This is a genomic window from Halomonas sp. SpR1, from assembly GCF_031010175.1.
GTDB lineage: Bacteria > Pseudomonadota > Gammaproteobacteria > Pseudomonadales > Halomonadaceae > Vreelandella.
This window is the reverse complement of record NZ_JAUAMB010000005.1, coordinates 112165-205175: the sequence shown is the minus strand read 5'-3', so window position 1 is coordinate 205175 and position 93011 is coordinate 112165. Positions and strand designations below refer to the sequence as shown.

Genomic DNA, 93011 nt, shown 5'->3' with positions numbered 1-93011 from the left:
AGGACGTTAGTGGCTATCTGATGGGTTACTACAACCAGCAGCGCCCTCACTCGTTTAACGATGGCATGCCTCCCGTTGTGGCTGAGGAAAATCTTAAATTACTGTCCGGGATTAGTTGACCACTACAAGAGCTGCCCAATCAGCTTGTGAACGCGCCACCGAGAGCGTAACCGTCAGCGTCGATGCAGTGGCCAAACACTGACGCCTACGTTTTGGACTAAACGAACGCAACACCAACAACCAACACAGGAGAAACACCATGAGCTACAGAACCCTTGATGCCCGCGTCTGGGCCACCAACTGCTTGACCGATGGAGAGCTATTTTACGCCTTCGACGCAGATAATTATCTGGAAGATGAGGATAAAGCCTATGACGCCATGAAACGAGCCAATAGCGGTGAGCCGCTGCCCGCTGAACGCTTCCCTCGCGAAATGTATATCACGAGCCAATACGAAGAAATTAAACAGGTACCTGATGTTTTTAAGGGAGGTGGCTTCTGGGTGATTTCCGGGCGCTTTGCCGAGGTGCTGCGTCGTTTTGAGCTGGGCCAAACGGGGCTGTATCCGGTCAAGCTGTTTCACCATGACCGCAAAACACCGTTCGAAGGCGATTACTTCGTCCTGGCTTTTGGTGAGGCCAAGGATACTTTTGTGCCGGAGGAGTCGCCGGAGGCAGATACCGTCTTTATGAGGAAGGATGTATGGCAAGCAAAGCGTGCGAATAATAAAAACAGCCTAGCCTTTGATAAATCTGTTTTAAACGGCGTTGATTTGTGGATGGAAAAAAAAATCATGTATTCATTTTTTATGAGTGATCGCTTGGAAGAGGCGCTTAAAGCCGAAAAACTAACACAAAAACTGCGACCTTATCGCTGTCGTGTCGTTTCCAATCTGCACTAATTCAATCTTTTAAAGGGGAGTAGGGGCATGGCCGACGGTATAAAGCATCTTTTTCAGATTCATCATATTTTGCCGAATCAACTTTTTAAAGATACTGAGGCGAAGAAAGGTTTAAAAGGACTGTTTGGCGACGACTATCTTAATCTCCGCGACAGCATGGAGAATAAGACCGCACTATATCGCGATTCGGCGCAGGCCGAGACGATCAAGCAATCGCTGTTAAACGGCGACAGTCTCTATAGCGATATCGGTATCGGCGGTAGTCATCACGAGGGTGGTCATCCAGGGTATAATGAATTTCTAATATTGCAAGTTAGAAGCATACTCAATACTCCTAGTGACATCCTGAGTGACGAACAAAAGAAAATCGCCTTTTTCGACTTAGCGCGTTTTGCGGTTGAGGTTTCCAACGGCACTGCCAGTTATAACGGCGAGACACTTTCCCTGTCTGGAGGGCTTACTAATACAGATAGTCTGAATCAGGCTTGGAAAGCCAAACAACTCGACTACACCGCCCCCGATGTACTGACCCAGGATGGCCTGGGTGACTTTATCGAGCATTTTAAGGAGGCGGATATTACCGATAAAGGCACGGATGGCCAGGTTAACACCGAACACCGCTTGCTGGTCACTGAGAAACAAACCAAAGCGTTTTACGAGTTGGGTGTGATCAGTGAAGAAAATTACCAGAAGTCTCTTAACGAGCTGGCGGATATTCGAAAGAGCATGGAGTCCTCAAGCCCTGCGAAGGGTAAGGGGGGTGACATTTCCAATATCTTCTATAAGAACAGCTACGATAAGGCAAAAGCTGACGGCCAACCTTTGTCGGCAGAAGAGACATTCCGGCGTGAGTCGGGCATCAATAACGACGGCCAGCCGCTCGCTCAGACACTGCACACGGAGCACGGGCCTACTCAGGTATCGATGGCGGCTGCCCCGGGGCTGGCGATGGAACTCGAACAGCGGCACCTGCAGTTGCCAGAGGCCTTTACCGCGCTGGATCAGGAAATCCGCCTCAGCCTTGAAAAATCATTGGTGGGCGTTGGCGGCGGTATCGTCGGCGATGCCGGTGAGTTCCTTAATCACTCCTACGATAGCCTCAAACACGGCCTGGATACCGGCGACTGGCAGCCGATGCGTCAGGATGTCGAGACGTTCGGTGCCTCTATTGTACTGAGTGCATTTATGGTTGTCGGTACGACGGTATTGGCCGGTGTTGTGGGCGGGCCGGGCGCTGCGGCCTGGGTGGCTAATGGATGGGCTGTTTATGGGATCGCCGATGGCCTGAATAATATCAGCGAGCTGATCGGCAAGGTCGTTCATGATGCGCCTTACTGGGTGGATATGCTCTCCGACGGCTTTATGTCCTGGCTTAAGGGCGAGTTCGGTTATGCCAGCAAGGTCGTTTCGCCCTTGGTGTTGGATCTGGACGGCGATGGGGTGGAAACCATTGCCCTCGCCGATGGGGCCTATTTTGACCACGACGGCAATGGTTTCGCTGAAAAGAGCGGCTGGGTCAGCCCGGACGATGGTCTGCTGGTATGGGACAAAAACGGTGATGGCAAGATCAGCGACGGCAGCGAACTGTTTGGCAATCACTCGCTCGGGAAAGATGGCGAGAAAGCAGAACATGGCTTTGCCTCCCTGGCCGTACTCGACACCAACGACGATGGGGTTGTCGATGCGCAAGATGCAGATTTCGCTAGCCTGCAGGTGTGGCAGGACAAAAACGGCGATGGTCGTGTGCAGGCAGGGGAGCTGCGCTCCCTGGCAGACGCCGGGGTGGCCTCGCTCAGTATTGCGTTTGATTCCGCGTCAGAAACGGATGAGGCCGGTAATCTGCATTTGCAGCTTGGTAGCTTTACCCGCACTGACGGCAGCGACGCTGCGCTGACCGATGTCTGGTTTCAGCACGATTTGATGGATACCCGCGATGGCACGCCCCCACCGAGCGACGATACGGTCGGCCCCGGCCTGGTGGGTTACGGCAACGTGCACGATTTGCACACCGCGGTAGCGCTAGACGAAAGCGGCCGGTTAGGCGAATTGATCGAACAGTTTGGCGCAGAACAGGATATTGCCCGCCGCCACGCTCTCATTGATGAGCTGCTATTCGCGTGGACGGGCGCCAACGCGCACGCGCCCGATAGCCGAGGGCAGTATATCGAGGATGCCAGAAAGCTGTATGCGGTAGAGGCCTTCATGGGTGAAAAATTCGTGCAAGGGGCGGGCACCAATGCTGGGCTGAATGATCCGGGCCCTAATGCGGCGCGGTCGCTCACGGAAACGTATCAAGCCCTAGCCGCTCAGGTATACGCTAGCTTGGCGATTGAGTCCCATCATGCCGAGTGGTTTGGGGAGGTCGGCATCGCTACCAATGGCTCGGCGTGGCACTTCGAAACGCAAGCCCTAGTAGATCGTTTCTCCGAAGCGTTTCAAAATGATGGATGGTCGGGAATTGCTCGGATACTGGAGTTCGCTGACACCCTAAAACGGGCCGATGTGCCGCTGACGGATGCGCTACTCCAGCAGCTTAACGCCCAAGGCGTGGCCGAAGGCTCAGACTTCGAACGGCTGCTGGCGGGGCTTGGGCAGGTAAATCAATTCGAAGATTTACACGGCAACGTCATTAGTGTGAATGGTGCGTTCAAACTCATTGGATTCGACGACCAGGACGACCAGCTCCGAGGGGACGGCGGGGACGATGACCTATTCGGCCTTTCGGGAGATGATACGCTCACCGGCGGTGCTGGCGATGATAGGCTTGATGGTGGTGATGGCGCCGATACGCTGAAAGGAGGAGATGGTGATGACCGCCTCGACGGTGGTGTCGGTGACGATGAGCTCTACGGTGATGCTGGTGACGATACGCTTGAGGGCGGTGGCGGCGCCGATACGCTAAAGGGAGGGGATGGTGATGACCGCCTCGACGGTGGCGCCGGTGACGATAAACTCTACGGTGACGCTGGCGACGATATGCTTGAGGGTGGTGATGGGACAGATGAACTCTATGGCGGCGAGGGCGACGATAAACTCATCGGGCAAGATGGAGACGATCGACTATACGGAGGCCGGGGGCGAGACGAGTTAATTGGAGGAGAGGGCGCAGACGAACTCAATGGCGGTGATGGTAACGATCTACTCAAGGGAAATGATGGGAACGATACGCTCACAGGCGGCATGGGCGGGGATTTCTTAAAGGGAGGGGCTGGTGACGACGAACTCTTTGGTGGTGTTGGCAATGATTACTTGATCGTCGATAGCGGTTTTAATGTCTTGGATGGCGGGGCTGGCGATGATGAAATTAGAGGTGGGAGTGACGGGGACGACCTCAAGGGCGGTAGCGGTGATGACTTCCTTTTTGGCGGTGGTGGTTTCAACAGCTTAGATGGCGGGACTGGTAATGATAGCCTCTATGGCGGTGACGAAGGCAACGATATCGCGGGCGGAAGCGGCGATGATTTCATCACTGGCGGTGCTGGCGATGATTTTATTTCGGGCGACGGCGGAGACGATATAATCTTGGGTGGAGGTGGTAATGACACCTATCGCTTCAGCGCAGGTTGGGGAAAAGATGAAATTATCGGCGCTACTGAAAGCGATATCATTGAGTTCGACGATAGCGTATTACCTGGAGACGTCCAGGTCGGCAGAGCAGAGAGTAATCTGATACTAAGTTCTCGTTCGGGCGATGACCAAATTGAGGTGGGCTTGTACTTTTCTAGTGGATCAATGCCTGGGCCTTTAGACCGCGTAGTGTTTGCCAATGGTGAAGAGTGGGATCAACGAAAAATCTCATCGAAACTTACTGCGACGACTAACGGAAACGATATCGTCGAAGGAACAGACCTTGATGAACTCATCAATGGCCAGGGCGGCAACGATATACTGCGAGGTGGAAAAGGTGACGATACGCTGATTGGTGGGGCGGGTCATGACACCCTCGAAGGTGGGGAAGGAAGTGATGAATACTGGTTTGCCAAAAACTGGGGTGTCGACACTATCGATAACTTCGCGTTCGATCATTCTGATTCATCAGATGTCATTGTATTCCTGGAAGGAATTGCCCCCGACGATATAAGCGTAAGGCGCGATGATTTTGCGCTCGTTTTGGAGTCTTCTAATGATGGCGATCGGATCATTGTTAATGACTACTTTCTGGAAGATGAAAACAACTTCAATCGGCTCGAAACGATCCGGTTCTTCGATGGAACTGAGTGGTCGTCTGAGCATGTTAAAACGAGGGTGATACAAGGGACAGATGGCGATGATCACCTTAGGGGCTACGCTAGCGATGACGAGCTGAAGGGTGGTTTGGGTAATGACATCCTCAATGGTGGTGCCGGTAACGACACTTTGTATGGGGGCGCAGGTGATGACGAAATTGTTGGTGGTAAAGGCGTCGATACAGTGCTCTATGGCATTGGCGACGGGAACGATACTGTTAACACGGTGAGTCTTTATAATGCCGCACGAGTAGACGTGGTCGAATTTCGGGAGGTTTTACCCACTGATGTCTCGGTTTCCCGTGATAAATATGATCTGATCGTCACACTTAATGCCAGTGGTGAGACACTGACTGTCACGGATTTCCTGTCGAATAACTATCCTAGCGAAGTGGAAACGCTTCGCTTCGCTAATGGTGTTGAATGGACGCTATCTGATATTGAGTCGATGGTGCCTGAATACTCACCGCCAGGCGGTGGTAGCGGCGGTATAAACACCGAGCAAGGAACCGATGGAGACGATAGGCTCATCGGTGGTATCGATATGGATTTTATTTATGGAAAAGCCGGGAACGATATTTTAGAAGGGAAAGAGGGGCCTGACATCCTGGATGGTGGAATGGGAGATGATGTGTTGATCGGTGGCAGGGGGGACGATTCCTTGATCGATCCTGGCGGTAGCGATACCTTCGTTTTTTCGGCGGGTGACGGTCTGGCTATGATTCAGCACACCACTGAGAATCCCGAAAGCGATCATGATGTGTTGATAATCGATGGTATCGACTATACGGCGTTGAATGTCTCGTATAATTATGTTGGTCTGCTGATTGAGGTAGAGGGTAGCGATGACGTCATAATGGTCGCAAGTTGGCAGACGGATGAGACAAGCCGCATGGATATCATTCAAGTTGGTGATCACCAATTGACAAAAGAGGCGCTTGAGCCATTAGAGATGGAGGATGCACCGAGAGCGCTGGGGATCAACGAGATGGATGAATTGATATTGATATAGGCGTTAACTCGATGTCATTCGTTATCGGTGGGGCGTGTTCTTAACTGCGTCGCGTCACTCAACGCAAAAATGCCCAGATAATTAGCGTCTGGGCATTTTTTGTTGTTAATACATTGCTTAATGTGATGCCTATACGGCAGGAATAGGGTTCCCCTTAAACTGCCGCATCAACCCATAGTAGAACAGACCACCCAAGGCTGCGCCAATCAGCCAGCCGTAGCCACCAAGGCTGGATAGGGCTGGCACTAACACGGTAGATAGCGAGAACAGCGCCGCCACGCCAAAGGCGATAAGCGCGCGGGTGTTCCAGCCGTTGACGTAATAGTAGGCGCCGCCCGGTGCTGATGAGAATAGCTCCTGCATATTTAAGTGCTGGCGCTTAATCAGGTAGTAGTCGACGACGATAATGCCGTAGAAGGGCGCGACGACGGCGCCTAGCGCATTCACAAAGCCGGGTACGCCAATCTGGCTGATGACTGAAAGCCATAGTGCACCGACGAAGAACGCGATCACCGCGGTAATCAGGCCGCCCATTTTAAAGCTGATTTTGCTGGGGAACAGGTTGGCGAGATCATAGGCGGGGGGAATGAAGTTGGCGACCAGGTTGATACCCACCGTGGCGGCAAAGAAGGTGAGGGCGGCGATAATGGTCAGCGGCAATGAATCCACTCGCTCAACGATATCGGCGGGGTTTGTCAGCGCTTCGCCAAACAGTACCAGGGTGCCCGCGGTAATAATCAGCGCGATAAACGAGAAGAACGCCACGTTAAGCGGCAAGCCCAGCAGGTTGCCCAGCTTCATCTGGCGTTCGGTTTTCACAAAGCGGGTGAAGTCGCCGAAGTTGATTACCACCGCCGCAAAATACGCCACCATGGTGCCGACAATCGCCATAAAGGCGGCGATTGAGCTACCGCTGGTTTCACCGTCGCCGCTAAAAATGGTGCCAATGGCGGGGATTAGCTCGCTGCCTGCTTGGTACCAAACAATGACCATCAGCACTAACATCACCACGTAGACCAGCGGGCCTGCCCAGTTGAGGAAGTGCTTAATGCGTTCGATGCCCTGCCAGAAAATCGCGATCTGAAACAGCCACACAATCACGAATGACACCCAGGCCACGCCGGAAAGCCCCAGGAAGGTGCCGCCATCGCCTGCGCCAACAAACGCGGTAATCAGCAGGGTAACGGCGGTGGAGGCGAAGTAGGTCTGCACGCCATACCAAAAAATCCCCACGATAGCGCGCAGCATCGCGGGCAGGTTGGCGCCGCGTACCCCCATGCTGGCACGCACCATCACCGGAAACGGAATGCCGTATTTAACACTGGGTTTACCGGTTAGGTTAACCAAGAACATCACGATCACACCGGCCAGAATAATCGCTGCCATCACCGCCCAGCCGTTCAGGCCATAGGTTAAAAACAGCGAGGCCGCCAGGGTGTAGCCAAACAGGCTCTGGATGTCGTTCGACCAGACGTTAAATATCTCAAAGGCGCCCCAGTTACGATCCTGGGGTTTCAGTGGTGCCAGATCCTCGTTATAGAGCGTGGGATCGATATGTTTGATATCCAGGTCACTAACGTCATTGCTCTCTTTCATTGTATTGGCTCGCAGGTTGGCAAGTGGGTTACTGGCTAAAGCGCTGGCACGGTGCCCAGTACTTCATTAGCAGGTAGTAGCTAACGCCTGCGGGTATCAGGCTGGCGTACCAGGAGATCGCCGAGAAAGAGAGCGCGGCCACAATCCCTATCGCGGTGGCGATAAACGCGGCCAGGTTAACGCCTTGGTAAGGGCCATTGACGTCATACAGTTTGTCGATATCCAGCGTGCGGCGGCGAATGACGTAATAGTCCACTACCAGAATGGCGAAGATCGGGCCTAAAAAGGCGGAATAGGTCTGCACAAATAGCTGCAAACCTGCCGCAGAGCCTGGTTGAACCAGCTTCCAGGGAAAGGTGGCGAAAGCCAGTAAACCCACGATCACCGTGGCGACCGAGAACTTGATCTTAAAGACATCCATCAACACATAGGTGGGCGGCACCACGTTGTTGAGTACGTTGGTGGTGACCTGGGCAAAAGCGATAAACAGCAGAGTGGTCATCAACAGCGGGGTGTTATCCACCGCGTTGGCAAACACCTGGATAGGATCGGCGGTGCCAGTGGCCTGGGAGACCATATAGCCGATCAAACCCATAAACAGCGTGCAGGGCAGAATCGACATGGCGTAGATAGTGGTCAGCAGGCTTTGAGCGGTGCCCTTTTTATGCTCGCGGGAGTAGTCGCTAACGTTGAGCATCATGGTGCTGTAGATGCCCAGAAACAGCATCGTTGCGCCCCAGAAGGGCATGCCCCAGGAGCCTTCCATGGTTAGTAGGCTGGCAGAAAGCTCATCGCCATAGCGCTGCACCGTGGCGTAGAACATATACATCAACGAGACGAGGATAAAGGCGCTGCCGATATTCTCTAACCACTTGATGCCCTGAAAGCCCATTACCGATAGGCCGATTTGCAGAAACTGGAAGGTAATAAAGTAGAAGATAAGGTTGTCGAAGCCGAACAGGGTGGCCGACACCATGTTGAGTGCCCCCGCCCCAATCCAGCTTTGAAAGCCGTACCACACCACCGCAGGCACCGCGCGAACCAAGCCGGGTAGCCGCGTGCCGGTAAAGCCAAAGGCGCTGCGAGCCTGCACCATAAATGGAATGCCGTATTTGTAGCCTGCGGCCCCGTTAATGGCCAAGGCAATGCCGATTACAAAGCAGCCGATGGCAATGGCCAATGTGGCTTGTAACAGGTTCAGGGTGCCGACCACGCTTGAGCCCATGGCGAAGGTGCCAATGGAAACGCAGCCGCCGAACCAGGCCAGAAAGTAGGAGCCGCGCCCCATAATCCGGGTGTGTTGAGGGGCTAGGCTCTCTGCCCCTAGTGCTTTCGATCCGACATCGGATCGGTCTTCTGACGCAAGAGCGGAGGTTGAAGCGCTCATGGTGTCGTCCTCGCAAGATTATCGGTTTTATTAATCCCCGATTTAACATCGGGAAACGCTTGCGGCGTGGCGTGCTACTGGACGTTCGTGTTTCTTAATATATTGTTATTAAATGTTTTTTCGAGTCATGCTTTTTTGGACATGCTTTTTAGAGACACTGTTTTTAGGCTTTATGACTTAAGCGGTAGCGCAAGATCAGAAAGCCCGGAAAACTTACCGATAAAGGTTTTTGGCCGGGGGTAGTCAAGATCACCGTGCTTGCTGGTATGCAGCCCTAAACTGACCAATGATTCCGCCAGTTTGAGCGCCGCGGTGACACCTTCTATGACTGGCAGGCCGACATCGCGGCTAATCTCCTGGGTCAAATTCGCCATGCCGCCGCAGCCTAAAACGATGGCGCCGATACCGTCCTCATCCCGGGCGCGGCAGCACTCTTCAACAATGCGGGTAAACGCCGCTTCAGGGTGGTGCTCGAGATCCAGCACCGGAATTTCCGCAGCGCGAATGCGGCGGCAGTGGTGGCTAAAGCCGTACTGCTGAAGCAAGTGTTCGGCGATAATGCCGGTGCGACCCAAGGTGGTCACAATAGAAAAGCGGGTGCTTATCAGGGTGGCAAGATGAAAGGCCGCTTCGGCAATGCCAATCACCGGTGCGCGGGTGAGTTCGCGGGCAGCAAGCAGGCCTGGATCACCGAAACAGGCCACTATATAAGCATCAATGCCGCCCTCGCGTTCGCCTTTAAGCACCTCTTCGGCAACCCCCACCGCGCTGATCGCTTCGTCAAAATGGCTTTCAATGGAAACCGGGCCCGCGTCAGGCTGTGAGGCGCTAACGGTTGTTCCCGCGGCCGCCTGCTGCTGCGCTGCCTGACCCATCGCAGCGGTCATGGAAGCCGTGGTGTTCGGGTTAATAAGGCGTATATGCACGTTAAGAAATCCGTATGTAAACAATATAAATTTTCTTGTATACAAAAATAGGGCGGTTTCTAACCTTGCGCAAGCCTCTGGGCGTGAATAGACGATAAAAATGTCGCTATAAAAGTTTGACCAATCGTTCAGGATTCAACGACTTAACGGCATTTAAACTAAAAAACGCTATGAGTGTCAGGGGATTAGCGTCTGGCCGCGTTGCGGTTCGTTATTAATCTCGCTATTTTGTATACAAATGATTTTATGTATCGCTGGGCTGCTTATTCGCCAGTGACGAGCCGGAAATAGGCATACGGGAATAGGCATACTGGAAATAGACGTAAAGGGAGCTAGCTATGTCGTCATCCTCTAAGGGCCACTACCCACGCGACTTAATCGGTTACGGGCGCAACCCGCCCCACGCCAATTGGCCAGGCAAGGCCAAAATTGCCGTTCAGTTCGTACTCAACTACGAGGAGGGCGGCGAGAACTGCGTGCTGCATGGCGACTCGGGCTCCGAGCAGTTTCTATCGGAAATTATTGGCGCACCGGCTTATCCCGACCGCCACTTGAGCATGGAGTCGATCTACGAATACGGCTCCCGCGCGGGGGTATGGCGCATTCTGCGCGAATTCGAGAAGCGCGATTTGCCGCTCACGGTGTTTGGCGTGGCCATGGCGCTGGAACGCAACCCGGATGTTGCCATGGCGTTTAAAGAGCTCGGCCACGAGATCGCCTGCCACGGCTACCGCTGGATTCACTATCAGGAAGTCTCCGAGCATGTTGAGCGGCAGCACCTTCAGCAGGCCATGGAGATTTTTCAGCGGCTCTACGGCGAAAAACCTCAAGGCTGGTATACCGGCCGCGACAGCCCCAATACCCGGCGTTTAGTGCTGGATGAGGGCGGCTTTCTTTACGATAGCGATTATTATGGCGACGACTTGCCTTTCTGGACGCAGGTAACGGATAGTCAGGGCAGTGAGCATAATCATTTGATTGTGCCTTATACATTAGACAGCAATGATATGCGCTTTGCCGCGCCGCAAGGTTTTAACACGGCGGATCACTTCTTTACCTATCTGCGCGATGCCTTTGATGTACTTTACGCAGAAGGGGAGGAGGCGCCCAAAATGCTCTCGGTGGGCATGCACTGTCGTCTTTTGGGGCGCCCAGGGCGTTTTCGCGCCCTGCAGCGCTTTTTGGATTATATCGAAACCCACGACCGGGTGTGGGTGGCCCGGCGGGTTGATATCGCCCGCCACTGGGCGGAGCACCACCCGCCATCAACCCGCTAAATTAAGCAGCTCAATAGGATGTTATGACGCCGCATATCGGACAGCGTATTACCGCCCAGTTTGACGCGCTAAGTGCCCAGGAACAGCGGGTGGCGAGCTTTATCCTCGATCACTTTGATGATCTGGCGGTGTACAGCGCCGCCGATCTAGCGCGTTTGACCGGGGTCTCCAAATCGACAGTCAGCCGTCTGTTCAAGCGGCTGGGGTTTGAGAGCTACCGCACGGTTAAAGACCACGCCCGCCAACTGCGCAACCTGGGGGTGCCGTTGGTGATCGATGCCAACGCCATGCAGGATGAGGCGGGCGCGCCGTTTCAGCGCCATTTACAGCGCGAGCAGGAGAACCTGCAGCGCTGCTTAAACGGTATTGCCGCAGATCAGTTTGCCGCCTTGGTAGAGCGCCTGGATAGCGCGCGTCATGTGGTCGTGATTGGGTTTCGTAACAGCTACCCGTTAGCGCTGCATTTTCGCCAGCAGTTGATTCAGGCGCGCACCCAGGTGCGGGTGGTTCCCCACCCAAACCAGTCGTTAGCCGAAGAGATTGTCGATCTAACCGAGCAGGATGTGGTGGTGCTGTTTGGCTTTCGCCGCCGCCCAGCGGCGTTTTCTGCGTTGATAACTGCCCTTGAGCGAACGCCTGCCAAGGTGGCGTTGATCGCCGACCCCACCGCGGTAAATTTTGCCTCTCAAGTCACCTGGTTATTGGAAGCGCCGCTGGAAAGCCTTTCGGCGTTTGATAGCTACGCCGCTGCTAATAGCCTGATCTGCCTGCTCGCCAACGGCGTACTGCATCGGCGCCTTGCAGAAGGCCGCGAGCGGATCAGCGCGATTAGCGATATTTATGCCGAGCTTAGTGAGCTGGAAGCGCCGACCATGAGCGTTGATTGGAATGCGCAGTAGGCTTTGCCGCCTAATATGGTGCATTTCTTCGTCCTGATGGGTTAAAGCTGCACCAATACGCTGCACTTATTTTTATTCAAACTCTTCTCCCGATGCGGTTTCAACTGCGTTGCGGCTACGTGTGCCCGCTAAGCGGCTGTTATAAAAAAACTTAGTGACTTCTGGTATCGCAATTGCTCTTGGTGATCAGGTGAAACGAAAGTTTCTTTGTTAGATTTTATGCAACAAAACTTTCATTCGCTTTGCTTCCATTGCCAAGACCACCACTGATAATTAGCCAGCCAATTGTTTCTAGCAAAACCAAGAGTTTGCAGAACATGCGTCTGCCAGGAGAGCTTTATGAAATCGTTATCGCACCGCTTCAGTCACTCCCTTACCCGCCGCTTCAAGTGTCTGCAGTCCAGCGTTTTAGCCACGGGGCTGAGTGCCGCCGTCGCACTGGGGGCATTCGCCACCAGCCCCAGCGTTCATGCGGATGCCCTTGCGGATATCGAATCCCGCGGCACCATTCGGATTGCCGTGCCGCAGGATTTTCCGCCCTTTGGCTCGGTAGGTACCGACCTGCAGCCGCGTGGCTACGATATTGATATGGCCCAATACCTTGCTGACGAAATGGGCGTTAAGTTAGAACTGATCCCGGTTACCAGTGCCAACCGGATTCCCTATTTACAGACCGGCCAAGCGGATTTGGTGATCTCCAGCCTGGGTAAGAACCCGGAACGCGAAGCGGCGATTGACTTTTCAGATGCCTACGCGCCGTTCTTCTTAGGGGTGTTCAGCGCTGATCAAGATGAAAGCGTGGATAGCCCGGAAGGCTTAGCCGATAAAACCATCGGTGTTACTCGCGGTGCGGTAGAAGACATGGAGCTTTCTGAGATTGCCCCAGACTCCACCACCGTTCAGCGCTTTGAAGATAACGCCACTACCATCTCCGCGTTTCTGTCTGGCCAGGTCGATTATGTGGCCACCGGTAACGTTGTCGCCGCCGAGATCGCCGAGCGTAATAGCAGCCGTGCCCCCTCCTTGGTGTATCAGCTTAAAGATTCACCTTGCTACGTGGGCATGAATAAAAATGAGCCTGCCTTGATGGAAGAGGTGAATCGCCTGATCGCCCAGGGACTAGAAGATGGCACCTTGAATGAGATGTCCCAGCGTTGGTTTAGCGCCGACCTACCTGAAAACTTCGGTAGCTGAGGTTCATTATGGGGCCAACACTCGATTTTCTTACCCTGTTGCCCTATGTCAGCGAACTCCTGAAAGGTCTTACCACCACGGTCATTTTGACCGTGGTGACCACCTTAACGGGATTGGCGCTGGCAGTGGCGGTAGCGTATTTACGTGTGAACGCGCAGCCATGGGTGCGTTGGGGGCTGGGCGGTTACGTTGAAGTAATCCGTAATACGCCCTTTATTGTGCAGCTGTTCTTTATCTTCTTTGGCCTGCCGGGGCTGGGTATCAAAATTGATGCCATTACTGCCGCGTTTATTGCCATGACGCTCAACCTGGCCGCTTACAGCGCCGAGATTCTACGCGCCGGAATCAGCGCTACGGCGAAAGGGCAGTTGGAAGCCGGGCGCGCGCTGGGTATGACCACACTGCAAAGTTATCGCCACGTGGTGTTAGTGCCCGCTTTTGCGCGGGTTTACCCCGCACTGATCAGCCAGTCGATCATTGTGATGCTGGGGTCGGCGGTGGTGTCGCAGATTTCGGTATTTGATCTGACCTACGCGGCTAACTTTATCCAGTCGCGCAACTTCCGCAGCTTTGAAGTCTACCTGCTGATCACGCTGGTCTATTTGCTACTCGCCTTTGGTATGCGGCGCAGCTTTATGCTGGTGGGCAAGCGCGTATTCGCCTATCAGCAAGGAGAACAACGATGATTGAGTTCACCTTCTGGGATATTTTGCGCAACCTGCTACTGGCAGCTCGCTGGACGGTGGTGCTGTCGCTGATTGCCTTTGTGGGCGGGGCGACGGTGGGGCTGCTGTTGACCTTTATGCGCCTTTCAAGCTCCCGCTGGCTGCAGCGCTTAACGGCACTCTATGTGGATCTTTTCCAGGGTACGCCGCTGCTGATGCAGCTGTTTCTGATCTTCTTTGGCGCCGCCGCCATGGGGCATCCGATTTCAGCCTGGCTGGCCGCCTCCATTGCGCTCACTCTGTTTACCAGCGCCTTTCTGTGTGACATCTGGCGTGGCTGCTTGGAAGCGGTGGCTAAAGGGCAGTGGCACGCAGCGCGAGTGCTGGGGATGAACTATTTCCAGACTATGCGCCATGTGATTTTGCCCCAGGCGCTGCGGCTGTCGATACCGCCCACGGTGGGTTTTTCGGTACAGGTCATTAAAGGCACGGCGCTTGCCTCCATCATTGGCTTTGTCGAGCTGACCAAAGCGGGCACCATGCTTAATAACGCCACCTTTGAACCTTTCACCATCTTTGCCCTTGTGGCCCTGCTTTACTTCGCGCTGTGCTTCCCCCTTTCCTGCTACGCGCGCTATCTGGAGAAAAAGCTCTATGACGCTGGTTTACGTTGATAACGTACATAAAGCCTTTGGCGATCTGGAAGTGCTTAAAGGCATTAACCTTTCGGTCACACAGGGCGAAGTCGTAGCGATTATTGGTCGCAGCGGTTCGGGTAAAAGTACCCTACTGCGCTGCCTGAATCAGCTGGAAAAACACGACAGCGGCCAGATCACCATCGCCGATAAGCAGCTGGATGCGGCGTCAATGTCGCCCAAAGAGTTGAGCGAAAACGTGGGTATGGTGTTTCAAAGCTTTAACCTGTTTCCGCATAAGACCGTGGGTGAAAACGTCTGCTTAGCGCCACGGGTGGTGCGCGGTGAGGCGAAAGCTGAGGTTGAGAAAATCGCTCGGGAAGTGCTTGAGAAAGTCGGCCTCTCGGACAAATACGATGCCTACCCGGCCCAGCTCTCCGGCGGCCAGCAGCAGCGCGTGGCGATCGCCAGGGCGCTGGCGATGCAGCCCAAAGTGATGCTTTGCGATGAGGTGACTTCAGCGCTCGACCCCGAGCTGGTCGGGGAAGTGCTGCGGGTGCTGGAAGCCTTGGCAAAAGAGGGTATGACGCTGATTCTGGTCACCCACGAGATGAGCTTCGCCCGCGATGTTGCTGACCGCGTGGTGTTTATGCACCAGGGGCGCATCCATGAAGAGGGCGCCCCCAGCGAACTGTTTAGCAATCCGCAAACGCCAGAGCTGAAGCAGTTTATTTCTGCAGTGCTTTAGCGAACACTGAAGCCTTTTTAGACAAAGCCTGAGGAATATCGTATACAAGGATGGATACATAAACCTGTCACGATAGACAGCAGTCAACACGCCATGCTCAATCAGAAAGGGAGAAACAATGCCAACAAATAGTCGCTCGGCTAGTTACTACGCCCCCACCGGCGGGCACCCGCCGCAAACACAAATTACTGCCGACCGTGCGGTATTTACCGAAGCCTATGCGCTGATCCCTAAAGGCGTCATGCGCGATATCGTCACCAGCAATCTGCCGTTTTGGGAAGGCACCCGGCTATGGGTGTTGGCGCGTCCGCTGTCGGGGTTTGCCGAGACGTTCTCCCAGTACATTATGGAGGTACAGCCCCAGGGCGGCAGCGATAGGCCTGAGCCAGATTCCCAGGCCGAAGGCGTGCTGTTTATTGTTGAGGGGGAGTTAACGCTTACTTTGTCAGGCGAGCGCCACACTTTGCTGCCCGGCGGCTATGCGTTTATTCCCCCCGGCAGTGATTGGCAGGTGCGTAACGAATCTAATGTGCCGGTACGTTTCCACTGGGTGCGCAAGGCGTATGAGTTTGTCGAAGGGCTAGACGTGCCGCAGGCGTTTGTTACCAACGAACAGGATATTGCGCCTATTGAAATGCCGGGCACCGAAGGGCGCTGGGCCACCACGCGCTTTGTCGACCCTGCGGATGTTCGCCACGATATGCACGTCAATATCGTCACCTTTCAGCCGGGCGGCGTGATCCCTTTTGATGAAACCCATGTCATGGAGCATGGCCTTTACGTGCTTGAGGGCAAAGCGGTTTACCACCTGAATCAAAATTGGGTAGAAGTGGAAGCTGGGGATTTTATGTGGCTACGCGCCTTCTGCCCTCAAGCCTGCTACGCCGCTGGCCCTGGGCCGTTTCGGTACTTGTTGTATAAAGACGTTAATCGCCATGCGTCTCTTAAACTATCGTCTCGCTAAGGAACTGCAATGCTTGAACTAAAAGCCGGGCCGCTGTCGGCAGAGGCGTTTGCCCCTTTTGGCGATGTAATTGATGCGCGTAACTCTGAATCGTTTCCTATCAACGCCGGGCGCACCCAGCGCCATCATGATCTGGCGAAAGTAGAAACACTGGGCGAAAACGCCCGCACGCTGATTAATATCTTCGTAAGCCAGCCGGTCACGTTGCCACTGAAACTAACGTTTCTAGAGCGCCATCCTTATGGCAGCCAGGCGTTTATGCCGCTGCACCAGGAGCGCTTTATTGTGGTGGTGGCACCGCCGGGGGAGCATATAAATCCTGACGAGGTGCGTGCCTTTGTCACCGACGGCCGCCAAGGGGTGAACTACCGCGCAGGCACCTGGCACGCGATTCAATCGGTGCTGGAGCGCGAAGGCGAGTTTTTGGTGGTGGATCGAGGCGGCGATGGCAATAACTGTGATGAGTTTCCCCTGACGATTACCGTTACATTAGCGTAATCCAACCCTATACGTTGCACCGCTGTCATATAGAGCGCATTAAACTGATAAGCTAGGGTTACTAAGTAAAGTCACTACACGTTAATTCGCATGGTTGGAATATTATGAACGCACTGCACTTCTCTTCGATCCGTCGTACCAAAATTGTCGCCACCCTTGGGCCTGCCAGCGACCGGGAAGGCGTATTGGAAGCCATGCTCAAGGCGGGTGTCGATGTGGTGCGTCTTAATTTCTCCCATGGCATCGCCGATGATCACCGCCGCCGGTTAACCGAAGTACGTGAAATCGCCGCCAAGCTGGGCCGCAGCGTCGCGGTTTTGGGTGATCTGCAGGGCCCCAAGATTCGTATTGCACGGTTTAGAGATGGCGCCGTGGTACTCAAAGAGGGCCAGCCGTTTATTCTCGACATGGCGCTGGATGGCGATGCGGGCGATATTCACCAAGTGGGCTGTGATTATAAAACGCTGTCCCAAGATGTCACCGCGGGAGACCGCCTACTATTAGACGATGGACGTTTGGTGCTTGACGTGACCCGCGTTGAAGGTCAGCAGGTGCACACCACAGTGGTGGTGGGCGGCAAACTCTCTAATCATAAAGGCATCAATAAGCAGGGCGGCGGGCTCTCTGCGCCGGCATTGACCGAGAAAGACAAAGAAGATCTCAAAACCGCCGTTGAAATCGGCGTCGACTATCTCGCCATTTCTTTCCCCCGCCATGCCGAAGATATGCTCGAAGCGCGTCGCTTGTTGGGCGAGGAAGGTAAAGAGATCGGCCTGGTCGCCAAGGTGGAGCGCGCCGAGGCAGTGGCCGATGACGCCACGCTGGACGGCATTATCGAAGCCTCTGAGGCGGTGATGGTCGCGCGGGGGGATCTAGGCGTCGAAATCGGTGATGCCAAGCTGGTTGGCGTGCAAAAGCGCATGATCAAGCGCGCTCGTTCGCTTAATCGCGCGGTGATTACCGCAACGCAGATGATGGAGAGCATGATTTCGGCGCCGCTGCCCACCCGCGCTGAAGTGTTTGACGTGGCCAACGCGGTGCTGGATGGCAGTGATGCGGTCATGCTCTCAGCGGAAACCGCGGCGGGGGATTACCCGCTGGAAACCGTAGAAGCCATGTCGCGTGTTTGCCTGGGCGCTGAGCGTGAAAAGACCGCCCAGGAGTCTGGCCACCGCATTCATGAGGGTTTTACCCGCCCGGACGAAACCATTGCGCTCTCCGCCATGTACGCGGCCAACCATATGACTGGCATTACCGCGATTGCCTGTATGACCTCATCGGGTTATACGCCGCTGATTGCTTCGCGCATTCGTTCAGGTCTGCCGATTGTTGGCTTGGCGCATAACCCTATCGCCCAGCGGCGTATGGCGCTTTACCGGGGTGTTGTCTCGCTACCGTTTGATACCTCCGAAATGAGCGCCACCGAGCTAAACGACCGTGCCTTGGAGCTGCTAGTGAAGACCGGCATCTCCAAACCAGGCGACCATGTGATCCTTACTCGCGGCGACCATATGAATGCCCATGGCGGCACCAATACCATGAAGGTAATGGAGATTACTGACGAGCATGCTAAAAGCTAAATTAGCGCATGGGTTGCTGTTAGCCTGCTTGCTTTTGATAGGCGCCCCCGCTCAAGCGGGGGCGCCTATCGTGGCGGCGGCCTCTGATCTGCAGTTTGCGCTGACCGAAGCCGCTGAGCAGTTTCAGCAGCAAACCGGCTACGCCCTGCGGCTCAACTTTGGTTCGTCGGGCAACTTTCGCCGCCAAATTGCCCAGGGCGCGCCCTTTGAGCTCTATCTCTCTGCTGATGAGCGCTACGTTCAAGCGCTTTATGAAGGGGGCTATACCCAGGATGAGGGCGTGATTTACGCCATCGGCCGGTTAGTGTGGCTGCAGCGTAGTGGGAACGATAACTTGCCCAGCGAAGATGTGCCGCTGGCGGCGGTGCAAAGTGCGCTGGAGGCTCATGCCAACGGTGCCACTCAACGCATCGCCCTAGCCAATCCTGACCACGCGCCCTATGGCGTGGCGGCGCAACAGGTGCTTGAGCACGCCGGGCTTTGGGAGCAAACCCAGCCGCTGCGGATATTGGGTGAAAACGTCTCCCAGGCGGCGCAGTTTGCCCTCTCTGACGATGCGCGTGGGGGCTTAGTGGCTTATTCTTTGGCTCTTGCCCCCGCTTTAAGTGAGCGAAGTGAGTACGTACTCATCCCTGAGGATTGGCATAGCCCGCTGCGCCAACGCATGGTATTGACCAATCAGGCTGGAGATATTGCCACGGCCTTCTATCAGTGGTTGCAAGAGGACGAGGGACAATCCATTTTGCGTACCTATGGTTTTAACTCCGAATAATGGTTTTAGCATCGAATAATGGATGACTCCTAATGGATTGGTCGGCGCTCTCGGTCTCTTTACGCCTAGCGGCGTTCACCTGTCTTATCCTTCTGCCCGTCGCCATTTGGCTAGGTCGCTCTCTGGCTTATGCGCGTTTTCGTGGCAAAGGGTTATGCGAAGCGCTCATAGCATTACCGCTAGTATTGCCGCCTACCGTGCTAGGTTTTTATCTACTGCTTAGCTTTGGCCGCGACGCGCCAGTGGGCTCGTTTTGGGCAGCAATGACAGGTAGCGGGCTGAACTTCACCTTTACAGGCATATTATTGGCCTCGTTAATCGCCAATTTGCCGTTTGCCATTCAGCCCATTCAGCGCGCCTTTGAGCATGTTCCTCACAATCTACGCGAGGCGGCCTGGTGCAGCGGGCTAAGCCCATGGCAAACGTTGCTGCGCATTGAGCTGCCGCTGGTATGGCCAGGGATCATGTCAGCGGCAGCGCTCACTTTTGCCCATACGTTGGGGGAATTCGGGGTGATTTTAATGGTCGGTGGCGCCATTGATGGTGAAACCCGTACCCTCGCCATTGCGATTTATGATCGCGTCCAAGCCTTCGACGAACAGGGGGCTGCACAAATGTCGGCGCTGCTCCTGTTGGTGTCCTTTATTACCTTGGGGCTCGTCTATGGGCTGGCTGGGCGTAGGCGGTGGGTACGTGGCTGATTCGCGCATGGCTGGATCAGTTGCAGAACCGCTTCCAGGGCTAAGGGTGGCGGTCAATCAAACGGGGCCGATTCCACTGGCCGCCGAGTTTGTTTGCCAACCTGGCGAACTGCTGGCGCTGGTAGGGCCATCTGGCAGCGGAAAAACCACGCTGTTGCGTACCATTGCCGGGCTATATCGCCCCCAGATTGGGCGGGTGGAGTGCGCTGGAGACGTTTGGTTTGACGCCGAAGGTAAGCATTCACTCTCGCCCCAACGTAGACAGGTCGGTATAGTGTTTCAGGACTATGCGCTGTTTCCGCACCTAACCGCTTCGCAAAATATTCAGCTCCCCCTGCGCCACTTGCCCCAACCTCAGCGCCGTGAACAGGCCGAGCAGTGGCTAGCCAAGGTGCGCTTGGACGGGCTGGGTGAACGCTATCCGAATGCACTTTCCGGTGGCCAGCGCCAGCGGGTAGCGCTGGCGCGCGCCTTGGCCCGCGATCCCAAAGTGCTGCTGCTTGATGAGCCTTTTTCGGCGGTGGATCAAGTTACCCGGCGGCGGTTACAGCGCGAGTTAGCGCTGCTACGCGAGCAGATCGACATCCCCATTGTACTGGTGACTCACGATCTGGAAGAGGCCGCCGCGCTGGCCGACCAAATCTGCGTACTACATAACGGCACAAGCCTTCAGCAGGCCGCTCCTGAAGCGCTGTTTAGACGCCCCGCATCGCCGCTGATAGCTCGCTTATTAGACAGGCATAATCTGTTTGAAGGCCTCGTCGTTGACGTAGAAGGACAGCGGCGGCTGAAGTGGGGGGAGACTTACTTAGAAGTGGCCGAGCGACTTGCCTACCTGTCACCAGGTGAAACGGTGGCCTGGTATTTGCCCCCGTCAGATATTGTGCTTCACCGCCGTGACCGTCCTTCCCAGGGTGAACGGGAAAACCCGGCCACGGCCACGGTCAGTGAGTTGGTGGTATTGGGCGGCATTACGTCAGTTTCATTGCGCGTCGATCATGGCGATATGTTACGTTTCGATATCGCCACCCATGCCGCACGGCGCAACCAGTTAACCCGGGGCGCAGTGGTGAACGTTTCGCTATTGGCCGAAGGCATTCACCTTTTGCCAGGCCACCGATTAAGCGCAGATGCGCATGACAAAAGGAAGTAAGCATGGATCCCAAGCGTCGCACGCTGCTTAAGGCGTCTTTACTGTTACCACTGACGGCGCTGCTGCCGATGTCGCTACTTGGTTCATTTGCCTGGGGGCAGGCCTCTACTAAAGCGATGCAGACGTTGTCGCTGGCGATTCACGGCGCCGACGGCCCGCACCGTTTAGATGTCGAAGTGGCAGAGACGATGTCTCAGCGTCAGCGCGGCTTGATGGGGCGCGAGAGCTTGCCTGAAGAGCGCGGTATGCTGTTTCGCTTTGAGAGCGAGCAGTCCGCTAACAATGCCTTTTGGATGTATCGCACGCTGATTCCCCTGGATATTGCTTTTATCGATAGCGATGGGCGGATCGTGGCAATTAATACCATGCAGCCTTGCGAATCCTCGTCGCCGAGTGACTGTCCCTCTTACCCGGCGGGTGCAGCTTACCACTCAGCGCTAGAGGTTAATGGCGGTTACTTTGCCGAGCGCGGTATCAAAGTAGGGGACTGTGTTTCCATTCCTGACGAAGCTGGCTTTTGCCAACCCGCAGACTAAGCCGGGCGACGGCGAAATCTGATTACAATCAGGGCAATACCCGCGACCACTAAGCCGCCCCCTGCTAGCTTATGCACGCCTAGGCTGTCGCCCATTAACAGCGCGCCTAGGCCGACCGCCAACACCGGGACGAGTAGCGTCATGGGTACCACGCGATTAACCGGGTGGCGGCGCAACAGCGCGTACCAAATCCCGTAGGCGACAATCGACGACATCACGGCGGTGTAAATCATCGCCCCCCAGCCTAACCAGCTTGCTTCTCGCATCGCCTGCCACTGCCCGCTCTCAAACAGCCATGAGCCTAGCGCTACCTGGGGCACCGCGAACAGTGCCACCCAGCCCGCCAGCGCCATCGGCGCAATGGGCGGGCCGCGCTTGATTAACAGTTGCGACACCGCCCAGCCCATGGCGCTGCACAACAGGATCGCCAGTGGCAACGGAGAGGGCAGCGTTGGCCCACCGGCCAGCACGACCACACCGGCAAAAGAGAGCAGTAGCCCGACAATGCGTTTGGGGCCTAGCTTCTCTTTTAGAAAGATCACGGCCAACAGCGTGGCAAAGGGCGTTCCCATCTGCACTAACAGTGCCCCCGTACCAGCCTCTGCGTGCTCCAGGCCAATAAACAGCAGAGCAAAGTGCAGGCTGCCAAACGTCACTGAGAGCAGCAGCAAAAAGGGCAGCTGTACCCGCGCCACTGGGTAGAAAGGCACCAGCAGCGCCGCCACTAACATAAAGCGCAGCGTGGTCATCAATAGTGGCGGTAGCTCTGCCACGCCGACCTTGATCACAATGATATTCAGCGCCCAAATGGCGATCACAAACAGGCCGAGCAGGAAATCGCGTAGTGGCACTTTGTTGTCCGTTGGTAGAGGGAAACGATAGCCATTGTACCAGTTTGGCTGATGGCAAAAATAATAGTGAAATGAGTTGCTGTTAAGCGCCGCTACTGTTTGATACCAAAGTATGAGGTTTTTCTTTAATAGTCCATATGTTGTTTATAACCAATTGGTTGTGAATTGATTTATGTGTGTATTAGTTCCTTTTTGACATCTTTAAAACGGTAAAAAAGGCTGCTGACTTGCACATTTAATAGAGATGTTCTAAAAAAATGTAACCGATTACATTTTTGCATCGGCGCTTTCACAACCTATAACAATTCAACAACAACGAGGTGGATATGGATACCCCGCGACGCTTAAAACGCATGAGTTCACATGCTCTATTGGCTGCCAGTGCTGTGGCGCTGTCAGCGCTAAGTGCACCTGGCTTTGCCCAAGCGCAAGGCAATTCAGCCGAGTTACCCATCGCCGTTCAAATGTACACGCTGCGTGATTTTGGCAGTTTGGAGGAGCAGCTAGCCGCCGTGAACAGGACGGGCATTTCGGCGATTGAAACCGTGGGCACCCAGCAGGTGACGGCCGAAGAACTCAATGCGCTGTTAGAAGAGCACGCCCTCGAAGTGATCTCAAGTCATGTGCAGTTAGACGACCTGCGCAATCGTTTAGATGAAACGGTGGCCTTTAATCAGGCGGTGGGCAACGACACCTTAACGATGCCTTATTTAGCCGAGGACGCACGCCCTAGTGATGCAGAAGGCTGGCAGGCGTTGGGTGAAGAGTTAGGTGAGATTGCCGCTGAACTAAATGCCGAAGGTTTCCGGTTGGCGTATCACAACCATGATTTCGAGATGGAAGTGTATGACGGTAAAACCGCCTTGGAGCATCTGTTTGATGCGGCCGGATCTGACCTGTTGGCGGAATTAGATATCGCCTGGGTAGCGCGGGGCGGGTTTGACCCGGTCGAGTACGTAACGCGTTTTGATGGGCAACTGTTTGCCGTACATGCCAAGGATAACGCGCCAGAAGGTACCGCTGAAGATGAGGGTGGGTTCGCCACGCTCGGCAAAGGTGTGCTGGATTGGGACGCGATACTACCTGCTATCGAAGCCACTGATGTGGAGTGGTACATCATTGAACACGATATGCCGCTAGACGCTGAAGCGGTGATTACCGAAGGAAATAGTTTCTTAGCAGAGAAATTGGCAGCGCTTCGAGAAAAGTAAGGCACGCATAGGCCATCTCATTTAGATGACAAACGCGAGGATGCTTTATGAAGCGCTACCTTATTGACCGGCGCAGCCTGCTGCGCCACTCCGTTACAGGCGTTATCGGCCTGGCTGCACTACCGCATCTTGGGTCTCAAGCCCGGGCTGACGACACGCCAGATCAGTGGGCTTTAAAGGGCAATATCCAGCATTCAGTCGCCCGCTGGACATTCGATTTTCTTTCTCTGGAAGCGCTGTGCCAACTATCAACTGAGTTGGGTATTAAGGCGATTGATCTGGTGGGCCCCGAGGAGTGGCCTGTGCTTCAGCGCTATGGGCTCGACTCTTCCATGTGCAATGGCGCCGAGCTGAGTCTTGAAGATGGCTGGGGCGATACCCGCTTTCATGCGGAGCTAATTGATCGCTATCGCAACCATATCGATCTAGTCAGCCAAGCGGGCTACACCAATTTAATCTGCTTTAGCGGTAATGCCCGGGGCATGAACCCCGAGCAAGGTTTGGACAATGCCGAAACAGGCTTAAAACAGGTGATCGCCCATGCGGAGTCAAAGGGCGTGGTGCTGCAAATGGAGCTGTTCAACAGCAAAATCGACCACCCCGATTACCTGTGCGACAACTCTGCCTGGGGCATTGAGCTTTGCCGCCGCCTCGATTCACCCAACTTCAAGCTGCTCTACGACATCTATCACATGCAGATTAGTGAAGGTGATGTCATTCGCACTATCCGCGAAAACCACCCGTTTTTCGGCCATTACCATACGGCCGGCGTACCTGGGCGGCATGAAATAGATGGCACCCAAGAGCTCAACTATCCCGCGATCTGTCGCGCCATTCGGGATACCGGATTCAAGGGCTATATCGCCCAGGAATTTCTCCCTGACCGGACTAGCCAACAGGCAAAAATAGAATCACTGCAGGCGGCTATTCAGCTCTGCGACGTGTGATTCGACGCCAATATCAAATCCCAATAACAACACAGTAAGGAAGATGACCATGCCAGATAATCACTACGATGCCATCGTGGTTGGCTCAGGCATTAGCGGCGGTTGGGCTGCTAAAGAGCTAACCGAGAAGGGGCTAAAGGTTTTACTGCTTGAGCGAGGGCGCAATATTGAGCACGTGAAGGATTACCACAATGCCCATAAAGAGGCGTGGGATTATCCTCACCGCAATGAGCCGACCCAAGAGATGATCGCCAAGCACCCGGTGCTCAGACGCGACTACCCCCTTAACGAAGCCACCATGGGCATGTGGGCGGACGAACAGGCCAATCCCTACGTTGAAGAGAAGCGCTTCGACTGGTTCCGTGGCTACCACGTAGGCGGGCGCTCACTGCTGTGGGGGCGGCAAAGCTATCGGCTAAGCCCAATGGATTTTGAGGCCAACCAGCGTGAAGGCATTGCCATTGATTGGCCGATTCGCTACGAAGATATTGCCCCGTGGTACGACTATGTGGAGCGCTTTGCCGGTATCGCGGGCACCCAGGAGGGGCTGGATATCCTTCCCGATGGCGAGTTTCTGCCGCCGATACCGCTTAACTGTGTGGAAAAAGATGCCGCCAAGCGTATTGAAGAGGTCTTTGGCGGCCAGCGTCATCTTATCCATAGCCGGGTGGCCAATATTACCCAGCCAAAACCGGAACAGAATAGAGTTAATTGCCAATACCGCAATAAGTGCTGGTTGGGCTGCCCCTATGGCGCCTATTTCAGCACCCAGTCCGCCACGTTGCCTGCGGCGGTAGCCACCGGTAATCTAACCTTGCGGCCCTTCTCGATTGTCAGCCAGGTGGTGTATGACAAAGACCGCCAGCGGGCGCGAGGCGTTGAGGTGATTGATGCCGAAACCCATGAAACCCACGAGTACACCGCCGATGTGGTGTTTCTGAACGCCTCGACCTTCAATACCACCTGGATTTTGATGAACTCTGCCACCGATGTTTGGGAAGGTGGCTTGGGCAGTAGCAGCGGTGAACTGGGCCACAACGTGATGGATCATCACTTCCGCTGCGGTGCCAGCGGTGATGTGGAAGGTTATCTGGATAAATATTACTTTGGACGTCGCCCCGCAGGTTTTTACATCCCGCGTTTTCGCAACGTAGGCGATGAGCAGCGGAGCTACGTGCGTGGTTTTGGTTACCAAGGCGCGGCGAGCCGCCAGGGCTGGGATCGCGAAATTGCCGAGCTCAATATCGGCGTGGATTTAAAGCAAGCACTCACCCAGCCAGGCGGTTGGGCAATCGGCATGACAGGCTTCGGCGAAATGCTGCCCGACCACGATAACCGTATTTCTCTGGATCACAGCGTTCGCGATAAGTGGGGGCTGCCGGTGCTGTCGATCAACGTCGAACTTAAGCAAAACGAGCGCGATATGCGTCGGGACATGGTTCAGGATGCGGTCGACTTACTAGAGGCCGCTGGCGTGAAAAACGTCAAAGGCGAAGTAGGCGATTACGCACCGGGTATGGGCATTCATGAAATGGGCACTGCACGGATGGGCCGTGACCCGAAAACATCCGTGCTCAATAGCCACAATCAGCTGTGGGATGCCCCCAATGTCTTCGTCACCGATGGCGCCTGCATGACGTCATCCTCTTGCGTGAATCCATCTTTAACCTACATGGCACTTACCGCACGGGCGGTCGACTATGCTGTGGAAGAGCTTAAGCGGGGGAATCTGGCATGAATCGTCGCGAGCTACTCAAAATGATCGTGCTGACGACCGGTACAGCGATGATTGGAGGCAAGTCCCTGTTTGCCTTTAGCGATACTGGCCGGTCCGGTCACTCCTTTAGCAGTCAGGATGTAGAGCGCCTAGACGAACTGGCCGAAACCATTCTGCCCAAAACGGATACTCCCGGCGCTAAGGGCGCAGGCGTTGGGGAGTTTATGGCCGTGTTTGTTAGCGACTGCTACACGCCCTCTGAAAGAGAAGTGTTTTATTTTGGTTTAGCGCAGCTTGAGGCGCGTAGCCGCGCGTCCTATCAGCGTGATTTTATGGCGTTAAGCAATCAGCAGCGCTTAGAACTGGTAACGGAATTAGACCGGGAAGCGATGGCGCACACTGAGCAACAAGCCCGCAAACAGCCAACCCCCGCTGAAGCACTGACGATAGAAACCCAGACCGCTCAAAATCAAACCGCAGAAACCCTTGCATCCCAGGAGCATGCGGAGAGCGAGGAAGCGCTTCCACACTACTTCACCATGATGAAGCAACTAACGCTATTCGGCTTTTTCACTTCTGAAGTCGGCGCGACAGAAGTCTTGCGCTACGAAGCGGTGCCGGGAAGCTACGACGGCTGTGCGCCTTATAACGGCGAGCCCGCCTGGGCAACCTAACGGAGCGGAGAGCATTGATGAATAATCAGCGTACTTACGGTCACAAGCCGCGTTTCTGTGCCCCGACGCTTTGCTTATTGGCCTGCGGCAGTTTGTGGGCCTTCGACAGTGTGGCACAGGAAGGTGCCTCCCAAGAGGCGCTAACACCTGAACAGCAATCTGCCAAAACCGAAGTGTGGGAACCTGTGCCCAATGTTGTTTCAGTGCCTGAGGCGGGCGCTCCCTCGGATGCAATCGTGCTATTCGATGGCACCGATTTAGACGCCTGGGAAGGCGAAGAGGGCGGGCCGGCTGAGTGGCATGTGGAAGATGGCGCAATGACGGTGAACCGTGGCGCGGGAGGCATTCGCACGCGTCAGGATTTCTGCGATGTGCAGCTCTACCTGGAGTGGCGTTCACCAAAGGATCTTGAAGGCATGGATGGTCAATATCGGGGCAATAGCGGCGTCTTCCTTCAGGAGCGCTATGAAGTCCAGGTGCTGGACTCCTACGACAACCCGACTTATCCCAACGGCCAAGCGGCATCCATCTACAAGCAGCATATTCCGCTGGTCAATGCATCGCGCCCGCCCGGTGAGTGGCAGAGCTATAACATCCTCTACACCGCGCCACGCTTTGATGATGTGGGAGCTCTTGAAAGCCCTGCCTACATCACCGTTTTGCATAATGGGGTGGTGGTTCAGCACCATGCTGAAGTGCAAGGCACCACCGAGTGGATCGGCGATCCCAACTACGATGAAGCCCACGGCTGCGCGCCCATTTACCTGCAGGATCACGATGCGGACGTTAGCTTCCGCAATATATGGGTAAGAGAGCTATAGCAAGGCGTTTATAAGCACCCTAAGCGAGCCAGCCCAGTCTTCTGATGCTAGAGATGCTAGATAGTATCAGTGGCTGGGCTTTTTTGTATCGCTCTCATTGACTATGCTGTAATACATTGTAGTCGTCGGAAGTGAGGGTATCGATATGGGTGTCACTACAGTTCGTCTTCAGTCAGACGTTGAACAGCATCTGGAAGCTATCGCGAGCAGGCTCCACCGGAGCAAAGGCTGGGTGATCAATCAGGCGTTATCGGAATACATCGAGAAGCAACAGCTTGAGCAAGAGCGTTGGAAGCAAACGCTGGAGGCGATGGAGTCTGCAGCACAGGGGAAAGTGGTTGATAGCAGCGAGGTTCATCGTTGGCTCAATAGCTGGGGAACCGAAAACGAGCAGGATGCACCGAGGTCGGGTAAGTGAAACTGGTTTACACGGATGAAGCCATTGAAGATTTGAAGCGCCTTAGAGAGTTTATCGCCATCCATAATCCTTCAGCAGCAGGCAGGATAGCTACAGAGCTAGTCGGCAAAATCGACTTACTGCCAGACTTTCCCAACATGGGAACGCCGGTTGAAATGGCACCGGATTCCGTTCATGACATGGTCTTTGGTAAATACGTTATTCGCTATTCAGTGCATACGAGCGTCATCATTATTCTGCGTGTATGGCACGAACTGGAAGGTGAGCGCTAGGCATTAAACCAACGAGATAGCCAAGCGCTGCCAAAGCGCCCGGCTAATTTAGTGTTCTCCCCTTAAAGATCAGGCTTAGCCGTTACGCTTTTATCGTCTTTAAAGGTGAGGAAGAACAGCACCAGCACTGCGATAGCAAATGCCGCTGGGAACATCCAAATACCCTGCCAGTCGTGGGCGCCGTTGGTGGAGAAGTGGTCGGTAATCTGACCCGCGACCCAGAAACCTATCAGCATGCCTACCCCGTACGTGGCCAGTGTGATCATGCCTTGGGCAGAGCTCTTGAATTTCTCCCCCGCGCGGGCATCGGTGTAAATCTGTCCGGTCACGAAGAAGAAGTCGTAGCACACCCCGTGCAGGGCAATGCCGATCAAGAGCATAAACACCATCTCGTCAGCGTTACCGAAAGCAAACAGCGCATAGCGCAGCGCCCAGGCCAACATGCCGATCAACAAGGTTTTCTTGATACCAAAGCGATGAATAAACACCGGTAGCAGCAGCATAAACAGCACTTCCGATACCTGCCCCAAGGTCATTTTGCCGGTTGGGTTGGTAACGCCGATTTCGGCTAGGAAGGGGTTAGCGTTTTGGTAGTAAAACGCCAACGGAATGCAGATCAATATCGAGGCAATAAAGAAAATGGCGTAGTTGCGATCTTTTAACAGCGCGAGCGCATCGAGCCCTAACACTTCTTTTATACCCACCGGGCCGTCTGCTTTAGGCGGTGTCGCGGGCAGGCTAAAGCTGTAAAGGCCAAGGGCTAATGACGCGATGGCGCACATCAGGAAGGTGTTACGCAGCATACCGTCGGCAATACCTTGTGATGAGTCCCAGGCGAATAAGTAGCTGATACCCAGACCGGCGATAATCCAGCCAATGGTTCCCCACACGCGGATTTTAGCGAACTCCTGGCCAGGGTCGCTCATTTGGCGGAAGGAGACCGAGTTCACCAGCGCCAGGGTGGGCATATAGACAATCATGTACATCAGCACCAGCGGGTAAAAGGTGCTGAAGTCGCTGGCCACATAGAGGCCGTACATTAGCGCTGCGCCTGCCAGGTGCAAAACACCCAGGATGCGTTCGGCGTTAAAATAACGGTCAGCGATCAAGCCGATAATAAAGGGAGCGATGATGGCGCCCCAGGATTGGGTAGAGAAGGCCATGCCAATTTGGCCACCGCTGGCGCTAAGGTTATTGGCCAGGAAGGTGCCCAGGGTGACAAACCAGCCGCCCCAGATAAAGAACTGCAAAAACATCATGATACTGAGTCGTGTGCGTATCATAGCCATGAGGTGATCCTTTGTTGTGGTTGTGGTTGTGGTTGAGACGGTGGTCGTAATTGCTGCCTTGATTTAAAACCGTCAATTAACGGTGTGGAGGAAGGCCGAGAATGCGGCGGTTGCGTGAAGGGCTGGCGGCAACACCGGCAAAGTCGTCAAAGGCGCGCCCGGCAGGTTGAATCAGGTGCGCCTTGATAAAAGCCGCGCCTTCTGCGGCGCCTTGGGCGGCGTCCTTAATACAGCACTCCCACTCAAGCACCGCCCAGCCATCGAACCCGTACTGCGTTAAGCGGCTAAAAATCCCGCTGAAATCCACCTGTCCATCGCCTAATGAGCGAAAGCGGCCGGGGCGTTCTACCCAGCCTTGGTAGCCGCCATAAACACCGCTGCGGCCATTGGGGTTAAACTCAGCGTCTTTAACGTGGAACATGCCGATGCGCTCATGGTAGCGGTCGATAAAATCGAGATAATCCAGCTGCTGGAGCAGTAAGTGGCTGGGATCAAAAAGAATTTTCGCCCGTGGATGGTTGTCCACTGCGGCCAGAAAGCGCTCGAAAGAGGCTCCGTCGTGCAGATCTTCGCCGGGGTGGATTTCAAAGCACAGATCAACGCCTGCTTCGTCAAAGGCATCCAGAATGGGCCGCCATCGCCGGGCCAGCTCATTAAACCCTTCTTCGACTAGCCCCTCGGGACGCTGGGGCCAGGGATAAACGAAGGGCCATAGCAGCGCCCCGGAAAACGTCGCATGGGCGGTTAGGCCCAGCCGTTGACTGGCTTTAGCCGCAAGGATTAGCTGTTCGATGGCCCACTCGGTGCGCTCCTGCGGCTTGCCGTGTAATTTGGCGGGCGCGAAATCATCGAATAAGTCATCACAGGCAGGATGCACAGCGACCAACTGGCCCTGCAAGTGGGTGGAGAGTTCGCTGATCACAACGCCAGCCTTTTCACAGCGGGCGTTTAGCTCATCGCAGTAAGCTTGGTTATCTGCGGCTCGGCGTAAGTCGATAAAACGATCATCAGTTGTAGGTAGCTGAATGGCTTGATAACCCTGTTCGGCCGCCCAGCGGGCTATGCCGTCGAGGCTATCGAAAGGCGCTTCGTCGCCGATAAACTGGGCCAGGAAAATGGCCGGCCCACGGATGCCGCTATGGGTGGTTGGCATGGTTAAGCTCCTGGCAGGTCAGTGGCGGGCAGCGGCGTCCATTTCTGTTCGCTTTGGGCGCTGGTGGTGACGGCTTCGATAAACGCCATACCGCGTAGCCCGGAGGCCATGCCAGGAACGCCCTCAACGTCGCCTTGCTTGCCCTGATGAATCGCCTGGGCAAAGTCGCGGTAGAGGTTGCCGAGTGCTTCCAGATAGCCTTCGGGGTGGCCGCCGGGTAGGCGCAGGCGCTGCATCGCGTTGGGAAAAAGTTCGGGCTGGTCGATGCCCGCCCGGAGCGTGCGCATGGGTGCCTGAAACGGGCGGTAGAGCAGGCTGTTGGGTTCCATCTGGTGCCACTCCAGCGCCCCTTTGTCGCCGTAAATGCGTATTTTGAGTGCGTTCTCCTCACCGCTGCAGACCTGGCTGGCTACCAAGGTGCCGCTGGCGCCTTGATCAGTGCGCAGCAGTACATCGCCATCATCGTCCAGTTGGCGGCCTTCGGCGTGACTGGCAAGGGAGGCGCATAGCTCAGTAACACGATGCCCAGAGATAAACTCGGCGAGGCCGAAGGCGTGGGTGCCAATATCGGCCATGCAGCCGCTGATCCCCGCGAGCGTAGGGTCGGTGCGCCAGGCGGCCTGCTTATTGCCCTGCTGTTCTAAACGTTCGCCAAGCCAGCCCTGGGGGTACTCAACATGAATTTTACGGATCCTACCTATTTGACCCTCGCTGACCATTTCCTTTGCTTGCCAGACCATGGGGTAGCCTAAGTAGGTATGCGCCAGACCATAGAGGCAGCCGCTGGCTTGCCAGCTTTCTGCTAAGCGTTGGGCTTCGCGTAACGACACCCCTGCCGGCTTTTCGCAGAAGACGTGAAAGCCTGCCTGCATTGCCGCCTCCGCGATGGGTACGTGAAGGTGATTAGGCGTCGCGATCACCAATAGCTGCATGCGCTCCTCTGCGGGAAACTGCTGCTCACTAGCCAGTAGCTGCTGCCAGTCGGCGTAAATACGCCCGTCGGGTAGGTAGCACGCTTCGCCGGTCAGTTGGTTGTTATCCACCGAGCGGCTAAAGGCCCCACACACTAGCTCGCAGGCGTCATCAAGGCGTGCGGCTAAGCGGTGAACCTGGCCAATAAAGGCCCCTTGCCCGCCGCCGATCATGCCGATGCGGATACGTGACTGCTTGGGTCGCGGCATAGGAAGGCTCCTGTTTTAAATATTACGTCTGTTTATATGCGCGGTTATTGAAACTGTTCTTAACAGCGTTGTTAAAACCGTTATTAAAGCTGTTCGTCAAACCGTTCTTAAAAAAGCAATGTAACCGGTTACATTTGCGGTCGAAATTAGGCCGCCACGCTTTAGCCGTCAATGCGACAAAGGTCTATCGTTGCTGGAGGATTGTTGGAAAATAGCGCACTGAGTTTAACGCTGGGATGCGTTAAGCTGAGATAAATAATGCCGCGCAATCATCTGCTAACGGCGATTTAGATAACTTAAGAGAGGCCATGACCAATATACGTAAGGTCGCCGAGTTGGCGGGGGTGTCGGTAGCTACCGTATCGCGGGCGTTGAAGTCGCCGGATATCGTCTCACCCACGACCCGTGAAAAAGTGCTCAAGGCAGTTGATCAAGCGGGCTATAAGCCTAACTTGATGGCGGTACAGTTTCGTTCTCAACGCACTTATAATTTGGTGGTTTTGGTACCCACCATTGCCAACACCTTCTTTGCGCGGGTTATCAGCGGCATCCAGGAGGCTGCCCAAGAGCGTGGCTATGGTGTACTGCTTTGCAATACGCTAGGCGATGAGGCGATGGAAACCCAATACGCCAGCTTAGTGACGACGCGCCAGGCGGATGGTGTGATTCAGTTGCGCGCTTTCAACCCGTTTTCTGACAATGCCTTTCCCGCTGGGGCAGCATTGCCTATGATCAATGCCTGCGAGGTGTTGGACGATGCGCCATGTCCTACCGTTAAACTGGATAACCGCGCGGCGGCGCGTGAGGTCACCGAGCACTTGATCGCCTTGGGGCATCGACGCATAGGCATGATAAAGGGCCCACGGCGCAGCCCGTTAACCCGCGACCGCCAACTGGGGTATCAGGATGCGTTGAGCGCGGCGGGTATTGCCGTGGATGAGCGCTTGCTGTGCCCCGGCGATTTCACCCCTCTTGCGGGTTATCAGGCGGCTGAAACGCTTATCGCGTTAGCAGAGCGACCCACTGCTATTTTTTGTGAAAGTGACGAGATGGCGATAGGCGCCATGAGTCGTATCAAAGAAGCAGGACTACGCGTTCCAGACGATATCTCAGTGGCGGGATTTGATGATATAGCGTTCGCTTCTTATACCGATCCGCCATTGACCACCATTGCTCAACCGGCGGAAGCGTTTGGGCGCGAAGCCGTCGCGATGTTGATTGACGTGCTGGAGGGCCAAAAGGTCGATAATCTGGTGATGCCTTACACCCTGCTAACCAGGGCGAGTACTGCACCGTGCCAACTTTAGGCGTCTTTCTTTCGCGCGCTAAGTGCATACAATAAGTGGGGCTTTATCAAAAAGCCTCACAGCTGCTATCCACGCACACTACCCAACGCACATCATAAAAATAGCTAAAAAAGGATCTACCATGACGCTGACACGCTCAATAGCTCACTTTACCGCTGGCTTGGCCGGTGCGGCACTGCTGACTGCCTCCCTTTCTGCCCAGGCACGCGAACTCTCGGTTTCCACCGTTCTGTCTGACGCTTTTCCCTGGGGGCAGGCAGCAGAGAAGTGGGCCGAACTAGTGGAAGAACGCAGTGGCGGTGAATTAACGCTGCGGGTTTATCCGAATTCTCAACTGGTTTCCGGCGACCAAACCCGCGAATTTTCTGCCATGCGCTCCGGGTTGATCGACGCCGCCGTGGGCTCGACTATCAACTGGTCGCCCCAGGTGCCGGAGCTTAACCTGTTCTCTTTGCCGTTCTTTATTCCCGACGAAGCCGCCGTCGATGCGGTCACTGGTGGGGAAGCGGGTGAACTGGTGTTTGAAGCGATTGAATCCCGCGGCGTTGTCCCGCTGGCGTGGGGTGAAAATGGCTTTCGCCAGGTCTCAAACTCACGCGGGCCGATTAGTCAGCCGGATGACTTGGACGGCCTAAAAATTCGCGTTGTCGGCTCGCCGCTGTTCCAGGACACCTTCTCTGCACTGGGTGCTGACCCGACACAAATGAGCTGGACGGATGCGCAGCCCGCGCTAACCACCGGCGCGGTAGACGGTCAGGAAAACCCGCTTTCGGTGTTTGATGTGGCGCGCATCGATCAGGTCGGTCAGGAACACTTGACGCTCTGGAACTACATGAATGACCCACTGATTTTTGCGGTCAATCAGCAGGTATGGCAAACATTGAGCGAAGAGCAGCAAACCCTGCTGCGTGAAACCGCTGTAGAAGCCGGTGAGTGGGAAATTGCCATGACCCGGGAAGAGGAGAGTGAGCGTCTAGCGGCTATTAAAGAGCGCGGCGTGACCGTCACTGAGTTGACCGATGAGCAGTACCAAGCCTTTGTTGAAGCTACCCAGTCCGTTTACGAAAAATGGGCGCCGCGGATTGGTGAAGAGGTGGTCGAGGCCGCGCAAGCTGCCATCGATGCGCGCTAAATACCTTTGATGTTGTCACTCCCGGCCTTATAGGGCCGGGAGTTTTTTTGCTGTGAGGCTGCCATGAAAGGCTTTCCTGATGCGCGCCCTGAACGCTGGCTGGGTGCGCTGGCATTAATCATTATTTCGTTGATTAGTTTAGGCAATGTGATTACGCGTTACTTAACCGGCGGCTCTTTTTCATTTACCGAAGAGTTTTCCGTATTTCTGCTCGTGGTGCTGACCTTTGCGGGCGCTTCCGTGGCACTGCGGCGTAACCGGCATATTCGCATTGGTTTTCTGGAACGGGCGTTGCCCGCTAAGTACCGCCGTGCGTTGATTCTGTTTCAAGCGCTATGCGGTGTCATTGTGCTGGGCTTGATCACTTGGTACGGCGGCAAGTTAGCCTGGCAAGAGTATCAGTGGGAGTCGCTTTCGCCAGGGCTTGGGCTGCCCCAGTGGTGGTATCTAGTCTGGCTGCCGGCGCTTTCCGCAGCCATGCTATGGCGACTGTTCCAGCAAACCGTTGACCGTTTGACCGGGAGGCTCACCGATGAGTCCTGATGTGTGGATGATTCTGGCCTTTGCGGGGTTGCTGGTCGCGGGTGTGCCGGTAGCGTTTTCGCTGGCGCTTTCCGGGGCAGTGGGCATCGTGCTGGGGTTGTCGCCGGATATGCTGGCGACGATGGGTACCAACACCTACAACAGCATCGCCAAGTACCCGCTCATTGCGATTCCGCTGTTTATCTTAACGGGGCTGATTTTTGAGCGTTCCGGTGTGGCGCTGCGCTTGGTGCGTTTTGCTCAGGCCTTAATTGGTCCGCGCCATGGTGGTTTGGCGCTGGTGGCGGTGCTGGTGTGCATGATTATGGGCGGCATGAGTGGATCAGGCCCCGCTGATGCGGCGGCGGTGGCGATGGTGATGCTGCCGAGTATGACCAAGGCGGGCTACCCAAAGCCGTTTTCCGCCACGCTGATAGCCGCCTCGGCGTCTACCGCTATTCTGATTCCTCCTTCAGTGGCGTTGATTCTCTACTCGATTGTGGTGCCGGGTGTCGATTTGCGCGCACTTTTCGCAGCGGGGCTATTTCCCGGCATTTTGGCGGGGCTGGCGCTGCTGGTGCCCGCTATGCTCGTTTCCAAACGCTACGGCTGGGAGGGCGGTACACCGGTAGAGGGCGCTGAATGGCTTAGCGTACGCACTACGTTTAAACAGGCGATACCGGCGCTGTTTGCACCGGTATTGATCTTGGGTGGTTTGCGTTCGGGCCTATTTACCCCTACCGAAGCAGCGGTGGTAGCCGTGGCTTATGGCGCGATTGTCGGGCTGTTTTTGACCCACGAGCTATCGCTGCGTGATTTATGGGAGCTGCTGGGTGAGGCAGCGATTATTTCTGGCGTGGTGATGCTGATTATCGCCCTGGCGGGTATCTTTGCCTGGGCGGGCACCATGCTGGGTACGTTCCGTCATTTAGCGGAGTGGATTATCAGCCTGACCGATAACGGCGTGCTGCTGCTGATTCTGGTGATGTTGGCGGTGCTGGTCGCCGGGATGCTGCTGGATGCGATCTCGATCTATCTGATCATGATGCCAATTTTGATCCCCGTGATGCAGCACTTTGAGTGGAACCCGGTGTGGTTTGGGATTCTACTGGCGATGAACATTGCGATTGGCCAGTTTACCCCGCCGGTGGCAGTGAATTTGATGGTGACCACCGAAGTGGCCAAAATTCGTTTAGAGCAGACCATTGGATGGGCGCTGTTGTTTGTCGTTGCAATGGGCTGTGCGCTAGCGCTGGTGGCGATCTTCCCAGCCATCGCGCTGTGGCTGCCCACAGTGTTGGGCTATAACGTTTGATGGAGGCCGCTTAGCCCATGCAAAGGCAGCATAGTAATTAACGCTCCCTAAACGATGAAGACCGCTACACTGAGTATTAGACGTCAGCGACGCGCATTTTTAGCGCATTACATTTCGCTAATTAGGTTTTTTTCGCTAAAGTAGGGATATCAGGTAGTCCAAGGGATGCCTGTAACAGCTTGTCTTCACAATAGTTTGTGTTAAAAACAGATTGTCCGAAAGATAGGCTGTCTTAAAAAAAGATCGTCTTAAGAAGCGTTTTGGAGCAAGGCCACCTGGGGAACGGTTCATCAGGTGAGACCAAAGCGCACGATGCTTGCACTATCCAATACGCTCATAACATCAATATAAAGAGGTGTGTTCATGAAACGCCATGTATTTTCCACTACTGCCTTCTCCGGTGCGCTACTTGCCGCCGCTGCCTTCGCCTCACCGGCAATGGCCCAGGATAACGAGCAATTCATCACTATTGGCACCGGTGGCCAAACAGGTGTGTATTACGTGGTCGGTCAGTCGATTTGTCGCCTGGTAAATCGTTTGGAAGACTCGAATATCAAGTGTAATGCACCTTCCACTGGCGGTTCCGTCGCCAATATTAATGGCATCAAGTCCGGCGAGTTGGACATGGGTGTCGCGCAATCCGATGTGCAGTATCAGGCCTACAATGGCACTGGGAATTTTGAAGGTGACGCCTACGAAGAGCTGCGGGCCGTGTTCCGCGTTCACGGTGAACCTTTGACCCTGCTGGCGCGTGCTGATTCAGGCATCGAGACCCTCGACGATCTGGAAGGCAAGCGCGTCAATATCGGTAACCCAGGCTCAGGCCAGCGTAACACCATGGAAGTGGTGATGGACGCCAAGGGCTGGACCGAAGATACCTTCTCGCTGGCATCTCAGCTTGATGCTGCCGAGCAGGCCGCAGCACTCTCCGATAATAATGTCGATGCCATGGTGTATGTGGTGGGTCACCCCAATGGCTCCATTCAGGAAGCGACCACCACCGTTGATTCCCGCCTGATTCCGCTGAATGACGAAGACATTCAGGGCATCATTGAGGAATACCCTTACTACTCCGCATCGGTCATTCCGGGCGGACTGTATCGCGGCAATGATGAAGATGTCGAAACCTTCGGGGTGGCAGCAACCTTTGTAACCACTGCTGAGGCTGACGAAGAAGTTATCTACCAGACCGTTAAAGCGGTTTTTGACGACTTTGATCGTTTCAAGCGTCTGCACCCTGCATTCGAGAATCTTGATCCGGAAGAGATGGTGTCTGAAGGTCTTTCTGCACCGCTGCATGAAGGTGCGGCGCGTTACTACCGTGAACAAGGCTGGATCGAGTAATCCAGCAGCCTAAGGTAGTATTGCTACCTGAGTGAGGAATGCGCGGTTACCCCAGGGGTGCCGCGCATTTTGGTTTAGTTTGTTGATAGGGCATTTCGATATGGCAATTAAGCGTCAATCGACTCGGAGCAGGGCAGGCATATGACAGACGATAAGAACAGGCCTTCGGAAGCCGGAGTAGACTTGGAGGATATGGTCGCCTCTAGCGATACGGGAGCCCGTAAACCAGCCGGTATGCCTGGGAAGCTATTGGTAAGCATTGCGGCAGCGTGGTCTCTTTTTCAACTGTGGATCGCTTCCCCAGTGCCCTTCATTCTGGGTTTTGGCGTCTTTAATGCCACGGAAGCCCGCTCTATTCACTTAGCCTTTGCGCTGTTTCTGGCGTATATGGCCTATCCGGCACTTAAGCGCTCGCCTCGTGACCGTGTGCCGATCCAGGATTGGGTGCTTGCAGCGGCTGCAGCTTTTTGTGGCGCATACATGTTCATGTTTTATGAGCAGTTATCCCAGCGCCCCGGCGCACCGATACTGCAGGACGTTATTATTGGCATCGCCGGGATTCTGCTGCTGCTTGAAGCGACTCGTCGCGCGCTTGGCCCGCCGTTAATGATCGTGGCGTCGGTTTTTCTTATCTATAGCCTGGCCGGCCCTTGGATGCCGGGCATTCTGTCCCATGGCGGGGTTAGCCTCTTTGGCTTGATCAATCATCAGTGGTTGACGACTCAGGGGGTCTTCGGTATTGCCCTGGGGGTCTCAACCAGCTTCGTGTTCCTGTTTGTATTGTTCGGTGCCTTGCTCGATAAGGCTGGCGCCGGTAACTACTTCATCAAAGTGGCGTTCTCGCTGCTCGGGCACTATCGCGGTGGGCCAGCGAAAGCCGCCGTGGTGGCCTCGGCCATGACCGGGCTGATTTCCGGCTCGTCGATTGCCAATGTGGTGACTACCGGTACCTTTACGGTGCCGATGATGAAGCGTGTCGGCTTTTCAGCCGAAAAGGCCGGTGCTGTCGAAGTGGCGTCATCGGTCAACGGACAGATTATGCCCCCGGTGATGGGGGCGGCCGCTTTCCTGATGGTCGAATATGTCGGTATCTCTTATGTTGAGGTCATCAAACATGCCTTCCTGCCCGCGCTAATTTCCTATATTGCACTGGTCTATATCGTTCACCTGGAAGCCCTAAAGGCCAATATGAAGGGGCTTCAAAGCAGCAATCCACCTAAGCCGCTGGTCAACAAAGTGATCGGTTTTCTCGGTGGTTTACTACTCATGATGGTCACCGCCCTGGCGGTCTATTACGGCCTTGGCTGGCTCAAGCCGGTACTGGGCGATGCGACACCCTGGGTGGTAGCGGTTGGGTTGACGATCATCTATATCGCTCTGCTCAAGCTGGCGGCAGGTTACCCCGAACTCGAACTTGATGATCCTAACGAGCCGATCTTTTCGCTGCCGCAAACCAAGCCGACGGTGCTGGTGGGCTTGCAGTACATCCTGCCGGTCATTGTGCTGGTATGGTGTCTGATGGTGGAGCGGTTGTCGCCTGGGCTGTCTGCCTTCTGGGCCACGATATTTATGATCTTTATCATTCTTACCCAGCGCCCTATTACGTCGATATTCCGGGGCCGCAGCGATATGCGTGCAGATCTGCGTGAAGGCGTGATGGATCTATGGAGCGGCCTAGTCACCGGTGCCCGCAACATGATCGGTATCGGCATCGCTACCGCCACCGCAGGGATCATCGTTGGTGCCGTCTCCCAGACCGGAGTGGGTCTGGTGCTGGCAGAGGTGGTGGAAACGCTTGCCATGGGTAACTTGATGCTGATCTTGTTACTTACCGCAGTGCTTAGCTTGATTCTCGGTATGGGGCTACCCACGACGGCTAACTATATCGTCGTATCGGCGCTGTTGGCGCCGGTCATCGTCAGTTTGGGTGCTCAAAACGGCTTGTTGGTGCCGTTGATTGCGGTACACCTGTTCGTGTTCTACTTCGGTATCATGGCCGACGTTACGCCGCCGGTGGGGCTGGCATCCTTTGCGGCGGCGGCAGTATCGGGTGGCGATCCCATTCGAACCGGCTTCCAGGCGTTCTATTACAGCCTGCGCACCGCGGCGCTACCGTTTCTGTTCATCTTTAACACCGACCTACTGCTAATCGATGTGACCTTCCTGCAGGGTGTGCTGATCTTTGTGGTGTCGACCATCGCCATGCTGATCTTCGCCGCGGCGACCCAGGGCTTCATGATTACTCGCAACCGCTGGTATGAGTCTATCTTGTTGTTGTTGATTGCGTTCACGCTGTTCCGGCCCGGTTTCTGGATGGACAGGATCCATGATCCCTACGAATCGATACCGCCCGCGCAGTTCGTCGAAGCGCTGGGCGATGTCGACGAAGACTCCACCCTGCGCCTGCAGATTGCCGGTCTCGATGCCTATGGCGATCCCATGACCACTTACATGACACTCCCGGTACCTGACGGTGAAACAGGCCAGGAGCGGCTCGATAACCTGGGCATGGAGCTGTTTATTGAAGACGGCAAGACTACCATTGATATGGTGACTTACGGCAGCCAAGCGGCAGAACTCGGCTTCGACTTCGATCAAGAGATCATCGAAGTGCTGGCTCCCGTCGATCGCTGGACGAAAGAGCTAATGTGGATTCCTGCCTTCCTGGTCTTTGGGTTGATTGTTTTGATGCAGCGCCGACGTCGTGCTAACACGTCAGCCACTGCCACCGCATGAAGGAGAAGGCCATGTATAGCAAGATCATGTTGCCGGTGGATCTGAACGAGGAGTCCTCTTGGTCGAAGGCGCTGCCAACAGCCCTGACGTTATGTCGGACGTTCGGTGCCTCGCTGCATGTGGTGACGGTACTACCGGACTATCGCATGCCCATGGTGGGCTCCTATTTCCCCAAGGACTTCACTGAAAAAGCGCATGCGGCGATCACCGAGGCACTTCACGCCTTCATCAAGGCGAATGTGCCTGATGATATTCAAGTGCAAAGTGTCATTGTGGATGGATCGCCCTGGGAGGCGATTATCAAGGCAGGCAAAAAGTTGGATGTCGACCTGATCGTTATGGCCTCCCATACCAAGCGAAAGTTTGTCGATTATGTGCTCGGTCCCAATGCAGAACACGTTGTGCACCATGCCAAAATGTCGGTAATGATTGTGCGCTAGTTACGACGTACACGCAGTACGGCGTCAGCATTAGACGGCCACATAGGCAAAATCAAAACTCCGGGCAGCTAGCTCGGAGTTTTTTTTAGCCGGTAGTAGCAGCTTAACTACATTTGCTTTTGCTAACGCAGCAATTTAATTGGCGCTTAACCGCTATTTCGTGGATTTTTTGTACGCGTATCTCAAAGTGCGATCCTTCAAGTGCGTTGGTCAGCTACATTAAGAGAGTATTAATGAAGATTGTTAAGCCATTAATTTGGCATTAATACCATCGGCGGGAATCGAGCGTTGATGTGATAGAGGTAAATCCTGAATCCAGGATCTATATCAGGAACAACAGGAGTGATGCCATGAATGCGGCTACAACAAAAACAAATCACCATGCGGATCAGCCCAGCGTCAAAATCAGTATCAATAAGGTCGGTTTGGATCGACCCAGGGCGTGGTTGGCTGCAGGCGTTGAGGACTTTCGCCGTGCTACGGTAGTGAGCCTTTCATATGGCATGTTTTGGGTGGGCCTTAGTATTGCGATTACCCTCGGTGCTTTCACAATGGGATATTGGTACTGGCTGCTGCCCATGATTGCAGGGTTTATGTTTATTGGCCCGTTGGTAGCGGTTGGTTCTTATGGTATCAGCCGGGCATTGGAGCGAGGTCAAGTGCCTAACCTCGGTGATGCATTTGGCAGTTGGAAGCCCCATGCAGGGCAGTTGGCGATGATGGGCGTTATGATGATGATCTTCTTCCTCGCTTGGATTCGTTTGGCCACGCTGCTGTTTGCGCTGTTTTTTGGCTTTGAAGTGCCCAGCCCCGCTTCGCTCTATACCGCGTTGCTGACGACCTCAGAAGGCTTGGGGATGCTGGCTGTAGGTACGGTAGCGGGCGGCATTCTTGCCTTTGGCGCCTTTACTATCAGCGTTGTAGCGATTCCCACGCTGATGGATCAAGACTTAACCTTTATGGAAGGTATCGAAGCGAGTGTACGTTGCGTTGCACGTAATTTTCGCGTGATGTTGCTATGGGCGGTGATTCTTACCCTGTGTGTTCTGGTTGGCGTCATGACGTTTTATATTGGCTTGGCGCTAATCCTGCCAGTGTTAGGCCACGCTAGCTGGCACGCCTACGAAGAGTTAGTGCGCTTTGAACCCATAGAGGAAATCAAATCGTAACTCAACTGTGAACACTCAATAACACTTCAGTGACCAAAAAAATAGTATTTGCCCTGACCTGATCAAGGAGATGGCGTAATCTTTACGCTATCTTCTTTTGCTGCTCCTGGGTGCTGTACCCTGAGAGTGATCTTGTGCGAGGTGTCTACTGTGAAAGCGGTGTTATTGGGGTGGGTCGTGTTGATGTTCAGCACTCCCCATGCGGGGTTTGCTCAATCAGCCGATGGCTTAGAGGAGCCTAACGGGCCCGTTATCTTGACTATCAGCGGTAAGATCGACCATACGAACGAAGGGAGTGAAGCGCAGTTTGACCGTGCCATGTTAGCGGCTTTACCACAGCACGAATTTGAGACGAGTACGCCTTGGACAGAAGGCAGTAGCCACTATAGTGGCCCTTTGATGCGTGACCTGCTGGCGATGGTAAGCTCAGACTATGATGCAGTTCATGTCTCCGCGCTGAACGGCTACGAAGCCGAAATACCGGTTAGCGATTTTAATGAGTACGATGTCATCTTAGCCATGCAAAAAAACGGTGAGGCGATTCCGATTCGGGAATATGGCCCTTTGTGGGTGCTATACCCTTTTGATCAAGATGAAACGCTGTTAAGCGAGAAAATTCGCTTTAGAGCGGTATGGCAGGTTATGCATATTAATGTTCTCTAGCGCTTCTAATGCGCGGGCCTCAAGCCTACTGCGTTATCCTCGTCGTTTTAAGCTCGTTGCTATTGTGGCGGTACTACTATTTGCTGCGGCATTGGTCGTCGCTACCCTCGCTGCTTGGCGGCAAGAAAATCTCACTCAAAGCTTGCGGGAAGACACCGCTTGGGTTGTCTATAAGCTGGATCGCGATGCGGTACAGCTACTCAACCATTTGTTGGCAGTAACTCGGGAGCCGTTATCACCTAAGGCACGTGAGGAGCTAAATCTTCGCTTTGAGTTGCTCTATAGTCGCATGACACTGCTAAACGATGGTGAAGTCCGCAACCTCATGCAGCAGATTGATACCGCCCGTGAGCTGCTAGGCCAAATCCAGCAGCAGCTTGATTTGCTGGATAGCCTGTTTCCCTCCAGTTCTGGGGGCGTGCCAGATGAGGAGCTTGATCGACTGCCGGTCGCATCGCTGGAAGAAGAACTGCAGGCGTTAACGCGTCTCACTGAAAGACTGGTTATTGCTATTAACGGCTACTTAGCTGAATCGGCAACGGAAGAGCGCGCTCAGCTCAGTCTGCTTTACAAGCTTCTCATGACCCTGATTATTGGTATGAGCTTAGCGGCCTTTCTGGTAATAGCCTTTTTAGTGCGTGAAATGCGTGAGAGTGCGGCGATAAGGCGGATTCAGGAGCAGCTTGGCCGTCAACTGGAAGTGACCGCCAAACAGGCTCAAGCGGCGAACCAAGCCAAATCAGACTTTTTGGCAATGGTTAGCCATGAAATTCGCACACCGCTGAACGGCGTTATTGGTATGAGTGAGCTGTTGCGCGAATCAGCGAGCCCCGCTCAGGTCGAGGATTACGCCCATACGATCCACGACAGCGCCAATCAATTGCTGGCAATGATCAATGAAATCCTCGATTTCTCAAAAATCGAAGCAGGGCACTTAACCCTCGAAACATCGCCCACGGAGCTCAAACCGCTGGTTGATAGCGTGGTGGTGCTATTTGCCCCTCGAGCCAAAATGAAAGGGTTAGCGCTAAGGGTTAATGTGGATTCGTTGGTGCCAGCGTGGGTGCAGGTCGATGCGGGTCGATTGCGGCAAATTTTGCTTAATCTAATCGCTAATGCAATCAAATTCACCGATCACGGTGAGGTCAGCGTACGGGTCTCCTCCACGGTGGGGCAGTTGCTCTTTGAGATTAGTGATACGGGGTGTGGTCTAAGCGAGCAGCAACAGGAACGCCTTTTTGAGCCTTTTCAGCAGGCGGATGCGTCGGTGGCTCGACGGTTTGGTGGTACAGGACTAGGGCTGGCAATTTGCAAGCGGTTAAGCGAAGCCATGCAAGGACGACTAGGGGTAAAAAGCCAGTTAGGCCAGGGGAGTACTTTCTGGTGCGAGTTACCCTTGATCGCCGCTGACCCCGTAACAACATCGCTCCCCCCAGCGCCCAAGCGTGACTTTACCGGCACAAAACTGCTTTTGGTAGAGGATAACGCCGTTAACCGCAAAGTCGCGATGGGCTTATTGGCGCGCTTGGGCTGTGACATAGTTTGGGCAGAGAGTGGTCGTGATGCCCTGGCCATGGCTCAGTCGCAGCAGGTGCATCTGATCTTTATGGATATTCAACTGCCCGATATGGATGGCCTGACAGTTACGCGACGGCTGCGTGAACAGGGCGGCTGGTTAGCCAGTGTACCGATCGTCGCCATGACGGCCGGAGGCGCTGAAGATGACCGACAACGCTGCCTGGCAGCGGGTATGAATGATTACATCACCAAGCCGCTGTCGCTTTCTGCACTGAGTAACGTGCTGGCGTTGCAGATTTTTGCGACCCCGGACGCCACTTTAAGAACGCTAGCAGCGTCGCCGACGCTAACCGGGGAGCACTCGTTGCTTAATAGCGACACCCTTTGCATGCTGAAAACGACGCTGGGGGAAGCGAGCATGATTCAGCTAATCATGCTTTATCACCAGCAAGTAAGCGATTACTCCGCGCAATTGGCTTCTTGCCTGGCTGCAACGCCGTTGACGCCAGAACAGGAGCAACAGATCGTGCGGCTTGCTCACCAGTTGCGCGGCGAGTCATTGAGCATCGGGGCAGACCAACTTGCCGAACGGGCAAAGCAGCTTGAGCTATTGGCCAAAACTCAACGCTCCACATCCAGGCAGCTTGATGAAGCGTTCAGTGCGTTAAGGCTTGCCGCAGCGCATACGCATTCCGCACTGGAGAGGTGGTGCCGTGATCACTTATCAAGTTGAGCAGGGCATCAGCACTGCAGCCAGCCAGCAGATAGATGCAAGCCGGGCAGCGGCGGAGCTAGCTGACGCTTTACAGCATGAACACCTGGGGTTCGTGCTGTTCTTCTGCAGCGCGGAGTATGATTTAGTGGCCCTGGCCGATGCACTGGAAAGTCGCTTTCCCGCTACGCCGCTAAGTGGCTGTACCACCGCTGGGGAAATAACGCCCGCAGGCTACGACCGCGGCTCCATCGTGGCTATCGGGTTCGATCGTCGCCTGTTTGCCATTGAAACGGCGCTGATTGACGACCTCGAACATTTTGAGTTAGCCGACGCTCAGCCGTTGGTCGATACGCTATTGGAACGTTGCCGCCAACAAGCCATCGCGCCGATCAATGAGCATAGTTTTGCGCTGACCTTATTGGATGGTTTATCCAGTCGTGAGGAGCAAGTACTCGCCACTCTGGATGCCGCGCTAGGGCGTATCCCTAGTTTTGGCGGCTCGGCGGGTGACGATAACCACCTTAGCCATACCCATGTGTATACCGCTGGATGCTTTTATACGCGTGCAGCGGTGGTCGTAATGATCAATACCCGGTTGCCCTTTGAAGTGTTCTCAACCCATCACTTAATCCCATTGGCTCACAAGCTCGTCGTGACCGAAGCTGACCGTGAGCAGCGGCGGGTAGTAGAGCTCAATGGGCTACCCGCTGCCCAGGTGTACGCAGAGTTGGTAGGCGTTGCCCCTGAGCAGCTCAGCGCCGCTGTTTTTGCCCGCCACCCATTAGCCGTCCGCATTGGCGGAAAGCACTATGTGCGCTCTATCCAGGGTGTTAATAGTGACAGTAGTTTGAGTTTTTACTGCGCAGTGGAAAACGGCATTGTACTGACGGCCATGCAGCCAACACCGCTCCTTGATGACCTCAAAGTGATGCTGGATGGAGTAAGTGCAAGGCTGGGGGCGCCGAGCATGATTATTGGCTGCGACTGTTTTCTACGCCGCATGGAACTCGAGGCTCTGGGGCACGTGGATCAGGCATCGCAGCTGCTGCGGCAGGCAGGCGTAGTGGGGTTCAATACTTACGGTGAACAGCATCATGGTATGCATGTGAATCAAACGTTTACGGGGGTGGCGTTTGGATCTCTTCCAGCTAACGACGACGACTGAAGCAACCGATGGAGGGACTGCAACTGATGTCCCGGCGCTGCGGGAAGAGAACCGCCGTCTGCGTAAAGTTTGCCAAGCGCTGATGGAGCGGGTTGAAACCGGTGGGGATGTCGATCCCGCGCCCTATGCCGCCTTTGAGCGCTCGGTATTACTCGCCGAACAGGTGCGTGAGCGCACCGATGCGCTGCACCGCACTTTAGACGAGTTAAGCCAGGTCAATACGCGCCTACTGGCCGCGAAAGCCGAAGCCGAAGCCGCCAACCTATCCAAAACGAAATTCCTTGCGGCTGTCAGCCACGATCTGCTGCAGCCGCTCAACGCCGCTCGTCTGTTTGCCAGTGCGCTAGAAACGCACTCGCTGCCTGAAACCTCGCAAATGCTAGTCAGCCATATTGGTCGCTCGCTAAAGGATGTTGAGGGGCTGATAGGCACGCTGGTGGATATTTCACGCTTGGATGCGGGGGTTCTCCACGCCGACAAAGCCCCCTTCGCGGTGAGCACGCTATTGGATGCGTTGGCGGAGGAGTATCGCCAAATAGCCGGGGTGAGGGGACTGGCCCTGCACTACGTACCTTCCAGTGCAGTAGTCGAATCCGATCTAGCGCTGCTGGCGCGAGTGATCCGCAACTTCTTAAGCAATGCGGTGCGCTATACCGAGCAGGGGCGGGTGCTGTTAGGCTGTCGGCGGCGCAAAGAAGGGGTAGAAATTACCGTGGGAGACACCGGCCCCGGGATTCCCGAGCAGCAGCGGGAAGCGATCTTTCTGGAGTTCCGCCGCGCTAACCAGCCTAACGGCGCTCAAAGCCGGGGTTTGGGATTGGGGCTAGCTATTGTGGATCGTATCAGCACCATGCTGGGACAGCCGATTTCGCTCGCCTCTCGCCCCGGTGCGGGCGCGCTATTTTCGATCACCGTGCCCTACGCAACGGCAACGGTTCCCTCAGTGCATAGTACTCACAACGCGGTGCTGTCTGACGGTGCCGAGGATCCGCTGAGTGGCCGTGTTATCTGGGTGATTGATGATGACTTGGCAATTATAGACGGCATGCAGGCGCTGCTGGGTAGTTGGGGGTGCCGAGTGCGAGCCGCCGCCACGGTGAGTGCGCTGGAGGCTGCCAGCGACGGTGAGCAGCCGGCGGTACTGTTGGTGGACTACCACTTGGGCGATCATCGGGAAACAGGGATTGAGCTGGCAGCACGGTTACAGCGGCGCTATCCAGGCTTGGCAGCCGTGGTGATTACTGCCAATCACGAGGCGGAGATTAAGCGCGCTACCCGGGAGGCGGGCATGCACTGTTTACTCAAACCGTTAAAGCCCTTGCGGCTTCGTATGTTGCTCGGAAATCTGCTTAGCAAACCCTAACAAGAGCGCCCTAACGGGCGCGGTTAGCCCGGTAAAAACTTAGATCCTCCTCACCCGCGATAACGATCGCATGAACCCGGCTGGTAGCATTCAATTTTCGCAAAATCGCCGAAACATGGGTTTTCACAGTGGTTTCGGCAATCAACAACTCCCGGGCAATATGCTTGTTCGACATGCCTGTCGTCATGCACGCCAATACCTCTAACTGTTTATCGGTTAAGCGCCCCAAGCGTTCGTTGGTCGGTGAACTGATGCTGGTGGGTTGAGGCGCATAAGTGCGCGGCGCTGGGCGGCGCATAACATCGGGCGGCAAGTAGAGCTGGCCTTCAAGAATCTGCGTTAACGCGGCCAACAGCGCTTCCCGGGGTGTGGATTTAGGAATATAGCCTACCGCGCCGAGGGTAATGGCATCGAGTACCAGTTGGCGCTCCTGATGCGCAGAGACAATCGCCACCGGCAGCGAGGGGAACTCCTCGCGCAGGCGTGTTAAACCTTCTAGTCCTTCTGCATCCGGCAAGCTTAAATCCAGCAGCAGTAGATCTAACTCGGTGTTCGCTTCAATCAACGCTATCGCGTCAGCGAGGCTCTCTGCCTCCAATAGCTGGCTACCTGACAAACCCCCGCTAATCACGGTTTGTAGCGCATCGCGGAACAGCGGATGGTCATCCGCCACCAACAGGGAATACATGGCGTCTCCTACCAAGGGATGAGGGCTAGTCCTGCCATCGGGCTATATCGCCATTTGCTTTAGTGAACAACACTGTCAAAGCACATTAAAAAAGCACCTTTAATAATCATAATACTCAGGAGCCTTACAATGATCTACGCCAACCCTGGTGATACCGGTTCAGTGGTGTCATTTGAAAAACGTTATGGTAACTATATCGGTGGCGAATTTGTCGCCCCGGTGAAAGGCCAGTATTTCGACAATATCAGCCCCGTCAACGGTCAGGTTTTCTGCGAAATACCCCGCTCAACGGCAGAAGATATCGATAAGGCCTTGGACGCCGCCCATAAAGCAGCGCCTACCTGGGGAAAAACGTCCGTCCAAGAGCGCAGCAATATTCTGCTGAAAATCGCTGATCGCATTGAGCAAAATCTGGAAATGCTCGCAGTGGCAGAAACCTGGGATAACGGTAAAGCGGTACGTGAAACCCTTAATGCGGATATCCCGCTGGCCGTTGACCACTTCCGCTACTTTGCTGGCTGTTTGCGTTCCCAGGAAGGTACAGCGGCGGATATCGACGCCAATACCGTCTCCTACCACTTCCATGAGCCGCTGGGCGTGGTAGGGCAGATTATTCCCTGGAATTTCCCCATTCTCATGGCTGCCTGGAAGCTGGCGCCTGCCCTGGCGGCAGGTAACTGCGTGGTGTTGAAACCCGCAGAACAGACGCCCGCGTCGATTTTGAAAGTGATGGAAGTGATCGGCGACCTGCTGCCTCCCGGTGTACTCAATATCGTCAACGGCTTTGGTGCCGAAGCAGGGCAAGCGCTGGCGAGCAGCAAGCGCATTGCCAAAATTGCTTTCACCGGCTCTACCCCCGTTGGCTCACATATTCTGAAATGCGCCGCAGAGAATATTATCCCCTCTACCGTAGAGCTAGGCGGTAAATCGCCCAATATCTACTTCGCCGATATCATGAACGCTGAGCCGACCTTCATTGATAAAGCGGTTGAAGGCCTGGTGCTGGCGTTCTTTAACCAGGGCGAAGTATGCACCTGCCCCTCGCGTGCGTTGATTCAAGAGAGCATGTACGACGAGTTCATGGCCAAGGTGATTGAGCGCACGCAAACCATCAAGCGCGGAAATCCATTGGATACCGATGTACAGGTAGGGGCTCAGGCCTCCCAAGAGCAGTTCGACAAGATCATGTCGTACATGGATATCGCCCGGGATGAAGGTGCGGAGTTCCTCACCGGTGGTAATAAAGAGACCATGGACGACAGTATCAATAATGGGTACTACATTCAGCCGACACTGTTGAAAGGCAACAACCAGATGCGCGTCTTCCAGGAGGAGATCTTTGGCCCGGTGGTGGCGGTTACCACCTTCAAAGATGAAGAAGAAGCGCTGGCGATTGCCAATGACACCGAGTTTGGCCTGGGGGCCGGTGTGTGGAGTCGCGACATTAACGTCGCTTTCCGCATGGGGCGTGGCATTCAAGCCGGGCGCGTCTGGACTAACTGCTATCACCAGTATCCAGCCCACGCCGCCTTCGGTGGCTACAAGAAATCCGGTGTAGGTCGTGAGACCCACAAGGTCGCCCTTGAGCACTACCAGCAGACCAAGAACCTGCTGGTCAGCTACGATATCAACCCACTGGGCTTCTTCTAAACGTTCTGCTAGCCATACCGCCCGGTCAACGCCGGGCGGTTTTGTCAGTCCCCCTGACGCTGACTCTACCGATTAGAGCCGTTCTTAAATGGCCGTATCGAAAACTATTAGGAGTGGCATCATGGATAGCACAATGCGCGCGGCGGTGGTTCATGAGTTTGGCCAGCCGTTGGTCATAGAAGAAGTTGACGCGCCCCGCCCCAAGCAGGGCGAAGTGTTGATGAAAGTGGCGGCCTCTGGGGTTTGCCATACTGATTTACACGCCGCCCATGGGGATTGGCCGGTGAAACCCTCGCCGCCGTTTATTCCCGGCCATGAGGGCGTTGGGCATATCGTGGCGGTGGGTGAAGGGGTTACCCATGTTAAAGAGGGTGATCGCATAGGCGTTCCCTGGCTCTACTCGGCCTGCGGCTACTGCGAGCACTGCTTGGGCGGTTGGGAAACCCTTTGCGAGTCTCAGCAAAATACCGGCTACAGCGTTAACGGCGGCTTTGCCGACTATACCTTGGCGGATGCGGGCTATGTAGGGCGTTTGCCAGATGCGGTCGATTTTATCGAAATAGCCCCGGTGCTGTGTGCAGGGGTGACGGTTTATAAAGGCTTGAAAATGACCGACACCCGGCCCGGCCAGTGGGTGGTGATTTCGGGCATTGGTGGTTTGGGGCACATGGCGGTGCAGTACGCCAAAGCCATGGGGCTTAACGTGGCGGCGGTGGATATCGATGATGGCAAGCTAGCCCTGGCCGAGCGCTTAGGCGCTACGGTAACCGTCAACGCCATGAAAACCGACCCAGCTGCCTACCTGAAGAAGGCCATTGGCGGTGCCCACGGAGCATTGGTCACCGCAGTATCCCCGAAAGCGTTCGATCAAGCACAAAACATGCTGCGTCGCGGTGGCACGTTGGTACTTAATGGCCTGCCGCCCGGTGATTTCCCGCTGCCGATCTTCAGCACGGTGCTCAACGGTATCACCATTCGCGGCTCGATCGTCGGCACGCGTAGCGATCTGCAGGAAGCGTTGGACTTCGCTGCCGAAGGCAAGGTCAAAGCGACGGTGGCGACCGACACGCTGGACAATATCAACGACGTCTTCCAGCGCATGATCGACGGCAAGATAGAGGGCCGAATCGTGCTCGATATGGCGAGCTGATAACGGGTTATGTGAGCAGACGGGGGAGGCAACTCCCCCTTTTTTTATTGCTGACGTTGTCATGGCACCGACGCTATTAAATCGCCGCCGTCACCGCGCTGCTATTCCGCCAGCCCAACCAACGTCGCGCCATGCGCTCGGCGTGGGCAAGGTTGCTGACGACCGCTAACTTGCCCGCTTCGCGCTTAATGCCCGCGCGTTTGATTTTCAGCGCCATACGCGGCGGCAGCCCAACGAATATAACGCTTACGCCTTGTTCGCCCAGTTCCTGGCGCAGGGTGTCCAGCGCCACCATGGCGGTGGTGTCCAGGCTAGGCACATCGCGCATATCCAGCACGACAATCCGTACGCTGTGATCAATCACCCTTAGTGTGGCTATGGCCTTTTCGGCTGCGCCAAAAAAAAGCGGGCCGCTGATTTTATAAAGTGCCACTTCTGGCGGGAAGTGCTCGCCGGTATCGGGTGCCGCCAAGCGTTGAGTATGAGTTAGCTGTGCCATGCGACGGATAAACAGCGCGGCTGCCAGGCCAATACCCACGGCCACGGCAATTACCATGTCGAAAATCACTGTTAGGGCAAAGCAGATTACCAGCACTGAGACATCGCTGGCGGGGGCGCTTTTCAGCGTATGCACAAAGTGGCGCGCCTCACTCATGTTCCAGGCGATGATAAACAGCAGGGCGGCTAAGGCGGCCATGGGCACATACCCCAGCACACCCGCCAGCGCGACCACGGCAAGTAGTACCACCAGCGAATGCACCACCGCGGCGACAGGGGAGCAGGCACCGCTTTTGATATTGGTCGCGGTGCGGGCCAGGGCCGCGGTAGCGGTAATGCCGCCGAAGAAGGGCACCACCAGATTGCCCAGGCCTTGTCCCATCAGCTCAGCGTTGGGGTTATGGCGGGTTCGGGTCAGGCCATCCGCCACCACGGCGCATAGCAGTGATTCAATCGCCGCCAGTAGCGCAATTGCCAGCGCTGGCCCGAGTAGGGCCTGAATCAGTGTGAAGTTGATCTCAAGCGGTGCGCCATCTGCGCCAGGGAAATGCCACGGTGCGGTTAAATTAGGCGCGAAGGGCGGAATGCCGCTGCCGCTCGCACCCTCAACCTCCCAACTAAATCGTGAGGCGATGGTGTCGACCTCAACGCCCCCCACCAGCAGCAGCGCGGAGGCCAGAGTGCCCAGCGACAAGCCAACCAGCGGGGCAGGGATTGGCGTGTTGAGGCGGGGCCAGATCAGCAGCGTTGCCAGGGTCACAAGCCCCACGCTGATCTCAGCCAGTGAAAGGCTGGGCAGTGCTCGGCCAATCAACATTAGGTTATTCAGGGTGCTGTCACCTAGCGCCACTCCAGACAGGCCCAGAAAGTCAGGTAACTGCAGTAACGCAATGACAACACCAATGCCTGCGGTAAAGCCGAGAATTACCGGGTAAGGGACGTACTGAATCAGGCTACCCAACCGAGAAAGTCCCAGCGCAACCAAAATAGCGCCCGCCATCAGCGTGGCAATCAGCAGCCCGCCCAGGCCGTGGTTGGCCACAATGGGGAATAGAATGACCACAAAAGCGGCGGTGGGGCCGGAGATGTTAAACCGCGAACCGCCGGTTAAGGCGATCACCGCGCCCGCCACGATAGCGGTGTAAAGCCCGTGCTGGGGTGGCACGCCAGTGGCGATTGCCAGCGCCATGGAAAGCGGTACCGCCACCACGCCAATCGTCAGCCCTGCCATCACATCGCGCTTCAGTTTGGCCAGTGTATATCCTTCACGCCAAGTGCTGACTAGCGCACTGCCAGGCAGCGGGAACACGTAACCCGAAGAGCGATGGGCGCGGGGCATGGGGCCGTCTCCTAAGAACAGGGAAAACAAGCCATTACGCTACCCCTGCGATGAAATTTGCACAACAATGCGTTAGTCGCGGAGTCATTCACGTACAAAAAAGATCCCGGCACGTGGCCGGGATCTTTTTTTAGACTATGAGCAGACGTTTGCTTACATCTGCGAGTCTTCCGGCGGTTCGCCGATGGTGCCGGGCATTGCCTGCACATGGCCCATCTGCTCACCGGCAAGGGTGAGGAAGTGCAGGTGGCGTTCATACTCGGCCACTAAATCACCAATTACCTGCCCACGGGTATAGCCGTTAAGGTCTTTATCCTGACCACCTTCTGCCAGATAGACGTCTAGACGTACATAAAAGTCATCATCCGCCGGGATAAAGCTTGGCGTACGCATACGGTGCGGGCAAACCTGGTAGACAAAGCTGGTCGCTTCGCCGAAGTCGACCTGGAGCATCAGGTTAGGTAGCGATTCGCCTTCAACGTGCTCTTCGGTGACGTTGGCGGTTTGGCCTCGGCTCTCAAGTTCCTGGGCAAATTGGGTCATCGCTGGGCGAATAGAGTGTTCAAGGGTCGCCGCTGCACCTGCTCGCGTGGAGGTGTCCAGGGCCCGATCCAGGCGCTCACGCCAGTCGCCACCGGGGGCGCCACCAGCAATCATACGGCGGGCATCGGCTTTTTTGCCTTCCAGTTTCAGCGCTTTATACATACCTACCATTACCGCGAAAATCACCACTGAGAAGGGCAGTGCCGTGATAACGACGGCACTCTGCAGCGCGTTCAAACCACCGGCCATGAGCAGAGCAATGGTGATCAAACCGATGACTGCCGACCAGAAAATGCGTAGTTTTACCGGCGCGTCGTGGTTCACGTCGCTCAAGATAGAGGTGAAATTCGCCAGTACCAGCGCGCCCGAGTCCGCTGAAGTGATAAAGAACACAATCCCCAGCACGGTAACAACTGCCGCGGTAAGACCTACATAGGGGTAGTACTCAAGCAGCGTGTAGAGTGTAGTTTGCGGGGTGTTAAGGGCCTGTACACCCAGTTCGACAGCCCCTTGGTTGGCCACCAGCTCAATACCACTGTTACCAAATACCGACATCCATACCATCATAAAGGCGAGCGGAATAAACAAGGCGCCTGCGACAAATTCACGAATGGTGCGGCCGCGGGAGATACGCGCCAGGAACAGCCCCACAAACGGTGTCCAGGCAATCCACCAGCCCCAGAAGAAGATCGTCCACCACATCTTCCACTCTTGGGCGCCCTCATCGGCAAAGGCGTAGGTGTCAAAGCTCGCACCGACAAAGCCCGAAAAGTAGTCACCGGCGTTATTAACCACCTTATCCAACAGTACCAGCGTGTCGCCTGAAAAGAGTACAAACAGCATTAGCGCCAATGCCAACAGCATGTTGAACTCAGAGAGGCGACGAATGCCTTTTTCAACCCCGGTCACCACAGAAATCGTCGCTAATACCACCACCAAGACAATCAAAATTACCTGCACGGTGAGCGTTTCCGGCACGCCGAACATATAGGTGAGGCCGTAATTGAGCTGCATCACCCCAATGCCCAGGCTGGTGGCAATGCCGAACACGGTGGAGATCACTGCTGTAATGTCGACAGCGTTACCAATGGGGCCGTGGATACGCTTGCCCAGAATCGGGTAGAGCGCGCTGCGAATCGCCAGCGGCAGGCGGTGACGGTAGCTAAAGTAGGCCAGCGCCATACCCATCAACACGTACAGCCCCCAACCGGAGAGCCCCCAGTGCAGATAGGTTTGAACGACGGCGTTGCGCATCGCTGCCTGGCTTTCCGGGGTTAAATCCGGCGGCGCCAAATAGTGAGCAACCGGCTCGGCCACACTGAAAAACAGCAAGTCGATACCGATACCTGCGGCAAACAGCATGGCTGACCAGGAGAGCAGCGAAAACTCGGGGCGAGAGTGGTCGGGGCCCAGACGAATACTGCCGAAGCGCGACATGCCAATGGCAATGACAAAGACCAGGTACGCCACAATGGCGAGCATGTAGTACCAGCCAAAGGTTTTGCTTACCCAAGCTAGGCCGGCATCAAAAAAAGCGCCAGCCTGCTCGGTGAACAGCATGGTGAGCACAAGGAAGATGACAATACCCGCCACACTGCCGTGGAAAACCACGGGATTGAGGCGGTCTCGGGAGGGGAGGATGGGGTTGTCTTTCGCCATGCAGGCGGACTCCTGTTGTTGAAAGATGATTTTATTTTGAATGAACGTTCAAATAAAATACGCGATTAGATGCCCCCCCTTCAAGTTAACCTCCCCTATTTGAGTTGAATTAGCGTGAAGTTAGTAATGCGCTGACGAACGTGCAGACGTAAAAACGCCCGGAGATACCGGGCGTCGGCTCTAAATTTGGCGATTTGTCAGCGTTTATTCGCTATCGGCATTCTCATCTTTATGATTACCGTGAGGGCCACCTTTGCCATGCTTGGCACGATACTCCTCATGGGCTTCTTGCATGGCGTTGCGCAGGGCTTCCTGTTCTTCTTCTGTGAGTATTTCAGCTACCCGTGCGTGATGCTCTTCACGCAGTGCCTGCATGGCTTCGCGATGTTCGGCGTGTGCTTCATTGAGCTCAGCTTGCTTTTCTACTGAGATATCAGCGCGCTCGTAAACCTCTTGGCGACGCTCCTCCATGCGCTCTTCCATACGTTCATGATCAGGGCCTTGGCCTTCATGATCGCCGTGGCTATGCGCCTGTGCGGCAAACGCTAATGGCATAATGGCCATCGCCAGCAGGGCTGGGGCAAACAGTTGACGAAATGAAATTTTCCTGGCGTTTGAAGTTTTCATAAATTCTCTCCTGGTGAGTTGACGATGCCAGTATCACCAGGTGGCGTGCAAACCGTTTGCAGATAGTGTGCAACAATCATGATCTTATTGGCTTGCTGCAGGTCGTAGTTAGTAGTTGTTAGTGGTAGGTGAGGGGTCACCTATTTATCCAGGAGACGCATAATGTCGCGTACCAAGCTAATTCGCGAGTGGCAACAGCATGGAGTACTGCCTACCCTACGCCGTGTTACTGGCTTAGGGGCGGTTGCCTTATTATTGAGTGGCTGTAGCGCTTCCCAACACTTTAGCCAAGCTGAGCCCGCTGTTGAAAGCAGTGCGTTGCGTGACCCCCAGCCCTTTACACGTTTGCCCCCTAGAACCTATACCCCCGAAGAGTGGCCCCAGGCATTAATGGCTGATGTTTACCTACCCGATGACCCGGGCGATGCATTGCGTCCTGCTGCCCTGGTGGTGCATGGTGGCGGCTGGCGCAACCGCACACCGGAAGATATGCAGGGCATTGCTGAGCAGTTAGCCGGGCAGGGCTATGTGGCGGTGAATATTGAGTACCGTTTTGCACCGGCGTATCGCTTTCCTAGCCAGCTGCACGATTTGCAGCAGGCGATGGCCTGGATTCACGCCCATGCCGACGATTGGCAAGTGGATACAAACCGCATTGTAGGTGTGGGGTTTTCTTCTGGTGCGCATTTAGTCAGTTTGTTGGCGGTGGCGGGAGTAGAAGGGCCGCTGGCTGAGCCCCACGGCGGTGAGCAGAGCCGTTTAGCCGCGGTTTTAGCTGGAGGGCTCCCCAGTGATTTGTTGAAGTTTGATGACGGTCCTTTAGTCGTCAATTTTATCGGTGGCACCCGCGCTGAAGAGAACGAAGCGTATCGCCTAGCCTCACCGGCACGGCAAATTACCGCGCAGGCGCCGCCGTTTTTTCTATTCCACGGCAAGTGGGATCAACTGGTGCCTGTAGATCATGCCACTGACTTCTACCAAGCCCTTCAGGACAACAACATCAAAAGCGAGCTGTATCTGCAGCGATGGCGCGGCCACATTACAAGCTTTTTGCTGCGCGGTGGCGCAATTGATGCGGGCATCGCGTTTCTTAATCGGCAGGTTAATCCCTAACCCTCCGGCTGGTACTTATAGCCTACACCGTATACCGAGCGAATGATCTCCAGTTCAGGGAGCGCTTCGTGGATTTTTTTGCGCAGCTTTTTAATGTGGCTGTCCACGGTGCGCTCCGAGACGATACGGTTGTCGCGGTACATGTGATCCATCAGTTGTTCACGGCTGAAGATGCGGCCCGGCGCCTGCATCATCACCCGCAGCAGTTGGAACTCAACCGCCGTCAGACCTAAATCTTGCCCGTGGGCGAGCGCCTGCCAGCCATCTTCGTTTAGTACCACCGGTGCGTTTTGCACCTCGGCTGGGGCGTCGACCGCCGCTTGGCTGCGGCGAAGTACCGCCTTAACTCTGGCGACCACTTCCCGGGGGCTGAACGGTTTGCAGATGTAGTCATCGGCACCCAGCTCCAGCCCCAGCAAGCGGTCAACCTCTTCTACCTTGGCGGTGACCATAATGATCGCAATGGTTGGCCACTGCTGGCGTATTTCCCGGCTTAGGGTGAGGCCATCTTTACCCGGAAGCATGATATCGAGTAGCACCAACGCCGGGGAGTGCTGCGCCAGCCAGGGCATTACCTCATCGCCGTGTCCCAGAGTCGTTACTTCAAAGCCGTGGGTGGTTAAGTAGTCCGCCATCAGGCGGGCAATCTTCGGTTCATCCTCAACAATCAGTACAGAGGCAGCATGGGACATAACGGTAGACTCGCTTAACAGTGAACGTAAAAGCAGGGTTTAACGGCTCTTTAATATGCACTCTTGGAACATTAATCTGTTTTTAATAGCGGAAAACGCAGCGTCCAACGTAGCCCACCTAGCGTTGAGCCAGAGGGCGTCAGCGTTGCACCGTGTGCATTAACCAGGGCGCTGGCGATAGAGAGTCCCAAACCGCTGCCGCCACTTGCACGGCTACGGGAGCCTTCGACGCGATAGAGCCGCTCGGTCAAGCAGGCTAATTCACCCTCCGGCACGCCCGGCGTACTGTCTTCCCAGATGACGACGGCCATTCCCTGCTGTGCGGTAAGCGTGATGCGCAGCTCCCCCGGCGGCTGGGTATAGGCGCAGCTGTTATCCAGCAGGTTGTTCCACAGCTGGCGCAGGCGCTGGGCATCACCACGAATCATAATGCCAGGTTCGATCTGTTCGGTCAGCGTTAACCCGCTTTCGACTAACCAGCGGTCGGCGTCGGCCAGGCGGCTAGCAAGGCAGTCGCTAAGATCCATCGGCGCCAGTTGGATATCCAGCGCGCCCGCGTCGCTTTGCGATAGTAGGCGCAAATCCGCCACTAAGCGCTCTAGCTGGCCCACTTCTTGGGCGAGGGAGCTTAGGTTCTCCTGGTTCAGCGGACGAATGCCATCCTGCATGGCTTCGATCTCGCCGCGCAGCACTGCCAGGGGCGTGCGTAGCTCGTGAGCGGTGTCAGATACCCAGCGGGCGCGGGCATCGCGGCTGGCTTCCAGGGTGGCGGCAAGCACATTAAAATCCCGCGCCAAGCGCGATAGCTCATCGCGGCCACGTTCCGGCAGTCGGGTGCGATAGTCGCCCTCGGTAAGGCGCAGCGTAGCGCCCGCCAATGCTCGGGTACGCCGCCCCAGCCACCAGGAGAGACCGCCTGCCAACAGCAGTGAGGCAACGCAGAGTGAGACCACGATAAGCACCAGATTGCGCTGTTGGCGCTCCAGGAAGCGACTCTCCATGCGCTCCATCATTTCTCGGGGAGGTCGGAAACCCAACGAGCCGATATGGGTATCACCACTATGCAGTGTCAGCCAATGCCAACTGCCCGAGCCTTCCCGCCCACTTCTGGGCGGTACTACAAAACGGCCATCCGCTGCGCGCAGGGTGAAATCACGCGCCTCGCCAAGTGGGGAAGGTCGGTCGCGGTGCTCCTGGCCTAGCTCAAAACGAACGATGAATGGCCAGCGTTCCGGCGACTGCTCCAGCCACTCCCAGCTCTGTTGGGTTTCCCAGCGGGTGACAAGGCCATCGGCCAGCAGTGTAGCGCGGCGCTCCTGGGCCTGGTTGAGGTAGTCGAGAAAGCCGCGGTCAATACTGTAAGAGACGGCCAGAAACATACTGGCTGAAATCGCCACATTGACGCTGAGAATAATCACAAATAGCTTGAGCCCCAGCCGAGAGGGGCGCCATTGACGTATGGCTGTAAGCAAGGCCATCAGTAGACTCCCTCTTTTTTATCCAGTGTGGGCTGGCGCGGCGCACTGAGACGTTCGCGAACATTCTCCATGCCCAGATAGAGGCAGGGCACCAGAACCAGCAGGATAACCGTGGCGAACAGCATGCCAAAACCTAGTGAAATTGCCATGGGAATCATAAAGCGCGCCTGCCGCGAGGTTTCCAAAATCATTGGCGCCAGGCCGAGAAAGGTCGTCAGCGTAGTCATCATAATCGGTCGTAACCGGCGGGTGGCCGCCGCTACGATGGCTTCCCGGGCGGCCATGCCTTCGCGGCGTTTGCGGTTGGCGTAGTCGATCAGCACTAGTGCATCGTTAATCACCACACCGGAGAGCGCGAGCATCCCCAGCAGGCTGATAATCGAAAGCCCGAAGCCCATGATCATATGCCCAGCGACGGCGCCGACAATGCCAAAGGGGATCGCGGCCAGCACCAGCAGCGGCTGCAGGTAGCTTCTGAAGGGAATAGCGAGCAGGGCGTAGAGCGCCGCAATCATTAACCACATAGAGGTTTTTAGCGTGGCCAGGTTGTCGGCGGTGTCCTGCTGACGACCGCCCATGCTGACTTCCAGCCCCGGCCAGGTTGCTTCCAGGTTGGGGAACTCCTGTTCCTGTAGCGTGGCAAGCACTTGATTGATGGCCAGATCACTTTCCGAGTCGGCGGTGACGGTAATGATTCGCCGACCGTTAATGCGTTCAAGGCTGCTGGAGGCTTGGCTGATGGTAATGTCAGCGACCCGCGATAGCGGCACGCTTAGCCCATCGGGGGTGCGCACCGGCATGCGGTAAAGCTCGTTCAGGCTGTCGCGGTTATCGTTGGGCAAACGCACCTCAACGCTGATTTCGCTGCGCCCTACGTATTGTTCAAGCGCGGTGGCACCCTGGAGCGGGCCGCGCAGGGCCTGGGCCAGGTTATTACCTGTGAGTCCCAGGGCGCGGCCCTCGGCAGAAAGGCGCATCTCTAACTGCGGTTTGCCGTCGCCCAGCCCGCTGTCGATATCCGTAAGTCCGTAGCCGCCCAGCGTTTCTGCTAGCCGTTCGGCAGCGGCTTCCAGCACCTGTGTATCTGGATGCGAAAGTCGCAGACTGAGCGCCGCGCCACTACCAGGGCCGCCGACGTCGGCTTCAAAACGAACCGACTGGGCGCCAAGCAGATCGCCGGTGAGATCGCGCCACTCGCGGGCAATCCGCGAGGGTGGCCAAGCTTCCAGACTCTCGCTGGCAATATCCAAGCGTACTTCCAGGCTTTCGCCGTCAAGCCGGCTGCGTGAACTGCTAAAACTGAGCGTCTCTTCGCGCTCGCTAAGAGCCTCGGCGGCGTCGAGCAGCTGTTGGCTTAGCTCACGGCTAACACTGATATTGCTGCCAATGGGTAGGGTGACCGTGGCCTGTACCTGATCCGATTCAACCCGTGGCATCAGCGAAAAGCCCAGCCGCCCGCTCATCGCCCAGGAGAGCGCGATGAGCAGAATCGCGATGCCCAGCGAAACACTCAGCAGGCGTTGATTAAGGGCACGCTGCAGGAACGGCTCGAACTGGTGGTAGGTGAAGTGGTGCAAGCCGCCCTGAAGCCACTGGCGCAGCGCTTCAAGGGGGCGCTGCCACGCAGGGGTTTGGCGGGGTTTGCGGCTATGTGCCAGGTGAGCAGGCAGAATGACCAGGGCTTCCAGCCAGGAGATTAAAAAGACGGTGACAACGACCACCGGCACGGTGGCAAAAATCAGCCCTAAAAAGCCGGGTAAAAACAGTAGCGGCAGGAAGGCGACGATATTGGAGAGAATCGCGAAGGTGAGCGGGGTGGCGATTTCGCTGGCGCCTTTGACCGCCGCATCGCGCAGCGAATAGCCCTCTTCACGGTAGCTGTAGATATTCTCGCCAACGATAATGGCGTCATCGACGACAATCCCCAGGGCGATAATAAACGCGAACATCGACATCATATTGAGCGAGACGCCGATCCAGGGCAGAAACAGCATTGCACCGAGAAACGCCGTTGGAATGCCCAGGGTGACCCAGAATGCCAACCGCGCTTCCAAAAATAGCGCCATCAGTACCAATACCAGCGCTAGCCCCATCCAAGCATTTTTTAACAGCAGGCTGAGGCGGTCTTCGTAAACTTCTGAGCTATCGCGGGAAATATCCAGACTAACGCCTTCGGGCAGGTTCGCGCGCAGGCGCTCAAGCTCACCGTTGACCGCTTCCGAGATACTGGTCGGGGTTTGGTCGCCAATCTGGTAAACGTCCACAGAGAGGCCGGGCTGGCCGTTATAAAACTCCTCGCGGTCGGTTTCGGCAAAGCCATCGCTGACCACGGCGATATCCCCAAGCGTGATGGGCGTTCCTTGGGTGCTGGTCAGAATCGGCAGTTCGGCAAAGGCTTCGGCACTGTTGCGGCGCCCTTGGTAGCGGATCAGCCACTCCCCTTCGGCCGTCGTGAGCTGGCCGCTGGCAAGATCTAACGCCTCTTCGGCAATGCGACTAGCCAGTTCCTGGTGGTCGAGGCCATAGCGCTCAATGGCCTCTTCGTCCAGGTGGACTTGTATCTCCCGCTCACGGTTGCCGGATAGCTCTGCACGGGAAATGCCCGAAGTGGCTTGGAGTTCGCCGCGTACATCTTCGGCCGCGTTGTGGAGTGCCTCCAGGCCGACCGGGCCGTATACCTGCAGGCTCAACACGCTGCGGGAGCGCCCCGCCAAGGTAAAGCGCGGCGGGTCGGCAGCGCTGGGCAGGGTGGTGATGGCATTTACCGCTTGTTGGATATCCTGATAGGCGCGCATCACATCCACACCATCAATTAGCGTGGCGTTGACGCTGGCACTGCCTTCGCTGGCTATAGCGGTCAGCTCGTCAATGCCTTCTACATCGGCAATGGCGGCTTCCATCGGTAGCAGCAGGCTCTGCTCCACATCTTCCGGCGTGGCGCCGGGGTAGCTGATAGTGACTTGAACGATTTCGGTGTCGAATTCGGGGAACACCTCTTTTTTAATCGCCAGCGAGGCCATTAGGCCGCCGACGATAAACAGCACCATCAGTAAGTTGGGGGCTACCCCGTGATCGACCATCCAAGCTAACGGGCCGCGTGGCACCTTCATGATTCGTCTCCCGGTTCATCTCCCGCTTGAGCCGGGGTGTCGTTGGGGCGGCGGATGCGCACTAGCTGGCCTTCCCTGGGCTGGGCCAAGCCAGCGGTGACGACCTGCTGGCCGTCTTCCAAACCGCTACGAATCAAAGCGTCATCTTCACCGCGGAAAGCCAGGGTGACCGGTGTTCGGCGTAGGCGATTTTCCTCATCTACCCGCCACGCCACGTCGCCTGGGCGCAGAGCCGCAGAAGGCAGTGAAATAAGCTGCTCCTGAACAGCCGGCTGGAAAGAGGCGCGCAGAACATCGCCCAGGCGCAGGGCTGGGCCGCTACTCTCCAGGGCGAGCGGGTCGTTAACGGCGATCAACAGTTGCGCCTGTAGGCCATTCTCTTCCAGGCTAGGCAGCATTGAGACCAGCGTTCCTTGGCGCGTGGCGCCATCGGGCCAGCCGCGGCTGGTTAAGGTGACTGTAGTGCCCGCTTCCAACCACTCAGTCCACTCTGCAGGCAGCGAAGCGCGCACCCAAAATTGCTCGACACCCACCAGGTGTACGACTTCGGTACCTTGGCTGAGCAGGCTGCCGGCGCCTACCAAGCGTTCTTGCACCATGGCTCGCCAGGGCGCGGTGAGGGTGGCGCGCTGCACATTGAGCGCGGCCTGGTCGCGAGCCACCCGCGCTTGGGTGACCTGAGACTGAGCTTGGCGCAACTGCGGTTCGCGCAGTACCAGCGCCCGCCGTTCGGCAGAGAGCTGGCGACCAAAGGATTCGTACTCGCTACGGGCCCGCTGCTGCTCTGCCTGCTCAAGTGCGAGCTGCGCCTGGGCATTGGCTAGCTGCGCTTCGGCATCTTCCAGGGCTAGCTGTAAATCGGCTTGGTCAATATAGGCCACAGGGGCTTGCTGCTCGACTACCTGGCCGGGCACAACGCCATCGGCAAAACGCTCCAATTGTCCCGCTACTCGGCTGGCCAGCATGGTTTCCTGTTCTGCCTCAACGCGGCCAAAACCGTATAGGTTCGGCGCCTGTGCACTAGCGCTCACCGTGACAACATCGACCACACTAGGCAGAGGCTCTGGTGGTGGGGTACGCTCAATGCGCGGCGGTTGGGTAATAATCCACCACGCCAGCGCCAACGTGGCAACAAGAATCAATAATGCACCCACGGCACCTAAACGAATGCGGCCATATTGATGCGTAACGTCATAGCGAGAAAGAGTCATTACCGCGCGTCATCCATTGGGAGCGAAAATTCCAGAAAAATAAGCGTATGATGCTAGCATCGCGCATCGTTAAGCAGCCATTAGTCAAACAATGTGCAAACAACATGCAATTGCCACTTAGCTTGGTATCCGCTGGTTTGGTTTTAGCTTAACTTGGCTTTTATTCACTTGGTTCACTCACTTGAAAACAATAGACTGACTGGTCTACTTTAAGATTATGAAAAACAATGCAACCCGTGACAAACTCATCGACAGCGGCGCCCAGTTGATTAGTCAGCAAGGCTACAATGCTACGGGCATTAATGCCGTGTTAAAAACCTGCGGTGTGCCTAAAGGCTCGTTCTATCACTATTTCTCCAGCAAAGAAGATTTCGGGCTGGCGGTGATTGAACGCTTTGCCGCCAGCTATGATGAAACGCTAGTGGCGCTGCTGGAAGATAATGACACGCCGCCACTCGAACGCCTAAGGCGTTACTTCGCGGCAGGTCGTGAGTATATGCACGCGTGCGATCACGCCACGGGCTGTTTGATTGGTAACCTGGGCCAAGAGCTTTCGGGCCAGAGCGACACTTTCCGTGATGCACTCAATCTGGTTTTTCAGCGCTGGGAGCAGCGCTTCGTGCACTGCCTGAAAGATGCCCAGACGCAAGGATATATTGCTATTCGCACTACGCCAGAAGCGCTTGCCAGCTTCATCCTTACCGGTTGGGAGGGCGCTATTCTGCGCGCCAAGACATTGAAGTCCGTCGAACCCATGGTGCACTTTGAAACGATCTTGTTTCAGCAGGTGCTGGTGCCGTCGGCTTAGCGCTTCTCTCGCAACTCACTTGTGCTCTAGTGGCGAGCACGGAAGTGATGCTCTTCAGCGGCCACATCGTTTCGGGTTGCGGCTCTTAGGGCGTCATCAAGTGAAGGGTCATCCAGAGCGATTAAACCGCACTGGGCCAGCGCTTCGCGTAAGCTGACCTGTTCATCCAGGCGCTGATACACTACCCGCACACAGCAGGGCATGCGCTCGCTGTTATCTGCCACGCCCATTTTCAGGCCGGTTAAACGCGTTACCTGGCTCTGAAAACTCGGAAATAGAATCGTCTGGGTGATCTCATGACCGTTAAGGGTTTCGTGATCCATTAAAAAGAGCCGATCTGCAAGTTTCACCGCGGTGCCCACATAGCGATTATGGCATGAGCGGGCGCCGGGGGTGGTTTGCATCCGCTCGGTGCGCTGATAAACCACGCCGCCCTCTCGCTGTTCCAGGCAAACCAAAGTACGCATTAACTGCCCCGGCCGGGACATGGAGTGATAAAGCTCAAAGTAGCGGCCTATATAGCGCTCCATGCCTTCGCTGCCGCGCTGAACCAGCGCGTTAGGCCAAGGCAGCGTTGCAGGGGTTGCTTCTCTATTGAGCTGGCCGGTTTGTACCAGAGCACGAAAATCGTGATGGGGGAGCGCGATATCCTCCGCGCTAACGCCAAAAAAGTGGCAAATGCGCTGACGCGCCGCGTGGCTGGGGCGATAACGCCCACTCAGGTAGCGGTTAAACTGAGCACGGTTAATCGTTAAACGACGACAGACCTCAGCAATGGACGGGTAGTAGCTGCAGAGCAGGCGCAGGTTGGCCACGAAATCGTCATGCATGGAGTGACTCGTTTCTCTTGGTGTCGTGGCCGCCTAATGTGATGCTTTGTGCTAAAGAGTGCAATGCTTTCCCACTTGCCGGATCACCCTTGCCGTCGCGGCTCCCTGGCGTAAAAAGCTATGCTATATAATAGATAGCTACATTACTAATAGGCACAGCAAAAGCTTTTACAGCAAACCAGGAGTACGCCATGTTTCATGGGTTTGAAAAATTGCAGCGCCAGGTTAACGGCGTCGAGATCGCGCTTCGCAAGGGCGGCAGTGGGCCTGCGTTACTATTGCTTCACGGCCACCCCCAGACCCATGTAATTTGGCACAAAGTCGCGGAAGAGCTGGCCCAGCACTTCACGGTGATAGCGGCGGATCTGCGCGGCTACGGCGACAGCAGTAAACCCGACGATGACCCTGAGCACATCAATTATTCCAAACGCGCTATGGCCAACGATATGGCGGAGCTAATGAGCGCACTGGGTTTTGAGCGCTTTAAAGTGCTGGCCCATGATCGCGGGGCGCGAGTTGCCCACCGTTTAGGGGTTGACCACGCGACGCGGGTTGAGCGCATGGTGCTGCTTGATATTGCTCCGACGCTTGCCATGTACCGCGGCACCACGGAGGCCTTTGCGCGCAGTTACTGGCACTGGTTCTTCCTGATTCGTCCCCAGCCATTGCCGGAAATGTTGATCAAGAGCGACCCCGCTCAATACCTTAAAAGTGTGATGGGGGCCCGTAGTGCCGGCATGGCTCCTTTCTCCCCAGAAGCGCTGGCTGAGTACGAGCGCTGCTTATCACTCCCTGGTACTGCCACCGGTATTTGCGGCGACTACCGCGCCAGCGCCACGATTGATTTGGCGCATGATCAGGCGGATATCGATGCGGGGGTAAAACTCACCTGCCCGTTAAAAGTGATGTGGGGCGCCGAAGGTGCCATTGAAGCCTGCTTTGATGCCTTGGCTGAATGGCGCAAGGTAGCCACCCAAGTTGATGGCAAAGCGCTCCCTTGCGGTCACTATATCGCCGAGGAAATCCCTGAAATATTGCTTGAGGAAGCGCTGCCGTTTTTATGCACGGAAGAATGAAAAGAGGAAGTAGATGAATCGAACTTAGCTCGACGACAGTTCGGTTCACCTATCTTCGCCTTTAATGCTCAATACTGCTAACGATAAGCGCTGCATTGACGCCACCAAAACCGAATCCATTGCACAAGACATGCTTGGTGGTGTGCTTCTGACCAGTCGCCGTGACGAAGGTTAAATCCTGCATATCATCATCGCACTGCTCAAGATTAATGGTGGGTGGAAGCTGCTGAGTATTGACGGCCAAGACTGAAAAAATACTCTCTATGCCTCCCGCTGCACCTAATAAATGGCCTGTGGCGGCTTTCGTTGCCGAAATCGGGATGGCGGGCAAGCGCTCACCGAATACATTACGCAATGACGCAATTTCAGCCCGGTCGCCAACGGGCGTAGAGGTGGCGTGGGCATTGATATGATCAATAGCATCAATGCTAAGATCCGCCATGCCAAGCGCCGCTTGGATCGCTGCTGCTGCGCCAGCGCCATCCTTCGGGCCCGCCGTTAGATGGTAGGCATCGGCGCTGGTACCGTAGCCGCTAATCACCGCTAACGGCGTGGCACCCCGCGCGAGGGCATGGTCAAGGGTTTCGATCACCATAACGCCAGCGCCTTCTCCCATTACAAAACCGTTACGGGCTTTATCAAAGGGCCTGGACGCGCGTTCAGGGGCGTCCGCTTCTGTGGAAACGGCCTTTAAGGCGTTAAAGCTGGCGAGCGAAAGAGGATCAATGCACGCCTCGGCACCGCCTACCAGGGCAACATCGGCTTCTCCATTGCGGATGATGCGCATACCGTCGCCAATCGCCTGTAGCCCCGCTGCGCAAGCCGTTACTGGACACCCCAGTGGGCCTTGAAAGCCATAACGAATCGACAGATTGCCAGCAGCCAAATTGGCCAGAAAGGCGGGTACCGTGAAGGGGGAAAGTTTGCGATGGCCGCGCTCGGCAAGGGTTTTTTGCGCTTGAGTAATGGTAGGGAAACCGCCAATGCCAGAGCCAATAATGGTCGCCGTTCGACGTTTTTGCGCTTGCTCAACGGGGAACCAATTGGCCTGTGACAATGCCTCGTGGGCTGCCGCTAACGCATAAAGGCTGAACAGATCCATTTTGCGCTGCTCTTTGGGGTCAGCTATCTCATTCAGGTCAATACCGCCGCTGGGGTCTTGGCTAATGCTTGGCACCACCCCGGCAATTTTGATCGGGATATTGCTGGTGTCAAAGCGGTCAATGGTGCTGATGCCCGACTGGCCGTTAACCAGTCGCTGCCAACTCGTATTGACGCTATTGCCTAGCGGGCTGACCATGCCCATGCCGGTAATCACGATAGGTGAGTGCATAGTGACTCCTAATTTATTGATATGGTCACCCTAGCAATGGGCAGTATATGATCAAGATAATATTTAGCTGACGCACGACGAGGTAGATATGCCTTATCCCAAGAGCCATAAATTGAAAACCAAAGAGCGCATTTTGGCTTCGGCGACGGAGCTATTCAGTCGTAATGGGTTTCAAAAGGTGTCGATTGGCCAGATCATGAAACTAGCGAAGATGACCCACGGTGCCTTTTATGCCCATTTCGCTTCCAAAGAGGCTCTTTACCATGAGTCTGTTCGCCTCACTATTGATAACAGCCGGGCGGCTAGACTGGTAAAAGGCCCGCTTTCGTTACAACACCTAACCGAATTAGTCGCCAACTACTGCAATCTTCAAGAGTTGGAAGCTAAGCATAAGCCGGGGCCTGAAGCGGTACTGTTCAACGAAATAGGCAGTGAAAAAGCAGAAATCCGCACCCTGTTTGAAGCGTCTTATATGAGTATGAAAAAGATGCTTGAAACCCGCTTGATAGCGCTGAGCAAGTTGAAACAACTCCCCTTTGCCACTGACCGCAACGCGATTGCTGATAAATCCCGGGTCATATTGGCCTCCTTGATAGGCGCTGTCGCCATTGCCAAGAGTTTGCCGGGGGAGGCAGAGCGAAAGCAGGTGTTGATAGCCACACAACGCCAGATTTTACTAATGCTCGGGGTCAGCGAAGCTGAGGCAGAGCGTATGATGCAAGCACAGTAACTCCTGCCTCTACTGAAATAATCTCTTAAATGCCTTAGAGCAAGCGCTGCTGTTCTTACCCAGCTTAGGGTAGGCGATTCGAGAGACTCCCCAAGACGAAACGGGTAAAAAACTGGATAATGGCTGCCATTCGCCTACCGGCTTAAGTATTTAACGGCCCAGGCACACTCATTACCCCGGACGCCCGCTCATGGAAATCAAAGTTAACTATCTCGACAACCTCCGCCTGGAGGCCAAGTTCGACGATTTTACGGTCATCTCTGACCAGCCAATTCGCTATAAGGGCGACGGCTCGGCACCAGGGCCGTTTGACTACTTCCTGGCCTCATCGGCCATGTGCGCCGCCTACTTCGTCAAGGTGTACTGCAACGCGCGGGATATCCCTACCGAAAATATCCGTCTTTCCCAGAACAACATCGTCGACCCGGAAGATCGCTATAAGCAGATTTTTAAAATCCAGGTCGAGCTGCCAGAAGATATTTCCGAGAAGGATCGCCAGGGCATTCTGCGCTCCATTGATCGCTGCACGGTTAAGAAAGTGGTGCAAACCGGCCCTGATTTCCAGATCGAGACGGTAGAGAACATCGACGAAGACGCCCAGGCGCTGCTGATGGGCGCGCCAGAAGGTAGCAGCACCTATATTGAGGGCAAAGACCTGCCGCTGGAGCAGACCATTGCCAACATGAGCGCGATTCTGGCGAATCTGGGCATGAAGATCGAGATCGCCTCCTGGCGCAATATCGTGCCCCACGTCTGGTCGCTGCATATTCGCGATGCGGCCTCGCCAATGTGTTTTACCAACGGCAAAGGCGCGACCAAAGAGAGCGCGCTGTGTTCGGCATTGGGCGAGTTTATCGAGCGCTTGAGCTGCAACTTCTTCTATAACGATCAGTTTTTGGGCGAAGAGATTGCCAATAGCGAATTCGTTCACTACCCCAATGAGAAGTGGTTCCAGCCGGGCCCAAACGATGAACTGCCCGATGAGATTCTCGACGAGCACTGCTTGGCGATCTATAACCCGGAAGGCGAGCTTTGCGGTTCCAACCTGATTGATACCAACTCTGGTCGCGAGGATCGGGGCATCGTCTCGCTGCCTTATGTGCGTCAATCCGATGGTGAGACGGTCTACTTTCCTTCCAACCTGATCGAAAACCTGTTCCTCAGCAACGGCATGAGTGCGGGCAATACCCTGGTAGAAGCCCAGGTACAGTGCCTGTCGGAAATCTTCGAGCGGGCGGTAAAGCGTGAAATCTTGGAGCAGGAGTTGACCCTGCCGGATGTGCCGCAGGAGGTGCTGGCGAAATACCCCAGCATTGTCGAAGGCATCAACGCTTTGGAAGCCCAGGGGTTCCCGGTGCTAGTTAAGGATGCCTCCATGGGCGGGCAGTTCCCGGTGATGTGCGTCACCTTGATGAACCCGCGTACCGGTGGCGTGTTTGCCTCCTTTGGCGCTCATCCAAGCTTTGAAGTGGCGCTGGAGCGCAGCCTGACCGAATTGCTCCAGGGTCGCAGCTTCGAGGGTCTGAACGACCTGCCGCTTCCCACTTTTAACTCCCAGACAGTTGCCGAGCCGAACAACTTCGTTGAGCACTTTATCGACTCGGTAGGCGTGGTCTCCTGGCGCTTCTTTAGCGCCAAGCCCGACTTTGAGTTCAGCGAGTGGGACTTCTCCGGCAGCAACGAGGAAGAAGCCGAGACGCTGTTTGGTATCTTTGAAGACCTGGGCGCGGAAGTGTACATGGCCGTGCATGAAGACCTAGGCGCGCCGGTGTGCCGCATTCTGGTACCGGGCTACTCAGAGGTGTATCCGATTGAAGACCTGATCTGGGACAACACCAATAAGGCGCTGGATTACCGCGAGGATATTCTCAACCTGCACCGCCTGGATGACGACCAGCTGACTGATCTAGTCGAGCGGCTGGAAGAGAGTCAGATGGACGACCATGCTGATATCATCACGCTGATCGGTATCGAGTTTGATGAAAACACCGTGTGGGGCCAGCTGACCATTCTGGAACTCAAGCTGCTGGTCTACCTGGCGCTGGAGCGTCATGAAGAGGCGCTGGACTGCGTGCAGATGTTCCTGCAGTACAACGACAACACCGTCGAGCGCGGCCTGTTCTATCAAGCGGTCAACGCGGTGCTGGAAATTGTCCTGGATGATGAGCTGGAGCTTGAAGATTACCTACACAACTTCCAGCGCATGTTCGGCGAAGCGACCATGGCGGCGGTGGTGGGCTCGGTAAGTGGTGAGGTGCGTTTCCATGGTCTAACGCCTACCAACATGCAGCTGGAAGGCCTGGAGCGCCACCAGCGCTTGATCGAAAGCTATAAGAAGCTCCATGCAGCGCGAGCGGCGAGAGCAGTTATCTAAATTATCCAAACATGGTGATAGATCTCTGCTGGCGTTATGGCGCCAGCAGAGCTTGCTCTGTTTGGTTGCTCCGAACAGACGGTCTAACCAGCAGAGTGGAACCAGCTTTGGTGGCTGAGGAATTCGATTAACTCGCTTCGAAACAGCTTGGCCCGCGCTGAAAGGCTACGCCGGTAGGGCCATACCAAGAAGATCTCTCGGTGGCGCCCCCGCCATTCAGGGAGCACACGTATTAACTCTCCCGCTTGTAAACTGTTTGCCACCATACTGGCGGGCATTAAGGCGATGCCTGCGCCCGATTTAGTGAGATTGAGCACAATATTCATATCGTTACTGATGTGAAAGTGGTTCTTATGACAAGCGTGCTGACTACCCGTTTGGTGGAACAGCTGCCACTCGCTAAACATCTTTGCTGCCACGCTGGGGCACGCCTGCAATTCTTCAACCGTATGGGGAAGAGAGCGCTTCATGGTCGGAGAAGCCACCAAAATCGGCTCTATATAGCCGAGGTGTTTTTGGATCAGCGTCGAATCTTTTTGAGGCCCGGAGCGAAGCGCAATATCAGCCTGATGGTCGCGAATATCGACCACGTTGTTATCGAGTTCGATCGTCAACGCAATGTCAGGGTAGTGGTGTATAAAGTGACGCCAAAATGCGTCTAGCGGCCCGCTGCCCAAATTGACTGGCGCCATAATCTTCAACGGCCCGCTTAGGCTATGCAGTGCCTGATCCAGATCCAAAATACGCTGGTCAAGCGCGAGCACCAGTTCCTCGCACTCGCGGTAATATGACTCGCCGTGGGGCGTTAACGTCAACCCTTTGGTTGAGCGATAGAGTAGCTCTACTCCCAGCGTGGCTTCCAGTGCACTTATGCGCCGCGACACGGTAGCAATAGTCATCTTCAGCGTTGCCGCCGCTGCGGTAAGGCTGTGCTGATTGGCAGCCACGATAAAGATGTTTAGATCATCCAAAGACGGTTTGCGCATTTTGCAATTCTGTAAAATGGTTTCTTATATATTGGCATATATTACCGTAATAGGTATTTGCTAGCCTTGGCACAGGTAAATAATGCTCTTAAGGATGCCCCATGAAACACAGAATTATTTTCGCGCTCCTGATGTCTTTCACCCTCTCGCTGATTATGTCGGCGTGGGTGACTTACATGAATATTGGTGCTCATCCCGATTTTGTGGCTATTTGGATACACGCCTGGCTCCTTGCTTGGCCTGCTGCGGGTGTCATCGCTTTTATCAGCGGCCCCTTTATCCATAAGTTAGCCCACCGCATCGCCGAGAAGATCTGATAGCCTGACTGATGCACTCTGGCGCACCCGCTGATGCAGTGAGTGCACACAACTGCACCGCTGCGCCAAATTTAATCCTGCCCCACGCTTGGTAAAACGTTCTCCGCGGCGCGCATCCCATACGCGCGATCTTAAAAGCGACGCGAATTCCAACATAACGCTAATACAAAAACGCGGAGAGAATCACATGCTCGATATGCTCAATGACCTCCTTTGGGGGAAGGTTCTGCTAGTGCTGCTGGTGGGCGTTGGCATCGGTTTTACCGTTGCATCCCGCTTTGTGCAGTTTCGCTATTTCGGTGAGATGTTTCGTATCCTGGGTTCCGGCCAAGCCTTTAAACGCAACCAGCACGGTCACTTAAGCTCGTTTCAGGCGCTGGTGCTTTCGGTGGCCGGGCGAGTAGGTGGCGGCAACATCGCCGGTGTCGCAGTGGCGATTACGCTGGGTGGCCCAGGGGCGATTTTTTGGATGTGGCTGGTCGGCTTGATGGGCATGGCCACCAGCTTTTTGGAGTGTACCCTGGCACAGACCTATAAAGAGGCCGAAGGTGATGGCACTTACCGTGGTGGCCCAGCGTACTATATCGTTAAAGGGCTAGGTAAGCAGTGGCGTTGGCTGGCAGCGTTCTACTCGGTATTGCTGCTATTGACCTTTGGCTTTGCGTTTACCGCACTACAGTCATATTCGGTAGCGACCTCTTTCGGTGACGCTTTCGGCGTGCCGGTGCTGTATAGCGGCATTGGCCTGGCCATGCTGGTCGGGCTGATTATTTTCGGCGGGATCAAGCGTATTGCGCGTATTTCCGAGTTTTTGGTGCCCTTTATGGCAGTGAGCTATATCGCCATTGCGCTGCTGGTGATCGCCATGAACATCGGTGAAATCCCAGGCGTGATTGCGCTGATTGTAAAGAGTGCCTTCGGTCTTGAGCCGCTGATTGGTGGTGGTATTGGCGCAGCGATCATGATGGGCCTAAAACGCGGCCTGTTCTCAAACGAAGCGGGTCTGGGCAGTGCGCCCAATGTGGCGGCAGTGGCCTACGTGCCACACCCAGCTAATCAAGGCATCGTGCAGGCGTTCTCAGTCTTTATCGATACCGTAATTATCTGTTCTGCCACGGCTTTTTTGATCCTGCTCAGTGGTGTATACGACCCCGCTGCGGGCGCTGGGGTTGAGGGCATCGCCCTGACTCAGGCAGCGTTGGCCGACCATGTGGGCGAATGGGGCCGCACCTTTGTCAGCTTGGCACTTCTGCTGTTTGCCTTTAGTACGATTCTTTATAACTACTACCTGGGTGAGAACAGCCTCAACTTCTTCAGTCGCGACAACCAGAACCTGTTTAACGCCTTCCGTGTCGCTATCGTGCTGCTGGTGTGCTGGGGCGCGACCACCGATTTGGGCACCGTGTTCGGTTTTGCGGATGTCACCATGGGGCTATTGGCGGTCGTTAACCTGTTTGCGCTGATTCTACTGTTCAAGTGCGGTCTGCGCATTTTGAAAGACTTCGATGTGCAGCGTCGGCAGGGCATCAAACAGCCGATTTTTGACGCTAACCAGCATCCAGACCTCGACCTGGATCCCAAAGCCTGGGAGCTAGAGCCTGAAGAGGCCGAAGCGCTAAAACAGCGCCTGGAAGGCGCGCCGGCAAAGTAAAGAGTCATCTAGGTTGTATCATTGAGAAAAGGAGTACCCATGCCCCGCGTACTGATGCTCTATACCGGTGGAACGATTGGTATGCAGCCATCGCCACAAGGCTACGTGCCCTGCGCGGGGCTGGCCGAACGCCTATCAACGCATTTGGCCCTGAGTGACCCTTATCGATTGCCAGCGTTTGATGTGCTGGAAATGCAGCCGCTGATTGATAGCGCCGAGTTAATGCCCGAGGCCTGGAATCGCCTGGTGGCGGTGCTGGAAAGCCACTGGCAGCATTATGATGCGTTTGTGGTGCTGCACGGCACCGATACCATGGCCTACAGCGCCGCTGCACTTTCGTTTATGCTCGGCTCGCTTAACAAGCCGGTGATCTTCACCGGCTCCCAAATTCCACTGGGTGAGCCAAGAAGCGATGCGCTGAATAATGTGGTCAGCGCGCTGCAGCTTGCGGCTCACCCCGTGACGCCTTGCGAAGTAAGCCTGGCATTTCACGACCGCCTGCTGCGCGGTAACCGGGCGTGCAAGGTGCGCACTCAAGGCTTGGATGCCTTCGACTCACCCAACTTCCCCTGGCTTGCCGAGCTGGGCATTGGTGTAAGCTTCCCCCAGCCCTCGGCACTCCTGAGCGGTCTACCCAATTTTGCGCCTATTGAGGTGGACGACGAGGCAGTTGCGGTACTGCCGCTGTATCCAGGGATGTCGCTGCGCCGCGCGAAAAAGCTGCTGGAAGATGAAACGCTAAAAGGACTGGTGCTGCATAGCTACGGGGTTGGCAACCCGCCTAGTTTTGAAGGCGAGCTGCTTAACGCATTGAAGGCGGCCAGCGAGCGAGGCGTAGCGCTGCTCAATGTGACCCAGTGTGCTCAAGGCGAAGTGGTACAGGGGGCTTACGCCACCGGCGCCGAGCTTAATCAAGCGGGCGTTATTCCTGGAGGCGATATCACCCTGGAAGCCGCCATCGCGAAGCTCACCGTGTTAACTGGGCAAGGGCTTGTGGGGCCAGCGCTGCGCAAGGCACTGGGTGCATCCAGGCGCGGTGAGTCTAGTCGTTAAACCCATTAACGGGAGGTAACACTCAGCGCGGATACAGTTACCAAGATGATCCCCATACCTAGCATTTGAATAACCCCCAGGCTCTCGTTTAACACTGCTACCCCAAACAGGGTAGCAGTGACCGGCTCGACCATGGCGATCATGGAAGCCAGCGCAGGTGCCGCATGTTTGATACCTACCACGTACAGCAGAAATGATAGCCCCGCGCCGAGAATGCCTAGCGCTAAAAATAGTGGCAGCTCCGGTGCGCTAATGACGCTGACAGCCTGGTTAATGTCCGTTGGCAACAGCAGGGCGATGGCCAGTACGCTGAAGGCAACCGAAAGTATTGCCTGGGGGCTGCCATGGGGCGCCGCGTATTTAAAACCAAAAATGAACACAGCATAGGAGAGCCCGGCAAGTAGTCCCGTGCCTACGCCAATGAGCGAGAGGCCGCTTGCGCCTATTGCATAGAGCTTGGTTAACAGCACAATACCCACCATAACCAGCGCGATGGCGAGCCACTTGGCAGCGGTGGGCCGCTCGAGCTTCAAGGCAAAGGAGACGAGATAGACAAACACCGGAGCGCAGTACATCAAGGTGGCAGCGACTGCAACGTTGCCATACTCAATGCTCAGAAAATAGAACGTAAAGTTGCCTGCCACACCCAGGCCAGCCACCACAGACCAGAGCCAAAGCCGTCTGTTGTTCAGGCCACTATGCCGACGTTGAAGCAGCAGCCAGCCAAGTGCGAAGAGAAGCCCTACAAACCCCCGATAAAACGACACGACGGCTGCATCCCAGCCGTCGTCTAACAAAATGCCCGCGATTCCTCCGGAAATTCCCCAGAAAAAAGCTGCGAGCGCAATCAACATAGTGCTGGCGCCTGCCATAATTTCACCTTTCATCCTTGAGCGGTTAACATCCGGGAGCGACGGCTGTTTAAACGCATATCCTTTGCTTAGCAGGGCTCCTGATCTGCTGCCTGCAGACCTTTCGACACTCACCTATAAAGTAGACGCTGTATGCCATGAGCGAAAGCTACTGGTTCACAGTTCAGCCAAAGAACCAGTAGCACACTAAAATGGCTGTGATGATGCCCGCAGCGTCTGCCACTAAGGCGCAACCCAAACCGTGACGAATACGGGAGATGCCCACAGCGCCGAAGTAAACCGCCAGCACATAAAAGGTGGTTTCGGTACTGCCTTGCATAGTGGCCGCAAGCAGGCCTGGAAAGCTATCGACGCCGAAGGTGTCCATGGTTTCGATCATCATGGCGCGGGAACCGCTGCCGGAAAGCGGTTTCACAAAGGCGGTGGGTAGGGCATCTACAAAGCGGGTGTCCCAGCCAAAGCCCTCTACCAGCCAGCGGATGCCGCTAAGGCCCGCGTCTAGCACGCCGCTGGCGCGCAGTACGCCGACCGCCACCAGCATGGCAATCAAGTAAGGCAATAGCGTAATGGTAAAGCTCAGCCCCTCCTTGGCGCCTTCGATAAAAGCGTCATACACCCTAACTCCACGCAGCGCGCCGACTACCAGAAACATCATCACAATGCTAAATAGCGTCAGGTTGCCGACCAGTGTAGAGGCTGCGGCCAGCGCTTGAGCGGACATCCCCGCTAGTGTGGTAATTAAAAGCCCCAAGGCAAGTGCAGCGGCGAGTAAGTAGGCAAGCACAATGGGCTGCCATAGCTTTAAGCGCTGTATTACCGAGACAGCTAGCAGCCCTGCGAGGCTAGAGGCGGTTGTGGCTAAAAGAATAGGTAAAAACACCAGCGTGGGATCGGCAGCACCTTGCTGAGCGCGGTACATAAAAATGGTTACCGGCAATAGCGTGAGCGATGAGGTATTGAGCACCAGAAACAGAATTTGCGCGTTGCTGGCGGTCTCGTTGCTGGGGTTAAGGCTCTGCAGCGAGTGCATCGCCTTGATACCAATCGGCGTGGCGGCGTTATCCAGGCCCAGGATATTAGCCGCGAAGTTCATACTGATCAGCCCCATAGCAGGGTGGCCGCGGGGAACCTCAGGCATTAAGCGGCAGAACAACGGATCGAGCACCCGCCCCAGCAAGCGAATCAAGCCCGCTTTTTCGGCAATCGAAAGAAACCCCAGCCACAGCGTCATGGTGCCCAGCAGCACCAGGATAATATCGACGCTCACTTTCGCCATATCGAACAGCGACTGCACCAAGCGGGCAAATACCTCGCTGTCGCCGCCCACTAACCACTGCCAAAGCGAAGCCGCAAAGGCCGCGATAAAGAAGCTTAACCAAATTCCGTTGAGCATGAAGGGCGGTCATCCTGGGCGGTGAAACGAGCGATGATGCTAATCCTACCGAATTCAGGTCGCTACAACACTAGTCGGGTTAACAAGCCTAGGCGATGCCGTCACGAATGCTGAGAAAGTAGCTTTCACTCCCGATCTGTCCGCCTTTTAAGGCGACTTCCAAACCATCAAAGGCTGGCTGGTCGCTATAGGCGATGCAGAGCGGCGATCCCGGTGTTTCCGGCAGCGGTAGGCGCGTGGTTAGGGCATGTACGCCAAGTTGGCTAAGCGCATGGCTGGAAGTGTCGCCCCCAGCGATCACTATGCGCTTAAGCCCATGGGCTTCTACCATCTGGCGTAATAACTGACCTAACGAGCGACCAATAAGGTGGCGTGCCTTTTCCCCGCCCCGATGCACTGCATCTGCATCACTGTTTGGCCCCATGGCAGTGTACACAATGACGCTTTCGCCCTGATTGAGTGCCTCGATAGCCTCTTTCAATGCCTTGTTCATGGTGTCGGTATGCGCCTGATCGTCGATAAGTTTGACGACATCAATGGCAATAGCGCGAAATTTGTTGGTTTCCGCGTATCGAATTTGCCGGGCAGTTACTTCAGAGCAACTTCCTGAGACCACAGCAATTTGTTCAACCGCTCCAGGAGAGGAGAACACAGGTGGGCTTAGGGGAATGAGGGCCTGCTCTCGCCAAATATCTACTAACGCATACTCTACAGCGGATGAACCCACTACGTAGCTGCCCTCGGATAAGCGCGTTCGCCATAGCTGTGCGCCCACTTTTGCCTGATGGTTGCGGTTCAGCGTGTCGTAGAGCAATACGTCATTCGAGCGGCTTAGTTGGTCAACCAGGGAATCGGTATCGGCTGATTCGATGCACAGTACGTCGGCTAAACCGATGGAGAGTAGGGTTTGTTTAGCCAAATGAAGCCTTAAATCGGCTTCTGCCATGGGCGTTACTGGATGGCGGCTCATTACTGGGTGACGATCAATACGGTGAACCTCGCCATCGAAGGCAGCAAAATGTTGGCCAAATACGGTATAGCGCTTTAGCTGGGGGGCACCGACCACTAGCGGCACGCAGCTTTGCGCGAACAGGGCTTTGCCTATTTCCAGCGCTTTGCCGATATTGCCAATATCCGGTGCGCTATCGAAGGTGGAACATACCTTATAGTGACACAGTGAAGCGTTAAGGGATTGCAGCCATGCCAGGGCGTTGGTGAGGTGTGTTTCCATCCATTCAGGTGATTCGCTGCGGCTGGTACCCGCAAGGCCAATCGCTGGAAAATCGGCAAACGGGGCTAACTGGTCTTCATTAGGTGGGGCCAGGAAAAGCACTGTTTTTACCCCGTGGAGGCTTAACGCTTCCATGACATCGGTCGAACCAGTGAGGTCATCGCCGTAATAGGAGAGAAGAAGAGGCGTGTTCATACGCTAAAGGTCTCCATTGCCTGGGCAAGCTCTCGGTGCTCTCGGGCATAGGTTGCCAACGGGATGCCCGACATGGCTGCTTGCCACCCCTGGCGTAGGCTTGCTACCCCACCGGCAATACCACCAGGGTGAGCCATGATGCCGCCGCCACAGCAGTAAATCAGATCGCTATTGCCAAGTGCCTGATAGGTATCAGCCACTTGGGCGGCGCTTTGCCCCGAAGAGAAGACCGGCATAATCTGATAACCCTCTGCAGGTGCCTCAAACATCGCTGTTTGGCAGGCTCGAGCGCTATTGATTACGCTAGCGTCCTCTTCGCTGAATTTATTGCGCAGGCCATTAACGTGAATATGATCCACGCCTGCTAGCCGCCACAATTTATGGTAAGCGTCAAACGCCATCCCCAAGTGAGGTGAGCGGCTCAACATGCCCCAGCCAGCACGGTGGCCGTGCAGCGCGACCTGGCAGTGGCGGCGCAAGTGCGCTACTCCTGCTAAGCCCACGCTGTTGATAGCGACCATGACGCAGGTGCCGCCAGCGGCCACCACGTAGTCATGCTGTGCGCGCATTTCGTCGATATCACCGCTGATATTAAAGGCGTACATGACCTTTTTACCGGTGCGCTCTGCATGGGCATTGATGATCGGCATAATGGCATCGACGCGCGCTCTCAGTGGGTTATGAGGGCCGTTGGCCTGCAGCTCGTCGTCTTTAATAAAATCAATACCTCCTGCCACGAGTTGAGCCACCATGTCAGCGGTTTCAGCCGGAGATAAACCCACGCTGGGCTTGATAATGGTACCAATCAGCGGGCCGCTGGTAATGCCGGTTAGTTGGCGCGTGCCAGTGGTGCCAAACTGGGGGCCAGGGTAGGCGTTGGCAAAAGCGCTGGGTAAGTCGATATCCAGTAACTTGAGTGCGGAAAACTCTTTGAGCTCAAACAGGTTGCCCGCAACGGTAGACACTAGATTCGGCAGAGAGGGGCCCATGTTTTCCAGCGGCCAGGAGAGCTCGACTAGTGCGCGCTGAAACAGAGTGTAGCCTTGCGGCGCCAGATCAGCGCGCATGGGCAGCGAAGGTGTCTCAGCCGCGTCCAGTGTCTCAATGTTTTCGACGACCGCACCGTGGGCTTCCCGCAGGGCGTCGGTTTCATTGGCTAAGCGCGTAAACGTGCCGGACGACTGCTCACCAGCCATGACTTGAGCCGCATGTTCGACCGGGTAGGGCGTCTCAATCAGGTAGCGGGCGTGAATACGTGTGCTCATCAATTCGACTCCGACAGTTCAAAAAAGAAGATCGCGTAGAAACAGCGAGATCATCGGCACATAGGTAATCAGCATCAGGCAGGTGATGATGGTGAGTACCGGCGGCAGCAAAAAGCGAAATAGCTGTTCAACGGGTAGCTTGGCTACTTGCGCGGCGGCAAAAAGATTCACCCCTAGAGGCGGGGTAAACATACCCAACGCTAAATTCACGACGATCACGATGCCGAAATGCACTGGGTCAATGCCGAACCCAATCGCAATGGGGGCCAAGATGGGGGCAAGAATCAAAATGGCGGCGGAGGTCTCGATAAACATGCCGACCACCAGTAGCAGCATGTTGATGGCTAGTAGGAAGGTGTAGCGATTATCAAAGGTGCTTTGGGCCCAGACGCCAATATCACTGGCCAAGCCTGAACGTCCAATGACAAAACTTAGGATGGAGGCCGCAGCAATAATCAGCATAATCGAACCTGCTGATAGGGCGCTCTCGCGGAAAATACGCGGCAGATCACTCAGTTTTATGGTGCGATAAACCACCATGCCTAAAAACAGCCCATACAACACAGCCACCGCGGAGGCTTCGGTGGGGGTAAAAATGCCGCCGTAAATCCCACCGATAATAATGACTGGCATTAACAGAGCGAGAAAGGCACTGCGAAAGGCGGGCCAAATCGGTGAGCGTAAATCACCATCCTGTGTGCCATAGCCTTTTAAGCGACACCAAATAATGACCATCACAATCAGGGCTAACCCGATCATTAGGCCGGGGCCGAAGCCAGCGAGAAACAGCTGGGTAATGGAGGTTTCTGTGCTGACACCGTAGAGAATCAATGGCACAGAAGGGGGAATGATAATACCCAGTTCCGCTGAGGAGGCCTGGATAGAGGCGGCCATCGGTGGCGGGTAGCCACGGGCTACCATGGCAGGAATCAAGATGGCGCCGATGGCAAAGGTCGTGGCCACGCTGGAGCCTGAGATAGCGGCAAACATCATGCATGTCACTACGCAGGTACAGGCTAAGCCGCCCTGAATTCCACCTACCAGTGAGCGGGCAAATTCAACCATGCGTGTGGCTATGCCGCCGTTGCTCATGATATGGCCGGCTAAAATAAAGAACGGCACCGCCATCAGCGGAAAACTATCCAACCCCACGAACATGCGCTGTGGGACGACCATGAGCGGAACGCTGCTGAAGAAATAAAGACCAATCACCGCGGTTAAGGCGATGGCAACCGCAATGGGTATCGACAAGGCAAACAACGCGATCAACGCTGAGCCGATCGCCAGATTCATAGCGTTTCTCCTATATCAGTACGAATAGGGTTTGTGCGGTGTTGGTTCTGATGATGCTGATATTCGGCGCAGAGCTGGCGTGCGACTACTGCGACGATGGCGACGGCGCAGCCAGTGGGTATAGAGGCATAAAACCATGACATGGGGATTTCGAGCATGGCGATTTGCTGGCCTGATACGCGCAGTGATATCAGGTACCCTTGCCAGACAAGAATAGTGAGCAGTGTTAATACGGCGGTGCACACCAACCGCTGGCCATAGATGCGTAAGCGCGGTGGCAAGCGATCAAGGAAAAGGTCAATGGAAATCATGGCGCCGTACCAGAAAGCCGCAGCACTGACTAAAAAAACGCTCCAGATAATTAATCCTCGCGCTAGGATTTCTGACCAGGCTGCGGGGTCGCCGAGAATGAAACGGGTAAAGACTTGGAAGGAGACTAAAGCGACCGCAATGGCGAGAAGTATTGCAGCAAGGTTATGAGTGAGCTTGATAAGCGCCTGGGCCAAGCTATTGAGAAGCGACAACATAAGCGTAAACCTCATCGTCGGGGAGAAAGTGCCTCCCGAGAGGGAGGCATGCAGCAGAGAATGACTCACTCGGTTGCGCGGATACGCTCTAGTAGCTCACTGCCATACTGATCTGCGTAGCGCTCGTAGGCAGGCTCGGCGGCGGCACGGAACTGCTCGTAATCGATCTCGGTCACCACTTCCATACCGTTACTACGCAGCAGTTCTACGCCTTCTTCTTCAATACGCTGAACGGCATCGCGCGAGGTTTGAGCGGCTACCTGGGCGGCTTCTCGGAACCAGCCCTGCTGCTCTTCACTCAGATCATCCCAATAGATCTTGGACATCACTAGAGCCGTGGGGGAGTAAACGTGGCCAGTCAGTGTCAGGTAATCCTGGATCTCCCACATATTGTTAACGGTCAAAATGGGTATCGGGTTTTCTTGGCCGTCGATGGTGCCTTGCTGTAGGGCGGTAATGACTTCTGTCCAAGAAATGGGCGTTGGCGCGGCGCCCAAGGCTTTGAAGGTTTCCAGATGCACTTGGTTTTCCATGGTGCGAATCTTCATGCCTTGCATGTCTTCGGGCGTTTCAACAGGACGCACGCTATTGGTTAAGTGTCGAAAACCGTTTTCCGCCCAGGCCAAACCAATTAAGCCTTCATCTTCGAATTCCTCCAGTAGCGATTGACCAATCTCGCCATCCAGCACTTTATGGGCGTGATCGTAGTCGCGGAACAAAAATGGGAAATCGAGAGCGTAAACCGAGGGGACGAAATTACCGATAGGACCGGTTGAGGTTAGCGTCAGCTCCACTGAACCGATTTGTAACCCTTCAAGCACGTCGCGCTCGCCACCTAATGCACTAGCAGGGCGCAGGTTGATTTTAAACTCACCATCGCTAAGCCGATCAATCTCTTCGGCAAACGCTTGGCCAGCCTCACCATAGTGGGAGTTGAGCGGTGGCGTGAACGCTAGGTTCATCTCTTGAACGGCAAACGCTGAGGTACTGGCGGCCAGTGCAAGGGCGGAGGCGAAGGTAGCCGCAATGCTGGTCGAGATTTTGTTGAGCTTGTAAGTGGTCATGTTCTACTCCAGTTTATTGTAATTAGCGGTAGAGCTTAGGTTTTTATGACGATGTTTGTGACACAGCAGTGCTAGGTAATACGCCGAATGCTTTCGGCAATTTCTTCAGGTTCAAATACGCGTTTCCAGTCATCGCGCATCAATTGTGGTTTGCCATTCTCAATGGCTTTGTTGCAAGCATCAGAGAATACGCCGGGTTGCTCATCGAAAATGACTGCCGCCAGAATATTCATATGGCCAAGCAAAAAGTCGCGCGCGCACTCTTGGTCAACGCCGCGGGCGACGACTTCATCCATCGCTTCGCGCATAACTACCAGCAGCGTGGCGCATACGGTTTCAGAAAGACCCGGCTCTAGCAGTGCCATCTGCTCAACCGATACTCGATGCGAACGAACCACCGGCGCATAAATGGTTTTAGCGATTGCTTCGCCTAATGCATAAAGCTCTTCAGGCCCCTGCATCAGGGCATTGACGATGTGCTGCTTTGCCTTGGCGCCGCCAAAGTAGTCGCGCTTGGCATCTAGATCTGTTTCATCATTGAAGATCGGTGGGTGACAAGGGTGCGTCACGAAGTAGACCAAGTCGTCACGGTTGGGCAGGTGGCCAGCAAAAGGCGCCGCGGCATCCAGTGTGATTACCATGGTGCCGCTGGCCATCAGTGGTGATAGCTCTTCAGCGACCCGCCCCACTAAGGTATCGGGAACCGCGAGTATCACCACTTGAGCGTCAGGCACCGCCTGCTTGGCATCTACGCAGCTTATCCCAAGGCCTTCTGATAGACGTTGGCGGCCTGCGTTACTCAACTCGACGTGTCTAACGATGTAATCCGATTGTTTTAAGTTGCTCGACAGGCGGTAACCCATTTTTCCGCCAGCGCCGATAAGGGCAATATTGGTCATAGCAGACTCCAGTGAATATGTTGTATGGCGTTAGCCATGTGGTTGCCGAAAGAGAAAATAGGAAGGTTGTTTACCTGGCAACTGGTATGATGACATAATATCTATAGCAGTCTGTCAAATGCTGCTTTGGTCGTATTTAAGTAAAATTTGCCCAATTTATTGAACTGCAGCGCTAGACTGCTGATGCTTAATGGATAACCAAGCCGCTATTTGGCTTGCGAGGAGAAATAGCCGTGCAACCAGCCCCTAAAATTACTCGGCGCAAGCTGTCAGATGAGGTGTTTGATCGTTTGTATGAAATGATTGAGGCGGGCCAGTACAAGCCTGGAGATACACTGCCTTCTGAGCGCGAGCTGATGGATAGCTATGGTGTGGGAAGGCCGGCCATTCGAGAGGCGATGCAAACACTCGAACGTATCGGGCTGGTTGAAATAAATCATGGCCAGCGACCTAAAGTACTGCAGCCGACGGCGGTGGGGTTGATGTCGCAGATCGATTTAACCGCTCGTCATATGCTAGCTAGCTCGTCACAGTCGCTTGAGCAACTCAAAGAAGCACGCACATTCTTTGAACTGGGTATGGTGGAGAAGGCGACAGGGCAGGCCTCTGAGGCAGACATTGCTCATTTGAGAGAGCTGTTAGGGCAACAGCGCGGGCATTTAAATGGCGATGCTCAGGCCTTTATTGAGGTCGATATGGCATTTCATACCGCCATTGCCGGGATAACCCGCAATCCCATTTTTATGGCAACTAGCCAAGCCATGCTGGGCTGGCTGGCGCGTTTTCACGCGAGCTTGCTGCACTGGGAGGGAAATGAAGATATTACCCTGCTGGAGCATGCCAAAATTATTGACTGTATTGAGCAGGGCGACAAAGAGGCAGCTGTAGAGGAGATGCGTAAGCACTTAGAGCGCGCACGCTTGCTCTATTGCTTAAACAGCTAACCCGACAGCGAAAGAAAAAACAGAATCAGTGGCGGTGAGAGTAGCGAGAGAATAAACCCGCTGACTACCGCAATAGGTACGCAGGCTACGCCGCCGTGCTGCTGAATAACGGGTAGGGTGAAGTCCATGGAGGTGGCGCCGCCGTAGCCAATCGCCAGCGCGGTGTGGCGGTGGATGACCAGCGGGATCAGGATAAACGCCAGCAATTCACGGGTGAGATCGTTAAAAAACGCCACACCGCCCATTAAAGGGCCCAACTGGTCGCCGATCAAGATGGCGGAAAGTGAATACCAACCAAAGCCAGACGCCATCGCCAGGCCTTCGTTCCAGCTCAGCGAGAGCAGCGGGGCGGCGGCCAAACCTGCCAGCAGCGAACTTATTGCCAGCGTCACCGCAATCGCCAGCCCCATGCGGTTGAGCAAAATCTGTTTGAGCGGCATGCCGGAGTTACGCAATTGGCAGCCGATCAACGCTAGTAAGACATAGAGTACCCACTCGGCCAATACATCTGCGGTGTTGAAAAGCTTTTCACCCAGGTGTGGCCCCAGCAACAGGCCAGTGATAACGCCTCCAGCCACCACGGCGACCAATAACAGCGACCCCTGCATGGCCGCCAGCTTGCTGGTGGGGGCGTCTTTGATCACCGGTGAGTTGCCTGCCTTAAGCGTTAAACGCCGCGATAGCCACCATAGCGCTGCTAAGTTAAAAAGCGTGGTAATGCTAAATAACAGCAAGGCGTTGCCGCCCAAGCGTGAAAGCTGACTAGAGAGATTTTCAAGGCCAGCAAGGCTTATTCCCATGAACAGTAGGATCAGATAGACCGAGCTATTAACTGCGCTGTTGATTAGGTTCTGGAGCTGCGTGGAACGAATGCGAACCAAATAGCCGAGTAAAAGCGGTAGTAGAACAATCAATAAACCCGATAGCATTTAGGGCGACACGCCCCCGTTTGGTTGGAAGTTAGTCAGTGTGAGCTGGGTTTCACGGCGGCCCTCTTTTTGGTACACCACCGATAGAATCAGGCCGGGCCAGTCAGGGTGAAAACGGATCTGGAGAAGACGGTTAGGCTTTTCAACATCGATGAGCGAAACGTTTAGCGCTTCGAACTCGTCGCCAGGCATGCCAATGCTGCCGGGATCAGTTATCCGTTGTTTATCAACATAGTATTGGAAGTGCTCATCACGCCCTTTGTGATCGACAAACTCAATGTCGCAGGGGGTGCGCTCTGTACAGCTTTCGTGCCCTGCTCGGCGCGATAGGTCAAAGAGCGCCGTCTGGCGGTCTAAGGTGGGTATATCCCGTTCGCTCAATTGATAGCTGTCACCGACGCCGAGCAACGAATAGCTACTGCTATAGAGCAACGCATGGGTATCATGCTCATTCAGCGAAAAACGGCTGAACTCCTGGCCGCGCGCCACGGCGACCGAAAAGCGCATATCGCTTAACCAGTGATTTCCTTCGTTAGAGAGGCGATGGGTGATAGTCGCTCCCGGCCAACCGCGAACCTCAAGCCGGTACTGTGCTTCAAAAGGCCTGGGGGCTTCAAAGAGCTGCGGGTCTTTGAGTGTGTCTGCTGCTAACGCCATGTCGCTAGAACATAAGACGGCAAAACTCATCCCCAACCCTGCTAGCGCGCGGCCAGGCAGTCGTGCGAGAACATTGACCAAGAGCCTTTCCTCCATAAAAACGTATCTTCCTAAGAGCCTTTAGGCTGCACTTGGTTCCCAGCGCGCCAGTATAGCGGGTGAGGGCGTCGTCAGTAACCTGCCTCCGGGTTGATCGTGGAGAGCTTTTCTCCCGATTCAAAAGCATGCAAGTAAGAGATCACTTGGTCGATGGCATCGTTAAGTGGGGTAGGCGCCGCCATATGCGGTGTGACAACGACCCTGGGATGTTTCCATAGCGGATTGTCAGTAGGCAGCGGCTCTTCATGGAATACATCCAGCAGTGCACCGCGTAAGTGGCCAGGCTGACCGGCGCTTCCCAGCGCGTCCAGCAGCGCCTGCTCATCAATCAAGCTACCCCTACCAGGGTTAATCACACTAGCGCCTTTGGGCAGCTGGGCCAGCCGCTCAGCGTTAAGAATGTGTTGAGTGGCGGCCGTGTCGGGGAGAATAGTGACAAGGCTTTGCACCTGGCCGAGCAGTTCTGTTAGCCCGTCGTCGCCGTGAAAACAGCGCACTCCGCTGATCTGCTTGGGTGAGCGGCTCCAGCCCAGCACCGGGAAGCCCGCTTGCTGCAAGGCGCTGGCGACAGAGCTGCCAATAGCCCCCAGGCCTAATACACCCACCGGCCACTGAGATTTTTCCACCACCTCTTGCGGTTGCCAAGTGGCGCTATGCTGCTGTTCCGCGTAACGATCCATGCTGCGGTAGAAGTGCAGCACGCCATAGAGGACGTAATCGGCCATTAGCTCGCCCATACCCGCATCGCGTAACTTTACGATGGGTACGTCTTCAGGCAGGCCAGGGGTTTTGAGGAGGTAATCCACCCCTGCGCCTAAATTAATGATGCCTTTGAGCTGGTTCTGCTCTTGCAGTAAGTGTGCGGGGGCCTTCCAGATAGCGAGATAGTCAGCCCCTTTACGCTCATCCGCTGGCGCCTCGCTGGTCAGTACGGTGGCTTGGGGCAATGCTTCCGCAAGCGCCGCTTGCCACTGCGCAGCTTCATCAATATGCACGACAATTTTCATCCCGTTCCCCTCTTGCTAAACGTGTTATCACTGCAGGTTATCATGGTGAGCGCTAAAGGCGGTTGCAAGCTTGCTTAGTGCAAATAACGATGCCGTATGCACTTTTTGTCATAAAGCCTTTGACCGTTGACCAAGGGTCGGTGCTAGTATCGGCTTAAGACGACATTGGCGGGCCTGCTGCAACGGCAGCAGATGCAACCCCGACGCCTGATCGGTGGTGGCCAGGTCGATCCTGTGGCCCAGCGTTGCGTGCCTATAGTGGGCAGTGCGCTGGTTCTTGGTGATCTTTAATGGCGAGTTGGCCGATGACTCAGGTTTCCCTACCTTTCACGCGCGAAGAGTACGCTACCCGCCTGTGGAAAGTGCGTGCTGAAATGGCCAGTCGTGGCATTGACGTATTGATCGTCAGTGACCCGTCCAATATGGCTTGGCTGACCGGCTACGACGGTTGGTCGTTTTATGTGCATCAGTGTGTGCTGGTGGGCCTTGAAGGCGAGCCGGTATGGTTCGGACGGCGCATGGATGCCAATGGTGCCCTGCGCACCTGCTGGATCGACCCCGATAATATTACCTACTACCCGGATTACTATGTACAGAATCCGGACATGCACCCGATGGAGTATCTGGCGCAGTCGATCATGCCTGATCGCGGCTGGCATCTGGGCGTGGTGGGCATGGAGATGGATAACTACTACTTCTCCGCCAAGGCCTATTTAAGCCTGCTGCGCGAGCTGCCCCATGCGCGCTTTATGGATGCCAATGCGCTGGTGAACTGGTGTCGGGCGATAAAGTCGCCCCAGGAAGTCGAGTACATGCGCATTGCCGCCAAAATTGTGGAAGGCATGCACACGCGCATTCTGGAAGTCATTGAGCCGGGTTTGCCCAAGAGCAAGCTGGTGTCAGAAATTTATCGCGTGGGTATCGAAGGCTTTGTGGATGAGAACGGCAAGGTATTTGGCGGCGACTATCCCGCCATTGTACCCATGCTGCCCACCGGCAAAGACGCTGCCGCACCGCACCTGACCTGGGACGACACGCCGTTTCGCAAAGGCGAGGGCACCTTCTTTGAGATTGCCGGGGTGTTCAAGCGTTACCACGCGCCGATGTCGCGCACGGTATTTCTGGGCACACCGCCGACGGATTTTATCCGCGCTGAATCGGCCCTGCTTGAAGGCATTGAAAACGGCCTGGCAGTGGCCAAACCTGGGAATCGAACGGCGGATATTGCCATGGCGCTGGGCGCGTCGATGGATAAATACGGGTTTGACCGGGGCGGTGCTCGCTGTGGTTATCCCATCGGTATTTCGTACCCGCCCGACTGGGGTGAGCGCACCATGAGTCTGCGCCCCTCGGATGACACTGTCTTACAGCCTGGCATGACGTTCCACTTCATGCCGGGGCTATGGGAAGAGAATTGGGGCCTGGAAATTACCGAGAGTATTTTGATTACTGATACTGGCTGCGAAACCCTGGCCAACTTTCCCCGCCAGCTGTTTGTGAAGTAGTGGCTAATGTGTGGAATAGTGGCTAAATAGTAGCGGTTAAATAAAGGAATTTTTTCATGACGATGCGACCTAGTCCGATTTCCGCCACTGTAGATTTTGAAGCCGATGGCGTGCAGCACGGTTTTTTAAAGCTGCCTATCTCCACCGATGAGTCGGCCTGGGGGGCGGTGATGATCCCCGTGACCGTGGTTAAGAATGGCGACGGCCCCACGGCGCTGCTCACTGGCGGCAACCACGGCGATGAGTACGAAGGCATCACCTCGCTGCTGAAGCTCTCCTCAACGCTGAAAGCAGAGGATGTCACGGGCCGAGTGATTATCGTACCGTGCATGAATACCCCAGCGGTGATGGCAGGCAAGCGCACCTCGCCGATGGATAAAGGCAACCTGAATCGCAGCTTCCCAGGTGACCCTAACGGCAGCGTGACGCCGCAAATTGCCGACTACTTCACCCGTGTGCTGGTACCCATGGCGGATGTGGTGCTTGATTTGCACTCCGGCGGCCGCACGCTGGACATTCTGCCTTTCGGCGCCTCTCACGTGCTGGATAACAAAGCGCAGCAGCAGTCCGCTCTGGAAGGTGCCAAAGCGTTTGGCGCCCCCTACGCCATGGTGATGTTTGAGCTGGACGCGGAAAAACTCTTCGACACCGCCTGCGAGCGCCAGGGCAAGGTATTTGTGGCCACTGAACTGGGCGGTGGCGGTACGTCCACGCCGCAAAGCATTGCCATTGCAGAGCGCGGCGTGCGCAATTTCCTGATTCACTATGGCCTAGTAGAAGGCGAAGTGGAAATGCCCGCTGGTGGGCAGATATATCTCGATATGCCCGACGCCAGTTGCTACGTGCAGAGCCAGCACTCTGGCGTATTAGAGCTGTTGGTAGCGCTGGGTGACGAGGTCAAAAAAGGTCAAACCATTGCCTACGTGTACGACATGACCCGTAGCGGCACCGAGCCGGTGGCTTACAAAGCAGAGCGTGATGGTATTCTGATGGCCCGCCGCGCGCCCTCGCTGATCAATATGGGGGACACCCTGGCGGTGATTGCCGATGTTGTTGAACGCCTGGAGGCGTAGACCTCGGCATGATGAAACTTGACCGTTACGATCTCAAAATTCTCGATATTCTCTCCCGTGATGGGCGGATCACCAAATCTAAGCTGGCCGAAGCAATCAACCTCTCGGTCAGCCCCTGTTGGGAGCGGGTAAAAAGGCTGGAAAAAGCTGGTGTGATTCAGGGCTACAGTGCGCGCATCAATAGCGAGGTATTGGTGCCGCGTAATTCTGTTTGGGTGCAGATCGAGCTTAAACAGCACAACGCCGAGAGCTTCACCCGCTTTGAGGCCCTGGTGATGCAAACTCCGGAAGTCACTGAGTGCGTGGCGGTGGGGGGTGGGGTGGATTACCTGGTGAAGTTTGAAGCGCGCACCATCGATAGCTACCAACGATTGATAGATAAGTGGCTGGTCTCAGACGCCGGCATTGAGCGCTACTTCACCTATATCGTGACTAAAAGTGTCAAATCTCCAGAGCTAGGCTTATCAATGGATGATATTGATTCAGTTTAGCCGGGGCTAAGCGCCTAATGATAGTGCTTTCACCGGCCACTCTTTCGTTCAACATAAATCTTAGGGTCGGGAGATTGCTCTCTCACACTGGAAATAGTACAATGAATCTGTAATTGTTGCGGTTTCGTTAAAGCCAGTGCAACGCTGGTTAAGCCGTAGCAGTCATGTACTGGTGTGGTACAGATACTCCCCTGAAATCTTCCGGGTCTTATCTTTGCTTATCTTGATTTATTAAGTTGCTAGCAAGCAATTTGATTGACTGATAAACGGAGAAGCCCTACGTGATATTAAAACTTTCGATACTTTCAATATCCTTGATTACCGTGATGGCAGGCGCGATGATTGCACCCGCGGTTGCCAAGATTGGTCTCGCCTTTCCTGATGCTACTAACTTCGAGATTAATCTTCTCACCTCGCTACATGCCGGTTTAGTGGTTCCTTTCTCATTTGTATCGGGATATCTGACAAAGCGATTTGCCAAAAAGTCGATACTTATTGTGTCTCTAATTATGTACCTTGTCGGCGGTATAGGAGGTTTTTTATCGCCTAGTATGGAGTTCATGTTGGTGACTCGCGTAATACTAGGGATTGCTATTGGTTTAATGATTCCTTTGTCGATTACCCTGATTTCCGATTACTATGAAGGAGAGGAAAGAACTAAGACGTTAGGCCTGCAGAGCGCTGCGACTAACCTGGGCGGTATTATTGCTATTGTAGTGTCAGGCGTTTTAGCAATGATAAGCTGGCGCTATTCCTTCCTCGCCTACGCTATCGCGTTTCTGGCACTGTTTATGGTGATTTTCTTCCTACCTAAAAAGTCACCGCAACAAGCGCAAGGTAATGGTAATGAAGAAGCAAGCAGTTTTGATGGTCGGGTTTTCCTACTGACTATTTATATGATTCTGACCTTCGTTGTTTTCTACGGCATTCCCTCGAATATGGCGCTTTTCCTAAGCGAGCTGGACATCACTAATACTGTCGTCAATGGCGTTATTATAGCTGTGTGTTCGGTAGGTGGTTTCTTTGGTGGTATGTCCGTTGCCTTCTTTCGTCGGTTATTAAAATCATTTTTTGTGCCCTTGCAAGTGGTTTATATGGCTATTGGCTTCTCAATGATTGCCTTCTTAAACCAATATATCGTGTTTTTAGGGTTAGGGGTTTTAATACTCGGTTTTGGGTATGGCAGTACAGTTCCTGTTATCTTCGACAGTGCTACTAAGATTACTTCTGGCACTGGTCGTGCAATGGCAACAGCATTGTTGGTTAGTAGTATTTACCTTGGTCAGTTTATTTCGCCGCTTACTTTAGGTGAGATTTCGCATTGGTTTGGTGATGGTAGCGTTTACTTCTCTTATGTAGTGATGGCACTGGCACTGGTATTTGTGGCGATCCTGTTAATAGCGGAACGTACGCTGCACTTTACTGGCATTAAAAAATGGCTGTCTCGTAGCAGTTATAATCATGCATTGATTGAAGTAAAGAAAATAAATGTTGAGCTACAGGAGCGTGTCGATATGCTGTCTCAACAGATTGAAGATATTCAAGCTCAACAGGTGCGAGACAACCGAGAACAACTTAAAATTTTAAAGAAATTAGATCGTTATAATACAAGTGGCGACTACTCTTCTAATTCTAATAATTAATTTGATATATGAGGTGAAAGTGATGGCAAAATATATTGTAGCCTGTGTTGATGGTTCCCCGACGACATCGGCTGTGTGCGATATGGCAGCTTGGACAAGTAAGCGGTTGGCAACCCCGTTGGCTTTATTAAATGTAATTGAACGAAATGAAGCTAATCAGGACGCATCGCAAAATAGTGAACTCCAGGATAAAATGGAAAAACTTGATTTGCAACGTGCTGAATTACAGCATGAACATGCAAAGGAAATAATGAAAAAAGCCACAGAAAGGATTAAAAGTCATGATGTTGAGCCTGCTTCTCAGTATATTGAGGAGGGAGGGTTAGTCGAAGCGCTCGATGATCTTGATGATGAAATCCGATTGGTCATTGTGGGGAAAAATGGTCACAGCTCGCTCAAAAGCCATTTGGGTAGCCATCTGGAAAAAACGATTCGAGTGGTGCATCGGCCTCTTTTGGTCGTCCAGGAAGCATTTGAAGTACCCAAGCGCGTTATGTTGGCGTTTGATGGCAGGGTGAGTACCGTGAAAGGGGTAAGGCTGATTGCGGAAAGCCCGCTCTTCTCTGGCATTCCCTGTGATGTTGTGATGGTGGGCGGGCACACCGATGAACATAAAGAACAGCTGCAGTGGGCCGTTAATCTGCTGCAAGAAAATGATATTCCTGCTGAATCGTTTTTGCTTAAAAATGATGCGCATATCAGTGATGCACTAATTGACCATATTCAATCGCATGATATAGGCCTGCTGGCAATGGGGGCTTACGGTCATACGCGGCTGCGTCAGTGGCTAGTTGGCAGTACCACGACTAATGTGCTGCTCAAGTCACAGTGTGCCATGTTGATTTTACGCTAAGCATTTTGGTTGGTGATGTTAGCGCTTCACCAAAAAAAACCACTGCCAAACGCCCACTGACAAAAAAAGTCGCGCTATAAGGCGCGGTTTTCAAAAACACTTCGTGGCCACTCTCCGTTAACCTGTAGGCATTCCACAGCAAGGCTAATGAGCGCTTGCTAGCAATGCCACACAGTTTCTGCAGCGCTAGGTTAGCCAGACTGCATTTAAGGGGAGGTTCCCATGACCACACTTTCGACCACGCTCGCCAAGCGCCTGGAAGATCCGCGTCTGTTCCGGCAGTACGCCTACGTGAACGGCAAGTGGACCCACGGGGAAGGCGGTCGCGAAGAAGCCGTTTATGACCCTGCCACCAATGAAGCCATTGGCCATATCCCGCTATTGGAAGCCGAGCAGATTACCGCTGCGGTTGATGCCGCGGAAGACGCATTTGTACAGTGGCGGGCACTGCGTGCGGATGAGCGCTGCGAGAAACTGTTAGCGTGGTACGACTTGATTCAAGCTAACCGCGAAGATTTGGCTACCATCATGACGCTGGAGCAGGGCAAGCCGCTGCCCGATG

General features: G+C 55.0%; 80 protein-coding genes (1 of these 80 running past the window's edge). 51 read left to right on the top strand and 29 right to left on the bottom strand.

Going from position 1 to position 93011, the window contains the following annotated elements; all coding sequences use genetic code 11:
- Positions 1-259 precede the first annotated feature (259 nt).
- Both QT231_RS06205 and QT231_RS06200 read left to right on the top strand, forming a co-directional pair.
- Positions 260-901 carry an imm11 family protein gene (locus tag QT231_RS06205; protein ID WP_308336050.1) on the top strand — a complete coding sequence of 214 codons (642 nt, stop codon included), beginning with the start codon at positions 260-262 and terminating at the stop codon, positions 899-901.
- Positions 902-928: 27 nt separating this feature from the next.
- On the top strand, positions 929-6139 hold the full coding sequence (locus QT231_RS06200; RefSeq protein WP_308336049.1) for a calcium-binding protein: 5211 nt from the start codon (positions 929-931) through the stop codon (positions 6137-6139).
- A gap of 129 nt (positions 6140-6268) precedes the next feature.
- Here the strand turns inward: QT231_RS06200 and QT231_RS06195 are convergent, their stop codons facing one another.
- The 3 genes from QT231_RS06195 to QT231_RS06185 all read right to left on the bottom strand — a co-directional run bounded on the left by QT231_RS06195 (position 6269) and on the right by QT231_RS06185 (position 10048).
- Positions 6269-7735 carry an NCS1 family nucleobase:cation symporter-1 gene (locus QT231_RS06195; RefSeq protein WP_308336048.1) on the bottom strand — a complete coding sequence of 489 codons (1467 nt, stop codon included), beginning with the start codon at positions 7733-7735 and terminating at the stop codon, positions 6269-6271.
- Between the two features lie 28 nt (positions 7736-7763).
- Positions 7764-9122 carry an NCS1 family transporter gene (locus QT231_RS06190; protein ID WP_308336047.1) on the bottom strand — a complete coding sequence of 453 codons (1359 nt, stop codon included), beginning with the start codon at positions 9120-9122 and terminating at the stop codon, positions 7764-7766.
- Positions 9123-9292: 170 nt separating this feature from the next.
- Positions 9293-10048 (bottom strand): aspartate/glutamate racemase family protein, encoded by a 756-nt coding sequence (locus QT231_RS06185; RefSeq protein ID WP_308336046.1) that lies wholly within the window; start codon positions 10046-10048, stop codon positions 9293-9295.
- Between the two features lie 338 nt (positions 10049-10386).
- Between QT231_RS06185 and puuE the strand changes: the two genes are divergently transcribed.
- The 13 genes from puuE (at position 10387) to QT231_RS06120 (ending at position 21670) form a co-directional block, all read left to right on the top strand.
- Positions 10387-11325, top strand: coding sequence for an allantoinase PuuE (gene puuE, locus QT231_RS06180; protein ID WP_308336045.1), 939 nt, complete (start codon positions 10387-10389; stop codon positions 11323-11325).
- A 23-nt stretch (positions 11326-11348) separates the two neighbouring features.
- Positions 11349-12224, top strand: coding sequence for a MurR/RpiR family transcriptional regulator (locus QT231_RS06175; protein WP_308336044.1), 876 nt, complete (start codon positions 11349-11351; stop codon positions 12222-12224).
- A gap of 339 nt (positions 12225-12563) precedes the next feature.
- Positions 12564-13418: a transporter substrate-binding domain-containing protein gene (locus tag QT231_RS06170; RefSeq protein ID WP_308336043.1), complete on the top strand. Its 855-nt coding sequence runs from the start codon at positions 12564-12566 to the stop codon at positions 13416-13418.
- 8 nt (positions 13419-13426) lie between these two features.
- Positions 13427-14104: an amino acid ABC transporter permease gene (locus QT231_RS06165; RefSeq protein ID WP_215092179.1), complete on the top strand. Its 678-nt coding sequence runs from the start codon at positions 13427-13429 to the stop codon at positions 14102-14104.
- Positions 14101-14757 (top strand): amino acid ABC transporter permease, encoded by a 657-nt coding sequence (locus QT231_RS06160; protein ID WP_308336042.1) that lies wholly within the window; start codon positions 14101-14103, stop codon positions 14755-14757. The genes QT231_RS06165 and QT231_RS06160 overlap by 4 nt, the downstream gene beginning before the upstream one ends.
- On the top strand, positions 14738-15466 hold the full coding sequence (locus QT231_RS06155; protein ID WP_308336041.1) for an amino acid ABC transporter ATP-binding protein: 729 nt from the start codon (positions 14738-14740) through the stop codon (positions 15464-15466). The genes QT231_RS06160 and QT231_RS06155 overlap by 20 nt, the downstream gene beginning before the upstream one ends.
- Positions 15467-15584: 118 nt before the next feature.
- The gene (locus QT231_RS06150) at positions 15585-16430 is read left to right on the top strand and encodes a bifunctional allantoicase/(S)-ureidoglycine aminohydrolase (protein WP_308336040.1); all 846 of its coding nucleotides are present in this window, start codon (positions 15585-15587) and stop codon (positions 16428-16430) included.
- Positions 16431-16439: 9 nt separating this feature from the next.
- Positions 16440-16928 (top strand): ureidoglycolate lyase, encoded by a 489-nt coding sequence (locus tag QT231_RS06145; RefSeq protein ID WP_308336039.1) that lies wholly within the window; start codon positions 16440-16442, stop codon positions 16926-16928.
- Between the two features lie 104 nt (positions 16929-17032).
- Positions 17033-18508: a pyruvate kinase gene (gene pyk, locus QT231_RS06140; protein WP_308336038.1), complete on the top strand. Its 1476-nt coding sequence runs from the start codon at positions 17033-17035 to the stop codon at positions 18506-18508.
- Complete coding sequence (gene modA / locus QT231_RS06135) at positions 18495-19280, top strand: molybdate ABC transporter substrate-binding protein (RefSeq protein ID WP_308336037.1); 786 nt, start codon at positions 18495-18497, stop codon at positions 19278-19280. The genes pyk and modA overlap by 14 nt, the downstream gene beginning before the upstream one ends.
- A 32-nt stretch (positions 19281-19312) precedes the next feature.
- Positions 19313-19981, top strand: coding sequence for a molybdate ABC transporter permease subunit (gene modB / locus QT231_RS06130; RefSeq protein WP_308336036.1), 669 nt, complete (start codon positions 19313-19315; stop codon positions 19979-19981).
- Complete coding sequence (locus QT231_RS06125) at positions 19974-21134, top strand: ABC transporter ATP-binding protein (protein WP_308336035.1); 1161 nt, start codon at positions 19974-19976, stop codon at positions 21132-21134. Before modB ends, QT231_RS06125 begins: the two co-directional genes overlap by 8 nt.
- A 2-nt stretch (positions 21135-21136) precedes the next feature.
- Positions 21137-21670 (top strand): DUF192 domain-containing protein, encoded by a 534-nt coding sequence (locus QT231_RS06120; protein WP_308336034.1) that lies wholly within the window; start codon positions 21137-21139, stop codon positions 21668-21670.
- On the opposite strand, the gene QT231_RS06115 is transcribed toward QT231_RS06120, so the two are convergent.
- On the bottom strand, positions 21667-22521 hold the full coding sequence (locus tag QT231_RS06115) for an EamA family transporter (protein WP_308336033.1): 855 nt from the start codon (positions 22519-22521) through the stop codon (positions 21667-21669). The genes QT231_RS06120 and QT231_RS06115 overlap by 4 nt on opposite strands.
- Positions 22522-22847: 326 nt before the next feature.
- On the opposite strand from QT231_RS06115, the gene QT231_RS06110 reads away from it, so the two are divergent.
- The 7 genes from QT231_RS06110 (at position 22848) to QT231_RS06080 (ending at position 28581) form a co-directional block, all read left to right on the top strand.
- Entirely contained in the window at positions 22848-23732 is an 885-nt protein-coding gene (locus QT231_RS06110; RefSeq protein WP_308336032.1) for a sugar phosphate isomerase/epimerase, read from the top strand.
- 47 nt (positions 23733-23779) lie between these two features.
- On the top strand, positions 23780-24679 hold the full coding sequence (locus QT231_RS06105) for a TIM barrel protein (RefSeq protein WP_308336031.1): 900 nt from the start codon (positions 23780-23782) through the stop codon (positions 24677-24679).
- Positions 24680-24728: 49 nt separating this feature from the next.
- A complete protein-coding gene (locus QT231_RS06100; RefSeq protein ID WP_308336030.1) occupies positions 24729-26417 on the top strand; it encodes a GMC family oxidoreductase in 1689 nt (562 codons plus the stop codon).
- Positions 26414-27070, top strand: a complete 657-nt coding sequence (locus QT231_RS06095; RefSeq protein ID WP_308336029.1) for a gluconate 2-dehydrogenase subunit 3 family protein — start codon at positions 26414-26416, stop codon at positions 27068-27070. The genes QT231_RS06100 and QT231_RS06095 overlap by 4 nt, the downstream gene beginning before the upstream one ends.
- Positions 27071-27087: 17 nt before the next feature.
- Positions 27088-27891, top strand: coding sequence for a DUF1080 domain-containing protein (locus QT231_RS06090; RefSeq protein ID WP_308336028.1), 804 nt, complete (start codon positions 27088-27090; stop codon positions 27889-27891).
- A 145-nt stretch (positions 27892-28036) separates the two neighbouring features.
- Entirely contained in the window at positions 28037-28309 is a 273-nt protein-coding gene (locus QT231_RS06085; protein WP_308336027.1) for a ribbon-helix-helix protein, CopG family, read from the top strand.
- Positions 28306-28581, top strand: a complete 276-nt coding sequence (locus QT231_RS06080; protein WP_215092148.1) for a type II toxin-antitoxin system RelE/ParE family toxin — start codon at positions 28306-28308, stop codon at positions 28579-28581. Before QT231_RS06085 ends, QT231_RS06080 begins: the two co-directional genes overlap by 4 nt.
- Before the next feature lie 62 nt (positions 28582-28643).
- Here QT231_RS06080 and QT231_RS06075 read toward each other — a convergent pair whose 3' ends face one another.
- The 3 genes from QT231_RS06075 to QT231_RS06065 form a co-directional block, all read right to left on the bottom strand.
- On the bottom strand, positions 28644-29870 hold the full coding sequence (locus tag QT231_RS06075) for a nucleoside permease (protein ID WP_308336026.1): 1227 nt from the start codon (positions 29868-29870) through the stop codon (positions 28644-28646).
- 76 nt (positions 29871-29946) lie between these two features.
- Positions 29947-31023: a sugar phosphate isomerase/epimerase family protein gene (locus QT231_RS06070; RefSeq protein WP_308336025.1), complete on the bottom strand. Its 1077-nt coding sequence runs from the start codon at positions 31021-31023 to the stop codon at positions 29947-29949.
- A 2-nt stretch (positions 31024-31025) separates the two neighbouring features.
- Complete coding sequence (locus QT231_RS06065) at positions 31026-32204, bottom strand: Gfo/Idh/MocA family oxidoreductase (protein WP_308336024.1); 1179 nt, start codon at positions 32202-32204, stop codon at positions 31026-31028.
- 308 nt (positions 32205-32512) lie between these two features.
- Between QT231_RS06065 and QT231_RS06060 the strand changes: the two genes are divergently transcribed.
- The 12 genes from QT231_RS06060 to QT231_RS06005 all read left to right on the top strand — a co-directional run bounded on the left by QT231_RS06060 (position 32513) and on the right by QT231_RS06005 (position 47593).
- Positions 32513-33511, top strand: a complete 999-nt coding sequence (locus QT231_RS06060) for a LacI family DNA-binding transcriptional regulator (protein WP_308336023.1) — start codon at positions 32513-32515, stop codon at positions 33509-33511.
- Between the two features lie 121 nt (positions 33512-33632).
- Positions 33633-34643, top strand: coding sequence for a DctP family TRAP transporter solute-binding subunit (locus QT231_RS06055; RefSeq protein WP_308336022.1), 1011 nt, complete (start codon positions 33633-33635; stop codon positions 34641-34643).
- Between the two features lie 63 nt (positions 34644-34706).
- Positions 34707-35186 (top strand): TRAP transporter small permease, encoded by a 480-nt coding sequence (locus QT231_RS06050; protein WP_308336021.1) that lies wholly within the window; start codon positions 34707-34709, stop codon positions 35184-35186.
- Entirely contained in the window at positions 35176-36480 is a 1305-nt protein-coding gene (locus QT231_RS06045; RefSeq protein ID WP_308336020.1) for a TRAP transporter large permease, read from the top strand. The genes QT231_RS06050 and QT231_RS06045 overlap by 11 nt, the downstream gene beginning before the upstream one ends.
- Positions 36481-36843: 363 nt before the next feature.
- Entirely contained in the window at positions 36844-37824 is a 981-nt protein-coding gene (locus QT231_RS06040; protein ID WP_308336019.1) for a TAXI family TRAP transporter solute-binding subunit, read from the top strand.
- 141 nt (positions 37825-37965) lie between these two features.
- The gene (locus QT231_RS06035; protein ID WP_308336018.1) at positions 37966-40560 is read left to right on the top strand and encodes a TRAP transporter permease; all 2595 of its coding nucleotides are present in this window, start codon (positions 37966-37968) and stop codon (positions 40558-40560) included.
- An 11-nt stretch (positions 40561-40571) separates the two neighbouring features.
- On the top strand, positions 40572-41000 hold the full coding sequence (locus QT231_RS06030) for a universal stress protein (protein WP_308336017.1): 429 nt from the start codon (positions 40572-40574) through the stop codon (positions 40998-41000).
- Between the two features lie 350 nt (positions 41001-41350).
- Entirely contained in the window at positions 41351-42169 is an 819-nt protein-coding gene (locus QT231_RS06025) for a DUF2189 domain-containing protein (RefSeq protein ID WP_308336016.1), read from the top strand.
- A 183-nt stretch (positions 42170-42352) separates the two neighbouring features.
- A complete protein-coding gene (locus tag QT231_RS06020; protein WP_308336053.1) occupies positions 42353-42832 on the top strand; it encodes a molybdopterin-dependent oxidoreductase in 480 nt (159 codons plus the stop codon).
- A complete protein-coding gene (locus QT231_RS06015; protein WP_308336015.1) occupies positions 42822-45083 on the top strand; it encodes an ATP-binding protein in 2262 nt (753 codons plus the stop codon). Before QT231_RS06020 ends, QT231_RS06015 begins: the two co-directional genes overlap by 11 nt.
- On the top strand, positions 45064-46230 hold the full coding sequence (gene nosP, locus QT231_RS06010) for a nitric oxide-sensing protein NosP (RefSeq protein ID WP_308336014.1): 1167 nt from the start codon (positions 45064-45066) through the stop codon (positions 46228-46230). Before QT231_RS06015 ends, nosP begins: the two co-directional genes overlap by 20 nt.
- A complete protein-coding gene (locus tag QT231_RS06005) occupies positions 46199-47593 on the top strand; it encodes a hybrid sensor histidine kinase/response regulator (RefSeq protein ID WP_308336013.1) in 1395 nt (464 codons plus the stop codon). Before nosP ends, QT231_RS06005 begins: the two co-directional genes overlap by 32 nt.
- 10 nt (positions 47594-47603) lie before the next feature.
- Here the strand turns inward: QT231_RS06005 and QT231_RS06000 are convergent, their stop codons facing one another.
- The gene (locus tag QT231_RS06000) at positions 47604-48281 is read right to left on the bottom strand and encodes a response regulator transcription factor (RefSeq protein ID WP_308336012.1); all 678 of its coding nucleotides are present in this window, start codon (positions 48279-48281) and stop codon (positions 47604-47606) included.
- Positions 48282-48410: 129 nt separating this feature from the next.
- On the opposite strand from QT231_RS06000, the gene QT231_RS05995 reads away from it, so the two are divergent.
- Together QT231_RS05995 and adhP are read left to right on the top strand one after the other, a co-directional pair.
- On the top strand, positions 48411-49931 hold the full coding sequence (locus tag QT231_RS05995; protein ID WP_308336011.1) for an aldehyde dehydrogenase family protein: 1521 nt from the start codon (positions 48411-48413) through the stop codon (positions 49929-49931).
- 121 nt (positions 49932-50052) lie between these two features.
- Positions 50053-51081 carry an alcohol dehydrogenase AdhP gene (gene adhP, locus QT231_RS05990; protein ID WP_308336010.1) on the top strand — a complete coding sequence of 343 codons (1029 nt, stop codon included), beginning with the start codon at positions 50053-50055 and terminating at the stop codon, positions 51079-51081.
- Between the two features lie 76 nt (positions 51082-51157).
- Here adhP and dauA read toward each other — a convergent pair whose 3' ends face one another.
- From dauA to QT231_RS05975, 3 genes are all read right to left on the bottom strand, one after another.
- A complete protein-coding gene (gene dauA, locus QT231_RS05985) occupies positions 51158-52918 on the bottom strand; it encodes a C4-dicarboxylic acid transporter DauA (protein WP_308336009.1) in 1761 nt (586 codons plus the stop codon).
- A 153-nt stretch (positions 52919-53071) separates the two neighbouring features.
- Positions 53072-55120 carry a choline BCCT transporter BetT gene (gene betT / locus QT231_RS05980; RefSeq protein ID WP_308336008.1) on the bottom strand — a complete coding sequence of 683 codons (2049 nt, stop codon included), beginning with the start codon at positions 55118-55120 and terminating at the stop codon, positions 53072-53074.
- Between the two features lie 204 nt (positions 55121-55324).
- Positions 55325-55747, bottom strand: coding sequence for a hypothetical protein (locus QT231_RS05975; RefSeq protein ID WP_308336007.1), 423 nt, complete (start codon positions 55745-55747; stop codon positions 55325-55327).
- A gap of 162 nt (positions 55748-55909) precedes the next feature.
- Here QT231_RS05975 and QT231_RS05970 point away from each other — a divergent pair, with 162 nt between their 5' ends.
- A complete protein-coding gene (locus QT231_RS05970) occupies positions 55910-56860 on the top strand; it encodes an alpha/beta hydrolase (RefSeq protein ID WP_308336006.1) in 951 nt (316 codons plus the stop codon).
- Here the strand turns inward: QT231_RS05970 and QT231_RS05965 are convergent.
- From QT231_RS05965 to QT231_RS05950, 4 genes are all read right to left on the bottom strand, one after another.
- Positions 56857-57552: a response regulator gene (locus QT231_RS05965; protein ID WP_308336004.1), complete on the bottom strand. Its 696-nt coding sequence runs from the start codon at positions 57550-57552 to the stop codon at positions 56857-56859. The genes QT231_RS05970 and QT231_RS05965 overlap by 4 nt on opposite strands.
- A gap of 71 nt (positions 57553-57623) precedes the next feature.
- Complete coding sequence (locus tag QT231_RS05960) at positions 57624-59030, bottom strand: ATP-binding protein (protein WP_308336003.1); 1407 nt, start codon at positions 59028-59030, stop codon at positions 57624-57626.
- Complete coding sequence (locus QT231_RS05955; RefSeq protein WP_308336002.1) at positions 59030-62140, bottom strand: efflux RND transporter permease subunit; 3111 nt, start codon at positions 62138-62140, stop codon at positions 59030-59032. The genes QT231_RS05960 and QT231_RS05955 overlap by 1 nt, the downstream gene beginning before the upstream one ends.
- Positions 62137-63351: an efflux RND transporter periplasmic adaptor subunit gene (locus QT231_RS05950; protein WP_308336001.1), complete on the bottom strand. Its 1215-nt coding sequence runs from the start codon at positions 63349-63351 to the stop codon at positions 62137-62139. Before QT231_RS05950 ends, QT231_RS05955 begins: the two co-directional genes overlap by 4 nt.
- Before the next feature lie 217 nt (positions 63352-63568).
- Here QT231_RS05950 and QT231_RS05945 point away from each other — a divergent pair, with 217 nt between their 5' ends.
- A complete protein-coding gene (locus tag QT231_RS05945; RefSeq protein ID WP_308336000.1) occupies positions 63569-64159 on the top strand; it encodes a TetR family transcriptional regulator C-terminal domain-containing protein in 591 nt (196 codons plus the stop codon).
- Positions 64160-64185: 26 nt separating this feature from the next.
- Here the strand turns inward: QT231_RS05945 and QT231_RS05940 are convergent, their stop codons facing one another.
- Positions 64186-64989 (bottom strand): helix-turn-helix transcriptional regulator, encoded by an 804-nt coding sequence (locus QT231_RS05940; RefSeq protein ID WP_308335999.1) that lies wholly within the window; start codon positions 64987-64989, stop codon positions 64186-64188.
- 191 nt (positions 64990-65180) lie between these two features.
- On the opposite strand from QT231_RS05940, the gene QT231_RS05935 reads away from it, so the two are divergent.
- Positions 65181-66065, top strand: coding sequence for an alpha/beta hydrolase (locus QT231_RS05935; protein ID WP_308335998.1), 885 nt, complete (start codon positions 65181-65183; stop codon positions 66063-66065).
- A 61-nt stretch (positions 66066-66126) separates the two neighbouring features.
- Here the strand turns inward: QT231_RS05935 and fabF are convergent, their stop codons facing one another.
- Positions 66127-67398 (bottom strand): beta-ketoacyl-ACP synthase II, encoded by a 1272-nt coding sequence (gene fabF, locus QT231_RS05930; RefSeq protein ID WP_308335997.1) that lies wholly within the window; start codon positions 67396-67398, stop codon positions 66127-66129.
- A gap of 88 nt (positions 67399-67486) precedes the next feature.
- On the opposite strand from fabF, the gene QT231_RS05925 reads away from it, so the two are divergent.
- Together QT231_RS05925 and QT231_RS05920 are read left to right on the top strand one after the other, a co-directional pair.
- Positions 67487-68128, top strand: a complete 642-nt coding sequence (locus tag QT231_RS05925; protein ID WP_308335996.1) for a TetR/AcrR family transcriptional regulator — start codon at positions 67487-67489, stop codon at positions 68126-68128.
- A gap of 190 nt (positions 68129-68318) precedes the next feature.
- On the top strand, positions 68319-70502 hold the full coding sequence (locus tag QT231_RS05920) for an OsmC domain/YcaO domain-containing protein (protein WP_308335995.1): 2184 nt from the start codon (positions 68319-68321) through the stop codon (positions 70500-70502).
- 83 nt (positions 70503-70585) lie between these two features.
- Here QT231_RS05920 and QT231_RS05915 read toward each other — a convergent pair whose 3' ends face one another.
- Positions 70586-71488 (bottom strand): LysR family transcriptional regulator, encoded by a 903-nt coding sequence (locus QT231_RS05915; RefSeq protein WP_308335994.1) that lies wholly within the window; start codon positions 71486-71488, stop codon positions 70586-70588.
- A 101-nt stretch (positions 71489-71589) separates the two neighbouring features.
- Here QT231_RS05915 and QT231_RS05910 point away from each other — a divergent pair, with 101 nt between their 5' ends.
- The 3 genes from QT231_RS05910 to QT231_RS05900 all read left to right on the top strand — a co-directional run bounded on the left by QT231_RS05910 (position 71590) and on the right by QT231_RS05900 (position 74509).
- Positions 71590-71805, top strand: a complete 216-nt coding sequence (locus QT231_RS05910; RefSeq protein ID WP_308335993.1) for a DUF2798 domain-containing protein — start codon at positions 71590-71592, stop codon at positions 71803-71805.
- A 187-nt stretch (positions 71806-71992) separates the two neighbouring features.
- A complete protein-coding gene (locus tag QT231_RS05905) occupies positions 71993-73456 on the top strand; it encodes an alanine/glycine:cation symporter family protein (RefSeq protein WP_308335992.1) in 1464 nt (487 codons plus the stop codon).
- Positions 73457-73495: 39 nt separating this feature from the next.
- Positions 73496-74509, top strand: a complete 1014-nt coding sequence (locus QT231_RS05900; protein WP_308335991.1) for an asparaginase — start codon at positions 73496-73498, stop codon at positions 74507-74509.
- 5 nt (positions 74510-74514) lie between these two features.
- Here the strand turns inward: QT231_RS05900 and QT231_RS05895 are convergent, their stop codons facing one another.
- From QT231_RS05895 to QT231_RS05860, 8 genes are all read right to left on the bottom strand, one after another.
- A complete protein-coding gene (locus tag QT231_RS05895) occupies positions 74515-75381 on the bottom strand; it encodes a DMT family transporter (RefSeq protein WP_308335990.1) in 867 nt (288 codons plus the stop codon).
- Between the two features lie 163 nt (positions 75382-75544).
- The gene (locus QT231_RS05890) at positions 75545-76774 is read right to left on the bottom strand and encodes a nucleoside recognition domain-containing protein (RefSeq protein ID WP_308335989.1); all 1230 of its coding nucleotides are present in this window, start codon (positions 76772-76774) and stop codon (positions 75545-75547) included.
- Between the two features lie 88 nt (positions 76775-76862).
- Positions 76863-78200 carry a four-carbon acid sugar kinase family protein gene (locus QT231_RS05885; protein ID WP_308335988.1) on the bottom strand — a complete coding sequence of 446 codons (1338 nt, stop codon included), beginning with the start codon at positions 78198-78200 and terminating at the stop codon, positions 76863-76865.
- Positions 78197-79465, bottom strand: coding sequence for a ribulose-bisphosphate carboxylase large subunit family protein (locus QT231_RS05880; protein WP_308335987.1), 1269 nt, complete (start codon positions 79463-79465; stop codon positions 78197-78199). The genes QT231_RS05885 and QT231_RS05880 overlap by 4 nt, the downstream gene beginning before the upstream one ends.
- A gap of 18 nt (positions 79466-79483) precedes the next feature.
- Positions 79484-80758 carry a TRAP transporter large permease gene (locus QT231_RS05875; RefSeq protein WP_308335986.1) on the bottom strand — a complete coding sequence of 425 codons (1275 nt, stop codon included), beginning with the start codon at positions 80756-80758 and terminating at the stop codon, positions 79484-79486.
- On the bottom strand, positions 80755-81285 hold the full coding sequence (locus QT231_RS05870) for a TRAP transporter small permease (protein ID WP_308335985.1): 531 nt from the start codon (positions 81283-81285) through the stop codon (positions 80755-80757). Before QT231_RS05870 ends, QT231_RS05875 begins: the two co-directional genes overlap by 4 nt.
- 65 nt (positions 81286-81350) lie before the next feature.
- Complete coding sequence (locus QT231_RS05865; protein WP_308335984.1) at positions 81351-82349, bottom strand: TRAP transporter substrate-binding protein; 999 nt, start codon at positions 82347-82349, stop codon at positions 81351-81353.
- Between the two features lie 71 nt (positions 82350-82420).
- Positions 82421-83248, bottom strand: coding sequence for a phosphogluconate dehydrogenase C-terminal domain-containing protein (locus QT231_RS05860; RefSeq protein WP_308335983.1), 828 nt, complete (start codon positions 83246-83248; stop codon positions 82421-82423).
- 233 nt (positions 83249-83481) lie between these two features.
- On the opposite strand from QT231_RS05860, the gene nanR reads away from it, so the two are divergent.
- The gene (nanR, locus tag QT231_RS05855) at positions 83482-84192 is read left to right on the top strand and encodes a transcriptional regulator NanR (RefSeq protein ID WP_308335982.1); all 711 of its coding nucleotides are present in this window, start codon (positions 83482-83484) and stop codon (positions 84190-84192) included.
- On the opposite strand, the gene QT231_RS05850 is transcribed toward nanR, so the two are convergent.
- From QT231_RS05850 to QT231_RS05840, 3 genes are all read right to left on the bottom strand, one after another.
- A complete protein-coding gene (locus QT231_RS05850; RefSeq protein WP_308335981.1) occupies positions 84189-85121 on the bottom strand; it encodes a lysine exporter LysO family protein in 933 nt (310 codons plus the stop codon). The genes nanR and QT231_RS05850 overlap by 4 nt on opposite strands.
- Complete coding sequence (locus QT231_RS05845) at positions 85122-85874, bottom strand: hypothetical protein (protein WP_308335980.1); 753 nt, start codon at positions 85872-85874, stop codon at positions 85122-85124.
- Positions 85875-85948: 74 nt separating this feature from the next.
- Positions 85949-86884, bottom strand: coding sequence for a glyoxylate/hydroxypyruvate reductase A (locus tag QT231_RS05840; RefSeq protein WP_308335979.1), 936 nt, complete (start codon positions 86882-86884; stop codon positions 85949-85951).
- A gap of 305 nt (positions 86885-87189) precedes the next feature.
- Between QT231_RS05840 and doeA the strand changes: the two genes are divergently transcribed.
- The 6 genes from doeA to QT231_RS05810 all read left to right on the top strand — a co-directional run.
- Entirely contained in the window at positions 87190-88389 is a 1200-nt protein-coding gene (gene doeA / locus QT231_RS05835; RefSeq protein ID WP_308335978.1) for an ectoine hydrolase DoeA, read from the top strand.
- A gap of 56 nt (positions 88390-88445) precedes the next feature.
- The gene (gene doeB, locus QT231_RS05830) at positions 88446-89462 is read left to right on the top strand and encodes a N(2)-acetyl-L-2,4-diaminobutanoate deacetylase DoeB (protein WP_308335977.1); all 1017 of its coding nucleotides are present in this window, start codon (positions 88446-88448) and stop codon (positions 89460-89462) included.
- Positions 89463-89470: 8 nt separating this feature from the next.
- On the top strand, positions 89471-89953 hold the full coding sequence (locus QT231_RS05825) for an Lrp/AsnC family transcriptional regulator (protein ID WP_308335975.1): 483 nt from the start codon (positions 89471-89473) through the stop codon (positions 89951-89953).
- 281 nt (positions 89954-90234) lie between these two features.
- Positions 90235-91596 carry an MFS transporter gene (locus QT231_RS05820; RefSeq protein ID WP_308335974.1) on the top strand — a complete coding sequence of 454 codons (1362 nt, stop codon included), beginning with the start codon at positions 90235-90237 and terminating at the stop codon, positions 91594-91596.
- A gap of 22 nt (positions 91597-91618) precedes the next feature.
- Positions 91619-92449, top strand: a complete 831-nt coding sequence (locus QT231_RS05815; RefSeq protein ID WP_308335973.1) for a universal stress protein — start codon at positions 91619-91621, stop codon at positions 92447-92449.
- A 222-nt stretch (positions 92450-92671) separates the two neighbouring features.
- Positions 92672-93011, top strand: the start of a protein-coding gene (locus QT231_RS05810) for an NAD-dependent succinate-semialdehyde dehydrogenase (protein WP_308335972.1). The gene runs 1157 nt beyond the window's last position; 340 of the gene's 1497 nt are visible here — the first part of the coding sequence; it begins with the start codon at positions 92672-92674; the stop codon falls past the right edge of the window.

Excerpts from the sequence above, each read along its gene's own strand:
- QT231_RS05915 (WP_308335994.1), bottom strand. The coding sequence starts at position 71,488 with ATGCGCAAACCGTCTTTGGATGATCTAAACATCTTTATCGTGGCTGCC.
- QT231_RS06065 (WP_308336024.1), bottom strand. The coding sequence starts at position 32,204 with ATGCCGCGACCCAAGCAGTCACGTATCCGCATCGGCATGATCGGCGGC.
- puuE (WP_308336045.1), top strand. The coding sequence starts at position 10,387 with ATGTCGTCATCCTCTAAGGGCCACTACCCACGCGACTTAATCGGTTAC.
- QT231_RS06110 (WP_308336032.1), top strand. The coding sequence starts at position 22,848 with ATGGATACCCCGCGACGCTTAAAACGCATGAGTTCACATGCTCTATTG.
- QT231_RS05905 (WP_308335992.1), top strand. The coding sequence starts at position 71,993 with ATGCTCGATATGCTCAATGACCTCCTTTGGGGGAAGGTTCTGCTAGTG.
- QT231_RS05940 (WP_308335999.1), bottom strand. The coding sequence starts at position 64,989 with ATGCATGACGATTTCGTGGCCAACCTGCGCCTGCTCTGCAGCTACTAC.
- QT231_RS06170 (WP_308336043.1), top strand. The coding sequence starts at position 12,564 with ATGAAATCGTTATCGCACCGCTTCAGTCACTCCCTTACCCGCCGCTTC.
- modA (WP_308336037.1), top strand. The coding sequence starts at position 18,495 with ATGCTAAAAGCTAAATTAGCGCATGGGTTGCTGTTAGCCTGCTTGCTT.
- QT231_RS05945 (WP_308336000.1), top strand. The coding sequence starts at position 63,569 with ATGAAAAACAATGCAACCCGTGACAAACTCATCGACAGCGGCGCCCAG.
- QT231_RS06070 (WP_308336025.1), bottom strand. The coding sequence starts at position 31,023 with ATGCCAACCACCCATAGCGGCATCCGTGGGCCGGCCATTTTCCTGGCC.
- QT231_RS06190 (WP_308336047.1), bottom strand. The coding sequence starts at position 9,122 with ATGAGCGCTTCAACCTCCGCTCTTGCGTCAGAAGACCGATCCGATGTC.
- QT231_RS06120 (WP_308336034.1), top strand. The coding sequence starts at position 21,137 with ATGGATCCCAAGCGTCGCACGCTGCTTAAGGCGTCTTTACTGTTACCA.
- QT231_RS05865 (WP_308335984.1), bottom strand. The coding sequence starts at position 82,349 with ATGACCACTTACAAGCTCAACAAAATCTCGACCAGCATTGCGGCTACC.
- doeB (WP_308335977.1), top strand. The coding sequence starts at position 88,446 with ATGACGATGCGACCTAGTCCGATTTCCGCCACTGTAGATTTTGAAGCC.
- modB (WP_308336036.1), top strand. The coding sequence starts at position 19,313 with ATGGATTGGTCGGCGCTCTCGGTCTCTTTACGCCTAGCGGCGTTCACC.
- QT231_RS06075 (WP_308336026.1), bottom strand. The coding sequence starts at position 29,870 with ATGGCTATGATACGCACACGACTCAGTATCATGATGTTTTTGCAGTTC.
- QT231_RS06025 (WP_308336016.1), top strand. The coding sequence starts at position 41,351 with ATGAATGCGGCTACAACAAAAACAAATCACCATGCGGATCAGCCCAGC.
- QT231_RS05960 (WP_308336003.1), bottom strand. The coding sequence starts at position 59,030 with ATGGCCTTGCTTACAGCCATACGTCAATGGCGCCCCTCTCGGCTGGGG.
- QT231_RS06060 (WP_308336023.1), top strand. The coding sequence starts at position 32,513 with ATGACCAATATACGTAAGGTCGCCGAGTTGGCGGGGGTGTCGGTAGCT.
- QT231_RS06100 (WP_308336030.1), top strand. The coding sequence starts at position 24,729 with ATGCCAGATAATCACTACGATGCCATCGTGGTTGGCTCAGGCATTAGC.
- QT231_RS06015 (WP_308336015.1), top strand. The coding sequence starts at position 42,822 with ATGTTCTCTAGCGCTTCTAATGCGCGGGCCTCAAGCCTACTGCGTTAT.
- QT231_RS06035 (WP_308336018.1), top strand. The coding sequence starts at position 37,966 with ATGACAGACGATAAGAACAGGCCTTCGGAAGCCGGAGTAGACTTGGAG.
- QT231_RS05895 (WP_308335990.1), bottom strand. The coding sequence starts at position 75,381 with ATGGCAGGCGCCAGCACTATGTTGATTGCGCTCGCAGCTTTTTTCTGG.
- QT231_RS05950 (WP_308336001.1), bottom strand. The coding sequence starts at position 63,351 with ATGACTCTTTCTCGCTATGACGTTACGCATCAATATGGCCGCATTCGT.
- adhP (WP_308336010.1), top strand. The coding sequence starts at position 50,053 with ATGGATAGCACAATGCGCGCGGCGGTGGTTCATGAGTTTGGCCAGCCG.
- QT231_RS05925 (WP_308335996.1), top strand. The coding sequence starts at position 67,487 with ATGCCTTATCCCAAGAGCCATAAATTGAAAACCAAAGAGCGCATTTTG.
- QT231_RS05910 (WP_308335993.1), top strand. The coding sequence starts at position 71,590 with ATGAAACACAGAATTATTTTCGCGCTCCTGATGTCTTTCACCCTCTCG.
- QT231_RS06155 (WP_308336041.1), top strand. The coding sequence starts at position 14,738 with ATGACGCTGGTTTACGTTGATAACGTACATAAAGCCTTTGGCGATCTG.
- QT231_RS05955 (WP_308336002.1), bottom strand. The coding sequence starts at position 62,140 with ATGAAGGTGCCACGCGGCCCGTTAGCTTGGATGGTCGATCACGGGGTA.
- QT231_RS05815 (WP_308335973.1), top strand. The coding sequence starts at position 91,619 with ATGGCAAAATATATTGTAGCCTGTGTTGATGGTTCCCCGACGACATCG.
- doeA (WP_308335978.1), top strand. The coding sequence starts at position 87,190 with ATGACTCAGGTTTCCCTACCTTTCACGCGCGAAGAGTACGCTACCCGC.
- QT231_RS05890 (WP_308335989.1), bottom strand. The coding sequence starts at position 76,774 with ATGCTCAACGGAATTTGGTTAAGCTTCTTTATCGCGGCCTTTGCGGCT.
- QT231_RS05870 (WP_308335985.1), bottom strand. The coding sequence starts at position 81,285 with ATGTTGTCGCTTCTCAATAGCTTGGCCCAGGCGCTTATCAAGCTCACT.
- QT231_RS06000 (WP_308336012.1), bottom strand. The coding sequence starts at position 48,281 with ATGTATTCCCTGTTGGTGGCGGATGACCATCCGCTGTTCCGCGATGCG.
- dauA (WP_308336009.1), bottom strand. The coding sequence starts at position 52,918 with ATGCCCCGCGCCCATCGCTCTTCGGGTTACGTGTTCCCGCTGCCTGGC.
- QT231_RS06050 (WP_308336021.1), top strand. The coding sequence starts at position 34,707 with ATGAAAGGCTTTCCTGATGCGCGCCCTGAACGCTGGCTGGGTGCGCTG.
- fabF (WP_308335997.1), bottom strand. The coding sequence starts at position 67,398 with ATGCACTCACCTATCGTGATTACCGGCATGGGCATGGTCAGCCCGCTA.
- QT231_RS05860 (WP_308335983.1), bottom strand. The coding sequence starts at position 83,248 with ATGACCAATATTGCCCTTATCGGCGCTGGCGGAAAAATGGGTTACCGC.
- QT231_RS06055 (WP_308336022.1), top strand. The coding sequence starts at position 33,633 with ATGACGCTGACACGCTCAATAGCTCACTTTACCGCTGGCTTGGCCGGT.
- QT231_RS05920 (WP_308335995.1), top strand. The coding sequence starts at position 68,319 with ATGGAAATCAAAGTTAACTATCTCGACAACCTCCGCCTGGAGGCCAAG.
- QT231_RS06160 (WP_308336042.1), top strand. The coding sequence starts at position 14,101 with ATGATTGAGTTCACCTTCTGGGATATTTTGCGCAACCTGCTACTGGCA.
- QT231_RS05840 (WP_308335979.1), bottom strand. The coding sequence starts at position 86,884 with ATGAAAATTGTCGTGCATATTGATGAAGCTGCGCAGTGGCAAGCGGCG.
- pyk (WP_308336038.1), top strand. The coding sequence starts at position 17,033 with ATGAACGCACTGCACTTCTCTTCGATCCGTCGTACCAAAATTGTCGCC.
- QT231_RS06040 (WP_308336019.1), top strand. The coding sequence starts at position 36,844 with ATGAAACGCCATGTATTTTCCACTACTGCCTTCTCCGGTGCGCTACTT.
- QT231_RS06145 (WP_308336039.1), top strand. The coding sequence starts at position 16,440 with ATGCTTGAACTAAAAGCCGGGCCGCTGTCGGCAGAGGCGTTTGCCCCT.
- QT231_RS05970 (WP_308336006.1), top strand. The coding sequence starts at position 55,910 with ATGTCGCGTACCAAGCTAATTCGCGAGTGGCAACAGCATGGAGTACTG.
- QT231_RS05995 (WP_308336011.1), top strand. The coding sequence starts at position 48,411 with ATGATCTACGCCAACCCTGGTGATACCGGTTCAGTGGTGTCATTTGAA.
- QT231_RS05880 (WP_308335987.1), bottom strand. The coding sequence starts at position 79,465 with ATGAGCACACGTATTCACGCCCGCTACCTGATTGAGACGCCCTACCCG.
- QT231_RS06165 (WP_215092179.1), top strand. The coding sequence starts at position 13,427 with ATGGGGCCAACACTCGATTTTCTTACCCTGTTGCCCTATGTCAGCGAA.
- QT231_RS06205 (WP_308336050.1), top strand. The coding sequence starts at position 260 with ATGAGCTACAGAACCCTTGATGCCCGCGTCTGGGCCACCAACTGCTTG.
- QT231_RS06030 (WP_308336017.1), top strand. The coding sequence starts at position 40,572 with ATGTATAGCAAGATCATGTTGCCGGTGGATCTGAACGAGGAGTCCTCT.
- QT231_RS05965 (WP_308336004.1), bottom strand. The coding sequence starts at position 57,552 with ATGTCCCATGCTGCCTCTGTACTGATTGTTGAGGATGAACCGAAGATT.
- QT231_RS06095 (WP_308336029.1), top strand. The coding sequence starts at position 26,414 with ATGAATCGTCGCGAGCTACTCAAAATGATCGTGCTGACGACCGGTACA.
- QT231_RS05885 (WP_308335988.1), bottom strand. The coding sequence starts at position 78,200 with ATGAACACGCCTCTTCTTCTCTCCTATTACGGCGATGACCTCACTGGT.
- QT231_RS06085 (WP_308336027.1), top strand. The coding sequence starts at position 28,037 with ATGGGTGTCACTACAGTTCGTCTTCAGTCAGACGTTGAACAGCATCTG.
- QT231_RS05935 (WP_308335998.1), top strand. The coding sequence starts at position 65,181 with ATGTTTCATGGGTTTGAAAAATTGCAGCGCCAGGTTAACGGCGTCGAG.
- QT231_RS05875 (WP_308335986.1), bottom strand. The coding sequence starts at position 80,758 with ATGAATCTGGCGATCGGCTCAGCGTTGATCGCGTTGTTTGCCTTGTCG.
- QT231_RS05845 (WP_308335980.1), bottom strand. The coding sequence starts at position 85,874 with ATGGAGGAAAGGCTCTTGGTCAATGTTCTCGCACGACTGCCTGGCCGC.
- QT231_RS06020 (WP_308336053.1), top strand. The coding sequence starts at position 42,353 with ATGTTCAGCACTCCCCATGCGGGGTTTGCTCAATCAGCCGATGGCTTA.
- betT (WP_308336008.1), bottom strand. The coding sequence starts at position 55,120 with ATGGCGAAAGACAACCCCATCCTCCCCTCCCGAGACCGCCTCAATCCC.
- QT231_RS06200 (WP_308336049.1), top strand. The coding sequence starts at position 929 with ATGGCCGACGGTATAAAGCATCTTTTTCAGATTCATCATATTTTGCCG.
- QT231_RS06175 (WP_308336044.1), top strand. The coding sequence starts at position 11,349 with ATGACGCCGCATATCGGACAGCGTATTACCGCCCAGTTTGACGCGCTA.
- QT231_RS06045 (WP_308336020.1), top strand. The coding sequence starts at position 35,176 with ATGAGTCCTGATGTGTGGATGATTCTGGCCTTTGCGGGGTTGCTGGTC.
- QT231_RS05825 (WP_308335975.1), top strand. The coding sequence starts at position 89,471 with ATGATGAAACTTGACCGTTACGATCTCAAAATTCTCGATATTCTCTCC.
- QT231_RS06090 (WP_308336028.1), top strand. The coding sequence starts at position 27,088 with ATGAATAATCAGCGTACTTACGGTCACAAGCCGCGTTTCTGTGCCCCG.
- QT231_RS06150 (WP_308336040.1), top strand. The coding sequence starts at position 15,585 with ATGCCAACAAATAGTCGCTCGGCTAGTTACTACGCCCCCACCGGCGGG.
- QT231_RS06195 (WP_308336048.1), bottom strand. The coding sequence starts at position 7,735 with ATGAAAGAGAGCAATGACGTTAGTGACCTGGATATCAAACATATCGAT.
- QT231_RS05900 (WP_308335991.1), top strand. The coding sequence starts at position 73,496 with ATGCCCCGCGTACTGATGCTCTATACCGGTGGAACGATTGGTATGCAG.
- QT231_RS05975 (WP_308336007.1), bottom strand. The coding sequence starts at position 55,747 with ATGAAAACTTCAAACGCCAGGAAAATTTCATTTCGTCAACTGTTTGCC.
- QT231_RS05850 (WP_308335981.1), bottom strand. The coding sequence starts at position 85,121 with ATGCTATCGGGTTTATTGATTGTTCTACTACCGCTTTTACTCGGCTAT.
- QT231_RS06105 (WP_308336031.1), top strand. The coding sequence starts at position 23,780 with ATGAAGCGCTACCTTATTGACCGGCGCAGCCTGCTGCGCCACTCCGTT.